Annotated in this window: 108 protein-coding genes, 3 tRNA genes and 1 pseudogene (2 of these 112 cut by a window edge); 41 read left to right on the plus strand and 71 right to left on the minus strand. The window is 68.7% G+C overall.

The window, feature by feature from the left end:
• The 3 genes in view from gudD to garD are tightly spaced (at most 34 nt apart) and all read left to right on the plus strand, a layout consistent with a single transcriptional unit that may run on beyond the window.
• Nucleotides 1-264, plus strand: the end of a protein-coding gene (gene gudD, locus ACS5Q7_RS03970) for a glucarate dehydratase (RefSeq protein WP_478338129.1). Its footprint begins 1,089 nt before the window's first position; 264 of the gene's 1,353 nt are visible here — the last part of the coding sequence; its start codon lies beyond the left edge, outside the window; it ends in the stop codon at nt 262-264.
• A 34-nt stretch (nt 265-298) separates the two neighbouring features.
• Entirely contained in the window at nt 299-1,870 is a 1,572-nt protein-coding gene (locus tag ACS5Q7_RS03975; RefSeq protein WP_478338130.1) for an aldehyde dehydrogenase (NADP(+)), read from the plus strand.
• An 18-nt stretch (nt 1,871-1,888) separates the two neighbouring features.
• Nucleotides 1,889-3,463, plus strand: coding sequence for a galactarate dehydratase (garD, locus tag ACS5Q7_RS03980; protein ID WP_478338131.1), 1,575 nt, complete (start codon nt 1,889-1,891; stop codon nt 3,461-3,463).
• 292 nt (nt 3,464-3,755) lie between these two features.
• On the opposite strand, the gene ACS5Q7_RS03985 is transcribed toward garD, so the two are convergent.
• From ACS5Q7_RS03985 to ACS5Q7_RS04050, 14 genes are all read right to left on the minus strand, one after another.
• Entirely contained in the window at nt 3,756-4,526 is a 771-nt protein-coding gene (locus tag ACS5Q7_RS03985; RefSeq protein ID WP_478338132.1) for a Crp/Fnr family transcriptional regulator, read from the minus strand.
• A 290-nt stretch (nt 4,527-4,816) separates the two neighbouring features.
• Nucleotides 4,817-5,782: a HEAT repeat domain-containing protein gene (locus tag ACS5Q7_RS03990; protein ID WP_478338133.1), complete on the minus strand. Its 966-nt coding sequence runs from the start codon at nt 5,780-5,782 to the stop codon at nt 4,817-4,819.
• 8 nt (nt 5,783-5,790) lie between these two features.
• Nucleotides 5,791-6,024 (minus strand): 4Fe-4S dicluster domain-containing protein, encoded by a 234-nt coding sequence (locus ACS5Q7_RS03995; RefSeq protein WP_478338134.1) that lies wholly within the window; start codon nt 6,022-6,024, stop codon nt 5,791-5,793.
• A 27-nt stretch (nt 6,025-6,051) separates the two neighbouring features.
• Nucleotides 6,052-7,803, minus strand: a complete 1,752-nt coding sequence (locus tag ACS5Q7_RS04000) for a fumarate reductase/succinate dehydrogenase flavoprotein subunit (RefSeq protein WP_478338135.1) — start codon at nt 7,801-7,803, stop codon at nt 6,052-6,054.
• Nucleotides 7,804-7,865: 62 nt separating this feature from the next.
• Nucleotides 7,866-8,237 carry a DUF971 domain-containing protein gene (locus ACS5Q7_RS04005; RefSeq protein WP_478338136.1) on the minus strand — a complete coding sequence of 124 codons (372 nt, stop codon included), beginning with the start codon at nt 8,235-8,237 and terminating at the stop codon, nt 7,866-7,868.
• Between the two features lie 475 nt (nt 8,238-8,712).
• A complete protein-coding gene (locus tag ACS5Q7_RS04010) occupies nt 8,713-9,213 on the minus strand; it encodes an SRPBCC family protein (RefSeq protein WP_478338137.1) in 501 nt (166 codons plus the stop codon).
• Nucleotides 9,214-9,228: 15 nt separating this feature from the next.
• Complete coding sequence (locus ACS5Q7_RS04015) at nt 9,229-9,966, minus strand: ABC transporter ATP-binding protein (RefSeq protein WP_478338138.1); 738 nt, start codon at nt 9,964-9,966, stop codon at nt 9,229-9,231.
• On the minus strand, nt 9,963-10,715 hold the full coding sequence (locus ACS5Q7_RS04020) for an ABC transporter ATP-binding protein (protein WP_478338139.1): 753 nt from the start codon (nt 10,713-10,715) through the stop codon (nt 9,963-9,965). The genes ACS5Q7_RS04015 and ACS5Q7_RS04020 overlap by 4 nt, the downstream gene beginning before the upstream one ends.
• Nucleotides 10,709-11,737 (minus strand): branched-chain amino acid ABC transporter permease, encoded by a 1,029-nt coding sequence (locus tag ACS5Q7_RS04025; protein WP_478338140.1) that lies wholly within the window; start codon nt 11,735-11,737, stop codon nt 10,709-10,711. The genes ACS5Q7_RS04020 and ACS5Q7_RS04025 overlap by 7 nt, the downstream gene beginning before the upstream one ends.
• Nucleotides 11,734-12,633, minus strand: a complete 900-nt coding sequence (locus tag ACS5Q7_RS04030) for a branched-chain amino acid ABC transporter permease (protein WP_478338141.1) — start codon at nt 12,631-12,633, stop codon at nt 11,734-11,736. The genes ACS5Q7_RS04025 and ACS5Q7_RS04030 overlap by 4 nt, the downstream gene beginning before the upstream one ends.
• 270 nt (nt 12,634-12,903) lie before the next feature.
• Nucleotides 12,904-14,139 carry an ABC transporter substrate-binding protein gene (locus tag ACS5Q7_RS04035; protein ID WP_478338142.1) on the minus strand — a complete coding sequence of 412 codons (1,236 nt, stop codon included), beginning with the start codon at nt 14,137-14,139 and terminating at the stop codon, nt 12,904-12,906.
• Nucleotides 14,140-14,335: 196 nt separating this feature from the next.
• Nucleotides 14,336-16,723, minus strand: a complete 2,388-nt coding sequence (locus tag ACS5Q7_RS04040; RefSeq protein ID WP_478338143.1) for a xanthine dehydrogenase family protein molybdopterin-binding subunit — start codon at nt 16,721-16,723, stop codon at nt 14,336-14,338.
• Nucleotides 16,720-17,235: a (2Fe-2S)-binding protein gene (locus ACS5Q7_RS04045; protein ID WP_478338144.1), complete on the minus strand. Its 516-nt coding sequence runs from the start codon at nt 17,233-17,235 to the stop codon at nt 16,720-16,722. The genes ACS5Q7_RS04040 and ACS5Q7_RS04045 overlap by 4 nt, the downstream gene beginning before the upstream one ends.
• Entirely contained in the window at nt 17,225-18,097 is an 873-nt protein-coding gene (locus ACS5Q7_RS04050) for an FAD binding domain-containing protein (protein ID WP_478338145.1), read from the minus strand. The genes ACS5Q7_RS04045 and ACS5Q7_RS04050 overlap by 11 nt, the downstream gene beginning before the upstream one ends.
• A gap of 97 nt (nt 18,098-18,194) precedes the next feature.
• Between ACS5Q7_RS04050 and ACS5Q7_RS04055 the strand changes: the two genes are divergently transcribed.
• Nucleotides 18,195-18,893, plus strand: coding sequence for a TetR/AcrR family transcriptional regulator (locus tag ACS5Q7_RS04055; RefSeq protein ID WP_478338146.1), 699 nt, complete (start codon nt 18,195-18,197; stop codon nt 18,891-18,893).
• A 44-nt stretch (nt 18,894-18,937) separates the two neighbouring features.
• Nucleotides 18,938-19,363, plus strand: coding sequence for a cupin domain-containing protein (locus ACS5Q7_RS04060; protein WP_478338147.1), 426 nt, complete (start codon nt 18,938-18,940; stop codon nt 19,361-19,363).
• 72 nt (nt 19,364-19,435) lie between these two features.
• Here the strand turns inward: ACS5Q7_RS04060 and ACS5Q7_RS04065 are convergent, their stop codons facing one another.
• The 3 genes from ACS5Q7_RS04065 to leuC form a co-directional block, all read right to left on the minus strand.
• On the minus strand, nt 19,436-20,647 hold the full coding sequence (locus tag ACS5Q7_RS04065; protein ID WP_478338148.1) for an FAD binding domain-containing protein: 1,212 nt from the start codon (nt 20,645-20,647) through the stop codon (nt 19,436-19,438).
• A gap of 294 nt (nt 20,648-20,941) precedes the next feature.
• A tRNA-Leu gene (locus tag ACS5Q7_RS04070) sits at nt 20,942-21,026 on the minus strand.
• Between the two features lie 92 nt (nt 21,027-21,118).
• Nucleotides 21,119-22,531, minus strand: a complete 1,413-nt coding sequence (leuC, locus tag ACS5Q7_RS04075; protein ID WP_478338149.1) for a 3-isopropylmalate dehydratase large subunit — start codon at nt 22,529-22,531, stop codon at nt 21,119-21,121.
• Between the two features lie 191 nt (nt 22,532-22,722).
• Here leuC and ACS5Q7_RS04080 point away from each other — a divergent pair, with 191 nt between their 5' ends.
• Together ACS5Q7_RS04080 and ACS5Q7_RS04085 are read left to right on the plus strand one after the other, a co-directional pair.
• On the plus strand, nt 22,723-23,691 hold the full coding sequence (locus ACS5Q7_RS04080; RefSeq protein ID WP_478338150.1) for a 2-hydroxyacid dehydrogenase: 969 nt from the start codon (nt 22,723-22,725) through the stop codon (nt 23,689-23,691).
• A complete protein-coding gene (locus ACS5Q7_RS04085; protein ID WP_478338151.1) occupies nt 23,688-24,596 on the plus strand; it encodes an AprI/Inh family metalloprotease inhibitor in 909 nt (302 codons plus the stop codon). Before ACS5Q7_RS04080 ends, ACS5Q7_RS04085 begins: the two co-directional genes overlap by 4 nt.
• Nucleotides 24,597-24,600: 4 nt before the next feature.
• On the opposite strand, the gene ACS5Q7_RS04090 is transcribed toward ACS5Q7_RS04085, so the two are convergent.
• The 4 genes from ACS5Q7_RS04090 to ACS5Q7_RS04105 form a co-directional block, all read right to left on the minus strand.
• Nucleotides 24,601-25,215 (minus strand): cytochrome b, encoded by a 615-nt coding sequence (locus ACS5Q7_RS04090; protein ID WP_478338152.1) that lies wholly within the window; start codon nt 25,213-25,215, stop codon nt 24,601-24,603.
• Between the two features lie 79 nt (nt 25,216-25,294).
• Complete coding sequence (locus ACS5Q7_RS04095; RefSeq protein WP_478338153.1) at nt 25,295-25,894, minus strand: NAD(P)H-dependent oxidoreductase; 600 nt, start codon at nt 25,892-25,894, stop codon at nt 25,295-25,297.
• Nucleotides 25,895-25,992: 98 nt separating this feature from the next.
• Nucleotides 25,993-26,652, minus strand: a complete 660-nt coding sequence (locus tag ACS5Q7_RS04100) for a class I SAM-dependent methyltransferase (RefSeq protein WP_478338154.1) — start codon at nt 26,650-26,652, stop codon at nt 25,993-25,995.
• A 2-nt stretch (nt 26,653-26,654) separates the two neighbouring features.
• A complete protein-coding gene (locus tag ACS5Q7_RS04105; RefSeq protein ID WP_478338155.1) occupies nt 26,655-27,797 on the minus strand; it encodes a glycosyltransferase family 4 protein in 1,143 nt (380 codons plus the stop codon).
• Between the two features lie 113 nt (nt 27,798-27,910).
• Here ACS5Q7_RS04105 and ACS5Q7_RS04110 point away from each other — a divergent pair, with 113 nt between their 5' ends.
• Complete coding sequence (locus ACS5Q7_RS04110) at nt 27,911-29,038, plus strand: DNA topoisomerase IB (RefSeq protein ID WP_478338156.1); 1,128 nt, start codon at nt 27,911-27,913, stop codon at nt 29,036-29,038.
• Between the two features lie 7 nt (nt 29,039-29,045).
• Here ACS5Q7_RS04110 and ACS5Q7_RS04115 read toward each other — a convergent pair whose 3' ends face one another.
• Together ACS5Q7_RS04115 and ACS5Q7_RS04120 are read right to left on the minus strand one after the other, a co-directional pair.
• A complete protein-coding gene (locus tag ACS5Q7_RS04115) occupies nt 29,046-29,723 on the minus strand; it encodes a LuxR C-terminal-related transcriptional regulator (RefSeq protein ID WP_478338157.1) in 678 nt (225 codons plus the stop codon).
• A 193-nt stretch (nt 29,724-29,916) separates the two neighbouring features.
• Nucleotides 29,917-30,828 (minus strand): GGDEF domain-containing protein, encoded by a 912-nt coding sequence (locus ACS5Q7_RS04120; RefSeq protein ID WP_478338158.1) that lies wholly within the window; start codon nt 30,826-30,828, stop codon nt 29,917-29,919.
• A gap of 81 nt (nt 30,829-30,909) precedes the next feature.
• Between ACS5Q7_RS04120 and ACS5Q7_RS04125 the strand changes: the two are divergent.
• Nucleotides 30,910-31,221, plus strand: a pseudogene (locus tag ACS5Q7_RS04125) (hypothetical protein); the annotation flags it as partial.
• Here the strand turns inward: ACS5Q7_RS04125 and ACS5Q7_RS04130 are convergent.
• On the minus strand, nt 31,202-31,585 hold the full coding sequence (locus ACS5Q7_RS04130; RefSeq protein ID WP_478338159.1) for a hypothetical protein: 384 nt from the start codon (nt 31,583-31,585) through the stop codon (nt 31,202-31,204). The pseudogene ACS5Q7_RS04125 and the gene ACS5Q7_RS04130 sit on opposite strands and share 20 nt — an antisense overlap.
• Before the next feature lie 114 nt (nt 31,586-31,699).
• Nucleotides 31,700-31,933, minus strand: a complete 234-nt coding sequence (locus ACS5Q7_RS04135; protein ID WP_478338160.1) for a hypothetical protein — start codon at nt 31,931-31,933, stop codon at nt 31,700-31,702.
• 192 nt (nt 31,934-32,125) lie between these two features.
• Between ACS5Q7_RS04135 and ruvB the strand changes: the two genes are divergently transcribed.
• From ruvB to ybgC, 3 genes are all read left to right on the plus strand, one after another.
• On the plus strand, nt 32,126-33,184 hold the full coding sequence (ruvB, locus tag ACS5Q7_RS04140; RefSeq protein WP_478338161.1) for a Holliday junction branch migration DNA helicase RuvB: 1,059 nt from the start codon (nt 32,126-32,128) through the stop codon (nt 33,182-33,184).
• A 404-nt stretch (nt 33,185-33,588) separates the two neighbouring features.
• On the plus strand, nt 33,589-34,302 hold the full coding sequence (locus ACS5Q7_RS04145; protein ID WP_478338162.1) for a DUF4142 domain-containing protein: 714 nt from the start codon (nt 33,589-33,591) through the stop codon (nt 34,300-34,302).
• 135 nt (nt 34,303-34,437) lie between these two features.
• On the plus strand, nt 34,438-34,848 hold the full coding sequence (gene ybgC, locus ACS5Q7_RS04150; protein WP_478338163.1) for a tol-pal system-associated acyl-CoA thioesterase: 411 nt from the start codon (nt 34,438-34,440) through the stop codon (nt 34,846-34,848).
• On the opposite strand, the gene dnaA is transcribed toward ybgC, so the two are convergent.
• The 4 genes from dnaA to ccmA form a co-directional block, all read right to left on the minus strand.
• The gene (dnaA, locus tag ACS5Q7_RS04155) at nt 34,839-36,377 is read right to left on the minus strand and encodes a chromosomal replication initiator protein DnaA (RefSeq protein ID WP_478338164.1); all 1,539 of its coding nucleotides are present in this window, start codon (nt 36,375-36,377) and stop codon (nt 34,839-34,841) included. The two genes, ybgC and dnaA, sit on opposite strands and share 10 nt — an antisense overlap.
• 477 nt (nt 36,378-36,854) lie before the next feature.
• Entirely contained in the window at nt 36,855-37,121 is a 267-nt protein-coding gene (rpsT, locus tag ACS5Q7_RS04160; RefSeq protein ID WP_478338165.1) for a 30S ribosomal protein S20, read from the minus strand.
• 161 nt (nt 37,122-37,282) lie between these two features.
• Nucleotides 37,283-37,951, minus strand: coding sequence for a heme exporter protein CcmB (ccmB, locus tag ACS5Q7_RS04165; protein WP_478338550.1), 669 nt, complete (start codon nt 37,949-37,951; stop codon nt 37,283-37,285).
• A complete protein-coding gene (gene ccmA / locus ACS5Q7_RS04170; RefSeq protein ID WP_478338166.1) occupies nt 37,948-38,598 on the minus strand; it encodes a heme ABC exporter ATP-binding protein CcmA in 651 nt (216 codons plus the stop codon). The genes ccmB and ccmA overlap by 4 nt, the downstream gene beginning before the upstream one ends.
• Before the next feature lie 117 nt (nt 38,599-38,715).
• Here ccmA and ACS5Q7_RS04175 point away from each other — a divergent pair, with 117 nt between their 5' ends.
• Nucleotides 38,716-38,919, plus strand: coding sequence for a hypothetical protein (locus tag ACS5Q7_RS04175; RefSeq protein ID WP_478338167.1), 204 nt, complete (start codon nt 38,716-38,718; stop codon nt 38,917-38,919).
• On the opposite strand, the gene ACS5Q7_RS04180 is transcribed toward ACS5Q7_RS04175, so the two are convergent.
• A complete protein-coding gene (locus ACS5Q7_RS04180; RefSeq protein WP_478338168.1) occupies nt 38,897-39,658 on the minus strand; it encodes an RNA methyltransferase in 762 nt (253 codons plus the stop codon). The two genes, ACS5Q7_RS04175 and ACS5Q7_RS04180, sit on opposite strands and share 23 nt — an antisense overlap.
• Nucleotides 39,659-39,827: 169 nt before the next feature.
• Between ACS5Q7_RS04180 and ACS5Q7_RS04185 the strand changes: the two genes are divergently transcribed.
• The gene (locus tag ACS5Q7_RS04185; protein ID WP_478338169.1) at nt 39,828-41,042 is read left to right on the plus strand and encodes an NADP-dependent isocitrate dehydrogenase; all 1,215 of its coding nucleotides are present in this window, start codon (nt 39,828-39,830) and stop codon (nt 41,040-41,042) included.
• 229 nt (nt 41,043-41,271) lie between these two features.
• On the plus strand, nt 41,272-41,502 hold the full coding sequence (locus ACS5Q7_RS04190) for a hypothetical protein (protein ID WP_478338170.1): 231 nt from the start codon (nt 41,272-41,274) through the stop codon (nt 41,500-41,502).
• Nucleotides 41,503-41,826: 324 nt separating this feature from the next.
• Here ACS5Q7_RS04190 and ACS5Q7_RS04195 read toward each other — a convergent pair whose 3' ends face one another.
• Complete coding sequence (locus ACS5Q7_RS04195) at nt 41,827-42,264, minus strand: DUF3429 domain-containing protein (protein ID WP_478338171.1); 438 nt, start codon at nt 42,262-42,264, stop codon at nt 41,827-41,829.
• 171 nt (nt 42,265-42,435) lie between these two features.
• Nucleotides 42,436-45,657 (minus strand): SEL1-like repeat protein, encoded by a 3,222-nt coding sequence (locus tag ACS5Q7_RS04200; protein WP_478338172.1) that lies wholly within the window; start codon nt 45,655-45,657, stop codon nt 42,436-42,438.
• Nucleotides 45,658-45,977: 320 nt separating this feature from the next.
• On the opposite strand from ACS5Q7_RS04200, the gene ACS5Q7_RS04205 reads away from it, so the two are divergent.
• Nucleotides 45,978-47,762, plus strand: coding sequence for an acyl-CoA dehydrogenase C-terminal domain-containing protein (locus tag ACS5Q7_RS04205; RefSeq protein ID WP_478338173.1), 1,785 nt, complete (start codon nt 45,978-45,980; stop codon nt 47,760-47,762).
• Between the two features lie 182 nt (nt 47,763-47,944).
• Here the strand turns inward: ACS5Q7_RS04205 and ACS5Q7_RS04210 are convergent, their stop codons facing one another.
• The 5 genes from ACS5Q7_RS04210 to aroA all read right to left on the minus strand — a co-directional run bounded on the left by ACS5Q7_RS04210 (nt 47,945) and on the right by aroA (nt 52,103).
• Complete coding sequence (locus ACS5Q7_RS04210) at nt 47,945-49,225, minus strand: O-acetylhomoserine aminocarboxypropyltransferase (RefSeq protein WP_478338551.1); 1,281 nt, start codon at nt 49,223-49,225, stop codon at nt 47,945-47,947.
• Nucleotides 49,226-49,298: 73 nt separating this feature from the next.
• Entirely contained in the window at nt 49,299-49,922 is a 624-nt protein-coding gene (locus ACS5Q7_RS04215; RefSeq protein WP_478338174.1) for a DUF938 domain-containing protein, read from the minus strand.
• A 59-nt stretch (nt 49,923-49,981) separates the two neighbouring features.
• Nucleotides 49,982-50,057: transfer RNA gene (locus ACS5Q7_RS04220), tRNA-Lys, on the minus strand.
• A 56-nt stretch (nt 50,058-50,113) separates the two neighbouring features.
• Nucleotides 50,114-50,752, minus strand: coding sequence for a (d)CMP kinase (cmk, locus tag ACS5Q7_RS04225; protein WP_478338175.1), 639 nt, complete (start codon nt 50,750-50,752; stop codon nt 50,114-50,116).
• Nucleotide 50,753: 1 nt separating this feature from the next.
• Nucleotides 50,754-52,103 carry a 3-phosphoshikimate 1-carboxyvinyltransferase gene (aroA, locus tag ACS5Q7_RS04230; RefSeq protein ID WP_478338176.1) on the minus strand — a complete coding sequence of 450 codons (1,350 nt, stop codon included), beginning with the start codon at nt 52,101-52,103 and terminating at the stop codon, nt 50,754-50,756.
• Nucleotides 52,104-52,363: 260 nt separating this feature from the next.
• Here aroA and ACS5Q7_RS04235 point away from each other — a divergent pair, with 260 nt between their 5' ends.
• The 5 genes from ACS5Q7_RS04235 (at nt 52,364) to ACS5Q7_RS04255 (ending at nt 54,615) form a co-directional block, all read left to right on the plus strand.
• On the plus strand, nt 52,364-52,744 hold the full coding sequence (locus ACS5Q7_RS04235; protein WP_478338177.1) for a TIGR02300 family protein: 381 nt from the start codon (nt 52,364-52,366) through the stop codon (nt 52,742-52,744).
• 125 nt (nt 52,745-52,869) lie between these two features.
• Nucleotides 52,870-52,945 (plus strand) — tRNA-Ala (locus tag ACS5Q7_RS04240).
• 86 nt (nt 52,946-53,031) lie between these two features.
• Nucleotides 53,032-53,610 carry a hypothetical protein gene (locus ACS5Q7_RS04245; protein ID WP_478338178.1) on the plus strand — a complete coding sequence of 193 codons (579 nt, stop codon included), beginning with the start codon at nt 53,032-53,034 and terminating at the stop codon, nt 53,608-53,610.
• Between the two features lie 27 nt (nt 53,611-53,637).
• The gene (locus tag ACS5Q7_RS04250; RefSeq protein WP_478338179.1) at nt 53,638-54,048 is read left to right on the plus strand and encodes a DUF2147 domain-containing protein; all 411 of its coding nucleotides are present in this window, start codon (nt 53,638-53,640) and stop codon (nt 54,046-54,048) included.
• A 279-nt stretch (nt 54,049-54,327) separates the two neighbouring features.
• Nucleotides 54,328-54,615, plus strand: a complete 288-nt coding sequence (locus ACS5Q7_RS04255) for a hypothetical protein (RefSeq protein ID WP_478338180.1) — start codon at nt 54,328-54,330, stop codon at nt 54,613-54,615.
• Nucleotides 54,616-54,666: 51 nt separating this feature from the next.
• On the opposite strand, the gene alaS is transcribed toward ACS5Q7_RS04255, so the two are convergent.
• The gene (alaS, locus tag ACS5Q7_RS04260; RefSeq protein WP_478338552.1) at nt 54,667-57,330 is read right to left on the minus strand and encodes an alanine--tRNA ligase; all 2,664 of its coding nucleotides are present in this window, start codon (nt 57,328-57,330) and stop codon (nt 54,667-54,669) included.
• Nucleotides 57,331-57,607: 277 nt separating this feature from the next.
• Between alaS and ACS5Q7_RS04265 the strand changes: the two genes are divergently transcribed.
• From ACS5Q7_RS04265 to ACS5Q7_RS04275, 3 genes are all read left to right on the plus strand, one after another.
• Entirely contained in the window at nt 57,608-58,789 is a 1,182-nt protein-coding gene (locus ACS5Q7_RS04265; protein ID WP_478338181.1) for a transglycosylase SLT domain-containing protein, read from the plus strand.
• Nucleotides 58,790-58,905: 116 nt separating this feature from the next.
• A complete protein-coding gene (locus ACS5Q7_RS04270) occupies nt 58,906-59,505 on the plus strand; it encodes a response regulator (protein ID WP_478338182.1) in 600 nt (199 codons plus the stop codon).
• A gap of 72 nt (nt 59,506-59,577) precedes the next feature.
• Nucleotides 59,578-60,396, plus strand: coding sequence for a transglutaminase domain-containing protein (locus ACS5Q7_RS04275; protein WP_478338183.1), 819 nt, complete (start codon nt 59,578-59,580; stop codon nt 60,394-60,396).
• Nucleotides 60,397-60,402: 6 nt separating this feature from the next.
• Here ACS5Q7_RS04275 and ACS5Q7_RS04280 read toward each other — a convergent pair whose 3' ends face one another.
• Both ACS5Q7_RS04280 and ACS5Q7_RS04285 read right to left on the minus strand, forming a co-directional pair.
• On the minus strand, nt 60,403-60,996 hold the full coding sequence (locus tag ACS5Q7_RS04280) for a DUF3578 domain-containing protein (protein ID WP_478338184.1): 594 nt from the start codon (nt 60,994-60,996) through the stop codon (nt 60,403-60,405).
• A complete protein-coding gene (locus ACS5Q7_RS04285; RefSeq protein WP_478338185.1) occupies nt 60,993-62,126 on the minus strand; it encodes an anhydro-N-acetylmuramic acid kinase in 1,134 nt (377 codons plus the stop codon). Before ACS5Q7_RS04285 ends, ACS5Q7_RS04280 begins: the two co-directional genes overlap by 4 nt.
• Nucleotides 62,127-62,239: 113 nt before the next feature.
• Between ACS5Q7_RS04285 and tyrS the strand changes: the two genes are divergently transcribed.
• Nucleotides 62,240-63,508, plus strand: a complete 1,269-nt coding sequence (gene tyrS / locus ACS5Q7_RS04290; protein WP_478338186.1) for a tyrosine--tRNA ligase — start codon at nt 62,240-62,242, stop codon at nt 63,506-63,508.
• Between the two features lie 123 nt (nt 63,509-63,631).
• On the opposite strand, the gene tatC is transcribed toward tyrS, so the two are convergent.
• From tatC to argS, 6 genes are all read right to left on the minus strand, one after another.
• Complete coding sequence (gene tatC / locus ACS5Q7_RS04295) at nt 63,632-64,432, minus strand: twin-arginine translocase subunit TatC (RefSeq protein ID WP_478338187.1); 801 nt, start codon at nt 64,430-64,432, stop codon at nt 63,632-63,634.
• Entirely contained in the window at nt 64,429-64,974 is a 546-nt protein-coding gene (gene tatB / locus ACS5Q7_RS04300; protein ID WP_478338188.1) for a Sec-independent protein translocase protein TatB, read from the minus strand. Before tatB ends, tatC begins: the two co-directional genes overlap by 4 nt.
• Nucleotides 64,975-65,065: 91 nt before the next feature.
• Entirely contained in the window at nt 65,066-65,341 is a 276-nt protein-coding gene (locus ACS5Q7_RS04305; RefSeq protein WP_478338189.1) for a twin-arginine translocase TatA/TatE family subunit, read from the minus strand.
• Between the two features lie 157 nt (nt 65,342-65,498).
• Nucleotides 65,499-66,506 (minus strand): beta-N-acetylhexosaminidase, encoded by a 1,008-nt coding sequence (gene nagZ, locus ACS5Q7_RS04310; RefSeq protein WP_478338190.1) that lies wholly within the window; start codon nt 66,504-66,506, stop codon nt 65,499-65,501.
• A gap of 196 nt (nt 66,507-66,702) precedes the next feature.
• A complete protein-coding gene (locus ACS5Q7_RS04315; protein WP_478338191.1) occupies nt 66,703-68,091 on the minus strand; it encodes an SPOR domain-containing protein in 1,389 nt (462 codons plus the stop codon).
• A 51-nt stretch (nt 68,092-68,142) separates the two neighbouring features.
• Nucleotides 68,143-69,894 (minus strand): arginine--tRNA ligase, encoded by a 1,752-nt coding sequence (gene argS / locus ACS5Q7_RS04320; RefSeq protein WP_478338192.1) that lies wholly within the window; start codon nt 69,892-69,894, stop codon nt 68,143-68,145.
• A 259-nt stretch (nt 69,895-70,153) separates the two neighbouring features.
• Here argS and ACS5Q7_RS04325 point away from each other — a divergent pair, with 259 nt between their 5' ends.
• Nucleotides 70,154-70,570, plus strand: coding sequence for a hypothetical protein (locus ACS5Q7_RS04325; protein WP_478338193.1), 417 nt, complete (start codon nt 70,154-70,156; stop codon nt 70,568-70,570).
• A gap of 99 nt (nt 70,571-70,669) precedes the next feature.
• Complete coding sequence (locus ACS5Q7_RS04330; protein ID WP_478338194.1) at nt 70,670-71,962, plus strand: hemolysin family protein; 1,293 nt, start codon at nt 70,670-70,672, stop codon at nt 71,960-71,962.
• 6 nt (nt 71,963-71,968) lie between these two features.
• Here ACS5Q7_RS04330 and ACS5Q7_RS04335 read toward each other — a convergent pair whose 3' ends face one another.
• Nucleotides 71,969-72,244 carry a hypothetical protein gene (locus ACS5Q7_RS04335; protein ID WP_478338195.1) on the minus strand — a complete coding sequence of 92 codons (276 nt, stop codon included), beginning with the start codon at nt 72,242-72,244 and terminating at the stop codon, nt 71,969-71,971.
• Nucleotides 72,245-72,306: 62 nt separating this feature from the next.
• Nucleotides 72,307-73,638, minus strand: a complete 1,332-nt coding sequence (gene gltX / locus ACS5Q7_RS04340; RefSeq protein WP_478338196.1) for a glutamate--tRNA ligase — start codon at nt 73,636-73,638, stop codon at nt 72,307-72,309.
• Nucleotides 73,639-73,711: 73 nt separating this feature from the next.
• Between gltX and ACS5Q7_RS04345 the strand changes: the two genes are divergently transcribed.
• On the plus strand, nt 73,712-75,082 hold the full coding sequence (locus tag ACS5Q7_RS04345; RefSeq protein ID WP_478338197.1) for an NAD(P)/FAD-dependent oxidoreductase: 1,371 nt from the start codon (nt 73,712-73,714) through the stop codon (nt 75,080-75,082).
• Between the two features lie 270 nt (nt 75,083-75,352).
• Here ACS5Q7_RS04345 and ACS5Q7_RS04350 read toward each other — a convergent pair whose 3' ends face one another.
• The 6 genes from ACS5Q7_RS04350 to ACS5Q7_RS04375 form a co-directional block, all read right to left on the minus strand.
• A complete protein-coding gene (locus ACS5Q7_RS04350; protein WP_478338198.1) occupies nt 75,353-75,823 on the minus strand; it encodes a hypothetical protein in 471 nt (156 codons plus the stop codon).
• A complete protein-coding gene (locus ACS5Q7_RS04355; RefSeq protein WP_478338199.1) occupies nt 75,820-76,218 on the minus strand; it encodes a hypothetical protein in 399 nt (132 codons plus the stop codon). The genes ACS5Q7_RS04350 and ACS5Q7_RS04355 overlap by 4 nt, the downstream gene beginning before the upstream one ends.
• Before the next feature lie 58 nt (nt 76,219-76,276).
• The gene (gene dksA, locus ACS5Q7_RS04360) at nt 76,277-76,696 is read right to left on the minus strand and encodes an RNA polymerase-binding protein DksA (RefSeq protein WP_243955466.1); all 420 of its coding nucleotides are present in this window, start codon (nt 76,694-76,696) and stop codon (nt 76,277-76,279) included.
• A gap of 237 nt (nt 76,697-76,933) precedes the next feature.
• Nucleotides 76,934-78,307 carry an MBOAT family O-acyltransferase gene (locus tag ACS5Q7_RS04365; RefSeq protein ID WP_478338200.1) on the minus strand — a complete coding sequence of 458 codons (1,374 nt, stop codon included), beginning with the start codon at nt 78,305-78,307 and terminating at the stop codon, nt 76,934-76,936.
• 98 nt (nt 78,308-78,405) lie between these two features.
• Nucleotides 78,406-78,570: a Flp family type IVb pilin gene (locus ACS5Q7_RS04370; RefSeq protein WP_478338201.1), complete on the minus strand. Its 165-nt coding sequence runs from the start codon at nt 78,568-78,570 to the stop codon at nt 78,406-78,408.
• Between the two features lie 202 nt (nt 78,571-78,772).
• Complete coding sequence (locus ACS5Q7_RS04375) at nt 78,773-80,038, minus strand: Hsp70 family protein (RefSeq protein WP_478338202.1); 1,266 nt, start codon at nt 80,036-80,038, stop codon at nt 78,773-78,775.
• A 134-nt stretch (nt 80,039-80,172) separates the two neighbouring features.
• On the opposite strand from ACS5Q7_RS04375, the gene ACS5Q7_RS04380 reads away from it, so the two are divergent.
• Entirely contained in the window at nt 80,173-81,663 is a 1,491-nt protein-coding gene (locus ACS5Q7_RS04380) for a helicase HerA domain-containing protein (RefSeq protein WP_478338203.1), read from the plus strand.
• Between the two features lie 9 nt (nt 81,664-81,672).
• On the opposite strand, the gene ACS5Q7_RS04385 is transcribed toward ACS5Q7_RS04380, so the two are convergent.
• The 3 genes from ACS5Q7_RS04385 to ACS5Q7_RS04395 form a co-directional block, all read right to left on the minus strand.
• Entirely contained in the window at nt 81,673-82,125 is a 453-nt protein-coding gene (locus ACS5Q7_RS04385) for a type II toxin-antitoxin system YhaV family toxin (protein WP_478338204.1), read from the minus strand.
• A gap of 3 nt (nt 82,126-82,128) precedes the next feature.
• Nucleotides 82,129-82,458 carry a type II toxin-antitoxin system PrlF family antitoxin gene (locus tag ACS5Q7_RS04390; protein WP_478338205.1) on the minus strand — a complete coding sequence of 110 codons (330 nt, stop codon included), beginning with the start codon at nt 82,456-82,458 and terminating at the stop codon, nt 82,129-82,131.
• Between the two features lie 63 nt (nt 82,459-82,521).
• Nucleotides 82,522-82,947, minus strand: coding sequence for a flagellar assembly protein FliX (locus tag ACS5Q7_RS04395; protein WP_478338206.1), 426 nt, complete (start codon nt 82,945-82,947; stop codon nt 82,522-82,524).
• Nucleotides 82,948-83,167: 220 nt separating this feature from the next.
• On the opposite strand from ACS5Q7_RS04395, the gene ACS5Q7_RS04400 reads away from it, so the two are divergent.
• The 3 genes from ACS5Q7_RS04400 to ACS5Q7_RS04410 are packed head-to-tail and all read left to right on the plus strand — an operon-like array spanning nt 83,168 to nt 85,128.
• The gene (locus tag ACS5Q7_RS04400) at nt 83,168-84,298 is read left to right on the plus strand and encodes a flagellar basal body P-ring protein FlgI (RefSeq protein WP_478338207.1); all 1,131 of its coding nucleotides are present in this window, start codon (nt 83,168-83,170) and stop codon (nt 84,296-84,298) included.
• 13 nt (nt 84,299-84,311) lie between these two features.
• A complete protein-coding gene (locus ACS5Q7_RS04405) occupies nt 84,312-84,668 on the plus strand; it encodes a rod-binding protein (protein WP_478338208.1) in 357 nt (118 codons plus the stop codon).
• A complete protein-coding gene (locus tag ACS5Q7_RS04410) occupies nt 84,655-85,128 on the plus strand; it encodes a hypothetical protein (RefSeq protein WP_478338209.1) in 474 nt (157 codons plus the stop codon). The genes ACS5Q7_RS04405 and ACS5Q7_RS04410 overlap by 14 nt, the downstream gene beginning before the upstream one ends.
• 4 nt (nt 85,129-85,132) lie before the next feature.
• On the opposite strand, the gene ACS5Q7_RS04415 is transcribed toward ACS5Q7_RS04410, so the two are convergent.
• From ACS5Q7_RS04415 to ACS5Q7_RS04435, 5 genes are all read right to left on the minus strand, one after another.
• Nucleotides 85,133-85,447 (minus strand): hypothetical protein, encoded by a 315-nt coding sequence (locus ACS5Q7_RS04415; protein ID WP_478338210.1) that lies wholly within the window; start codon nt 85,445-85,447, stop codon nt 85,133-85,135.
• Nucleotides 85,447-85,707: a hypothetical protein gene (locus tag ACS5Q7_RS04420; RefSeq protein WP_478338211.1), complete on the minus strand. Its 261-nt coding sequence runs from the start codon at nt 85,705-85,707 to the stop codon at nt 85,447-85,449. The genes ACS5Q7_RS04415 and ACS5Q7_RS04420 overlap by 1 nt, the downstream gene beginning before the upstream one ends.
• Nucleotides 85,708-85,864: 157 nt before the next feature.
• Nucleotides 85,865-87,442: a flagellin gene (locus ACS5Q7_RS04425; RefSeq protein WP_478338212.1), complete on the minus strand. Its 1,578-nt coding sequence runs from the start codon at nt 87,440-87,442 to the stop codon at nt 85,865-85,867.
• Nucleotides 87,442-89,319 carry a flagellar hook-associated protein FlgK gene (flgK, locus tag ACS5Q7_RS04430; RefSeq protein WP_478338213.1) on the minus strand — a complete coding sequence of 626 codons (1,878 nt, stop codon included), beginning with the start codon at nt 89,317-89,319 and terminating at the stop codon, nt 87,442-87,444. Before flgK ends, ACS5Q7_RS04425 begins: the two co-directional genes overlap by 1 nt.
• Before the next feature lie 37 nt (nt 89,320-89,356).
• On the minus strand, nt 89,357-90,745 hold the full coding sequence (locus ACS5Q7_RS04435) for a flagellar hook protein FlgE (RefSeq protein ID WP_478338214.1): 1,389 nt from the start codon (nt 90,743-90,745) through the stop codon (nt 89,357-89,359).
• Nucleotides 90,746-91,043: 298 nt separating this feature from the next.
• On the opposite strand from ACS5Q7_RS04435, the gene ACS5Q7_RS04440 reads away from it, so the two are divergent.
• Nucleotides 91,044-91,511, plus strand: a complete 468-nt coding sequence (locus ACS5Q7_RS04440; protein ID WP_478338553.1) for a BLUF domain-containing protein — start codon at nt 91,044-91,046, stop codon at nt 91,509-91,511.
• 6 nt (nt 91,512-91,517) lie between these two features.
• The gene (locus ACS5Q7_RS04445; protein WP_478338215.1) at nt 91,518-91,979 is read left to right on the plus strand and encodes a response regulator; all 462 of its coding nucleotides are present in this window, start codon (nt 91,518-91,520) and stop codon (nt 91,977-91,979) included.
• A 380-nt stretch (nt 91,980-92,359) separates the two neighbouring features.
• On the opposite strand, the gene ACS5Q7_RS04450 is transcribed toward ACS5Q7_RS04445, so the two are convergent.
• Nucleotides 92,360-93,973 (minus strand): peptide chain release factor 3, encoded by a 1,614-nt coding sequence (locus ACS5Q7_RS04450; RefSeq protein ID WP_478338216.1) that lies wholly within the window; start codon nt 93,971-93,973, stop codon nt 92,360-92,362.
• A 177-nt stretch (nt 93,974-94,150) separates the two neighbouring features.
• On the opposite strand from ACS5Q7_RS04450, the gene ACS5Q7_RS04455 reads away from it, so the two are divergent.
• Both ACS5Q7_RS04455 and ACS5Q7_RS04460 read left to right on the plus strand, forming a co-directional pair.
• A complete protein-coding gene (locus tag ACS5Q7_RS04455; RefSeq protein WP_478338217.1) occupies nt 94,151-95,662 on the plus strand; it encodes a DUF1800 domain-containing protein in 1,512 nt (503 codons plus the stop codon).
• Nucleotides 95,659-96,831 carry a DUF1501 domain-containing protein gene (locus ACS5Q7_RS04460; RefSeq protein WP_478338218.1) on the plus strand — a complete coding sequence of 391 codons (1,173 nt, stop codon included), beginning with the start codon at nt 95,659-95,661 and terminating at the stop codon, nt 96,829-96,831. The genes ACS5Q7_RS04455 and ACS5Q7_RS04460 overlap by 4 nt, the downstream gene beginning before the upstream one ends.
• 25 nt (nt 96,832-96,856) lie before the next feature.
• Here the strand turns inward: ACS5Q7_RS04460 and ACS5Q7_RS04465 are convergent, their stop codons facing one another.
• Nucleotides 96,857-97,903, minus strand: a complete 1,047-nt coding sequence (locus ACS5Q7_RS04465; protein ID WP_478338219.1) for a threonine aldolase family protein — start codon at nt 97,901-97,903, stop codon at nt 96,857-96,859.
• Nucleotides 97,904-98,152: 249 nt separating this feature from the next.
• Here ACS5Q7_RS04465 and rpsU point away from each other — a divergent pair, with 249 nt between their 5' ends.
• Nucleotides 98,153-98,479, plus strand: a complete 327-nt coding sequence (gene rpsU, locus ACS5Q7_RS04470; RefSeq protein ID WP_478338220.1) for a 30S ribosomal protein S21 — start codon at nt 98,153-98,155, stop codon at nt 98,477-98,479.
• A gap of 102 nt (nt 98,480-98,581) precedes the next feature.
• Here rpsU and ACS5Q7_RS04475 read toward each other — a convergent pair whose 3' ends face one another.
• Nucleotides 98,582-98,977 carry a response regulator gene (locus ACS5Q7_RS04475; RefSeq protein ID WP_478338221.1) on the minus strand — a complete coding sequence of 132 codons (396 nt, stop codon included), beginning with the start codon at nt 98,975-98,977 and terminating at the stop codon, nt 98,582-98,584.
• Nucleotides 98,978-99,303: 326 nt separating this feature from the next.
• Here ACS5Q7_RS04475 and ACS5Q7_RS04480 point away from each other — a divergent pair, with 326 nt between their 5' ends.
• Both ACS5Q7_RS04480 and ACS5Q7_RS04485 read left to right on the plus strand, forming a co-directional pair.
• The gene (locus ACS5Q7_RS04480; protein WP_478338222.1) at nt 99,304-100,098 is read left to right on the plus strand and encodes a class II glutamine amidotransferase; all 795 of its coding nucleotides are present in this window, start codon (nt 99,304-99,306) and stop codon (nt 100,096-100,098) included.
• Between the two features lie 117 nt (nt 100,099-100,215).
• On the plus strand, nt 100,216-101,649 hold the full coding sequence (locus tag ACS5Q7_RS04485) for an NAD-dependent succinate-semialdehyde dehydrogenase (RefSeq protein WP_478338223.1): 1,434 nt from the start codon (nt 100,216-100,218) through the stop codon (nt 101,647-101,649).
• Nucleotides 101,650-101,656: 7 nt separating this feature from the next.
• Here ACS5Q7_RS04485 and ACS5Q7_RS04490 read toward each other — a convergent pair whose 3' ends face one another.
• Both ACS5Q7_RS04490 and ACS5Q7_RS04495 read right to left on the minus strand, forming a co-directional pair.
• Nucleotides 101,657-101,863 carry a SlyX family protein gene (locus tag ACS5Q7_RS04490; RefSeq protein ID WP_478338224.1) on the minus strand — a complete coding sequence of 69 codons (207 nt, stop codon included), beginning with the start codon at nt 101,861-101,863 and terminating at the stop codon, nt 101,657-101,659.
• Nucleotides 101,864-101,896: 33 nt separating this feature from the next.
• Entirely contained in the window at nt 101,897-102,886 is a 990-nt protein-coding gene (locus ACS5Q7_RS04495) for a GGDEF domain-containing protein (protein WP_478338225.1), read from the minus strand.
• 329 nt (nt 102,887-103,215) lie between these two features.
• On the opposite strand from ACS5Q7_RS04495, the gene ACS5Q7_RS04500 reads away from it, so the two are divergent.
• A complete protein-coding gene (locus tag ACS5Q7_RS04500) occupies nt 103,216-105,864 on the plus strand; it encodes an MGH1-like glycoside hydrolase domain-containing protein (RefSeq protein ID WP_478338226.1) in 2,649 nt (882 codons plus the stop codon).
• On the opposite strand, the gene ACS5Q7_RS04505 is transcribed toward ACS5Q7_RS04500, so the two are convergent.
• Nucleotides 105,830-106,273, minus strand: coding sequence for a Ros/MucR family transcriptional regulator (locus ACS5Q7_RS04505; RefSeq protein WP_478338227.1), 444 nt, complete (start codon nt 106,271-106,273; stop codon nt 105,830-105,832). The two genes, ACS5Q7_RS04500 and ACS5Q7_RS04505, sit on opposite strands and share 35 nt — an antisense overlap.
• Before the next feature lie 343 nt (nt 106,274-106,616).
• On the opposite strand from ACS5Q7_RS04505, the gene ACS5Q7_RS04510 reads away from it, so the two are divergent.
• The gene (locus tag ACS5Q7_RS04510; RefSeq protein ID WP_478338228.1) at nt 106,617-107,714 is read left to right on the plus strand and encodes an NAD(P)/FAD-dependent oxidoreductase; all 1,098 of its coding nucleotides are present in this window, start codon (nt 106,617-106,619) and stop codon (nt 107,712-107,714) included.
• 4 nt (nt 107,715-107,718) lie between these two features.
• Here ACS5Q7_RS04510 and ACS5Q7_RS04515 read toward each other — a convergent pair whose 3' ends face one another.
• The 3 genes in view from ACS5Q7_RS04515 to ACS5Q7_RS04525 are tightly spaced (at most 3 nt apart) and all read right to left on the minus strand, a layout consistent with a single transcriptional unit that may run on beyond the window.
• The gene (locus ACS5Q7_RS04515) at nt 107,719-108,438 is read right to left on the minus strand and encodes an LrgB family protein (protein ID WP_478338229.1); all 720 of its coding nucleotides are present in this window, start codon (nt 108,436-108,438) and stop codon (nt 107,719-107,721) included.
• Between the two features lie 3 nt (nt 108,439-108,441).
• Complete coding sequence (locus tag ACS5Q7_RS04520; protein WP_478338230.1) at nt 108,442-108,846, minus strand: CidA/LrgA family protein; 405 nt, start codon at nt 108,844-108,846, stop codon at nt 108,442-108,444.
• Nucleotides 108,843-109,031, minus strand: the 3' end of a protein-coding gene (locus tag ACS5Q7_RS04525) for a tellurite resistance TerB family protein (protein ID WP_478338231.1). It continues 282 nt past the right edge of the window; 189 of the gene's 471 nt are visible here — the last part of the coding sequence; its start codon lies beyond the right edge, outside the window — the gene reads right to left on this strand; it ends in the stop codon at nt 108,843-108,845. Before ACS5Q7_RS04525 ends, ACS5Q7_RS04520 begins: the two co-directional genes overlap by 4 nt.

Raw genomic sequence — 109,031 nt, forward strand, 5'->3', positions numbered from 1 at the left:
CCCGGCCGCGTGACCGCCATCGACACCCATTGGATCTGGCAGGACGGCCAGCGATTGACGCGGGAGCCCTTGCAGATTCGCAACGGGCTGGTTCAAGTCCCCGAGCGACCCGGCCTCGGCATCGAGATCGATTGGGACGAGGTCGAGACCGCGCACCAACTCTACAAGCAGCACGGCCTCGGCGCCCGCGACGACGCCGCCGCGATGCAGGCCCTGATCCCGGGCTGGACCTTCGACAACAAGCGCCCCTGCCTCGTCCGCTGAGGCGGGGCTTCCTTCAGGCGCGATGGAGAACACGATGACCCTCACCGGACGCAGCATCATCGGGGGCGAATCGGCGGGCGAAGGCGAGAGCTTCCGCGCGGTCGAGGCGGCCACCGGCCGCGAGATCGAGCCGGTTTTCCATGCCGCCTCGGCCGATGAGGTCGAGCGCGCCTGCGCGCTTGCCGACGACGCCTTCGACACGTTCCGCGAAATCACGCCGGAGCGCCGCGCCGCCTTCCTCGACGCCATTGCCCAGGCGATCCTCGATATCGGCGACGACCTCATCGTCCGCTGCATGGCCGAGAGCGGCCTGCCGCGTCCGCGCCTCGAAGGCGAGCGGGGCCGCACGGTCGGCCAGTTGCGCCTGTTCGCCAGCGTCTTGCGCGAGGGCAGCTACCTCTCCGCGCGGATCGACCCCGCCCTGCCCGACCGGAAGCCCCTGCCCCGGCCGGACCTGCGCCTGCGTGCCATCGGCGTCGGCCCCGTCGCCGTGTTCGGCGCCTCGAACTTCCCGCTCGCCTTCTCCGTGGCCGGCGGCGACACCGCCTCGGCGCTGGCCGCCGGCTGCCCCGTCGTCGCCAAGGCGCACCCGGCCCATCCCGGCACGTCTGAACTCGTCGGCCGCGCCGTCGCCAAGGCCGTGGCCGAAAGCGACCTGCCGGAGGGCGTGTTCTCGCTGCTGTTCGACAACGGCATCGAGGTCGGCAAGCGCCTCGTCTCCGATCCGCGCATCGCCGCCGTCGGCTTCACCGGCTCGCGCACGGGCGGCACGGCGCTGATGAAGCTCGCCGCCTCGCGCCCGGTGCCGATCCCGGTCTATGCCGAGATGAGCTCGATCAATCCCGTGATCCTGTTATCCTCCGCCCTGGAGGCTCGCGGGGCCGAGATCGGCAAGGCCTTCGTCGGCGCGCTCACCCTCGGTTCCGGCCAGTTCTGCACCAATCCCGGCCTCATCCTCGCGGTCGAGGGCCAAGGCCTCGACGCCTTCCTCTCCGGCGCCGCGCAGGCGCTGGAAGGGGTCGCGGCGCAGACCATGCTGACGCCCGGCATACACAAGGCCTATTGCGCCGGGGTCGCTGCCCTCGAATCCAACGCGGCCGTCACGCGCATCGCGCAGGGCCAGGCCGGCGGCGAGACGCAGGGGCGCGCGACGCTGTTCGCCACCGACGCCGGCTCCTTCCTCGCGGACCACAAGCTCGCCGAGGAAGTGTTCGGCGCCGCCTCCCTCGTGGTGCGCTGCCGCGACCTGAGCGAGATCCGCGCGGTCCTCGGAAAGCTCGAAGGCCAGCTGACGGCGGCCCTGCACATGGACAACGGCGACCACGACGCCGCCCGCGCCCTGCTTCCGGTGCTGGAGCGCAAGGTCGGCCGCATCCTCGTCAACGGCTTCGGCACGGGTGTCGAGGTGGGCCATGCCATGGTGCATGGCGGGCCGTACCCGGCGACCTCCGACGGGCGCACCACCTCGGTGGGCAGCCTCGCCATCGACCGCTTCCTGCGGCCGGTCTGCTACCAGGACCTGCCCGACGCCCTGCTGCCGCCGGAACTGCAGCAGGCCAACCCGCTGAACGTGCCGCGCACGATCGACGGCCGCAAAGACGCATAAGCAAGGGACGAAACGACGATGGCGACGCCGAGCGACGTGTCCGCACCAGAGCGGCCCTCCCGCCTGCCGGGGGATACCCCGCGCACGATCCGCGTCCACCCGGACGACAATGTCGCCATCGTCGTGAACGCCTTCGGCCTGCCGGCGGGGACCACCCTGCCGGAGGGCATCACCCTCCGGGAATTCGTGCCGCAGGGCCACAAGGTGGCGCTCACCGACATCTCCAAGGGCGGTGCCGTGCGCCGCTACGGCGAGATCGTCGGGCTCGCGATCGATGCGATCCCCGAAGGCAGCTGGGTCGAGGAATCCCGCGTCGAAACTCCGGCCGCGCCGGACCTCGACACCCTCGACATGACGATCCGCCCGCCGGCGCCCCTGCCCCGGCTCGACGGCTACACGTTCGAGGGGTTTCGCAATCCCGACGGCACGGTCGGCACCAAGAACATCCTCGCCATCTCAACCAGCGTACAGTGCGTGGCGGGCACGCTCGACGTGGCGATCCGCAAGATCAAGGAAGAGCTGCTTCCGCGCTTCCCGAACGTCGATGATGTGGTCGGGCTCACTCACACCTACGGCTGCGGCGTCGCGATCAGCGCCCCAGAGGCGCACATCCCGATCCGCACGCTCCAGAACATCGCCCGCAACCCGAACTTCGGCGGCGAGGTGATGGTGGTCGGCCTCGGCTGCGAGAAGCTCGTTTCCGAGCGTCTTCTGCCGGATGCCACCCAGACCGGCGCCGTGACGCGGCTTCAGGACGAGCACCATGCCGGCTTCGGCATGATGATCGACACGATCATGACCATGGCCGAGCAGCGCCTCGACGTGCTGAACCGGCGCCGCCGCGAGACCTGCCCCGTGTCCGACCTCGTGGTCGGCCTGCAATGCGGCGGCAGCGATGCCTTCTCCGGCGTGACCGCCAACCCCGCCATGGGGATCTGCGCCGATCTCCTCGTGCGCTGCGGCGCGACGGTGCTGTTCTCCGAGGTGACGGAGGTTCGCGACGCGATCCACCTTCTCACCCCCCGCGCGGCGACCCCCGAGGTGGCGCAGGCGCTGGTGCGCGAGATGGCGTGGTACGACGACTACCTCGCCAAGGGCGGCGCCGACCGCCGGGCGAACCCCTCCCCCGGCAACAAGAAGGGGGGGTTGAACAACATCGTGGAGAAGGCGCTGGGCTCCGTCGCCAAATCCGGCGCGAGCCCGATCAGCGGGGTTCTGGCGCCCGGCGAGCGGGTGAAGGAAAAGGGCCTGATCTTCGCGGCGACGCCCGCCAGCGACTTCGTGTGCGGGACGCTGCAACTCGCCTCGGGCATCACGCTCCAAGTGTTCTCGACCGGCCGGGGCACGCCCTACGGGCTCGCACAGGCGCCGGTGATCAAGGTCGCCACCCGCACCGAACTGGCGGAGCGCTGGTCCGATCTCATCGATTTCGACGCCGGGCGCGTGGCGACCGGCGAGCGCACCCTGGAAGAAGCGGGTCAGGACCTGTTCGAGCTGATCCTGGACGTCGCCAGCGGACGCAAGCGCCCTTGGTCTGACCGCTGGGGTCTCTACAACGACCTCGCGCTATTCAACCCGGCACCCGTAACCTGACCGACACCGAGCCCGCCGCTGAGATATTCACGATGCCCAGCGGCCAAACCGGGTCCGGTTGAATCTTGATCGTCTGCGCGAGCGACAGCGAAGAGGCTGCGCCGTTAAGCGGCAAGCTTTTGTTCTACAGCATTTTCGGGGAAACTCGGCTCACACCGTGTCTCCCGTCTTTGCGAGCGGAGCGAAGCAATCCAGGGATCCGCTACGTCCGGTCAAGTCCCGCAGCCCTGGATTGCTTCGCTGTCGCTCGCAAAGACGGTTGAGCGAGTGATCCCAATCAACCGAAACCGCACTAGGCGCATTCGTCACCGCCCCGCATCTCCCGGAGGACTTCCGGGCGCAGCACGACGATCTGCGCCCTCCGCGTCGCGACGACGCCCTGTTCTGAAAGGCGCTTCAGGCTGATCGTCACCCATTGCCGGGTGGCCCCGACCATATGGGCGAGGTCGGCATGAGTGAAGGTCGAGGCGATCACGGCCCCGTCCTCCTCGGGTACACCGTACAGATCGCACAGGTGCAGGAGGAGATGCGCCAGCCGTTCCGTGATCGACCGGGTTCCGAGCATCTGCGCCAGGGTCGAGTAGCAGCGGCCCTTGAAGGTGAGCCCATCGATGATCCCGATCGCCAGGGTGGGGATCTGCCTCACGAGCTGCCGTAGGGCCTTGCCCGGCAGGTGCAGCACGCTGGCATTGCTCGCCGCCATGCCGGACCATTTGTGAAGCCCGGTGCCGAACACGTCCGGCCCGCCGACGAAGTTGCCGGGATACCAATAGGCCAGGGTGATCTCCCGGCCCGACGGCGCCGCGTAGAAGACGCGGATGCGCCCGCTTTCCACGAGCCAGATGCCGTCGTTGGGTGTTTCCTGCGTGAACAGCGTCGCGCCCCGGTCCAGAACACGGCGCTTGCCGCGCTCCATGACGAGGGCGATCTCGCGCTCGCTCAACCCGTCAAACAGCGGGCGCTGACCGTTTCCCCCTTGAGGCGCCGGTTCGGGAAGGAGCAGCGCCCCCGCCTGCGCGGACACCCCGATGGGGGATGGGCGTAACGGCGCAACGGTCTGCATAGCCGGCTCCTACACATCACATGCAGCGGCGCAACAGACCTTGTGCGGGCTCTAAACTCAAGCACGTTTCGGGGTGGCGAGCGCAGCGGCGCGTCTTTGGAAAGTGCTACGCCTCGCAGGCCGAGGTGGAGACGAACATACTCTCCGTCCTCCTCTCGGGAGAACGTCGTGAGGCGGGATGAATGCTGAACCTCGCCGCGTCATCGCAAAGCAATCGAGTGCAGCGGGCCGATTCCGAACGTCGCGCTTCGCTGGATCCCACTCGCTCGACCTGGCGGACGTGGGTCCTCTCAGGGCCGCCCCTGGCAGCGGCCGATGGCCCAATGGACGAGCTTGCGCACATCGGGATCGGGATCGTCCGCCACGGCTTCCAGGGCGGCAAGGGCGCTGGGATCGGCGATCTCGCCCAAGGCTGCGGCCGCCTCCTTACGCAGGTTGCTGATCTCCGAGCCGAGGATTACGCCGAGCGCTGGGACTGCCGCCTGGGCCTTGATCCGCCCGAGGGCGTTCGCCGCCTTGGTGCGAACTTGCCAGACCGGATCGTCCAGCGTGGCGATCAGCGGGGCCGTCGCCTCGGGCAGGCGGATCTTCGCGCAGGACACCGCCGCCTCCTCGCGCACCTGCCAGTTCTCGTCGGATAGGCCCGCGATCAGCGTCGAGATGCCCGGGCCGCCTGGGCGCAGGAAGACCAGGGCCGCCATGGTCGCGCGGCGGACGGTCGGGTCCGGGTCTCCCGCCGTGGCGATCAGGGCGGGCAGCGCCTGTTCGGCCTTGAGGTAGCCGATGACGCCGAGACCTTCCCGGCGGACATCGGAGGTCGGGCTGCGCAGCGCCTTCAGTGCCGCCGCGAGGGCGTCCGGAAGCACGAGCTCGCGCAACGCGCGCAGGGCGGAGGCCTGCACGAATGGGTCGGCGTGCTCGGCACGATCGATCAAGAGCGGCCCGCAGGCCGGCTCCTTCTTCTCGGCCAAGGTGTCGGCGGCGGCGCGGCGGACGGCCTCGTCCGCATCCTCCAGGGAGCGAACCAGACCCTCGACGACATCCGTGCCGTCGTGCTCGTCCAGCGCCTTGGCCGCGGCGGCGCGAACGGCGGCGTCCTCGTCGGCGAGGCCCTTCAGGAGCAGGATCTTCGCCTCGGGTCCAACCGCCTCGGCCAGTTCCATCATCGCCACGCGCCGAACGCCCGCATCGGGGCTGGCGCAACGCTCGGTGAGATCGTCCAGATCGTCGTCGAAGGTCTCGAATACAGGGCTCATGACCGGCCTCAGCGCAGCAGATACGGAATGTTGACCTTCACCGCGTTCGTCGGGCAATCGACTTCGCAGGGCATGCAATACCAGCATTCATCGTACTTCATGTACGCCTTCTGCCGCTTTTCATCGATCGCGAGGATATCGAGAGGGCAGACATCGACGCAGACACGGCATCCCTTCTCGGCGATACACTTTTGGTCATCGACAACGACCGCGGCGCTGCTGGCCTGAGTGATGATCGGCATGGATCGATCTCCAGTTTCTTCTAGAATCTACTCGGCAGCGGCCGGCGTCTTGACGCGAAGCTGGTAGTAGGCGCCCATCTCCTCGGCGGCGACGGGGACGATGAACGGGTCGACCGCGCGCTTGGCATGGGCCATCCGGCCCTGTTCATCCTTGAACAGCACCGTATGGCAGGCCCACTCGGCGTCGTTCGTTTCCGGGTAATCGACGCGCAAGTGGTAGAAGCCCCAGCGGCTCTCGGTCCGATAGAGCGAAGCCGCCGCCGCCATGTCGGCGCAGTCGAGGATCGTCTGCATCTCCAGGGCCCGGTGCAGCTCATGGGGACCGCGCGCGCAGAGCAGGGACAGATCCTCGCGGATCTCGGCGAAGCGACGCTGGCCGAGTTCCATCTTGGCCGTGACCTTCGGCGGTTCGAGGTAATCGTTCACGAGGCGGCGGGTCTTGAATTCCATCTCGTGCGGAGTGAGGCCGTCCGTGCGCCGGGTCGGGGCGAGGACACGCGCCTGCTCGGCCGCGAGATCGCCGCCGTCGAAATCCGCGAGGCTCGTGGCGGCGCAATAGGCCGCCGCGTCGGCGCCCGCGATGCCGCCATTCACGAAGGCGCCGAGCATGTAATTGTGCGGCACGCTCGCCATGTCGCCCACCGCGTAAAGGCCCGGGACGGTGGTGCGCGCGAATTCGTCCACGAACACGCCCGAGGCCGAGTGGCCGGAGCAGAAGCCGATTTCGGAGATGTGCATCTCCACCGGGCGCTTGCGGTAGTTGGTGCCGCGCCGTTCGTGGAACCGCCCGCGCGAGGGCCGCTCGTTCGTGTGCAGGATGGTCTCGATCTCCGAGATCGTCTCCTCGCGCAGGTGGTCCATCTTCAGGAACACCGGGCCGTTGCCGCCCTGGAGTTCCCGCCAGAATTCCAGCATCATCTGGCCGGACCAGTAATCGCACTCGATGAAGCGCTCGCCGCGATTGTTCGCCGTGTATCCGCCGAACGGGCCGGTGACATAGGCGCAGGACGGGCCGTTATAGTCCTTGATCAGCGGGTTGATCTGGTAGCATTCGAGGTTCGCGAGCTGCGCGCCCGCATGGTAGGCCATGGCGTAGCCGTCGCCGCAATTGGCGGCATTCTCGTAGGTGCCGAACAGGTAGCCGGAGGCCGGCAGGCCGAGCCGTCCTGCGGCGCCGCAGGCGAGGATCACCGCCTTAGCCTTCACCACGAGGAATTCGGAGGTGCGGGTGTTGACGCCGATGGCCCCGGCGATGCGCCCGTCCGCCCCCTTCAGGAGGCGCGTCGCCATGTACCGGTTGGTGACGCCGACCTGCAATCGGCGCAATTGTCGGTACAGAACCTTCTTGACGTTGTGCCCCTCGGGCATCGGCAACACGTAGGTCCCCATGTGGTGGACCTTGCGCATGTTGTATTCGCCAGAACCGTCCTTCTCGAACTTCACCCCGAGCTTGTCGAGGTACTGGATCATCGGGAACGAGCCCTGGGCATAGGCCATCACCGCCTTCTGGTTGACGATGCCGTCATTGGCGACGGTGATCTCCTTCACGTATTGCTCCGGTGTCGCGTAACCCGGGACGACGGCGTTGTTCAGCCCGTCCATGCCCATGCTGATCGCGCCCGAGCGCTTGACGTTGGCCTTCTCCATCAGAAGGACCCGCAACTTGGGGTCGGCTTCCTTGGCCTTGATGGCGGCCATGGGTCCGCCGGTGCCGCCGCCGATCACCAGGATATCGGTCTCGATGATCTCGGTCGTCGTCGCGAGTTCGAAGGCGCTCATGGCTAAGTCCCGTCAACGGAGAGTCGGCCCTCATGCAGTCGCCGAGGGGTCGGAATGGGGGTTCAGGCGGCGTGCGCGGTGGCCGGTGGGCTCTCGGCGGCCTCGGCCGCGAGGGCGCGCAGGTAGGCCCAGGGAAAGATCCCGCGGGCGTGGCCATCCGTGAACGCGATATGGACAGCATAGCCGCCCATGGCCTCGACGCGGGTGACGCCCACGCCGGGGACGGCTTCAGGAAAGGCGCCCACCACACGGTCGCGTGTGCACCACGCGCACCGACACCGCAGACGCAAGCCCTCGGCCGGCAGCGTGGCCTTGAGCCCGTCGCGCCACGTCAATCGGAGTCCGGTCCCGCCGCGCGCGAGGGTTGCGGTGTCGGGAATGGCTTCGGGATCGAACGGAGGCGGGCTCGGAAGCTCGATCGCTGGGTTGGCCACACGCTGCTCCTCTGATGACGACGTCAGAGAAGCTCAAATGCGGTCGGCCAGACAGCAATTAGTTGCTCGAAAAGCCAATCAGGCGGCCGGCGGCGAACCGAGGGTGTGGTGGGAATTCAACGGTCGGATCTACAGCAGCGACCGATCATGGTGAGGCGGCTCCAAACCACTCACCTCATCCTGAGGTGCCCGCGTCAGCGGGCCTCGAAGGAGGGCTCCAGCCCGCCGCGCGATCCCTGGAGCCCTCCTTCGAGGCGGCTTCGCCGCACCTCAGGATGAGGGGAAGATCTGGAGAAGGCTGGCTGAAGCGACTCGTTCGGGTGCGGCTCTTAATCGCCCGCTCGACCGTCTTTGCGAGCTTGAGCGAAGCAATCCATGGCTAGCGGGCCGCTTCCGCATCGGGCGCCTCCCTGGATCGCTTCGCGTCGTTCGCAAGGACGATGTGGCCGAGCGACTAAAGTCCCTGCAAAACGCCTCAGCGGTCGACGACCGGATCGGCGACCTGCGGTCTTTCCTGCGACGCCGCCGCGTCTCCCGTCCCACCGAACTCGGCCGCGAACTTGCCGAAGAATTCGTCCGCCAGCTTGCGCGAGGTCGCCTGCATCAGACGCCCGCCGAGCGTCGCGATCTTGCCGCCGATCTCGGCCTTGGCGGTGTAGGTGAGGATCGTCTCGGCGCCCTCCTCCGCGAGGTTCACCACCGCGCGGCCCTTGGCGAAGCCCGCCATGCCGCCATTGCCTTGGCCCACCAGGGTGTAGCCCTCGGGTGGGCGCACGTCCTCCAGCCGGACCGTGCCCGCGAAGGTGGCCGAGACCGGCCCGATCTTCAGGGCAACCTTGGCCTTCATCTCATCCGGCGTGGCCTGTTCCAGCTCTTTGCAACCGGGGATGCAGCGGGCGAGAACCTGCGGATCATTGAGCGCCGCCCAGACGGCCGCGCGGGCGGCGGGGATCCGGTACTCGCCTGCGATGTCCATCCTCGTCTCCTTGTCTCAGACGGCGCAGTAGCGCGCCTGGATCTCGGGATCGGCCCGCAACGCGGAAGCCGGGGCGGTGTGGACGACGGCGCCACCATCCACGATGTAGACGCGGTCCGAGACGTCGAGGGCGAGTTCGACGTTCTGCTCCACCAGCAGGATCGTGGTGCCCGCCCGCTTCATCGCCACGAACTGCGCGAACATCTCCTCCACGAGGATCGGCATGATCCCCTCCGAGGGCTCGTCGAGGAGCACCATCACCGGCTCGGCCATCAGGGCGCGGGCGATGGCGAGCATCTGCTGCTCCCCGCCGGACATGGTGATGGCCTCCTGCTTGAGGCGCTGCTTCAGCCGGGGGAAGGTCTCGGCGATCACCTCGATCCGGCGGCCCTCGTCGCGGCGAGACACCCGCTCGCCCTTCGCCGCCAGGATGCCGAGGCGCAGATTCTCCTCGACCGTCAGGCCGGGCACGATGCGCCGCTCCTCCGGCACGTAGGCGAGCCCCCGGTGGAAGCGCTCGTGCGGTGGCCGGTGGAGGATGTCGGCGCCCGCGAAGCTCACCCGGCCCTCGCGCTTGGCGACGAGGCCCATGATCGCCTTCAGCGTCGTCGTCTTGCCGGCGCCGTTGCGGCCGACCAGCGTGACGATCTCACCGGAGCGGACCTTGAGAGATATCCCCTGCAGGATGTGGGAGTGGCCGTACCACGCCTTCAGATTTTCGACCGCCAGGAGCGGCGACGCCACGGCGCTCATGCGCTCTTGCCCAGGTAGACGCGGCGCACCTCGGCATGGGCGCGGATGTCGTCGGGGGTGCCCTCGGCCAGGAGCTGGCCCTGGTGCAGCACCACGAGGCGGCGGCACAGGCCCATCACCAGCTTCATCTTGTGCTCGACAAGGATCAGCGTCCGCCTCTCCGCCAGTCGCTGCACGAGGTCCATCATCTCGCGGGTCTCCTCCGGGCTCATGCCGGCGGTCGGCTCGTCGAGGAGGAGGAGCGAGGGCTCGGCCGCCAGCGCCACCGCGATCTCCAGGGCGCGCTGCTCGCCATGGGCGAGTTCGCGGGCGAGGCGGTCCATCCGGGAGGAGAGCCCGACCTCGCCGAGGAGCGTTTCGGCCCGCTCGGTCAGCTCGGGATAGCTCGACCGGTGGCGGAAGAAGGCGAAGCGCACGGCCCGCGCCTGGGCCGCCACCCGAACGTTCTCGCGCACGGTCAGATGCGGGAAGACGTTGGTGATCTGGAACGACTTGGCGATGCCCATCCGGGCGAAGTGGTGGGGCGCCGATCCGGTGATGTCCCGCCCCCGGAACAGCACCCGTCCCTCGCTTGGCGGGAACGCGCCGGAGATCAGGTTGAAGAAGGTCGACTTGCCCGCCCCGTTCGGCCCGATGATCGCGGTGATGCCGCCTTCGGGGAAGGTGACGCTCACCTCCGACAGGGCGCGGAAATGCCCGAACCGCTTGCCGAGCCCTTCGGTCGCGAGGATCGGTGCCGCGCTCACCATCCGGCCCTCCTCAAGCGGGCCAGCACCTCGCCCCAGATGCCGAGCGGCAGGAACAGCACGAAGGCGATGAAGATCGCGCCGACGAAGAGCTGCCAGTGGCTCGTCAGCGTCGCGAGCCCGTCCTGCAACAGGGAAAAGGTCGCCGCGCCCACGAAGGGGCCGAAGAAGGTCCCCATGCCGCCGAGCAGCGCCATCATCACCGCCTGCCCGGAGGTGGAGTAATGCATCGTCTCGATCGGCACGATCGAGAGGTGGATCGCCTGCAAGGCTCCCGCGAGGCCGCAGATCGCCCCGGAGATCACGAAGGCCACGAGCTTCATGCGGGCGACGTCGTAGCCGCAGGCCTGCGCCCGGCCCTCGTTCTCACGGATCGCTTCCAGGACGGCACCGAAGGGCGAGGACAGCAGGCGCGAGAACAGCCAGACCGCGACGGCGACCACCGCGAGCACGACGTAATACTTCACCAGCGGGTCGAGGAGGTTCAGCGTAACGCCCGGCAGGGCGAGGCTCGGGACGTTGATGCCGCGCAGGCCGTTCTCACCGCCGGTGAAGGATTCTGCGCGGTAGAAGGCGTAGTAGATGCACATCGACAGGGCGAGGGTCGTCATCGCGAAGTAGATGCCGCGCGTGCGGATCGCGAGCACGCCCATCAGGACCGCCAGGAGGGTCGCGAGCAGCGTGCCGGCCACGAGGGCGAGACCCGGATGCAGCCCGTATTGGGCGATGGCGATACCGCAGCCATAGGCCCCTCCCCCGAGGAAGGCGGCGTGTCCGAAGGACAGCAGCCCGGTATAGCCGAACAGCAGGTTGAACCCGAGCGCGTAGAGCCCGAGCACGAGGATGTTCACCGCGAGCGCCTGATAGGGCGCGATCCAGGGGAACACGAGGAGGAAGGCGAGCGTGAGGCTGACCCGGTGTCGGCTGGCGAGCGTCAGGAGCCGCCCGGTGCGGCCGGAGCCGGGCCGGGCCGAAGGGAGCGCGCCGCCCTTCGCGAGGGCCTGTCCGGGGGTGGGTGCGTTCATCCCAGCGCTCCCGCCCGGCCGAGGAGGCCTCGTGGGCGCACGAGGAGCACCAGCGCCATCAGGGCGAAGATCGCCATCTTGGTCATGTCGGGGGCGACCAGCGAGGTCATCGCCACGACGATGCCGACGAGGAGACCGGCCAGCACCGCCCCGGCGAGGGAGCCCATTCCACCGACCACCGTCACCACGAAGGCCTCGGCGAGCACGGGGATGCCCATCTCCGGCGTGACCCCCTGGAGCGGCGCCGCAAGGATGCCGGCTAGCCCGGCGAGCGCGCAGCCGAGGCCGAACACCGCGAGCCAGATCTTCGACATCTCGATGCCGAGCACCTGCACGATCTGCGGATCGCGGGCGCCGGCCCGGATCACGAGGCCGAAGGAGGTGCGCTCGATGAACAGCCACAGGGCGCCCACGACCACCAGCGAGAAGGCGATCAGGAACAGCCGGTACAGGGGGAAATACCCGATGCCCAGATCGACGGCGCCGCGCAGTTCCGGCGGCGCCCCGAACGGCAGGCCGGTGAGCCCGAAGGCGATGCGCACGGCCTCGATCATCACATAGGACAGGCCGAAGGTGAGGAGCAGCGGATCGTCGATGCCCCGCCCGTAGAGGGGGCGCACCAGCACACGCTCCACGACGAGCCCGAGGAGCCCCATCGCCAGTGGCGCCGCGACGAGGCTGACCCAGAAGTTCCCGGTATAGCCGTACAGGAACACGCCGACATACGCGCCGGCCATGAAGAACGCCCCGTGGGCGAAGTTCACGACGTTCATCAGCCCGAAGATCAGCGACAGGCCGATGCCGACGAGCACGTAGATCGCCCCAAGCGCGATGCCGGTGACAAGTTGCAGCGCGAGGAGATCGAGGGGGAAGCCTCCGAGAGTGATGTCGCTCATCGGGGGGCTCCCGGGTGGGGTGCGGACGCGGCAGACGGCGTTCCCCTCTCCCCGCTCGCGGGGAGAGGGCCGAGCCCCCCTTGTCGGGGGCGAGGCAAGCCCGAAGGGCGACGGTGAGGGGGCTCCCCGGATAAGCCTCCTACGGAAAGCCCCCTCACCTCCGGCTGCCGCCTCGTTTCGCCGACGACGAGGTCGGCAAAACCCTCTCCCCGCAAGACGGGGAGAGGGGATGCGCTCCCGATGACGAAGCCGCCCGATGCACTCACGCGATCACGCCTTGTGCCCGAGTTCGTCGCAGCCGCGCAGGTACTTCTCGTCCGGGCCTTCGGTGCCGAGGATCGTGAAGACGTCGTCGGGTGTCTTCATGTCCTTCGACTTCGCCTCGACGATCAGCACCGACTGCACCGACTGGTGGTCACACTTCCGGAAGCTCTGCGGGCCCTTGTAGAAATCGGCCTTCAGGTTCTCCATCGCGGTGACGACCTTGTCGGTCTCGGTGGAGCCGGCGGCCTTCACGCCTTCCAGCACCGAGCGGACACCGGCATAGCCCAGCGCCCCGTAATCGGAGGGCACGGCGCCGTTGTAGGCCGCGCGGAAGCGGTCGTTGAATGCCTTCGCGGTCGGCACGCTGTCTTCGAGCCGCCAGTAATACGACGTCCCGCCGATCACGCCATCGAAGGCGTCGCCGCCGGCCTTGCGGGCGGTGAAGAGAAGGATGGGCGCCACGAGCTTGGTGTTGCGCTTCAGGCCGAACTCGGTCGCCTGCTGGATCGAGACCACCTGATCCCGGCCGAAATTGCACAGGCACAGCACGTCGGGCTTCAGCGCCGCGATGCGCGGCAGGAAGGCCGAATAGTCGGAGGCGCCGATCGGGTGGCGGATGTCGGCCACGACCTCGATGCCCGCCGCCTCGCCCGCGCGCTTGAAGCCGCGCACCATCTCGTGGCCGTAGGCGTAGTCGGCGCTGAGGAAGGCGACCCGCTTGCCGGATTTCGGGAAGACGTAGCGGCCCACCGCCCCCGCCGTCATGTGCGGGTTCAGGGCCTCGTGGAAGGTGGTGCGGCCGAAATCCTTCGCCTCGTTGATCGCATCGGATTGGCTGATCGAGTTGTAGATCACCCCGCGCTCGCGGGCGACGTTGTTGGTCGACAGCGTCACCGCTGCCGAGAGCCCGCCGACGAGGAAGTTCACCTTGTCCTTCTCGATGAGTTCCAGCGTCCGGGTCGCCGCCTCGCCGGGGTTGAGCTTGTCGTCGCGAACCAGAAGCTCGGCGTTACGGCCCTGGAAGCCGCCGGCCTCGTTGAACTCCTTGATCGCGAGCTGCGCGGCGCGGACCTGATCGTTCGCCTCGGCCCCGAAGGCGCCGGTGAGCGGGGTGGGAAAGCCGATGCGGATCGGCCCACCCTGCGCGGCGGCGGAACGCAGGATCGCGGGGGCGGCGAGCGCCATCGCGGATGCGGCGGCGCTGCCCTGAAGCAGCCTGCGCCTGTCGAAGCCCGTTCCCATCCCCTCGTCCCTCCGTTGCAGTGGCGTTTCCTCGTGGGCCCGGTCTCTTGGGAGGACCGTGGCCCATGTTGTCCTCTTCGTTTTCCAACCTCACCACGTCATTGCGAGCGGAGCGAAGCAATCCGGGGATGCGCATTGTTCGGGGGCGTCCCGCTGCCCTGGATTGCTTCGCTGTCGCTCGCAAAGACGGTGGTGTTCAGATGAGCCCCAGCGCCTCCAAGACCACATCCGGCGTCACCGGCTGGCGGGAGACCCGGGCGTTCAGCGGCGCGAGCGCGTCGTTGATGGCGTTGACCACCGCCGCAGGCGCACCGGCCGTGCCCGCCTCGCCCGCGCCCTTGGCGCCGATCTCGGAGGATGCCGTGGGCGAGACGACGTGGGCGACCGCGATATCCGGCATCTCGCCCGCCATCGGGACGAGATAATCGGCCATCGAGCCGTTCAGAAGCTGCCCCTCGGAATCGTAGAGGCAGTGCTCGAACAGCGCCCCGCCGATTCCCTGGACGATGCCGCCCCGGATCTGCTCATCGACGAGGAGCGGGTTGAGGACGGTGCCGCAATCCTCGACGCACCAGTGCTTGAGGAGCGTGACGAAGCCCGTTTCCGCATCGACCTCGACGTAGGAGGCCTGCACGCCGTTGGTGAAGGCGAAGGGGTAGTCCTTCGGCACGTAGTGGCGGGTCGCCACGAATTCCGGCTGCACCCCCGGCGGCAGCGTGTCGGGCCGGAAGTAGGCGATGCGGCCGAGTTCCGAGAGCGCCATGCGCTCCGTCCCGCTCGACCCGTCCACCACCGCGCCGTCGCGGATGTCGAGGCTGTCCGGCTCGGCCTGGAGGATCGCGCCCGCCACCGCCAACACGTTGGCCCGCAGCGCCTTGCCTGCCTGCCAAGCAGCCTCGCCGCCGATGCCCGCCCCGCGCGAGGCCCAGGTGCCGCCGCCATAGGGCGTCGCCTGCGTGTCGCCGGTGATGACCTTCACCTTCTCCATCGGCACGCCCGTGGCGGTGGCCACGATCTGCGCGATGATGCCTTCCGTGCCCTGGCCCTGCTCGGTGACGCTCACGGAGGCGACGACGCCGCCCTGCGGATCGAGGCGGATCGTGCAGCCATCCTGCGAGGAGATGCGCGCGCCGCCGACGCCGTAGAACGCCGCCGAGGGGTTGGTGATCTCGATGAAGGCCGCGAGCCCGATGCCCCGGTAAATGCCCTGATTGCGAAGCCGCGCCTGCTCGTCCCGCAGGCCATCGTAGTCCATCATCGCCTTGAGCTTGGAGAGCGCCGCCTGATGCGACAGCTTCTCGAGCTTGATCCCCGAGACGCCGGCGCAGGGATAGGCGTCATCCGGGATGACGTTGCGCTCGCGGATCGCCAGCGGATCGAGCCCGAGCTTCTGCGCGCCGAGATCCACGAGCCCTTCCGCCACCATGGTGGCGACGGGGTGGCCCACCGCCCGGTACTGGCAGGTCGGCGATTTGTTCTGGAGCACCACCCGGGCGCGGGCGCGGTAATGCTGGTGGCGATAGGGACCGCCGGTGAGGTTCACGACCTGGTTGGCCTCCACCGCGCTGGTGCGCGGATAGACCGAGTAGGGGCCGATCCCCGTGAGGTCGTCCATGTCGAGGGCGAGGATGTCACCTTCGGCCGAGAACGCCATCCGCGCGGTGACGCGGTGGTCGCGGGCGTGGATGTCGCTCTGGAAGCTCTCCAGCCGGTCGGCGATGAACTTCACCGGCCGCTTCAGCATCAGCGCGAGGGCGCAGGTCGCCATCTCGTCGGGGTAGATGTGGACCTTGATCCCGAAGGAACCACCGACATCCTTGCAGATCACCCGCACCGCCCCTTCGGGGAGCGAGAGGTGCTTGCACAGGATGTCCTGCATCATGTGCGGCGCCTGGAACGAGTGGTGGACGGTGAGCATCCCATCCGCCGCCGCCCAATCGGCCATGATCGCCCGTGGCTCGAGGCAGACACCCGTGTGCCGGCCGAAATGGAAGGTCTCCTCGACGACGCAGGCTGCATCACGGAAGGCCGCGTCCACATCGCCGACATCGAGACACCGCTCGAAGGCGAGGTTGTCGCCGAGTTCGGCGTGGATCGGCGGGGTCTCGGGCGCCAGCGCCGTTTCCATGTCGACCACCGCCGGCAGCGGCTCGAAATCCACGGCGATGGCGGCGAGCGCGTCCTCCGCCTCGGCCCGGCTCCGGGCGACGACGGCGCAGAACGGTTCCCCGACCCAGGTCACGCGGTCGGTCGCCAGGGCGTGCTGGGGTGCCGAGCGCAGGCCCTTGAAGTGGCCGAGCACCCCGACCCAGGGGGTGCAGACCTCGGCGAGTTCCGGGCCCGTCACCACCGCGATCACGCCGGGCATCGCCTTGGCGTCCGCCGTCTCGACGGACAGGAGCCGGGCATGGGCATGCGGGCTGCGGAGGTACGCGACGTGGGCGAGACGGGAGGACACCGCCACGTCGTCCACATAGATGCCGCGCCCTTCCAGCAGGCGCCGCGCGTTCGGCCGGGGGACGGAGCGGCCGATATAGCTGTTCGGACGGTCGAGGAAGGTGAGGCTGCCCTGATCCGCGCTCATTCTGCGGCCTCCCGGCGGGCGGCCCGGCGCGTCTCGGCAGTCGTCGCGATGGCATCCACGATGGCGTGGTAGCCGGTACAGCGGCAGTAATTGCCCGAGATCGCCGCGCGGATATCCTCCCGCGACAGGTCCGAATGGTCCTCGGTGAGTAATTCGGCCGCCGTCACCAGCATCCCAGGGGTACAATAGCCGCATTGCAGGGCGTTGCGGGTGTGGAAGGCGTCCTGCAGGTCGCGGATGCTGCCGCTCTCCGTCAGCCCCTCCACTGTCTCGATGATGGCGCCGTCCGCTTGGACCCCGAGCATCAGGCAGGATCGCGTCGCCCGGCCGTCCACCAGGATCGTGCAGGCGCCGCAGACGCCGTGCTCGCAGCCGAGATGCACCCCGGTGAGGCTGAACGAGGTCCGCAGCAGATCACCGAGATGCATCCGCGCCGGAACGTGGGTCCGTACGGGCTCGCCGTTCAGCGTGAAGCTGATCGCGTGCTCGCGGTCTGGACTGTCAGACGCCATGGGAGCCTTCCTCGAGCATGGTCCCGTCGCGCATCCGGCCCGCCACCCGGCCGAGGACGACGCGGGCGAGATGGCGGCGCGTCGCGGCCTTGGCGGAGGGATCGTCCGGCGGATCGAGCTCGTCGGCCAGCGCATTCTGCGCCCCCGCGAGATCGCCCGCCTCCAGCGCGGCGGCGGCCTTTACCGCCAGGATCGGCCGGTCGGCTACGCCGAAGAAAGCGAGCCGCAAGTCGGTGAGCCCCGTCCCGCTCCGCTTCCCCGTCGCCGCGAGCCCAACGAGGGCGTAATCCCCGAGGCGCCGGGCCAGCTCCTCGAAGCCCCACACGGCATCCGCCTCCGCGACCGGGAACTCGATGGCGGTGACGATCTCGCCGGGTTCGAGGGCGGTCGTGTAGAGGCCGAGGAAGAAATCCTCCGCCGCGATGCGCCGCTCCGCGCTCGGGCTGCGCACGACGATGGTGGCGCGGGCGGCAAGGCAGCAGGCGGGCCATTCCGTAACGGGGTCGGCGAGGGCCACCGAACCGCCGATCGTGCCCCGGTTCCGGATCGCCGGATGGGCGATGTACGGCATGGCGGCGGCAAGCAGCGGCAGGCGCTGGCGCACGATGGCCGCGCCGCCGACATCACGGTGGCGGGTCATGGCACCGATCCGCACCACGCCGTCGGCCTCGCTGACGCCCGCGAGCTCCGGGATCGCGTTCAGATCGACCAGAAGGCTCGGCGCCGAGAGCCGCAGGTTCAGGGCGCTGACGAGACTCTGGCCGCCCGCCAGGGGAACGGCCTCGTCGCCATGCTCGGCGAGCAGGGCCAGCGCCGCGTCCAGGGATGCCGGACGCACATAGGCGAAGTCTGGCGCCTTCACGCGCGGTTCCTCCTCCCTGTGGGCTTGCCCCTAACCGCCCCGTGGGACAGGCTGGATGCCCTTATTGATCGTTCGCTCAATAGAAGGCGAAATCGGGATGACGTCAACTGGGCCGGCGGGGGAGACGAGCGCGAAGCCAGCCGGCCGGCGGCTGACGGCGCAGAGCCGCGAGCGCCAGATCGTCGAGGGGGCGATCGCCTATTTCGCGGAGGTCGGCCTCGACGGGCATACCCGCGAACTCGCCCGGCGGCTCGGCATCACGCAACCGCTGCTGTTCCGCTACTTCCCGACCAAGGCGGCGCTGATCGAGCGGATCTACGAGGAGGTCTACCTCAAGCGCTGGGATACTGGCTGGGAGGCGACGGTGCGCGACACCTCACAGCCCTGCCTCGAACGCTTCCGGCGATTCGAGATCGATTATCAGGGGCGGATCGACGATTACGCATGGCTGCGGATCTTCGTCTCGGCCGGGTTGAAAGGTTTCGACCTGCCGAGCCGCTATCTTGGACTTATCCGCGAGCGGATCTTCGCGCCGCTCCTCGAAGGAATGCGGGCTGAATCCGACCTCCCAAGCCCGCAGGACCAGCCGTTGACGACCGAAGAGTTCGAACTGCTCTTCGGCATCCATGGCGCCCTCGTCTATGTCGGCTTGCGTTCGCAGGTCTACGGGATTGAGGGAACGGCGAACCGCGACGCGGTGCGAGCCGCGATGCTCGACGCCGCCCTGCCGGGATTGCTCGCGACCCACCGCCGGCTCGTGACGACGGCGGCCCCCGCCAGGACGGCGCCACGGTGACTTCCGCGCAGCCTGCGCTAGTCTCGCGAGGGGAGGAACGCGCCATGGCTCAGACAACCGCACCGGTGGAAACGTCGCTGCCGCACCACCTTGCCCAGGAATTCGCCGAGGCCCGTACGAACGGCTGCGTCGGCACCAAGCTGCTCTCCGAGGATGCCCGCTGCCGGGTCTGGACCATCGTGCTGCCGCCGGGCGCCCGGATCGGCTTCCACACCCATGTCCTCGACTATTTCTGGACGGCCGTGACCTCGGGCCGAGCCCGATCGCATTACGGCGATGGCCGGATGGCAGAGGTCGATTACGCGGCGGGCGACATCCAGCACCTGTCCTTCGGACCGGGCGAATCGATGACCCACGACCTCGCCAATATCGGTGAGACGGAGCTGATCTTCACGACCGTCGAGTTTCTGGACAGCGCGAACGAGCCGCTCGCGCTTCCGACCCATCTTCCTCCGACGACGTCGTCCTGATCCCACAAACATTGCGCCCCTCCGGTCGCAATGATGGTTCGCGGGGGAGCCCCAAGTTTCGCGGAATTGGCCCTAGGGCGGTGGAACCGCCGTCCCCGCCATGACCGCCTCGGGCGTTCTAAACCGCTCGGCCGCCAGACGTTCGGCATCACCGTGCTGCTGCGCCTGCATATAGGCGCCGAGGTCTCGGCCCCGCGCCACGATGGCCGCGCCATAGGCGCAGCGGTTTGCATCGAAGGCGGAGAGCGCCGCCGCGACATCGCCCCTCGCGTCCTCCAACGCGTCCACCAGCGCGGCCGCATCCTCCATGGCTTTGGTCACGCCCATCCCGACATGGGGGCGCGCGACGAAGGCCGCATCACCGATCAGGGCGACGCCACGGGCCGGAACCATGGTGGGTGTCTCGATGTCCAGGATCGCTTGCAGGAACGGTTGGTCGGCACGCACCATGACCTCGGTGAACGGCGGTGCGAGAACCCGCTCCGCGTCGGCGCGCATGGCCGCCAGTACGTCAGGCTTGATCCGGCCCGGCGGGATCGACAGCGCATGGCGGACTCCGCCGGTATCGGTCAGCAGCGCGTTGAGTGCGGCCTCGGGCGTCGGCCTGTACCAGACCGCGTTGAAGCATCGTTTGGGCACCGCCTCCTCTTCGAGGCCGGAGACCGGGTAGCCGAGGATCTGTTCGCCCGGGGGCAGGCAGAACGCGAAATGGCCGCAGATCGCCTCGCGCGTCTCGGGTGAGAGCGCGGCCTCGTCCACGATCGCGCGCCACGCGATGTAGCCCGCGTAAGCCGGTGCGACGGCTGGCAGGAATTGCGCCCGCACCGTCGAAAACTGTCCATCGGCCCCGATGAGGAGGTCGGCCGTGACGCGACGGCCATCGGCGAAACACGCGGTAACGCAGTCCCCCTGCGGCTCGACCCGCGACAGCGCCGCATCGTAGCGAACGGTGCCTTGCGGCAGCCCGTCCAGCAGCAAACGGTAGAGGCGTCCCCAGCCCGCGAGGATCTGCGGAAGGCTCCGTTCCGCGATCACGCGCCCGTCGCGGTCGAGAACCCGGCGTCCCTCGACGATAACACCGAGATCCACCGCGCCGGCCGGGCTGCCGCAGCGTTGCAGCACCGCACGCAGTCCCGGATGCGTGACGATGCCCGCCCCCCGGCCCGTGAGCGCGGCCGCCGAACGCTCGAACACCGAGACGTCATGCCCGCTCCGCGCGAGCAGGCGCGCGGCGGTCAATCCAGCGATCGAACCGCCGATGACGACGATGTTGAGTTGCCGCATAGCGACCCCGAACCCACAGTTCGTCCAGCATACGCACAGCCGATAGGCGGCGCATTCCCAAAACATGCGGCTTCATGGGCCGAGATGTTGGGAAGGGAATTCGCCAGCGGCGGAGCGATCACCGCGCCGACGAAAGAGGCCCGGATGAGCCGCACAGCTAATAATTCGGAAAGCCTCTACGCTCTGCTGGCGGAGGCAACTCGAGACGAAGACCAAACACCTGTTTGCAGGTGGTGAGGTCTTCACTCTTTGCTGTGTTTTGATTTATTGCGGATCAGCGCTTTAGGCCGCTGATGGTGCCCAGGAAAGGACTCGAACCTTCACCTCTTGCGAGACTGGTACCTGAAACCAGCGCGTCTACCAATTCCGCCACCTGGGCTCGCCGCCGGCCTTGGCCAGCGACGGGGTTCGTTTAGGCGGCGCGGGGGCCTGCGTCAATCACGATTCCGCCGCGCCGTCATTTTCTCGTCGTCAGGCGCTCGGCCACTCGCGGATATCCACGAAACGGCCCGCCACCGCCGCCGCCGCCGCCATGGCGGGGGAGACGAGATGGGTGCGCCCGCGCGGCCCCTGACGGCCCTCGAAGTTGCGGTTCGAGGTCGAGGCACAGCGCTCGCCCGGCCGCAGCTTGTCGGGATTCATGCCGAGGCACATCGAGCAGCCCGGCTCGCGCCAATCGAAGCCCGCCGCCTTCAGGATCTTGTCGAGACCCTCGGCCTCGGCCTGCGCCTTCACGAGGCCGGAACCCGGCACGATCATCGCCGAGACGTTCTGGTGAACCTTGCGCTCACCCACCACCCGGGCGACCTCGCGCAGATCCTCGATCCGCCCGTTGGTGCAGGAGCCGATGAACACGCGGTCGAGGGCGATGTCGGTGATCTTCGTGCCCGGCGTCAGGCCCATATAGGCGAGCGCCTTCTCCTTCGATTGCCGCTTGTTCTCGTCGGCGATCTCGGTCGGGTCCGGGATGCGGCCCTGGATCGAAATCACGTCCTCGGGGCTCGTGCCCCAGCTCACCAGCGGCGGCAGGTTGGCCGCGTCGAGGCGCACCTCTCGGTCAAAATGGGCGCCCTCGTCGGTGACGAGGCTTTCCCAATAGGCCCGCGCCCGGTCGTAGGCCTCGCCCTTCGGCGCCTTCGGCCGGTCCTTCACGTAGGCGAAGGTGATGTCGTCGGGGGCGACCATGCCCGCGCGGGCGCCGCCCTCGATCGACATGTTGCAGATCGTCATCCGGCCCTCCATCGAGAGGGCGCGGATCGCCTCGCCGGCATATTCCATCACGTGGCCGGTGCCGCCGGCCGTGCCGATCTCGCCGATGATCGCCAGGATGATGTCCTTGGCCGTCACCCCCGCCGGCAGCCTGCCGTCGACGGTGATGCGCATGTTCTTGGCCTTCTTCTGCACCAGCGTCTGCGTGGCGAGCACGTGCTCGACCTCCGACGTGCCGATGCCGTGAGCCAGCGCCCCGAACGCGCCGTGCGTCGAGGTGTGAGAATCGCCGCACACGATGGTCTGGCCCGGCAGGGTGAAGCCCTGCTCCGGCCCGATGATGTGGACGATGCCCTGGCGCCGGTCGAGGGCGTCGTAGAACTCGATGCCGAAGTCGCGCACGTTCTCGGCCAGCGCCTCCAACTGGATGCGGCTGTCCGGGTCGTCGATGCCCTTCGAGCGATCCGTGGTCTGGACGTTGTGGTCCACGACGGCGAGCGTCTTGTTCGGCGCGCGGACCTTGCGGCCGGCGACGCGAAGCCCCTCGAACGCCTGGGGGCTCGTCACTTCGTGTACGAGATGGCGGTCGATGTAGAGGAGGCTGGTGCCGTCCGGCTGGACATCGACGACATGGTCGTCCCAGATCTTGTCGTAGAGGGTGCGAGGGCTGGTCATGGTCTTGCTGTCTTCGGGAATGGCCTCGGCGCGGCGCTGTCGCTCCTGTCCGAACCTCCTTAGTAAGGATCGGCGGGCGTTTTCGGAAGGGGCGCCGCGCGCCGCTTCTAGCCTAGGCCCGCTGCATCGGCGTATGGCCTAGCCTGCACTGCTCCTTTCCCAACTTCTCCCCCGTCATGAGGCCCGCCACGATGCCCGGAGCCGAGCCCGCCGAGATCCTGCTCCTGCGCAGGATGCATCCCCTGGTCGAGAACACCCTCGACAGCCGCTTCACGGTCCATCGTCTGGACGGTGCCGCCGATCCCGATGCGCTGCTTCACGAAGTCGGGCCGCGCATCCGAGGGTTGTGCGTCGGCGGCGGCGTGGACGGCGCGCTGATGGACAGGCTCCCGGCCCTCGAACTCATCGCGAATTTCGGCGTCGGCTACGATGCGGTGGATGCCAAGGCCGCCGCGCAGCGGAACATCATCGTCACCAACACGCCCGACGTGCTGACGGACGAGGTGGCGGATCTCGCCATCGGCCTCGCCCTTGCGACGATCCGTCGTCTGCCCCAGGCCGACCGCTACCTACGCGAGGGGCATTGGCCCAAGGCGCCCTTCCCGCTCACCGCCTCCCTGCGCGGGCGGCGTGTCGGCATCCTGGGGCTGGGACGGATCGGCCGCGCCATCGCCAAGCGGCTCGAAGGTTTCGAGGTCGAGATCGCCTATTACGGCCGCAACCGCCAGGAGGGCGTGGCCTATGCCTATCACGACAGCCCCGTCGGCCTCGCCAAGGCGGTGCATGTGCTCATCGTCGTCGCGCCGGGCGGCGCCGAGACGAAGGGACTCGTGAACGCTGAGGTGCTGGAGGCGCTCGGGCCGGAAGGCATTCTCGTCAACGTGGCGCGCGGCAGCGTGGTGGACGAGGCGGCCCTGACCGAGGCGCTGAAGGCGGGCACGATCCACGGCGCCGGGCTCGATGTGTTCGAGAACGAGCCGCATGTCCCGGCCGAGCTTATGGCGCTCGAAAATACCGTGTTGCTGCCGCATGTCGGCTCGGCGTCGGAGCACACCCGCACCGCGATGGCACAGCTCGTCGTGGACAACGTGCTGTCATGGTTCGAGGGGCGTGGGCCGATTACCCCCGTGTCCGAGACTCCCTGGAGTCCGAAGGCGTGAAGCCCGCCGTCACCTTCGCCTTCGCATCCGCCCTCGCGCTGTATCCGGTGGCGGGGTTCGCGCAGCAGGATGGGCTTTCCCCGTCGCTCGGGTTCTCCCTCGGCGCGCAGCCGCCCGAGAACACGATGACGCCCGCGCCCGCCCCGGGTCCGGCGCCGGCTCTTGCGCCCGCCGTACCGGCCATCCCCGAGGACACGCTGCCGACCAAGGTCGCGGAGGTGCCGGGCACCTGGGACCTGTCCAAAGACGGCACGAACCGGCGCTGCGTGATGACGCTGCTGCCTGATCGAGGACCGGCCGGGCAGAAGGTGAACTTCCCCGCCGGATGCCGCCGCGCCCTGCCCTTCATGGCCAAGGTCGCGGGCTGGCTCTATTCGGAAGAGGCGGTGCGGCTGGTCGATGCCAACGTTCGCCCGGTGCTGCCGTTCAAGCGCCGCCAGGACCGGCGCAGCTACGCCGCCACCGAGAACGGCGAGACCTACAGCCTCGTGCCCCTCGACACCGTGGGAATGCGTCCGCCGGGTGCGGAGCCTCCGTCGGCCGAGATGCCGTCGGCGACTCCTGCCGCCATTCCGGCGGCGGTGCCGTCGTCCTCGGAGGCCGTGGCTCCCGCCCCATCGCCGGCCCTGTTGCAGCAGGCCGGGACCTATCGCGTCGATCGCCTGCGCCAGCAGGGCACCTGCCGCCTCGGCCTCACGGCGGATGGCACGGTGAAGCTGCTGCCCGGATGCCGGGATGACGGCATCGAGGTGTTCGACCCCGTGACGTGGCGCTTCGCCGATGGCCGGATGACGATGGTGGCCAAGCGCGGCCACACGATCGATCTCGTCCCGAATGGAGACGGCGGATGGCGGCGCGATCCCGAAACGGGCGTCACCCTCGTTTTGCGCAAGGTGACGCCCTGAGCGTTCAGCGGCTGCCGCGCCCGTCCTGAACCGGCAGCATCCGCTCCAGCACGCCATCGCGACGAATGACGAGGTGCCACGCCGTGCCGGCGATGTGCAGGATCACGAGCAGGTACACGGCGAACTGGCCGAACACATGCACCGACTCGAAGGCGTTGTGCAGCGCCTCGTTCTTCTCCAGGCCCGGGATGGTGAACAGCCAGAAATACGGGGTCGAGCGGCCGGAAAAGGCGCTGAGCAGGTAACCGCTCACCGGCATGATCAGGAAGATCGCGTAAAGCAGCCAGTGGTTGACCCTGGCGACGAGTTCGAGGGCCTTCGGCGTCTTCGGATCGGCCGGCGCCGGGCTGATCATCCGCCACACGATGCGGATCGCCACCACGGCGAAGATGGTGAGGCCCACCGACTTGTGCAGCACGAACATCGTGCCCTTCGCCTCGCTGTTCGGAAGGGCGAGGGCGACCCAGGCGAGCGGCAGGATGGCGAGGAAGAGGATGGCCGTCAGCCAGTGCAGGGCCTGGGAGACCGGATTGTAGCGTGGGACGCCAGAGGCGGTGGTGTAGGTCGCCGGAAGGACCGGGCCGCCGGCCTGCCGCGCGGGTATCGAGGAACCAGACATACGCCCTCCGGAAGTGCTCGCGCCGCGACGCGACGGCGGCCGAAGGTTGGCACCGGCGGGGGCGGCGTGTCGAGCGTTGCTAACCTGCGGAGGTTTCGAACGTGTGTCGCGCTGTTGTCGCAGCCTCCGTCGCGCGGGCGACGTCGATGAGCGCCGAGAGTTCGCTCGCCGCCATCGCGATGCGCTTGGCGATGGCCGGATCGGTCACGGCCTCGTTAGTGATGCAATCGGGACCGGCATAGACCGAGGTCGGCGCCACATGGGCGGCGAAGAAGCCGAAGAGCGGCCGCATCGCATGCTCGACCACCAGCGAATGGCGCAGGCCCCCTCCGGTCGCGGTGAGCACGACCGGCTTTCCCGCGAGCTTCGCCGGATCGACGAAATCGAAGACGTGCTTGAACAGGCCGGCATAGCCACCCTGGTAGACCGGCGTCCCTAGAATCAGCGCGTCAGCCGATTCGATGGCGTCCACCATGCGGGCGGCCGGCAGGGTCAGGTCGGCGCGGAGGGTCGCGCCGAGGCCGGGGCCGGCATCGAGGAGATCGTACACGCGCAGGTCGATGCGGCGCAGGCGGAAGAGTTCGGCCGCCACGGCTTCGACGAGAAAGCGTGACCGCGCCGGGCGCTTGGCGCTGGCGGCGAAGGCGACGACGCGGGGATGACGCGGCGTGAGTGTCACGATGATACACCTTTGGGTCAGGTGAGGCCGTTGGCGCAAGGTTCGGGCCGCAGCCTCTACAAGTAGTGCGCGCGCCACCCGTTGCGAAGCGTCAGCGCTCAGCCGTTCAGTCGCCAGACGTGGCTGCGTTTCACTTCGGCATCCTCGAGGCTGCGCATCACGGGCACCGTATAGGTGGCAAGGCAGGTCAGCCTGTCCTTCGGCAGATAGGTGCGGCCGGGATCGCCGATCAGCACGCCGCGCCCCTCGCCCTGCTGACCGCTGAGCCACTCCGTGACGCGCGCCGCGAGGTCTTGCTCGTAGAACACGTCCGCCGCGAGGATGAGGTCGGCGTCGAACGCGTCACCGATCAGGTCGGCCTGTGTCGGCTCGATCCGTTCGGAGACACCGTTGCGTGCCGCGTTGAGGCGGATCGCTTGCACCGCGAAGGCATCGAGATCGCTCGCGATCACGTGGCTCGCGCCGGCCAGGCAGGCCGCGATCGCGCAGAGGCCGGAGCCCGAGGCGAAGTCCACAACGCGCTTGCCCGCCACGAGGGCGGGGTTGTCCAGAATGTAGCGGGCGAGCGCCTGCCCGCCTGCCCAGGCGAAGGCCCAGAACGGCGGCGGCAGGCCGATCTCCTGAAGCTCGTCCTCCGTCCGCTGCCACAGCTCGGTCGCCTCGTCGGCGACGTAGAGGGTGATCTCCGGCGCGTGAGGCACCGGCAGCAGGCGGGTATTGGCCCGGATGAAGCCTTCGGGATCGTCGGGTGGGCGCATGGTCACTCGTCCAGAAGGTCACGCCACAGCCGGCAGGTCGCGTCCGTCACCGCCGCTTCCGTGAAGCCCCCGGCCTCGATCCGCGCACGCGCGGCCTCGCCCATGCGGGAGACCAGCGCCGGATCGGAGGCAAGGCGCGTCAGGGCCGCCGCCAGGGCCGGTGCGTCGCCGGGGGGCACGATCAGCCCTTCGATCCCGTCCCGCACCAGGGTACGGCAACCCGGCACGTCGGTGGTGAGGCAGGCCCGCCCGGAGGCGGCGGCTTCGAGCAGGCTGCGCGGCAGGCCCTCGCCCCCGCGCGAGGGCAGGCAGGCCACGTGATGCGCGGCCCAGACGGATGCCACGTCGCGCGTCGCACCGTGCCACGTGATTCCCTCGCCGTTCCAGGCCCGAAGCGTCGCTTCCGGGATCGCCCGGCGGTTGCCGGAATCGGGGGCGCCGTACAGCGACAGTTCCACCGGCGCTCCGCCCTGCCTCGCGAGGCGGACGGCCGCGACGGCGACATCGATGCCCTTCGACCAGAGCATCCGCGCCACCACGGCGACCCGCAGCGGCGGCAATGGCGGCAGCGGGTTCGGCGTGTAGTGGACGGGGTCGATTCCGGCCCCGCCCACCACCGTCACCGTTCGGTCCGAGGGATCGAGGCCGAGCGCCAGGGCGTCGTCCGGGTTCTCGAACAGGAACCGCGTGCAGCGGGACGCGAGCGGGCCTCGGATGAGCGCCCGCAGGGCAAGGCGCCCGGTGCGGCCGACCCGATCCTGGCGGGCGCCGATCAGCCCGAGGCCGGTCACGGCGAAGACCCGCGCCGACACTCCCGCCATCGCCGCCGCCGTGCCGCCGACGAGAATCCCGCGCAGGGCGATGCAATGAACGATGTCGGGCTTCAGCGCCTTCAGGATCGCGGCGAGTTGCCCCGCCGCATAGCCGGCCGCCATCGGGTTGAGGCTCGACCGCTCGGCCTCGAACGGCACGACGCGGGCGCCCGTCGCGGCGATGAGGTCGGCATGGTCGCGCACCCGCGCCACCACGGCGACATCGAGGCCCATCGCCACCGCCGCCCGCGCCATCGGCAGGAAGTGGGAGGCGAAGAACCAATCCTCGGTGGCGATGAAGACGAGGCGGCGCGGCGAGTCGGTGCTCTTCATCGCCCGGTCCTGCACCGCCTGGGCTGGAAACGGAAGTCGCACCCCGGAACGCGGGTTCGGCATCGAGGTTGTCGGAAGCCGGCGGTCCAGACCGGTGCGGGAGGGTTTTCACCATGGCCGCGGTGGAATTGGCCGAGCGCGGCGGCGACCTGAAACACGCCGCCGAGGAAGCCGGGCTCGTCTACATGGACGACAGCCGCCCCGGCCTCACCCGCCGCCGCAGCGGCAAGGGTTTCAGCTACCGCGACCCCAAGGGATCGCCCGTGCGCGACGAGGCGACCCTGGAGCGCATCAAGAAGCTCGCCATCCCGCCGGCCTATGTCGACGTGTGGATCTGCCCACGCCGCAACGGCCATATCCAGGCCACCGGCCGCGACGCCAAGGGCCGCAAGCAGTACCGCTACCACCCGGATTTCCGCCAGGCGCGCGAGGCCGACAAGTTCTCGCGCATCATGAGCTTCGCCCACGCCCTCCCCAAGGTCCGTGAGCGGATCGACGCCGACATGCGGCGCCGGGGCCTGCCGCGCGAGAAGGTGCTGGCGACCGTCGTCCACCTTTTGGAGACGACGCTGATCCGCGTCGGCAACGACGATTACGCCCGCACCAACCGCAGCTACGGGCTGACGACCCTGCGCGATCCGCACGTGAAGATCGCGGGCGCGGAACTGAGCTTCCGCTTCAAGGGCAAGAGCGGCAAGGAATGGAACGTCTCGTTGAAGGACAAGCGCGTCGCGCGCATCGTGAAGGCCTGCCAGGACCTGTCCGGCCAGGACCTGTTCCAGTACATCGATGAGGACGGCGTCCAGCGCGACGTCACCTCGTCCGACGTGAACGCCTATCTCCGCGAGATCACCGGGGAGGATTACACCGCGAAGGATTTCCGCACTTGGGCCGGCACGGTGCTGGCCGCCCTCGCTCTGCGCGCCTTCGAGGCGTTCGACAGCGAGGCCGGCGCCAAGCGCAACGTGCGCCAGGCCATCGAGGACGTCGCCCAGCGCCTCGGCAACACCCCGACGATCTGCCGGAAGTGCTACATTCATCCCGAGGTGCTGGATTGCTACCTCGAAGGGGCGCTGCTCGATCAGATGAGCGGCGCGGTCCAGTCCGAACTCACCGAGGATCCCGGCAAGCTGCGCGCGGAGGAAGCGGCCGTGCTCGGCCTGCTGCAATCGCGGCTCGCCCGGGTCCGCAAGGAGCTCAAGAGCAAGCAGAAACGGCGTTCGGCGGCCAAGGCCGCCTGAACGCGTGTCAGTGGCGGGAGGAGTGATCCTCCTGCGAGCCCTGGCGCGGCTCGCCGTTACGGCGGACGGGCTCGGCATCGACCACGGGCGAAAGCCCGAGCTGGCGCGCGAGGGAAACGAGGTCCTTCAGCCGGCCGGTCTGTGTCTTGCGCCGGAGGTTGAGGCGATGCGTCTCCACGGTGCGCACGCTCAGCGCGAGGCGGCGGGCCACTTCCTTGTTGCTGAAGCCCGCGCTGAGGAAGCGCAGCACCTCCGCCTCGCGGGGCGTCAGGCCCTGCCCGTCCATCACCTCGGCCGCCGGAACCGGCTCCATCCGCACGAGGCAATCGGCCCCTTCCGCCAGCGCGAGGATGGCGGCCCCGAGATCGCGCGGCGACTTGGAGCGCGCCACGAAGGCATCCGCGCCGACCGCGAGCACGGCGCGCAGGTCGTCGGCGGTGAGCGCCTTGAACGACACGAGCACGCGCAGGCTCGGCTGACGCTCCTTCAGGCCGCTGATCCGCGCGACGCCATCGGCGAGGCGGGCCTCATCGAGGAACACGAGGGCGACGGCCGGCCCGCCGTCATGGGCGAGGTCTTCCTCCCCGATGGTCGAGAATTCCGGCATGTGTTCGAGGCTGGCGCGCACCGTGGCGCTCAGATCCTCAGGTTCATCCAAGATGAGGACGCCGATCGGCGTGGTCATGGTTATCGCACCCCGTATTCCCTAGCCGGGACATTCCGGCCAAGTCATCCGAAGTAGCTCCAAGAACCGTTCCACCCCGAAACCGCGCGAATTAAGGATTACTGCGCACATCCAGGGGCAGTTTTCAGCCGACTCGTCCCGCCGACTGTTCGAAAAAGAGATTGCATAAAATTGTAATGATTTCCGCGCGCCGTTACGAGACGGCGGGGCGAGACGGGAGGCCAAGTCTGCTTTGGCGCGTCTCGGTCATTACGCGGTTGCGCCCGGCGGCCTTGGCCTCGTACAGCGCGACATCCGCCCGCTTGATAAGCGCGGCCACGGTGTCGGTCTCGGCCCAGGTCGAGACGCCGAAACTGCAGGTGAGACCGATCGTGTCATCGCCGCAGGGGATGCGCAGGGCTCTCACCCGGACCCGCAGCCCCTCGGCGTGGAACTGGGCCGATTCCAGATCGCGCTCGGGCAGGAAGATGCCGAACTCCTCGCCGCCGAGCCGCCCGACAATGCCGGCCTCCTGGAGCAGCCCCGCCACCGCGCGGATCGCCTGATCGCCGATATCGTGGCCATGCAGGTCGTTGATGCGCTTGAAGTGGTCGATATCGACCACGATCAGGGACGGCGGCTTCGCGGGGAGGCCCCGCGCCATCACGTGGTCGATCCGCTCGCGGAAGGTGCGCCGATTGAGGAGGCCGGTGAGCCCATCCGTCTCGGCGAGGCGGATCAGCTCCTCCTGAAGTTTCGCCATCCGCTCGGCGGCACGCAGCCGGGCATGCAACTCCTCGGCGCGCGGCGGCTTCTCGATGAAGTCGTCGGCGCCGCTGTCCAGCGCCTCGGCGAGGTTGTGGACCGAGTTCGCGGAGGACATCGTGATGATGTGCAGGGGCCGCCTCTCCTCGGCGAGAAGCCGCACCGCCCAGCACAGTTCGAGCCCGTTCATGGGCCGGACTTCGAGGCTGGTGATGAGCACCCGCACTTCCGGCATCTCCGTCAGGAAGGCCAGGGCGGCGTCCGATTCGGTGAATTCGTGAACGGTATGCCCGCGCGCTTCGAGCAACGAGCCGATCACCCGCAGGACGACGTGGCTCGAATCGACGACGACGATCTGCATGGCGGTCCCGGGTCACCTACCGGACACCGTGAACGAAAAAAGCTTAACCCCGCGCGAACGCGCAAGCCGCCCGCCCCCGTCACACCGGACGGGCGCTACTTCGTCGTCCGCGGCAGACTCTGGCGGTGCGCCAATCCGTCGCTGCCGGAAGCCCGCCGGGATGCCCTCGTTTCGGACCTGATGAATGCGCGCCGCGCGGTGGGACATGCCAAACGAACCGGCGATGCGGCGGCCATGAAGGCCGCTCGTGCGGCTGTCGATGTCGCGAAGGTCGCTCTGGGCGAACGCGGGCCGGTCTGGTGGACGGACGGCGCGCCCGACTTCAACCGGCACATGGCGCGCAACACGCCCTATGCCGGATGGTTCGAGACGATCAGCGCCGGGGAACGCTGACGTTCACCACCTGGACATCGCCTGCATCCACGTCCCGGCGGGCGCCTTTCCGCGAGCCGGGGGCGTGGATCACGGTGAGCGTCGGAGCGCCGGTCGGCGGGGCCGCGATCCCGGAGGCGGTGGGCACGCCGTAGGTGCCGTAGCTCCAGGGCGCCGGGACGATCCGGTTCGGGCTCGGAACGGTGGTGAAGGGCGCCCCGATATACTCGCCCGCCACGAAGGGCTCGGCGAAGCCCCTGCCATAGGCGACGCGCGGGACGCCGCGTCCGTAATAGCCGTGCGGATGATAGCCTTCGGCTGCGGCAGGCAGCGCAATGGGCAAGGTCGCCATGACGGCGAGAAGGGTCAGTGTACGCGAACGCATCTACGGGCTCCGGTATCGGCCGGTCTCGAACCGGGAACGGGTCACCGAAGATGTCGTTCCGGGCGCCAGAGCCGCGCCAGCCGCGCGGACTGCGTAAACGCCCGTTAACCCCGCCTACCGGCAGTTCGCGATCTTGCGGACCACCCATCCCTCGCCTTCGAGCCACAGGCGCCGCCTCGTATGCGTGCAGACCGGCTGACCCTCGCTGACCATCGCCGAAACCGGACGGACGGCGGGCTCGGTTTGCGCGGCCGGCTGCTCCGCCGATGCCGAGCGGGTCGTGCGGGCCTGCGCCGAGGCCAGCCCACAGCCGAGGCAGACGACCCCGAGGAGTAGCGATCGCAACATGATGGTCCTGGACAGGTGCAGAGTTCCGGCGCGGGCCGCACACGGTAAGCGCCCGCCGGCCGGATGGTGTGCATTGCTAAGGTTGCAGCTTCACGACGATTCGCGCCAGAGGCCATACGTCCGTTCGCTTAGACTTCCCCCACTGTGCACGGTAGGAGGGGCACTCCCGGACGCGCAGGCGCCGAAAGGTTCATGACCAAGCCCAAACCCCCGACGAACCCGCTGCTCTCGTCCGAGAAGCGCGGGGAGGATGCGGACCAGACGATCCGTCCGCTCAACCTGTCCGAATTCATCGGGCAGCGGGCGGCTCGGGCGAACATGCAGATCTTCATCGAGGCCGCGCGCAAGACGGGCCAAGCCCTCGACCACGTCCTGTTCGTCGGGCCTCCAGGGCTGGGCAAGACCACCCTGGCGCAGATCGTGGCACGCGAACTCGGGGTGAACTTCCGCTCCACCTCCGGGCCCGTCATCGCCAAGGCCGGCGACCTCGCCGCGCAATTGACGAACCTCGACGAGCGCGACGTGCTCTTCATCGACGAGATCCACCGGCTGAACCCGGCGGTGGAGGAAATCCTCTATCCGGCGATGGAGGATTATCAGCTCGACCTCATCATCGGCGAAGGTCCCGCCGCCCGCTCGGTGAAGATCGAGCTTCCGAAATTCACCCTCGTCGGGGCGACGACCCGCGCCGGTTTGCTGACGACGCCGCTGCGCGACCGCTTCGGCATCCCGATCCGGCTCGAATTCTATGAGATCGACGAGCTGGAGAAGATCGTCACACGCGGCGCGCGGGTCCTTGGGCTCGGCATGTCGCCGGAGGGCGCCAACGAGATCGCCAAGCGTGCGCGTGGCACGCCACGCATCGCCGGGCGCCTCCTGCGCCGGGTGCGGGACTTCGCCATCGTGGCCGAGGCCGAGACGGTGACGCGGGCCATCGCCGACAGGGCACTGCAACTGCTGGACGTGGACGCCGCCGGGCTCGACGTGATGGACCGGAAATACCTGACCCTCATCGCGACCTCGTTCGGCGGCGGACCGGTGGGGATCGAGACGATCGGTGCCGCGCTCTCCGAGCCGCGCGACGCCATCGAGGACATCGTGGAGCCGTTCCTGATTCAGAAGGGCTTCGTGCAGCGCACGCCACGCGGTCGCGTCCTCACCCCGCACGCTTTTCGCCACATGGGCTTTGCCGAACCCCGTCGCGATCCGGCGAGCCAGTTCGGCCTGTTTCCGAACGGCGAGGATGCCTGACGCCGTTTCCGGGCGGTCGCTTCGGGCGCAATCGACTTTGCGTTGGTGAGACAGGCCGCCGTGAGCGGGCCGCGCTATGCATTCGCGTACAGTCAGGTTCACCACAGCGACATAGCCAATTGCAGAAGATAAGCTTGGCCTTTGGCGAAGCTACGTAGCTCGTTGCGGCAGCAAGTCGCTGTAGAATGGCGAGTTTCTGCCAGTCTAACGGCTACGTCTGCGTAATCCCGTGCTTGCCGTGCTCGCAGGATATCACGTGTTTGCGAGGCAATAGCGATGGAACAGCCGCGTCTGGCCCCGGTTGAGCGCCCGACTGATCTCGAATGCGGGATGTCACGCCAGGCTGCGGGGCACTTTGCCCAGCGCCTCACAACCCACCAGCAAGAGAGGGATTTTCCTCACCCATGAAGAAGACCACGCTCGCCGCCCTCGGCTTCTCGGTCGCCGCCATCGCGACGCCGGCCCTCGCCCAGGATGCCCTCCCGGTCCGCATCTTCCCGAACATGACCGAGACCGCGCCGACCTCGACCCCGACCTTCCGTGCCGAGGCACTGCGCTCCGACGCGACCAGCATCGAGGCGAGCCGCATGGCCCTCGAGCGTTCGCGCAACCCGCGCGTCCGGTCCTACGCGAACCGCGTGCTCGTCGAGCGCAAAGCCACCACCGATGCGCTGCTGCCGCCCGGCACCTCGCTGAGCCGTGGCGGCACGGTCGTGTCCGACAACCAGGGCATCCGCACCGACTTGTCCAACCCGGCGGGCCTGATCCTCGCCCCGGTGACGATCGCCGCCAACATCGGCACCTCGATCGTCGGTGGGACGCTCGGCGCCGTCGGCCTCGTGGACAACAGCCCGACCGAGCCCGGCCGCCGCGTCGCCCTCGGTGAGCGTGGCCAGGCCCGTCTCGCGCAGTTGCAGCAGTCCCCGAACGGCCGTGCCTTCGACCGGACCTACATTGCCCAGCAGGCCCGTTCGGACGCTCAGACGCTCGCGCTGTACGACACCTATGCGAAGGCCGGCGAGAATGCCCAGGGCCGGCAGTTCGCCAACGAGGCGCTTCCCTACATCGCCGAGGAGCACGCCGAGTCCTCGACGCTGGCCATGCGCTACGGCGGCTAAGTCGAACCGCAACGTCTCGAAACGCGCGAAGGCCGTCCCCAACCGGGGGCGGCCTTCGCTGCATTCAAGCGGCATCGGAAACGGGTATACACGCGCGCCGTGCCAGCGGCACGATCACGCGAACCCGAGAGAACCATGGACGAAGCGGGACACGCGCTGCCGGTGCGCGTCTATTACGAGGACACGGATTTCTCCGGCTTCGTCTATCACGCGAGCTACCTGCGCTTCATGGAGCGCGGACGGACCGAGCTTCTGCGCGGCTTGGCGGGTGATCAATCCGACCTGCACCGCGAGGCGAAGGGCCTCGTCTTCGTCGTCCGGCGGATGAAGATCGATTTTCTCAAGCCGGCCTACATGGACGACCAGCTCATCGTTCGCACGGTCACGCGCGAGCTGCGCGGGGCCTCGATGACCCTCGCCCAGGACGTACGGCGCGGCGAAGACATCCTCGTCGCCGCCGAAGTCACGGTGGCCTGCGTGCGGGACGGCAGGGCCGTCCGTCTGCCGGACAGCCTGCGCGCCCTGCTCAGCCCGCCTCAGTCCTGAAGCATCCGCTTCAGCAGCTCGACCTCATCGCCGAGCACCGTATCCTCACCGATCTGCTTCTCGATCTTGCGCACGGCGTGCAGCACCGTCGTGTGATCGCGCCCGCCGAAGCGGCGGCCGATCTCGGGCAGCGAGCGAAGGGTCAGCACCTTAGAGAGGTACATGGCGATCTGGCGGGGCTTCACCACCGCCGCCGTCCGCCGCTCCGACAGGATGTCCGAGCGCGAGACGTTGTAGCGGCTCGCCACCAGCTTCTGGATGTCCTCGATCTTGATCCGCTTCGGCTCGCGGTTCTTCACGAGGTCGCGGATCGCGGTTTCGGCGGTCTCCACCGTCACCGCCGTGCCGCTCAGCGTGGCGTGGGCCAGGAGCCGGTTCACGGCGCCCTCGAGGTCACGGCCGTTGGCGGTGATCGCGCGGGCGACGTAGTTCACCACCTGCGGTGAGACATCGAAGCCCGGATGCGAGGTCCGCACCGCGGCCAAGCGCGCCGAGAGGATCGAGACGCGCAGCTGTTCGTCCAGCGAGCCGATCTCCACCACGAGGCCACCGGCGAGGCGGGAGCGCACCCGCTCCTCCAGCGCCTCGAGTTCCGTCGGCGGACGGTCCGACGCGACGACGACCTGACGGCCGGCATCGATGAGCGCGTTGATCGTGTGGCCGAATTCGGCCTGGATCGACTTGCCCTGGATGAACTGCACGTCATCGAGGATGAGCAGGTCGATCCCGCGCAGGCGCTCCTTGTAGGCGAGCGCGGATTGCGTCTTCAGGGCGTTGACGAAGCCGTACATGAAGCGGTCGGCCGTCAGGTAGATCACCCGGCGCCCGCCCTCGCGGGCGGCGTGGCCGATGCCGTGCAGCAGGTGCGTCTTGCCGAGGCCGACGCCGGCATGGAGATACAGGGGGTTGTACAGGGCGCCCTCCCCCTGATGCCGGGCGATGCGCTCGGCGGCGGCGTGGGCCAGGGCATTCGAGCGCCCCACCACGAAGCTCGCGAAGGTCAGCCGGGCATCGAGCGGCGTGCCATTGAAGTCGTTGCTCGCATCGGCGGCGGTCGCGGTCGACGGGCCGCGCGACTCCGGCGCGGGCGCCACGGCGGCGACGGCGGCGGGGGTGCCGGTGGCGTGCAGACGGGCGAGCGGGCCGCTGGTCGGGGCCGGCTTCGGCGTGTTCATCGCCGGCGCGACGGGACGGGCGGGAGCGGCCGTGCCACGCACGCCGATCTCGATCCGGTCGACATCCGGCGCCTCGGCGCGGAAGGTGCCGAGCACGCGGTCGATATAATGAGATTCGATCCAGCTCTTGAGGAAGCGCGTCGGCACCGTAAGGCGGCCGGCACCGCCGACGACGCCCTCGAGTTCGAGGCGGGCGAACCAGCTCGCGAACACGTCCTCACCCAGTTCGGCGCGCAGGCGGCGCTTCACGCGCGACCACGCCGCGGCGTAATCCGGGGTGCTGTTTTCCGGCGCGCCACCATCCTGGGTGCGCCCCTCTTCGTCGCCGTTCGCCACCGTTCCGTCGACACGCATAACTGGCTCTCCCGACGTCGCCGACGAAGTTCGTCCGCAACGCCTACGCACGCTTCACGCTGGCAGCGTCTCGCAACTACCGCGCGAGACTGATTCCATATGTCGAGTCAACCCAGACACGAGGAACTTTTGCCGATTTGAAGAGCCTATCAACAAAGACCTGCGGTTCCCTTAACAGTGGGACTTATGGGGATGGCGCCAATTCCCAACGGCAAGTGTTCCGGAGCCGCATTTGGGCAAGAGCTAGAGTCTTGCAGAGTCACACGATTCGCCCGGATGCCCAGAATCAGCGCGTTTTGCTTGGACGCGGAAACGTTCTGTTAAGCTACACGGGGCCGGTGGACTCCGCAACGCAGCAAAATTTGGCGCAGGGTTAATGCTTAGTGAGCTGGCGACGGGCCGGCACGCAGACAAAGAAAAAGCCCGGCGCGAAGGCCGGGCTTTCTCGAAACCGTCAGGTCGGTGGGGGCGTGGCGATCAGGCCGCGAGAGCCTTCACCCGCGCGGCGAGGCGCGACACCTTCCGGGAGGCGTTGTTCTTATGGACGATGCCCTTCTGGGCAGCGCGCATGATCTCGGGCTCGGCGCTCTGAAGGGCGGCCAGCGCATCCTGCTGGTTCCCAGCGGCGATGGCCTCCTCGACCTTGCGCACGTAGGTGCGCATGCGGGAGCGGCGGGATTTGTTGATCGCCGTGCGCTTGGCGATCTTGCGGGTCATTTTCCTGGCCGAAGCGGTATTGGCCATGTAAGTCCTCGTGTTTCTCGTCGGGCGATGCCGACGGGCCGGCACGGCCGGGGATCGGTCAACGCATCAGTTGTCAGGCGATGGCCGAGACGCAGCGCACGCGAAAAGCGCGACCTCTCAACGAAGCGCCTCCTATAGTCAGCGGGTGGCTCTCCGTCAATTCACTCCGGCCATCTCAGCGCCGCCGCCGCCGCCACCGTGCCGACGACGGCGGCGATGAGGGTCAACCCCGTCAGCACCGCCAGCGGCACCAGGAACGGCACCGTCCCGCCCGTCGCGGCCTGCGCAGCCGAAACACCGAAGATCAGCGTCGGGATCATCAGCGGCAACACCAGCACCGCGAGAATCAGCCCGCCCCTTCGGATCGAGGCCGTCAGCGCCGCGCCCACCGCGCCGATGAAGCTGAGGGCCGGCGTGCCCACGGCCAGGGTCAGGGCGGTGGAGGCCATGGCGGTGCCGTCGAGCGCGACGAGAAGGCCGAAGAGCGGGCTCGCCAGCGCCAGGGGCAGGCCGGTGGTCAGCCAATGGGCCAGCACCTTCGCCAGCACGATTCCCTCCAGTGGCACGGGCGCGCCGGTCATCAGGTCGAGGGAGCCGTCCTCCTCGTCGGCCTGGAACAGCCGGTCGAGGCCGATGAGCGTGGCGAGCACCGCCGAAAGCCACAGGATCGCCGGCCCGATCCGGGAGAGCAGGTTGAGGTCGGGGCCGAGTGCGAAGGGCACCAGCGCCACGATCATCAGGAAGAAGACCAGCGACAGCGTGCCCGATCCGCCGACGCGGGCAGCGAGACGCAGGTCACGGGCGAGGAGTGCGAGGCCGGCGCGGATCATAGCCATTCCTCCGCATCCGCCCCGGCGGGGGTGGCCGCTTCCTCCGGCGCGGCGCGGTCGATGCGCAATTCCATCGCGTCGTGAAGGCCGAGTGCTTGATGGGTCGCGGCGATGACGAGGCCGCCCGCCGCGCGGTGTTCGGCCATCAGCGCGGCCAGCACCTCCTGCGAGGCGACGTCGAGGGCGGCGGTGGGTTCGTCGAGCAGCCAGAGCGGACGGGCGCAGACGAGGAGACGCGCCAGCGCCACCCGCCGCCGCTGCCCGGCCGAGAGATAAGCGACGGGCAGAGCGAGGGCGTGGCCCAGGCCGAGTCGGTCCAGCGCCTCGGCCGGCATCAGGCGCGGCGCGCCGAGAAGGTCGCGGGCGAAGGTCAGGTTCTCGCCGGCCGTGAGGGCGGATTTCAGCCCATCCCGGTGGCCGACCACGTGCAGGCATTCCGGCAGCGTCGCCTCGCCGACGCCGGAGACCGAAATCGTCCCTGCGTCCGCCCGCAGCCGGCCGGAGAGGATCGCCAGAAGGCTCGATTTGCCCGCCCCGTTGCGTCCGGTCACAGCCAACGCCCCGCCCTCCCCGAGGGAGAAGGTGAGGCCGGAGAAAATCCGGCGCCCGGAGCGGCGGCAGGCGAGATTGTCGACGTCGAGCCGCACGGGTTCCTCAGGGTCGCCCGGCGGGTCGAGGCCCCCGGCAGCGCCTCCATGCCCGATTGCGGCGGCGGACGGAACAGCGCCCACGCTTCGCGGCGTTGTCCATCACGGAGGAACGCCATGCAACAAGAGCGAGTCACCGCGCCGACCGAGGCCGAAGTCGCCGACAGCGAGGATGCGAAGGCAGGCCTCGCCTTGGTCGCGAACCGCGTCGGGCGCTGCACCGACGAGGAGCAGGCTGCTTTCTGGGAGGCGGTCGGCCGCTGCTTCGGCGGCGGCAAGCCACCGGACCTGGAGGAGATCAGTTCTTCCGCGAACGGGTGAGCGAGCGCAGCGCCCCCTGGAAGGTGCGGATGTCCTGTTCCGTCATTGCCATGCGGTGCAGCCTGTCGCGCATGTTGCGCACGATGCCGCCGCGCTTCTCCGGAGGGTAGAACCCGGCCGCATCGAGCGCGGCTTCCAGATTCGCGAAGAGCGCGAGCATGGCCTCCCGCGTGGCGGGGGGCGAGTGCATTTCGCCCGCGAAGGGCAGCACCGCCCGGGCGCTCGCCCGCCGCCACTCGTAGCCGACGAGCAGCACCGCCTGGGCGAGATTGAGCGAAGGGAAATCCGGCGAGACCGGGAAGGTGACGATGGCGTCGGCGAGCGACACCTCATCGTTCGAGAGCCCGACGCGCTCCCGCCCGAACAGGATGCCGCAACGCTGCCCGGTGCGGCCGGCGACTTCGGCCATGCCCTCGTCCGGCGAGTAGACGCGCTTCATCTGCCCGCGCTCGCGGGCGGTGGTGGCCAGCACGTAATGCAGGTCCGCGACGGCCTCCTCGACGGTGGCGAAGATCGCTGCCCGGTCGAGGACATGGGTCGCGCCGGAAGCCGCCTCGCGCACGCCCTTCTTCGGCCAGCCGTTCTTTGGGTTGACGAGGCGCAGTTCCGAGAGGCCGAAATTGGCCATGGCGCGGGCGGTCATGCCGATATTCTCGGCAAGCTGCGGCTCCACGAGGATCACGGCCGGCGCCGTGCCCGGCGGAATTTCGAGGTCCTTCTCATCGGCTTTGCGAGTCATGCCGCCCTCTGGCACGGGTCCGGCGGCCCGTCGAGGGGTGTTACGACACCGGCCGGTTGACAGCCCGAGCCTTCCGCTAAGGGGAGCCCCTTGCTATGTCGCCGGGCGCGACCGCACGGCCCTTGCATGCCGTGCGCCCCGAGGCAGCGCACGAAAAGGCACCCGGCCCATGGCGAAGATCAAGGTAGCGAACCCCGTCGTCGAGCTCGACGGCGACGAGATGACCCGGATCATCTGGGCCGAGATCAAGAACAAGCTGATCCACCCCTACCTCGATGTGGATCTCGAGTATTACGACCTCGGCGTCGAGCACCGCGACGCGACGGGCGACAAGGTGACGGTCGATGCCGCCGAAGCAATCAAGCGCCACGGCGTCGGCGTGAAGTGCGCCACCATCACGCCGGACGAGGCCCGCGTTAAGGAATTCAACCTCAAGGAGATGTGGCGCTCGCCCAACGGCACGATCCGCAACATCCTCGGCGGCGTGATTTTCCGCGAGCCGATCATCTGCAAGAACGTGCCGCGCCTCGTCCCCGGCTGGACCCAGCCCTTCGTGATCGGCCGCCACGCCTATGGCGACCAGTACCGCGCCACGGATTTCAAGGTGCCCGGCAAGGGCCGCCTGACCATCAAGTTCGAGGGTGACGACGGCACGGTCATCGAAAAGGAAGTGTTCAAGTTCCCCGAGGCCGGCGTCGCCATGTCGATGTACAACCTCGACCAGTCGATCATCGACTTCGCCCGCGCCTCGATGAACTACGGTCTCGCGCGCAAGTACCCGGTCTACCTGTCGACCAAGAACACCATCCTGAAGGCCTATGACGGCCGGTTCAAGGACCTGTTCCAGAAGGTCTACGAGGAGGAGTTCGAGGCCAAGTTCAAGGCGCTCGGCATCACCTACGAGCACCGCCTCATCGACGACATGGTGGCCTCGTGCCTCAAGTGGTCGGGCGGCTACGTGTGGGCCTGTAAGAACTACGACGGCGACGTGCAGTCCGACACGGCCGCTCAGGGCTTCGGTTCGCTGGGCCTGATGACCTCCGTGCTGATGACCCCGGATGGCAACACCGTCGAGGCCGAGGCCGCGCACGGCACCGTCACCCGCCACTTCCGCGAGCACCAGAAGGGCCGCGAAACCTCGACCAACTCGATCGCCTCGATCTTCGCCTGGACCCGCGGCCTGTCTCACCGCGCCAAGCTCGACGGGAACGACGAGCTGGCGAAGTTCTCGGCCACGCTGGAGAAGGTCTGCGTCGACACGGTCGAGGCCGGTCACATGACCAAGGACCTCGCCCTCCTCGTCGGCCCGGACCAGAAGTGGCTCTCCACCACCGGCTTCCTCGACAAGGTGGATCAGAACCTCAAGACGGCGATGTCCGCCTGAACGGACGGCACTGCGAGAGACACGGGGCGGCGGATGCGAGGCGTCCGCCGCCCTATTCGCGTCTTGATTGCATCAACGGCAATGATTGCTCTTGTGATGGACATTTCGTCCCTGGCGGGGCCGGCAATATACAACCTTAGGTGACTGCGGTACCGCCCTGGGATAGGCTTGAGCCTAGCAGCACGGAGCCGGCGCACTTCAGGCGTCCTGCCGGATTTGGGGGTGAGCGATGGCTACGGTCGATCCACGCGAAACCCAGAAGCAGCTGACGCGGATCGCGGCGGTATTGGACGTGCCGCCGGCCGCCTTCCGGTCCGCCATTTGCTCCGCCGATGACGGTCCCGATCGGGAGGAGCGTGCCGAGGTCGATCTGCTGTTCCGGCGCCTGACGGCCCCCGATCAGCGCGCCGCCATCGTCGCACTGCTGCGCGCGCTCACCCAGGCCCCCGACCGGCGCTGACACAGTCTTGCAGCGGTGAAGACGGTTCTCCACCGGCGACCACACCCTCTTCGTCATTGCGAGCGCAGCGAAGCAATCCAGGGCCGGCGGGCCGATTCCGAACGTGGCGCGTCCCTGGATTGCTTCGCTGCGCTCGCAATGACCGTTGAGAAGGTCGTCCAGATCCAACCGAAACCGCGCTAAAGTCGCAACTGACCGAGTTGTTCTGCGCGCCTCCCTTCTTCCCTCATCCTGAGGTGCCGTCGCGAAGCGGCGGCCTCGAAGGAGGAGGTAAGAGGGTGGGGCCGCCTTCAGGTGGGCTGTCGCTGCGCTAGGCTCGCGCTCTCAGGCCGCGACGAGCAGCGAGGCGCCGGCAACGCCCGACAGGACGAGGCGCAGACGGCCGAGCCAGACCGGGGCGAGGCCCCGCCGGGTGAGATCCTGATCCACCAAGCCCCAGGCCAGGACGAGCACGCCGAGAATGCGCAGGTCCCAGGGTGCGGGGGCCGCCATGGCCGCCCATGCCACGAGGGAGGGGACGATGGCGATGAAATAGTCGCCGTTGCCGCCTTCGCGGGCGGCGGCGGCGCCCCAGCGGATGCCACCGAGGAAAGAGGCGATCACCGCACCGTAGGCCGAGAGGATGGTGCGCGGCGACAGGCCGATATTCCCCAGGCCGCCGTCGCTGCCCGACAGGGCGAGGGCGGCGAAGCCGAGAAAAGGGATCAGGCCGGCCACGCCGAGGACGATGGCGCTCAAGGGCACTGCGGAAAGGCGCGCCATCCAACCTCCGGTTCCATGCCCGGCCATTGGACCGTTCCTCACCGGGCCGGACCGACCGCACTCTGCCGCGAGGCGTCCCGCATCCCGTTGCTGCGGTCAAGTTCAGAACACGGGCCGCGTCGCTGTGCCTCCCCGCCCCGTCCACGATGGCCGGACGGGGCGGAAGAGGGGTCAGATCGCCTTGCGGCCGGTGGCCTGGCTCATGGTGGGGCTCGGGATCGGCGCGCCGAGGAGGCTCACCGAACCCTGGCCGGCATCGCCCACCGCCGGAGGCTCGTTCACGGCCGGATCGAGCCGGCGCGGCTTGAACGAGGCGGCGAGACTCTTGGCCCGGGCGAGGTCCGGCGCGCTGAGCTTGGTGGCGACGTCGTCGCGCTTCTTGCCGGCGTCCTCATCGCCCTGCGTGGCGGCCGCGGCGAACCACACGAAGGACTGCACGAGGTCCTGCGTCAGGCCGAGGCCGCGGGCGTAGAGCACGGCGATGTTGTACTGGCTATCGCGCACCCCGTGCTCGGCACCCTGGCGGAACCAGGAGGCGGCCGAGGCGAAGTCCGGCTTGCCGCCGGCGGCCGGGTTCTCGGCGTAGATCACGCCGAGATTGTGCATGGCGCGGGCATGGCCCTGTTCGGCCGCGCGGCCATACCACAGCTTGGCCTGGGCGAGGTCGCGGGTCACGCCCGAACCCTTCTCGTAATGGGCGCCGAGCTTGTACTGCGCCGGGGCGTATCCGGTATTCGCAAGCTTCTCGAATAGCTTGGCGGCGGCGGCGAGGTCGCGCGGCATCCCGCGCCCATCCGCCTCGCGCATGGCGAGTTCCCACACGGCCGGGCCGTCGCCGTCCAGCGCCGCCTGCTTCACCTTGGCGAGGCTTGCGGGCACGTTGGCGAGGTCTCCGGCGAGACCGGCCATGTTCGGAACCTGCGGCACGGTCGGCTTCGCCTGGGCCTGAGGCTCCTGCGGCCGGGGATTCGCGACGGTCTGCGTGGTGCTCGGATCCTTGGCGACCGGCGAGGTGAGAGCCTTCGGCGCCTCGGCAACCTTCTGGGCGTCGGCAAGCTTCTCCGCGACGCTGGCACCCGGCGCCGGGCCGAGCTGCGGCAGACCCTTCGTGTCGTCGCCGCGAATGCCGATCGCCTGGATCGCGCCGAGGGTCAGGATGACGGCGGCGAGCCCGAGCAGAAGCGGCTTGCGTTGCGCATCGACCTCCGAACGAAGGCGTGTCATCGGCCCGGACGCCGAGGTGGCCTGCGGCGCGGCACGCTGCCGGAGCGGCCGCTCGACCGGAGTTTCGGCGGCCAGTTCGGCCTGCGCCGCCTGCGCCGCGCGACGGGCGGCAGCGATGAAGCTCGTCTTGATGTCGCCGTCCGCTGTGGACGCCTTGTCGCTGGCGGGCGCCTTCAGCACCGGCTCACGCTTCTCGACGGTGATCGAGGGCGCGCGATTGGGGCGCGGCGTGCCGGGCTCGAGCAGCGCTTCCGTGGCGGACTGAGCGGGCGCCGGCTCGGCCTCCTCGCGCTGCGGGGCGCGCCACGTGGCGCGGGGCGCCTCGACGGTGGTCGAGGTCATCAGCCGCTCGTCGAGGGACGGGCCGCGCGCTGCCGGCGGGGCCTCCACGGAGCCGAGCCGGGTCACGAGGCGGTCGAGGGCCGATTGCACGCCTTCGAGGGTGGCGCTCAGCCGCTCGTCCGAGGCGATCTGACGGGCCTGCATCTCCGCGAGGCTCGTGCGAAGGAGGCCGAACTCGTTCGGGGTCGCGGCGCAGTTCACCTGCTTGAGCGATTCCGCGACGGCCTGCTTGGCGGCGCGGGTAATCACCGCCTCGTTGGGCGAGACCTCCCGCAGCGCCTCGACCTGATGCATCAGGTCGTTCATCGTCCGCTCGAGGCTGGTCAGAGCCGGGTCGAGGGCGGAGGGCGCCTCGATCCTGTCGACCAGGGTGAGGACCTGCTTCTCCAGCGCGTCGAGCCCATCCGGCCCGTTGCGCTCGCCGACGCGGTCGACCTTCTCCGCGAGGCTGTGCAGCATCGCGTGGATCGACGCCATCTCGCCGGTCGGTGCCGGGGCGGCACCCTTCGGGCGGGCGCCGGTTTCGAAGTCGGCGCGGGCGGACAGGCTGTCGACCTTCTCGGCCAACGCGTTGATCTCGTCCGCGAGCTCTCCGTTATGGGCGGGCTGCGCCTCCGGCTTGGACTGCTGCTTGGGCTGCGGCTTCGGCTGCTCGGCGGGGGGAATGCGGGCGATGTCGTCGCTGAGCGCCGAAACGCGCGCGATCACCTCGCCCAGGCGCCGAGGCTCGGCCAGCTCGGCGGCGGCGGCGCGGATGGAGACGAGTTCGGCGGAGAGGCCGTCGAGGTCGCTGCGGTCGGCATCGTCCTCCTGGAAGGCGATGGCGATGTCCAGGCGATTCTTGAACCGCTTGATGCCGGCGGCGACCTGGGCGTGGGCGGCTTCCGCATCCGCGAGGTCGAGTTCCTTGATCCGCGTGCGGATCACGGCCAGCGGCAGAGCGAGCGCCGGCACCTCGGCATCGGAGCGAGCCCGCGCGATGTTGCCCGCGAGCGAATCGAGGGCGTTGTCCAGGGAGGCGATGTCGGCGTTCGTGGCCAGCGGCGTGATCGTCTCGTTCAGCTGCGCCGCCTCGCGCCGCAGCTCTGCGATGACATAGCCCGGCAGGGAGCCGGCCGGCTTCCCGGCCGCCTCGGTCTTCGGCTCGCCGGCAGCCTGAACCTGGACTTCGGTCTCGGTGCCCAGGCGACGCTCCAGATCGCGGTGCATCGTGGCGACGGTGCCGGCCGGCTCGGCCTGCGTGGCGAGTTCGCGCTGGCGCTGGCGGATGGCCTGCACCGCTTCGCGCATCTCGGCGGCGGTCGACTTGCCGCGCTTGGCGCCCGGGCGAGCCGTGACCTGATCGTCCAGCTCGGCGACCCGGCGCTCGATCTCGCCAAGGCGATCGTTCACCTGCTGAACCGGGTCCGTCTGGAGGGCGCGGTCGATGCGGAGCTCGATCTCCTCGAGGCGCTTCTGCTCGTCCTGCGCCGCCATGCGGCGCTCGGCTTCCATGGGGCGGTCGGAACCGTCGTCGCGAGTCATGAGGGTGGCCGAACCTTCGGGGGACGCCGAGCCGGCCGGTTCGCGTGCGGCATCCCGCACAGACCAGCTCGTATCCTGAGAGACCTGACGCTCGGCGCTGCCGCCGAACGGGGCGAGGTGCTGCGGCACGACGGAGGCGATCCACGCCTCGAGGGGAACGCCGGCACGGCTCGCGACATCGCGGGCGGCTTCGATCACCTCCGGATCGAAACTATCGAAATGCGAGATCGCGTTGCGGTTCATCGTCGGCCTGTCGTCATCGGCGAGCAGCGCGGTGGCCGACCGTTCCAGACCGAGGGTCATCCCCGGCGCTGCAACCTGTGGACCGCCTTGCGCCAACCATTAAATTTGTTGGTAAACATCGGGTTAAGGTTGCGGCGAAGATTGCCCCGAACCTGTTGATCCGCCGCTTTGCAACTATTGCGTGTTATCTGTCGGGCGAAGCGCCCCGGTCGACCGGTATGGCCGCAGGTTCAAGGACTTGCGCCCCGCGACATCGTTTCCGTGCGGCAAGCTGCGGGAGGGATGCCACCGTTGCTGGTACCCGCCTCAGCCGTTTAAGATTTGCCGATCACAGGTGGCCCGGCAGATGGCCGCGCGAATCGTAAGGTGGGAAAATTCGCATGCCGCAATACCGCGCTCCGGTGGACGACACGCTGTTCCTGCTCAACGACGTGCTGGGTCTGCAAGGAAGGTCCAACCTCGCAGGCTTCGCCGACGCGACGCCGGATCTGGTGGAGGCCGTCCTGCGCGAGGGCGGCAAGCTCGCCGACGAGATCCTCGCCCCCGTGAACCAAGCCGGCGACCGAGAGGGCTGCAAGCGCCATCCCGACGGGCGCGTCACCACGCCGACCGGCTTCAAGGCGGCCTACGACGCCTATGCCGGCGGCGGCTGGATGGGCCTGTCGGTCCCGGAGGAATACGGCGGCCAGGGGCTACCTCAGGTTATCAACACCGCGATCCAGGATTTCGCGTCCGGCGCCAACCTCGCCCTCAGCATGTATCCGGGCCTGACCCAGGGCGCGGTGGCGGCGCTCCTCGTCCACGGCACGGAGGAGCAGAAGGCGCGGTACGTGCCCAAGATGGTCGAGGGTGCGTGGACGGGCACGATGAACCTCACCGAACCGCATTGCGGCACGGATCTCGGCCTGCTCCGGACCAAGGCGGCGCCGAACGGAGACGGCTCTTACGCGATCTCCGGCACCAAGATCTTCATCTCGGCCGGCGAGCACGACCTCGCGGAGAACATCGTCCACCTCGTGCTCGCCCGCATCGAGGGTGCGCCGGCCGGGACAAAGGGCATCTCGCTGTTCCTGGTGCCGAAGGTGCTGGTGAACGAGGACGGGTCCCTCGGCGAACGCAACGGCGTGTCCTGCGGCTCGATCGAGCACAAGATGGGCATCCACGGCAACAGCACCTGCGTGATGAACTACGACGGCGCGAGGGGCTATCTCGTGGGCGAGGCGAACCGTGGCCTCAACGCCATGTTCGTGATGATGAACGAGGCGCGCCTCGCGGTGGGGGTGCAGGGGCTCGGCCAATCGGAGGCCGCCTACCAGAACGCCGTCGCCTACGCGAAGGACCGGCTCCAGGGCCGCGCCCTTACGGGGGCCAAGGCGCCGGAGCGGGCGGCCGACCCGATCATCGTCCACCCGGACATCCGCCGCATCCTCATGCAGGTCCGCGCCTTCAACGAGGCCGCCCGCGCCCTGGTGCTGTGGACGGCGCTGCAAGGCGACATCCTCCACCGGGCAGAGGACGCGAAGGAGAGGCAGACGGCCGACGACCTGATGGGCCTGATGACCCCGGTAGTGAAGGGCGTGCTGACCGACCGCGGCTTCGCCAACGCCGTCGAGGCGCAGCAGGTCTTCGGCGGCCACGGCTATGTCGAGGAATGGGGCATGTCGCAATTCGTGCGCGATGCCCGCATCGCCATGATCTACGAGGGCGCCAACGGCATCCAGGCCATGGACCTGATCGGCCGCAAGCTTCCCAAGGATGGCGGGCGGGCGATGATGGCCTTCCTCGGCGAGGTCCAGGCCTTTCTGAAGGAGAGCGGCGAGGATGAAGCCGCCTTCGCGAAGCCGCTCCAGGCGGCAATGGGCGATCTGCAGCAGGCGACGATGTGGCTGATGCAGAACGCGATGGGCAACCCGGACAACGCGGGCGCGGGCGCCACCGATTACATGCACCTGCTGGGGCTGGTGGCGCTGGGCTACATGTGGTGCCGCATCGCCCGCGCGGCGCTCGCCCGGAAAGCCGAGGGCGGCGACACCGCCCGGTGGGAGCGCAAGCTCGTCACCGGCCGGTATTTCATGGAGCGCAGCCTGCCGGAGACGGGCTTGCGTCTCGCACGCATCAAGGCCGGGGCTGCCACGACGATGGCGCTGGAGGTCGAGGCGTTCTGAGATTCTGACCGGAAAGGTCGCGTCTCCCCCGTCATTGCGAGGAACGAAGCAATCCAGGGACGCTCCACGGTCGGAAGCGGCCCTCCCGCCCCTGGATTGCTTCGCTCACGCTCGCAAAGACGGTGGGGGGTGAGGCGCCGTCGCGACCGTTTCGGTCGGGCTCTGAGGCGCCCGCCCCCACCCTAGCTCCGCAGGCCCCCGTCCAGGTCCTCGATCAGGTCGGCCGGGTCTTCCAGGCCGATCGACAGGCGCACAACCTCAGGTCCGGCTCCGGCGGCAGTCTTCTGCGCGTCGGTGAGCTGCCGGTGGGTGGTCGAGGCCGGGTGGATGATGAGCGAGCGCGTGTCGCCGATATTGGCGAGGTGCGAGAACAGTTCGAGGTTCGAGACGAGTTTCACGCCCGCCTCGTAGCCGCCCTTCAGGCCGAACGTGAACACGGCGCCCGCACCGTGCGGCGTATAGCGCTTGGCGAGCGCGTAATACTTGTCGCTCTCGAGTCCGGGGTAGCTCACCCACTCCACCGCCTCGTGCTTGGCGAGGAAGCTCGCGACCGTCAGCGCGTTGTCGGAATGGCGCTGCATCCGCAGCGGCAGGGTCTCGATGCCGTTGAGGATGAGGAAGGCGTTGAAGGGCGAGAGCGACGGCCCGAGGTCGCGCAGGCCGAGCACGCGGCAGGCGATGGCGAAGCCGAAATTGCCGAAGGTCTCGGCGAGCACCATGCCGGCATATTCCGGCCGGGGCTGGCTCATCATCGGGTAGCGGGCGTCCCCGGCCCACTGGAACGTGCCGCCATCGACGATCAGGCCGCCGATGGAATTGCCGTGGCCGCCGAGGAACTTGGTCGCCGAATGCACCACGATGTCCGCGCCGTGCTCGAACGGGCGGATCAGGTACGGCGTCGCCATCGTGTTGTCGACGATGAGCGGGATGTTGTGCTTCTTGGCGATCACCGACAGCGCCGCGATGTCGGTGATGACGCCGCCGGGGTTGGCGATGGATTCGCAGAAGATCGCCTTGGTGCGAGGCGTGATCGCCGCCTCGAACGAGGCCGGGTTGTCGGTGTCTGCCCAGACCACCGACCAGCCGAAGTTCCGGTAGGAATGATTGAACTGGTTGATCGAGCCGCCATACAGCTTGTTGGCCGCGATGAATTCGTCACCCGGCTGCATCAGCGCGTGCATGGTCAGGAACTCGGCCGCGTGGCCAGAGGCCACCGCGAGCGCCGCAGTGCCGCCTTCCAGCGCCGCGATCCGCTCTTCGAGCACTGCGTTCGTCGGGTTGGTGATGCGCGTGTAGATGTTGCCGAAGGCCTGGAGGCCGAACAGCGACGCGGCGTGGTCGACGTCATCGAACACGAAGCTCGTGGTCTGGTAGATCGGCGTCGCGCGGGCGCCCGTCGCCGCGTCGGGGGCGGCGCCCGCGTGAATCGCCAGGGTGTTGAAGCCGGGCAGCCGGTCTGTCATCGCGCTCACAAGTCTCCGTGGGCTCACTCTGAAAGCCTGTACGCCCGCACGGGAGCGGGGCGCAAGGCAACCCTCAGGCAGCAGACCTGCGGAAGACGAGGGTGAGGTTATTCGCCGGCATCGCGATCCGCTCCGCGAGGGCGAGGCCTTGCGCCTGCGCCAGCCGCGCAACCTCTTCCAGTTGCCGCAGGCCCCAGCGCGGGTCGCGCAGGCGCAGATCGGCATCGAAGGCCTCGTTGCTCGGCGCGGTCGGCCGCCCCTCCTCCCGGAACGGGCCGTAGAGCACGAGCGGCGCTCCCGCCGGAAGGAGCCGCCCCGCGCCCGCCATCAGTCCCTCGGCGGCGGACCAGGGCGCGATATGAATCATGTTGATGCAGACGAGGGCATCCGCCGTCGCGATGGGCCAGTCCGGCGCGGCGGCATCGAGGTGGAGCGGCTCGCGGAGGTTGGGGAGGCCGGCGAGGCGGGCATGGGCGGCGATGCTGCGGAGCGCCGCCGCCTCCGGATCGCTCGGCTGCCAGACGAGATCCGGCAGGGCGCGCGCGAAATGGACGGCATGTTCGCCCGACCCGCTCGCCACTTCGAGCACAGTCCCGGCCCCGGGCAGCGCCCGGCGAAGCACGGCGAGGATGGCGTCGCGGTTGCGGGCGACGGCGGGGGCGATGAGGGCATCGCCCTCGGCAGGCCAATTCAGCATGGCGCCAGCCTAGCACAGTCCAGTGGATGGCTGGCGGTTCGACTGAGTGTCCGAAGATGTGGTGAGCGCGCTGGGACTCGAACCCAGGACCTACAGATTAAAAGTCCGTTGCTCTACCAGCTGAGCTACGCGCTCGCGTCCCCGTCGAGCGGGGCCGAGGGCCACCGCAATAGGGGAGCGGATCGGGAGGGTCAACCGATGCTCGCGCGGGCCCGCTCCACGATGGCGCGGGCCCTGTCGAAGGCCGCCGTGACGTCGAGCTCGGTCGTGTCGAGCTTCACCGCGTCGTCGGCCATGCGCAGGGGGGCGGCGCTGCGCGAGGAATCGCGGGCGTCGCGGGCCTCGATGTCGGCGAGGATGCCGTCCAGCGAGGCCGACTCCCCCCGCTCGGCGAGTTCCCGGTGGCGGCGGCGGGCGCGCTCCTGCGCGGAGGCGGTGATGAACAGCTTCACGCTCGCCGCCGGACACACCACCGTGCCGATGTCGCGGCCGTCGAGGACGGCGCCGGCCGGGTCGGCGGCGAAGCGCCGCTGCCACGCGAGCAAAGCCGCGCGCACCTCCGGCACCGCCGAGATGCGCGAGGCCGCCTCACCCATGGCCCGGTCGCGCAGGCGCGTATCGGTGAGGTGGCGGGCCTCAAGGTTCTCGGCGGCCCGGGCGGCGGCGCGGGTGTCGTCCAGGGAATCGCCGGCTTGCAGCAGCACGAAGGCGACGGCGCGGTAGAGCAGCCCCGTGTCGAGATGCGGCAGGCCGTAATGGGCGGCGAGCCGCTTGGCGAGGGTGCCCTTGCCCGAAGCGGCGGGTCCGTCGATGGCGATCACGAAGGGCATGTCAGGCTCCGATCCGGCCGCCCAGGGCGGACATGGTCGGCAGGAAGCTCGGGAAGCTGGTGGCGATCATCGCGCCGTCGTCCACGGTCACGGGCTCGCGCGTCGCGAGGCCCAGGACGAGGAACGACATGGCGATGCGGTGGTCGAGATGCGTCGCCACCGTCCCGCCGCCCTTCGGCGCTGCGCCGTCGCCCTCCACGATCAGATCGTCGCCCTCGATGCGATGGGGAATACCGTTGACCGCGAGGCCCGCCGCCACGGCGGCGAGGCGGTCGGATTCCTTCACGCGCAACTCGTGCAGGCCGTTCATGCGGGTCGTGCCCTGCGCGAAGGAGGCGGCCACGGCGAGGACGGGATACTCGTCGATCATCGCGGGCGCCCGCTCGGCGGGGACATCGACGCCGTTGAGGCGGCTCGCCCGCACGCGCAGGTCGGCGACCGTCTCGCCGCCCTCCTCGCGCTCGTTCACGCGCGCGATGTCGGCCCCCATCTCGATCAGCGTGGTGATGAGGCCGGTGCGCAGCGGATTCATCATCACGCCATCGATCACGATGTCGGAGCCGGGGGTGATCAGCGCGGCAACCAGCGGGAAGGCCGCCGAGGACGGGTCGGCCGGCACGATCACGTCGGTGCCGCGCAGGGTTGGCTGGCCGGTCAGCGCGATGCGCCGGCCATGGCCTTGCGGCCCGTGGGGCTCCACGCGCACCTCGGCACCGAACAGGCGCAGCATCCGCTCGGTATGGTCGCGGGTGGCAGCGGCCTCGATTACCGTCGTGGTGCCGGGGGCGTTGAGGGCCGCGAGCAGCACGGCCGACTTGATCTGCGCCGAGGCGGCGGGCGTCTCGTAGGTGATCGGAATCGCCTCCTGCGGCCCGCGCAGGGTCAGGGGCACGCGCCCGCCCGCCGCCTCGGACACGACCTGCGTACCCATCTGCGTCAGCGGGTCGAGGATGCGACGCATCGGGCGCGAGCGCAGGGAGGCGTCGCCGTCGAAGGTGGCGGTGACGGGCTGTCCGCCGACCACGCCCATCATCAGGCGCGAGCCGGTGCCGGCATTGCCGAAATCGAGCACGTCGGCCGGATCGGTAAGGCCGCCGATGCCGACGCCGTCCACGATCCAGCGCCCCTCGCCGAGCCGCTCGATGGTGGCGCCAAGCGCCTTCGCGGCGGCGGCGGTGCGCAGCACGTCATCGCCCTCGAGAAGGCCTTCGACGCGGGTGCGGCCCTGGCTGAGCAGGCCGAGGATCATCGCCCGATGGGAGATCGACTTGTCCCCCGGCGGGCGCAGGCGCCCCGTCAGGGCGGCACCGGGCGAGGCGGTGAGGGGCTCGGGAGGTAGGTCGTGCGACACGGGTCAAGTCCGTTCGGGTCTTCTGCGCCGGAAAGGGCCGGCGCGATGCACGCCGGGGATGTCCCGGCGGCCGGTTCGCGGCGCGGTTAACACGGGCGCCGCCCTTCGTCATCCGCGTGTATGCCCGCGCCCCTCAGCGAGAGGGCGAGGCTCGGGAAAACATTGACGTTTCCCCTTCGACGCCCCCTCGATTGACAGGGGCGACAGCCGCGACTAACCGGGCGCCTTCCCACCCAAATCTCGACGACGAGGTGTCCCCCGTGGCCCGACAGGAACTCGGCCTGAAACGCCAGTGCATGAGCTGCGGCGCGAAGTTTTACGACCTCGCCCGCGACCCCGCGACCTGCCCCAAATGCGGCGCGGTCTACCAGGCTGCGGCCGGCCGCGTGGCCCCGCCGGCGATCTCGCGCAGCACCGATGACGATGAGGACGAGACGGACGAGAAGGGTCCGGAGATGGTCTCCCTCGATGAGGTCGAGGCCGCCGAGGACGAAGCCGATCCCACGCCCGAGGATGATTCCACCGAGGACGGCGATTCCACCAGCGACGACGACGATACCTTCCTGGAGGAAGAGGATGCCGGCGACGACGATGTGGCCGACCTGATCGACGGCGATATCGAGAACGACGAAGAGAGCTGAAACCCTCGGTCGCAATCTCGCAAAAAGGGCTTGAGTCCGGCGGGCAGGGCGCTTATAGAACCGCCCTCGCCGGCCGCCAGCCGGAGCGGCGAACCCTGCGGAACCCAACCGCGGCGGCAAATAGTGGGGCCTTAGCTCAGCTGGGAGAGCGCTTCCATGGCATGGAAGAGGTCATCGGTTCGATCCCGTTAGGCTCCACCATTTCTCTTTCGGATCCCAGTGCTGCTTCTGCTCGGTCGCGCACCGGATCCGTCTCCCTTCGCACTGTCTTGAGCGCGGTCGGCATCGTGTCCGCCGTGATCGCCGCGTCGAATGCGGTTCGCGCCGAGGGTGTATCACCGATCCGCCCCGCTTCCCCTGTCGAGGCCATGGTCGCCGATCTGCGCGGACGCATCCTGCATTCGGACAGCGCGACGGCCGTCCTCGAATCATGGTGCGCCGAGAAGGGACTGGCCGGCGAAGCGCGTATCGTCGCCCGGCGCGAGATCGGTGCGGAAAAGCCGCCCACGGCCGAGCAGCGCCTCCGGCTCGGCGTCGGACCCAACGAGCCCGTTCGCTACCGCCATGTCCGCCTCGCCTGCGGCGACCGGGTGCTGTCCGAAGCGGACAATTGGTACGTGCCCGCCCGCCTCACCCCCGAGATGAACGCGGCGCTCGACGGGTCGAGCGTGCCCTTCGGCCGTGTCGTCCGCCCATTGGCGCCGGTACGCCGGGTCGTCGCGGTGGAAAACTACCCGCTCGCTGCGGAGCCCGGCCCCGACGCACCCTTGGTGCGGGTCGATGCCCTTCTCCTGACCGGCGCCGGGGCGCCGTTCTGCGAGGTCATCGAGACCTATCTCGGCGCGACGCTTCCTCCGATCCGTTAGTCACACCCTTTTAGGAGAACTGCCTCGATGCCCGTTTCGCTTCGCCTTGCTGGAGTCGCCCTGCTCGCGGGTCTCGCCGGCCCGGCCCATGCGGCGCCGGGGGATCCGAGCGGCCTGTGGCTGACGGAGACGGGGAAGTCGCGGGTGAAGATTGCGCCCTGCGGCGGCGGTTATTGCGGCACCATCGTCAGCGCACCGGGCAAGGCGCTCGATGCCAACAATCCCGATCCCTCCCTGCGTGGTCGCAGCGTCATCGGCGTGCAGATCCTCGATGCGCGCAAGCCGGACGGCAACGGCTATTCGGGAAGCCTCTACAACCCGAACGACGGCAAGACCTATTCGGGCTCGATGAAGCTCACCACACCGGACACGCTGGAAGTGTCGGGCTGCGTGCTCGGCTTCCTGTGCAAGAGCCAGAAATGGACCCGCACGAAATAAGCTGAGACCGCAGCGTCCTCTCCAAAGCTCATCGTCTTTGCGAGCGCAGCGAAGCAATCCAGGGTTCCGCCACCGTCCTGCGACGTCCCGCTGCCCTGGATTGCTTCGCTGACGCTCGCAAAGACGGAGCGGGCGGACCAATCAGGCTGCTCAGCTAGAAAGGACTGTGGGAATTAATCCGCTGCCAAGAGTGCGCTGACGCACGCGGCATTGGCGCCCTGGCGGATCGATAGTGCGCAATCGAGGTTCCCCGTCCCACACAGCATGAGACGGATACCAATGAACGCCCTCACCAAACTGACGATCACCGCCGCGCTCGCAGCCGCCGTTGCGACGCCCGCCCTGGCCCAGGTGATCGAGACCCCCACCAGCACCACCGTTGTCGTGCCGCGCGGCGCTCCTGGCGTCGTGACGCCCCTCAGCAACTCGACCGGCGGCGATCCTGCGGTGAGCTACACCCCGACGGGACGCGCGGCGGATTCGATCTCGAACGACTCGTCCGCCGCCGGCAATGCGGCCCAGCCCTCGCGCGCCGCCCCGCAGGGCGGTGGTGGCGGAAGCAAGTAACCGCTACGCCGAAACGAAAGGGCCGCACCTCAGGGTGCGGCCCTTTCCGTATCAGGCCGCTGCGCCCAAAGCCTGCTCGATGGCATCCAGGGCGGCCTGGGCGCCCGTACCGTTCGGCCCCCCGGCCTGAGCCATGTCCCGGCGTCCGCCGCCGCCCTTGCCGCCCAGCGCCTCGGCACCGGCCCGCACGAGGCCGACCGCATCGAAGCGACCCGTCAAATCCTCCGTGACGCCGACCACGAGCCCCGCCTTGCCATCCGGCGCGACGCCGACGATGGCGACGATGCCGGAGCCGAGGCGGCTCTTGCCCTCGTCCGCGAGGCTCTTGAGGTCGCGCATCTCCACGCCCTCCACGACCCGCGCCATCAGCCGCACGCCCGCGACCTCCTTTGGCGCGTCTTCGGCGGCGGTGCCGCCCCCGCCCATGGCGAGCTTCTTCCGCGCCTCGGTGAGTTCGCGCTCCAGCCGGCGGCGCTCCTCCATGAGGGCCGTCAGACGGTCGGGTGCCTCGGAGGCCGGAGCCTTCAGGATGCCCGCCAGCGAGGCCAGCGTGCGCGCCTCCTCAGCCCGGTGGCGCCGCGCGGCGTCCGCCGTCAGCGCCTCGATCCGGCGCACGCCGGCGCCCACGGCGCTCTCGGCGACGATGGTGATGGCGCCGATATCTCCCGTGCGCCCGGCATGGGTGCCGCCGCAGAGTTCCACCGAGAACGCCTTGTTGCCAGCCTCGCCGGTCGGCAGGCCCATGGACACCACGCGAACCTCGTCGCCGTATTTCTCGCCGAACAGCGCCCGCGCGCCGGACTCGATGGCGTCGTCGACAGCCATCAGCTTCGTCACCACCGGCTCGTTCTGCAGCAGCACCGCGTTGGCGATGTCCTCGACGCGCGCGATTTCCTCGGCCTCGATCGGCTTCGGATGGCTGATATCGAAGCGCAGGCGCTCCGGCGTGACCAGCGAACCCTTCTGCGCGACGTGATCGCCCAGCACCTGCCGCAGGGCCTCGTGCAGGAGGTGCGTGGCCGAGTGATTGGCGCGGATCGCGCGGCGGCGGGCGTAATCGACCTTGAGCTCGACCGGCTGCTCGACCTTGAGCGTCCCCTCCTCCACCGTCACCGCATGGACGAATAGGTCGCCGAGCTTCTTCTGCGTATCGGTGACACGCACCTTCAGCCCCGCAGCCAGGATCGTGCCGGTATCGCCGACCTGACCGCCCGATTCCGCGTAGAACGGCGTCTGGTTCAGCAGGGCGAAGCCCGATTGCCCGGCCTTGAGTTCGGCGGTCTCGGCGCCCTCGAACAGCAGGGCGGTCACCACGCCCTCGGCGCTTTCGGTCTCGTAGCCCAGGAACTCCGTGGCGCCGACGCGCTCGCGCAGGCCGAACCACACCGCCTCGGTGGCGGATTCGCCCGAGCCCTTCCAGGCCTCGCGAGCCGCCTGCTTCTGGCGCTGCATCGCCGACTGGAAGGCATCGGTGTCCACGCCGATGCCGCGCGCCTTCAGGGCGTCCTGTGTCAGGTCGAGGGGGAAGCCGTAGGTGTCGTAAAGGGTGAAGGCCGTCTCGCCGGAAAGGTTCTGGCCGGGCCGAAGGTCGCGGCTCTCGGTGTCGAGGATCGAGAGGCCCCGTTCCAGGGTGCGGCGGAAGCGGGTCTCCTCGAGCTTCAGCGTCTCGCCGATCAGCGCCTCGGCGCGCATCAATTCGGGATAGGCCTGCCCCATTTCGCGGACCAGCGCTGGCACCAGCCGGTACATGGTGGGCTCGCGGGCGCCCAGGATCTCGGCATGGCGCATCGCCCGGCGCATGATCCGCCGGAGCACGTAGCCGCGCCCCTCGTTGCCCGGCAGCACGCCGTCCGCGACGAGGAAGGCCGAGGCGCGCAGGTGATCGGCGATCACCCGGTAGGACGCCATCGTGGACGGTTCAGGCGCGCGGGACACCGCATGGGCCACGGCCTCGATCAGCGACCGGAACAGGTCGGTGTCGTAGTTCGACTTCACGCCCTGCAGGACGGCGGCGATGCGCTCCAGGCCCATGCCGGTATCGATGGACGGACGCGGCAGCGGATGGCGCGCGCCTGGTTCCAGCTGCTCGTATTGCATGAACACGAGGTTCCAGAACTCGAGGAAGCGGTCGCCATCCTCGTCCGGGCTGCCGGGCGGGCCGCCCCGAAGCTCGGGGCCCTGGTCGATGAAGATCTCCGAGCAGGGTCCGCAGGGGCCGGTGTCGCCCATCTGCCAGAAGTTGTCCGAGGTGCCGATGCGGATGATCTTGTGGTCCGGGAAACCCGCGATCTTCTTCCACAGCAAAGCCGCGTCGTCGTCATCCGCGTAGACGGTGACGAGGAGCTTCTCGGGCGAGAGCCCGAATTCCTTGGTGATGAGCGTCCAGGCCAGCTCGATCGCGCGCTCCTTGAAGTAGTCGCCGAACGAGAAATTGCCGAGCATCTCGAAGAAGGTGTGGTGGCGGGCCGTATAGCCCACGTTGTCGAGATCGTTGTGCTTGCCCCCGGCGCGGACGCATTTCTGCGCCGTGACCGCGCGGTCATAGGGCCGCTTCTCGACGCCCGTGAAGACGTTCTTGAACTGCACCATGCCGGCGTTCGTGAACATCAAGGTGGGGTCGTTCTTCGGGACAAGTCCCGAGGACGGGACGACCGTGTGGCCGGCCTCGGCGAAGAAGTCGAGGAAGGTCGACCGGATCTCGTTGACGCCGCTCATCTGGCAGACTTTCAGGCTTCTCACGTCATGTGTCGGAGGCACACTCAGGCGCACCTCCCTGTAGCGTCCTCTTAAGGATGGAACAGGCGGGAGTCACGAAGCGAGAGTGCGGCTTGGGCGCGAGGGGGCGGATTGCCGGCCCTCAGCGGCCAGGGTGCCGTGAAATCGCCGGGGATTGCCCCACCCTCGCCACAAGCGCGGCCGTGTTGTCGCCACATCTGTCAAGCCAGATTAAGCCCATCGGCGCCAGGTCGGCGCAGCGGGAAACGGAATCACGATGCAGGGCCGAGCGGTCGGATCGGGGAAGACGATGAACGCGAAGCCCGGCGCGGCGCATGACCGCCGTTTCGGCAAGGGCGGCAACGGCGCCATCGCGGCGCATTCGCCGGTCGGCGCCCTGCACGGCAGCAAGACCGCCCTGGTCCGCTCGCTCCTCACCGTCACGTTCCTCGCCGGCTCCCTGAGCGCGGCGCTGATCGGTTCGGGCATCGATCTCAGCAAGCTCGGCCTGCCCCAGGCGGTGACTCCGGCCGAGGCCGCCACCGAGATCAGGATGCCGCGTCCGAACCTACATCTGGTCGCGCTGAGCGAAGACCTGGAGAAGGCGACGCTGCGCGCCTCCGCGAGCTTCGCCCCGGTCCACGACCTCGACACCGAAGTCGGCTCCAGCGGGGTCGACCGGGTGTCCTACGATTACCTCCTGTCGCAATCCTCCGGCGGCGACCCGAACGACATCCTCGAATTCGGGCCGATGAAGATCCGGCGCCACTTGGTGCAGACCATCGTGAAGGCGGCGCAGGCCGTGCAGACCGATCCGGTGCTGCTGATGGCGGTGGCCGACAAGGAATCGAGCTTCATCACCGCCGTGCAGGCCAAGACCTCCTCGGCTACCGGCCTCTACCAGTTCATCGAGCGCACGTGGCTCGGCGTGGTCCGCGATTTCGGCGCCAAGTACGGGCTCGCCAAGGAAGCCGCCCTCGTCACGTCCGACGCCAACGACAAGCCGGTCATCACCGATCCGGCCGAGCGCGCCCGCGTCCTCGAACTGCGCCGCGATCCCTACCTCTCCGCGCTCCTGGCCGGCGAGATGCTGAAGCGCGACGCCGCGCGAATCAGCCAGCGCATAGGACGCGAACTCACCCTCGGCGAAGTGTACCTCGCCCACTTCCTCGGCCCGGACGATGCCGGCGACTTCCTCGACAAGGTCGTGAATAAGCCGGCCGCCGCCGCCGCCGCGCTGCTCCCCGGCCCGGCCCGCGCCAACCGCTCGATCTTCTTCGCCGCCAACCGCTTCGTCGGTCGGGGCCGGCACCGCAAGCCGATGAGCTTGTCGGTGGCGCAGGTTCACGAGAAGTTCGAAGCGATGATGCAGACGCGCGGCACGCGCTATCAGAATGTCCGCGCCCTCTCCGGCATCATGGCTTACGCGGACACCGATACCGCGGTCGAAACGCAGTAAAGCTCTCGCGAGCCGCGAGACTTTCGCTGCGACAATCGCAACCCAGCGCGGATTGCCGACTTCTCTACCCAGGTAGCCGCACGACTAGGCGGCGTGACACTGTGTCGGGGGGATCTTTGAGGAAGCCGCATCCTGAGGCTCATACGCCCTACACGGACACGCTGACGCCGGGCGTTCCGCTCGATCAGATCGGGCAGACGCTGGCCTCCTTCTACGACGATCTCATCACCGAAGGTGTGCCGCAGCATCTCGCCGCCCTCGTGAAGCGGGTGAAGCAGACGCAGCCGACACCGGCCCCCGAGCGCAACGGGCATGAGCGCCCGGCCTGCGACGCGACGCCCGTCCACCTCGCCATCGTGGTCGAGGACGAGCCCGAGATCCGCCAACTGGCCGAGACCCTGCTCGAAGAGACGGAGTTGGAAGTCGTCGGCTGCCCCAGCGCCGAGGAAGCCCTCGCCGTGCTGCGCCAGCGCGGAGGCGAGGTCGCCCTCGTCTTCGCCGACGTGCGCCTCGCCGGGGAGATGGACGGGCTGCAACTCGCCCGTGCCGTGGCGACGCTGTGGCCGAGGGCGCGCCTCGTCGTCACGTCCGGCCATGTCGTCCGCCGCCCGGACCTTCCGCAGGACGCCGTGTTCATCGCCAAGCCCTGGCGACCGATGGACGTGCTGGTGGAGGCCGAGCGCGCCGCCCGCGAGCCGGCGCCCCCGATCGTCTGAGATCAAATCGCGCGGCCGACGGGCGCCTTGGCACGAGTCTCGCCTTAGGATTGCAAAGACAAGGTGAGGACGATGCGGATAAGAACCGGCTTCGATATCGCGTTCGAGACGCTGCAACCGACGCCGATGATCCTGATGGTGAGTGTGCATCCGAACCGGATGCCGGACGTGCTGACACCGCACGTGCTCACCTTCGATCCGCCGGTACAGACGCGCGAGTACCGCGACGATTTCGGGAACCTCTGTCATCGCATCGTCGCGCCGCCGGGGCGTCTGACCGTCTCGGCGGATTTCGAGGTCTATGACAGCGGCCTGCCCGATGCGACCGTGCCAGAGGCGCGGCAGATTCCGGTGCAGGATTTGCCGGATGAGGTGCTCGTCTACCTGCTCGGCTCCCGCTACTGCGACACCGACAAGCTCGCGCCGACGGCGTGGTCGCTATTCGGCACGGCACCGGAGGGCTGGGGCCGGGTGCAGGCCATCGTGGATTACGTCCACAACCACATCCGCTTCGACTACCAGCGCGCCGACGCGACCCGCACCGCCCATGACGGCTTCATGCAGCGCGAGGGCGTGTGCCGGGATTTCGCCCACCTCGCTATCACCTTCTGCCGCTGCATGAACTTCCCGGCCCGCTACGCGACCGGCTACCTCGGCGACATCGGCGTGCCGAAGGATCCGGCGCCGATGGATTTCTCCGCGTGGTTCGAGGTGTTCCTCGAAGGGCCGGACGGCCCGCGCTGGTACACATTCGACGCCCGGCACAACCGCCCGCGCATCGGCCGCATCGTCATGGCGCGGGGCCGCGACGCGACGGATGTCGCGATCTCCACGAATTTCGGCTTCGCCAACCTCGCCCGGTTCGACGTGCATACGGACGAAGTCGGCTGAGGCACCTCAGAACGCGAGCCCGCCGCGCGCCTTGAGCGCCCGGTAGGCCTCGATGCCGAGCGCCAGATCGGCCCGCAGCCGCGCCTCGTCGCCGAGTTCGTCGAGGCCGTAGGACAGGCCGAGGATGTGCGCGACCTCGTAGCCTTCGGGCAGTTCTCCGGCCGTGCCGAGGCTCAGGCTGGAGTGCGGCAACCGCTCCGCGAAATCCGACAGCCGCTCGCGCAGGCGGTCGCCGCTCGTGCGCAGATGGTCCAGGGCGCGCGGGCCATGCTCGCGCAGGGCCGCGACGGTGCCCTGGGCCAGGGAGAGATGCACCCGCTCCTGGTCGGCGGGGAATAGGTAGACGAGGTAGTAGCCCCGCGTGGCGCTCGTCGTCACAGCAGGGTCGAACACCGCGAGCCACGGCACCGCCGCCCAACGGGTGCCGCGCCCCGGACTGCCCTTCACGAGGAAGGTGCCCTCCACCGGTTCCAGCGCCCGGCGCAGCTCGTCCGGGGCGCCCTTGCGGATCACGGTGGCGAGGACATGCCCGGCGGGCGGTTCGAGCTTGGCGAGGGGATATTCCTCCACGATGCGCCGGAGGGCGTAGCCGAGGCTCACGGCAGGGCGAGGCTGCCGCCGCTGATCGGCTCGCGGACGCCCGTCGTCGCCGGGAAGGTGATGGGCAGGCCCTTCTGCGAGCGCACCGCGAGGTACGCGAAGGCCTGCGCTTCGAGATAGGCCGAGGACCAGCCGATGGCATCCGCCGTCGTGATCTCCGAGCGCAGGTGGTAGTTCAGCAATCGCACCAACTCGCCGTTGCGCGCCCCGCCGCCGGCTACGATCCAGCGGGCCGGGATTTCGGGAGCGTGGTCGAGGGCGCGGGCCACTGCGCGGGCGGTGAAGGCGGTGAGTGTCGCCGCGCCGTCCTCGGTCGAGAGCTGCCCCGCGAGCTTATGGGAGAACCAGTTCCGGTCGAGCGACTTCGGCGGCTTGCGGAAGAAGAACGGGTGCATCAGCAGCCACGCCAGCAGCGGCTCGTCCGGTCGCCCGCGCGCGGCGGTTCGGCCGCCATCGTCGAGGTTTTTGCCCTCGCGCTCCTGCATCCACTCGTCGATGAGGGCGTTGCCCGGCCCGGTATCGAAGGCGATGACGCCGCCCTTCGAATCGATTAGCGTCGCGTTCGCCACGCCCCCGATGTTGAGGATGCCCACCGGCCCCGCGAAGCCCGACGCCTCGGCCAGGGCCTTGTGGAACACCGGCACCAGCGGTGCCCCCTGCCCTCCCGCCTCGACATCGGCCCGGCGCAGGTCCGACACGACCGGGATGCCCAGCCGGCTCGCCAGCGCCTGACCGTCGCCGACCTGCACGGAAATGCGCTGATCCGGCCGGTGGATCACCGTCTGACCGTGGAAGCCGATCACATCGATGTCGGAGGGCTTCAGACCGTTCTCGGCCAGGAAGCGCTCCACCGCTTCGGCATGAGCCGCGGTGACGAAGCTCTCGGCCTCGGGCAGCCGGCCCGGCCGGTCGCCCGGCTGGACGATGGCCTCGGCGTCCTTGGTGGCGGCACGCAGGAGCGCCTTCTCCTCGTCCGAATAGCCGCGATAGCCGGTGGGGCCGAGCGGTTCGAGGAAGTTGTTGTGGCCCTTCACCACGCGGACGGTTTCCCCGTCCGTCTCGATGAGCGCCACGTCGACACCGTCGAGCGATGTGCCGCTCATCAGGCCGATCGCGCGCGACATCGCCATACCTTCCCCCGTGCCTTTCCCGGACCGGGCTGTTAAGAGCCCAGCCGATCCCCATGACGGGGAGCTAGCACGCGGGCCGCACCCTGTCGCCCGCCCCGAACTTCGTGAACCCGATGAGCGCCGACTTCACGCCCAAATCCGACTTCCTGCGGATCCTGACCGAGCGCGGCTATATCCACCAGGCCTCCGACATGGCCGGGATCGATGCCGCCGCCCAGGAAGGGCGCCTGACGACTTACGTCGGCTACGATTGCACGGCCGCCTCGCTGCATGTCGGGCACCTGCTCTCGATCATGATGCTGCACTGGTTGCAGGCGACCGGCGGCAAGCCCATCGCCCTGATGGGCGGCGGCACGACCCGTGTGGGCGACCCCTCGGGCCGCGATGAATCGCGAAAGATCCTCACCATCGAGCAGATCGACGCCAACAAGGCCGAGATCCGCAAGACCTTCGACCGGTTCCTGCGGTTCGGCGAGGCCGGCAACGACGCGGTGATGGTCGACAATGCCGAGTGGCTGACCAAGCTCAACTACATCGAGATGCTGCGCGACATCGGCCGCCACTTCTCGGTGAATCGGATGCTGGCCATGGACAGCGTGCGCCTGCGCCTGGAGCGCGACCAGGAATTGTCGTTCCTGGAGTTCAACTACATGATCCTCCAGTCCTACGACTTCGTGGAGCTGAACCGGCGCTACGGGACGATCCTCCAGATGGGCGGATCGGACCAGTGGGGCAACATCGTCAACGGCATCGATCTCGGCCGCCGCATGGGCACGCCGCAGCTCTACGCCCTGACCTGCCCGCTGCTGACGACCTCGTCCGGCGCCAAGATGGGCAAGACCGCCGCCGGCGCGGTGTGGCTGAACCCGGAGATGCTCTCGCCCTACGATTACTGGCAGTTCTGGCGGAACACCGAGGACGCCGACGTCGCGCGCTTCCTCAAGCTGTTCACCCTGCTGCCGATGGACGAGGTGGCCCGGCTGGCCGCCCTCGGCGGCGCCGAGATCAACGAGGCCAAGAAGGTGCTCGCCACCGAGGCGACGGCGCTGATGCACGGTCGTGAAGCCGGCGAGGCCGCCGCCGAGACGGCGCGCAAGACCTTCGTGGAAGGCTCTCTCGCCGCCGACCTACCGACCATCACCGTACCGGGTTCGGTGCTGGAAGCCGGCCTCGGCGTGCTCACCGCCTTCGGGCCGGAGCACGCCAAGCTCGTGCCCTCGACCAGCGAGGCGCGCCGCCAGATCAAGGGCGGCGGGCTGCGGGTGAACGATGTTCAGGTCAGCGACGACAAGGCGGTGCTGCGCCCGTCCGACCTGACGGCGGACGGCGTCATCAAGCTGTCCTTCGGCAAGAAGAAGCACGTGTTGTTGCGGGTGGGCTGAAACCCGCCATCGTCATTGCGAACGCAGTGAAGCAATCCAGGGAAGCGCACCGTTCGGAAGACGTGGCGCCACCCTGGATTGCTTCGCTTTGCTCGCAATGACGGCGAAGCGGTAGACGGAGCCCTACGGCTCCAGCCCGTCCGCGATGCGCTGCGCCCTGCGCCGTGCCTCGACCCGCGCCACCGAGAACACCGAGGCCTCGTAGAGCAGCAGCATCGGGATCGCGAGGGAGAGCTGCGAGATCACGTCCGGGGGCGTCAGGATCGCCGCCGCGACGAAGACCAGCACGATGGCGTAGCGGCGCTTCTCGCGCAGGAACTTGGAATCGATGATGCCGACCTGCCCGAGCAGCGTCAGGATCACCGGCAGCTGGAACGCGAGGCCGAACGCGAAGATCAGCGTCATGATCAGCGACAGATACTCGTCGACCTTCGGCAGCAGCTTGATCGTCGGCTCGCCCGCGACGCCGACCTGCTGCAGCGACACCGAGAACTTGATCAGCAGCGGCATCGCCAGGAAGAACACAACCAGCGCGCCGAGGATGAAGAAGATCGGCGTGGCAACGAGGTAGGGCAGGAACGCCTTCCGCTCGTTGCGGTAGAGCCCCGGCGCCACGAAGGCGTAGATCTGCGTGGCGATCACCGGGAACGCCAGGAAGGCGGCGCCGAAGACGCTCAGCTTGATGTTGGTGAACACCTGCTCAAGGAAATGCGTGGCGATCAGCTCGGCGTTCTGCGCCCCCACGATCGAGACGTAGGGGTAGACGAGAATGTTGTAGATATCCCGCGAGAAGAAGAAGCACGCGAAGAACATCAGCACGAACGCGATCAACGACTTGATCAGCCGCGAGCGCAGTTCGATCAGGTGTTCGAGAAGCGGCGCCCGCGACGCCTCGATCTCGGCCTCGTCGGCCTCGGTCATCATTGTGCCGCCGTCTCGCTGCGCAGGGGCGTGGGCTCGGGCGTTCCGTAGGGATCGTCCACCGAACCGGGCACCGGCAGAGTCTCGCCCTGCGCGACCTGCCGCTCGGCCTTCAGCTTCGCCGTCGCGTCGGCAAGGCTGCGCGGCTTCGGCGCGGGCGGGGGTGGTGGTGGCTCGATCACCGGCTCCGGCTTCGGCGGGCCATAGGTCTCGGCCGCCGGGACGGGAAGCGCAGCCGGCGCCTCGGTCTTGGTGGCGCGGCCCTCGACGGCGCCGCGCAACTCATCGCGGATCGTCTGAACCGGGTTGAACAGCGAGCCGCCGCGCATCGTGTCGCGGATGCCGTCGACCTCCTTGCGCACTTCATCGAGCTCCGCTTCGCGGATCGCCTCGTTGAACTGCATCTGGAACTCGCCGGCCATGCGGCGCAGCTTGGTCGTGACCTGACCGACGGTGCGCAGCGCCTTCGGCAAGTCCTTCGGTCCGATGACGATGAGGGCGACGCCGCCGATCAGCATCACCTCGCCCCAGCTCATGTCCAGCATGTCGTCGACGGTCCTGCGGCCGTGGGGGTGTCGCTCCCCTCACGCCTCTCTGCGAGCGGGCACGCGCGCCCCAACGGCTCCCGGTTGATCTTCAGATCGTCTTGCTCTCACCGCCGGGCAGGTGGCTCGCCGGAACGGCGGTGCCGGGGCTGGTCTCGGCGGTGTGGGGGATGGTGCGCACCGGCTGCGGCGGCGGCGGGGCGGCAGGCTGGGCCGGCGGGGGCGTCTCGTCCTCGGCCATGCCCTTCTTGAACGCCTTGATGCCCTTGGCGACGTCACCCATCAGATCGGACACCTTGCCGCGTCCGAAGAGCATCATCACGATGACCGCGACGATGACCCAGTGCCAGATGCTCATGCTACCCATGACGACCTCCTGTGCTCCGCCCTGGCCCTAAGGCCACGCGACCGGAGCACCCCATCCACTTGAGGAATTTCCCGCGAACCTAGGGAGCGCGCCCCCGGAACACAAGCGCAAGCGGACGGTGCGGTGGTGACGACGGTGGAGGGTCGTGGCCCCGGCGTCAGGCGGCCTCGGCGAACGCCGCCGCGAAACGCGCCCGCGCCTCCGGCAGGTCGAGCCCGTCCTGAAGGCTCCCGAGCCGCGCCAGCGCCGCCTCGGCCCGGCGGGCGGCATCGCCCGTCAAAAGCGGCGTGCCCTCGCAGACGGCGCGCATCTCCTCCGCCTCGCCGTTGCAGTGGAGGGCGATGTCGATCCCCGCCGCGAAAGCGGCCTCGGCGCGGGCGCGGAACGGCCCGGTCAAGGCGTGCATCGACAGGTCGTCGGTCATCAGCAGGCCGTCGAAGCCGATCTCGCCGCGGATGATGTCGCGGATCACCACGGGCGATTGTGTCGCGGGGCGATCCGGGTCGAGCGCCGTGAACACCACGTGCGCGCTCATGGCCATGGGCAAGTCGGCCAGCGCGCGAAAGGGCACGAAGTCCCGGCCGCGCAGGTCGGCCAGGGCGGCGTCGACCACCGGCAGGCCCTTGTGGCTGTCGCAGGCGGCGCGGCCGTGGCCGGGCATGTGCTTCACCACGGGCAGGACGCCGCCGGCCATCAGCCCTTCCGCGACGGCGCGGCCGATGGCCACCACCGCCTCAGGGCTGTCGCCATAGGCCCGGTCGCCGATGATGTCGTGCGCACCCGGCGAGGGCACGTCGAGGACCGGTGCGCAATCGACGTTGATGCCGACCTCCGCGAGATCGTGCGCGATGAGCCGGGCACCGAGCCGGGCGATGGTCTCGGCCGAGCCGTTCAGGCGGCCGTAGCTGCCGCCCGCCGGATATTTCGGCCAGTGCGGCGGCCCCATGCGCTGCACCCGGCCGCCCTCCTGATCGATGAGGATCGGCGACTCGGCCCGGCCGACGCAATCGCGCAGGGCGGCGGTGAGCGCGCGGACCTCGTCGGGCGTGCCGATGTTGCGCTTGAACAGGATGAAGCCCCAGGGCCGCGCATCCCGGAAGAAGGCCGCCTCCTCGGGGAGGAGCGTCTTGCCGGCGCAGCCGAGAATCAGGGCGCGGGAGGTCATGTCGGGGCGTTCCGGGGCAGAAGGGCCGGGAGTACGAATCGGGATGGAAAGAATCGGGCAGGCGTCGGCACCGCGCAAGGCGGGAACCCGGCCAGGAGGGCCGGCCCAGCGCTTGTAGGGGGAGGTGTTGCCGGGGGGACTCGATCCGGTCGGCGGGCGCCGCGCGCCCGCCCTTTCCGAGCCTAAACGGTCGAGGTCAGTTCTTGGCCACGAAGCACTGGCCGCCGCCGCCCTGGAGCGAGGAACACAGGCTCGACGCCTCGTCCTTCGACAGCGGCCCGACGCGAACGCGGAAGATGGTCTTCCCATTCACCTCGGCCTGACGGATCAGTTCCGGCTTGCCGGAGAGCTGGCTGTACTTCGATTGCATCTGCCGGAAGGCGGCGTGGGCATCGCTCGCCGAACTGCGGACACCGAGCTGGACGGAGAAGCCGCTCACCGGCGACGTCGTGTCGATGGCCGACGTGGCCTGGGTCGTCTCGGGGCTGGCGGCCGGCATCGGGTCCGACGAGACCGAAGCGACCCGCTGGGGCGCCTTCTTCGGCGCCGCGACGGGCTTCGGCGCGACGGCGGACGGCAGCTCCGGCATGCTCGCCGCGGCGGAGGTCGCCTCGACCTGACGGGCGGCGGGCTTGACCGGCTTGGCGGCGATCGGCGCGGGCGGCGCCTGAGGCGCCGACGCGGTGTCGCTGCCCGGCAGCACCATGGTCGGCACCGGGACGGGCGGCGCGGCGGCAGGCTCGGCCTGCGGCTGGGGCGCCGCCGGGGCTTCGGGCTTCACGGAGACGGTGCGCACGCGGCGCGGTTCGCCGAAGGCCTCGAACGGGCCGTTCCCCGGCGTCGTGCCCTGAGCCGACGAGGTACCGCCGGCCGCGCGCGCCGCCTCGCTGACGTCGAGGGGCTGCTCCTCGCGGTTCACGACCTTCACCTGGCCGTTGCTGTCCTTCGAGGTCGCGTTGCGGTCGTAGATCTGGCGGTTCTGATCGGGAATCTCGACGCCGTCGGCGACCTTCGGCGCGACCTTCAGCGGCGCCGTGTCGGCCTGGACTAGCGGGACGGCACCGCTCCCCGTTCCGTGGAAGCCCTTGTAGGTCAGCGCGCCCGTGACCGCGATGGCGACGACGGCCAAGCCGGCGCCCACCGACGCGAAGCGGCGACGGGGCTCGGCCCGGCGCAGGGAACGGGCGTCGTCATAGGCCTCGTCCGGCTCGGGCAAAGCCTCGCCATCGGCCGGCTGCTCGTCGGGATAGGCGTGCATGTCGCGCTCGACGGAGGCGAGATACTGGTCGAAGGCGTCGGCCGGGGTCTGGCGCGGCGCCTCGTCGTGCGGGAAGTGGGTATCCGTCCGCAGCTGCCAGGCCTGTTCCGCGGCATCGGCCCGGCCGTGCGACACCTCGTCTTCCGGGGCCGGACGGGTGGTGTTGCGGGCGGCGAGGAGCGCGCGGAACGGATCGTCCTGCCCCACGATTTTGGCGAGTTCCGCCAGCGGATCGACCTTCGCCGCCGCGCGTCCCGCACCGTCTTCGTGACGCAGGTCGCGCGCAAGTGCTTCCAGATCGATCTGAGCGCGCGACGCGTTCGTCATGGCAGCATCCTCAACCAGTGGCAGACCGGTGCCTCGCCGGTACGATTTGGGCTAGCGCATCTCGTCCGGCGCACTCACCCCGAGGAGGCTGAGACCGTCGGCCAACACCGATCGAACGGCCTCGACGAGCGCCAACCTCGCCCATGTGGACTTTCGATCGGTTGCATTAACAAACCGTAATTGCGGCAAGTCTTTGCCCTTGTTCCAGAAACCATGCAGCGAAGCTGCGATCTCGTACAAGTGAAACGCGATCCTATGGGGTTCGTGTGCCATCGCAGCCGATTCGATCACCCTCGGGTACTGGGCGATCAGCCGCATCATCTCCGCCTCGCCCGAATCGGTCAGCGGCGCCAGGTCGCCCTCCGCCAGAAGCGCCTGGGGCGACAGGTCGGCGCCGGTGAAGGCCTCACGGGCCTGCCGCTGCACCGAGCGGACGCGGGCATGGGCATATTGCACGTAGAAGACCGGGTTGTCCTTCGATTGCTCGACCACCTTGGCGAGGTCGAAATCGAGGGTCGCGTCGTTCTTCCGGAAGAGCATCATGAAGCGGATCGCATCGCGGCCGACTTCGTCGATCACGTCGCGCAGCGTCACGAACTCGCCGGCCCGCTTGCTCATCTTCACCGGCTCGCCCGCGCGCAGGAGCCGCACCAGCTGGCACAGCTTCACGTCGAGCGTGGCTTTGCCGTCGCTGACGGCCTTCACCGCCGCCTGCATGCGCTTGACGTAGCCGCCATGGTCGGCGCCGAGCACGTCGATGATTTCCTCGGCGCCGCGCAGCACTTTCTCGCGGTGGTAGGCGATGTCGGCGGCGAAATAGGTGAAGCTGCCGTCCGATTTCAGCAGCGGACGGTCGGTGTCGTCACCGAAATCCTTGGTGCGGAACAGCGTCTGCTCGCGGTCCTCCCAATCCTCGGGCAGCTGGCCCTTGGGCGGCGGAAGCCGGCCCTCGTAGACGAGGCCGCGCCCGCGCAGGTCGTTCAGGAGCGCGCCGACCGCGCCGCTCTCGTGGAGCTTACTCTCCGAGAAGAACACGTCGTGCGCGATGCCGATCGCGGCGAGATCCTGCCGGATCATGTCCATCATCATGGCGATCGATGTCTCGCGCACGGCCGGGAGCCATTCGGCCTCCGGGCGGTCGAGGAGCGTCCGGCCATGGGCCTGCGCCAGGGCTTCGCCGACCGGCTTCAGGTAATCGCCGGGATACAGCCCCTCTCCGATGGCGAAGGGCTCGCCCAGGGCCTCGCGGTAGCGCTCATAGGCCGAGCGGGCCAGCACATCGACCTGCGCGCCCGCGTCGTTGATGTAGTACTCGCGCGTTACCTGCCGCCCGGCGGCGACGAGGAGGCTCGCCAGGGCATCGCCGAACACCGCCCCCCGTCCATGCCCGACATGCATCGGCCCGGTCGGGTTCGCGGAGACGTACTCGACGTTGACCGGCCCGCCCGGCAGGCGCACCCGGCCGAAGCCGGCAGGATCGGCGAGCACGGCGCGCACCACGTCGTGGAACACCTCCGGCTGGAGCCGCAGGTTGATGAAGCCCGGCCCGGCCAGCGACACCTCGGCAACGCGGGGATCGGCACGCAATTCCTGCGCGAGGGCCTCGCCCAGGACCTTGGGGTTGGTCTTGGCCTCCTTCGCCAGCACGAGGGCGGCGTTGGTGGCGAGGTCGCCGTGCGAGGGATCGCGCGGCGGCTCGACGACCACGCGGCCGAAATCGAGCCCCTCCGGCAGCGTCCCGTTCCGGGTCAGCGCCTCAAGGGCCTCGCGCACACGCGCCTCGAACTGGGCGAAAATGTTCATTCGGATCGTCTCAGAGCTTCGATCCGGCTCGTATACGCCGCGACGGGGCCGATTCGCGGGACACGCGATGGGCGATCGGTCGGCGGGGGCCGGAGGCTCCTGCCGCATAGCAAGGGCTGGCGTCGCTGTCACCGACCGGCCCACGGCGCCGGTCTTCCCATGGGCGCGACTACCGAGCCCTCACGCGAATGCTTGCTGAAGCGTTAAAGCGCCGCTGTTCTCCGCACGGATGTTGATCATCCGATCGGGAGCGATTGATATGAAGCTTATGATGCTGGCCGGCACCGCCCTGTGCGCGGCTCTGGTCGCCGCTCCGGCGGCCGAGGCGCGGGGCTATCGCGGCTACGGCTACCATGGCGGTTTCGGGGGCTATCACGGCGGCTACCACCGTGGATTCGGCGGCTATCGCGGCTACGGCTATGGCTACGGGCACCGCTACGGCTACGGCCGCGGCCCCGGCTACGGCCTCGCGGGCGCCGGGATCGGCCTGGGCCTCGGGCTCGCGGCGGGTGCGGCGACCGGCGGCTATTATGGCGGATACGGCGGCTACGGCGGATATTCGGGCTACAGCTACCCGGCTGGGTACGGTGGCTACGGTTACGGCTATCGCTACGCCCCGGCCTATGGCTACGGCTACGCGCCGTCCTATGGCTACGGTTACGGCTGCGGCTGCTGAGGCCTCCCGGGTGGCCGGCGTTGACCGGCCGCCCGCCCCATCCCATCTGGTGTGTCCACGACCATCAGAGGACGCCTTGCGGGCGCGACGACACCGAAGTTGCTCGAACTCGCCGTCGTCGCCCTGCTGATCGCGCTGAACGGCGTCTTCGCCCTGTCCGAATTGGCCATCGTCTCGGCGCGCAAGAGCCGCCTGCGCACGATGGCGTCGGCGAACCGGTCGGGCGCCGCCGTCGCGCTCGCCCTGGCCGAGGAACCGGGCCGGATCCTCTCGACGGTCCAGATCGGCATCACGCTGATCGGCATCCTGTCGGGTGTGGTGTCGGGCGCGGCGCTCGGCGACAAGCTCGCCCTCACGCTCATCGAGGCCGGGCTGTCGCGGGGCTGGGCCGACACGCTCGGCTACACTCTCGTCATCGGCGCGATCACCTACCTGTCGGTGATCGTGGGGGAATTGGTGCCCAAGCACCTCGCCCTGCGCAACCCGGAGGTCATCGCCTGCGCGGTCGCGCCGGGGATGCGGGTCGTCGCGCGCCTCGCCGGCCCGGCCGTGTGGCTGCTCGATGCCTCCACCCGCGCCGTCTTCCGGCTGATCGGCCAGAAGACCGACAGCGCGAGCGCCGTGACCGAAGAGGAGATCCGCAGCCTCGTGGCCGAAGCCGAGACTGCGGGCGTGATCGAGGGCGACGAGCGGGCGATGATCTCGGGCGTGCTGCGCCTCGGCGACCGGGCGGTGCGTGGGGTGATGACGCCGCGCACCGACGTGGTCTGGCTCGACCTGTCCCGCGACGAAGCGGCGATCCGCGCCCTGCTCTGCGCCAGCCCGCACGCGCGGCTGCCCGTCACGGAAGCGGACCCCGACGCGATGATTGGCGTCGTGCAGGTGCGCGACCTGATCCCGGCGCTGCTCGAAACCGACGGGCCGGATCTACGCGTCCGCATCCGCGCCCAGACCCGCCACGCGCTGGTCCTACCCGATACGGTAGACGCGCTCGATGCCCTCGACGCCCTGCGCAAGGCGCCGACGCCCATGGCGCTGATCCATGACGAGTACGGCCATTTCGATGGCCTGGTGACGCCCGCCGACATCCTGGACGCCATCGCGGGCGCCTTCCATTCGGAGAATCCCGAGCCGGACGCCGTGCGGCGGCAGGATGGATCGTGGCTGATCGCCGGCTCGATGCCGGCCGACGAGATGGCGGACCATCTCGGCCTCACCCTGCCGCCGGGACGCGATTACGAAACGGCCGCCGGCCTCGTGATCGCGACGCTCAACCGGTTGCCCGAGACGGGCGAGACCTGCGAGGTCTCGGGCTGGCGCCTGGAGGTGGTCGATCTCGACGGGCGGCGCATCGACAAGATCCTGGCGATGCGCCTCGTGGATGTGGTTTAACGGCGTTCAGGCGGCTTGCGCCGTCGTTACCGGGCCGTGCGCCTGCTTCATGATGGCGTCGAGCCGCGCGCCCACGGCGGTCGCGACGACGGCATTCTCATCGTCCCGCTCGATGCGGGTGAGCGTGTTGGTTACACGCTGTTCCATCACCGCGAGGATGGCGGCGGCCGCCTTAGGCTGGGCACCGCGCAGGACGGCGACCACATCGAAATAGGCATCCTGCAACAGGTGCAGGGTCAGCCGGTCGACGGCGTGCGCGTTCTCGTGCGTCAGTTCGGTCATGCCTGAATCGCTCCATTCCGGATGCCCGAATCTCGCGCCCGGATGGTTAAGGCGAGCTTTCCCTAAGCCGACAGCCGTTCCAGCGCCCGCTCCCGGCCGATGAGCGGCAGAAGGCCGGCGAGGTCCGGCCCATGGTCGAGCCCCGTCAGCGCGAGGCGCAGCGGCATGAACAGCGCCCGTCCCTTCGCGCCCGTGCGCGCCTTCACGGCGTTGGTCCAGACCTTCCACGTCTCGCCGTCGAAAGGGCCTTCCGGCAGGGTTTCGCGGGCGGCGGCGACCAGCGCGGCGTCCTCGACATGCGGCGCGATGGGGCCTTCGATCACGCGCCACCATTCGGCCGCCTCGCCGACCTTGCCGAGATTGGCCCGCACCGCGAGCCAGAAAGCCTCGCCCTGCGCGTCCGGGACGCCCATGGCGCGCAGGCGCGCGGCGGCCTCGGCGTAGGGCATGGCGTGCACGAGGCGGGCGTTCAGGCCGTCGAGATCGCCTTCGTCGAACTTCGCCGGTGCGCGGGAAATCTCCGAGAGGTCGATGAGCCCGGCGAGTTCGTCGAAGCCCTGCACCGCCCGCACCGATTCGGCCGAGCCGGTGAGCACGGCGAGGGAGCGCACGGCGGCGGGCTCGTAGCCGGCCTCGCGCAGGCCGCGCAGGGAGAGATGCCCGAGGCGCTTCGACAGACCCTCGCCGTCCGCCGTGGTCAGGAGATTGTGGTGGCCGAAGACCGGCACGGGGGCGCCCAGGGCTTCGAAGATCTGCACCTGCACGCCGGTATTGGTGACGTGGTCCTCGCCCCGGATCACGTGGGTGATGCCGAAATCGATGTCGTCCACCACGGAGGGCAGCGTGTAGAGGTAGGTGCCGTCCTCGCGGATCAGCACCGGGTCCGAGAGCGAGGCGCAATCGATATGCGCCGGCCCGCGCACGAGATCGTCCCAGGAGACCGTGCGGGCCTCGAGCAGGAAGCGCCAATGCGGGCGGCGGCCCTCGGCCTCGAAGGCGGCGCGCTCCTCGGGCGTGAGCTTGAGGGCGGCGCGGTCGTAGATCGGCGGCTGCCCGCGCCCGAGCTGGCGCTTACGGCGGCGGTCGAGCTCTTCCGGTGTCTCGTAGCAGGGGTAAAGGCGTCCCGCCGCCTTCAGCCGCTCGGCGGCGGCGTCGTGCTCGGCCTTGCGGTCGCTCTGGCGGGCGAAGAGATCCGGCACGATGCCGAGCCATTCCAGATCCTCGCGCGCCGCCTGCGCGAAGGCTTCAGTGGAACGGGCGAGATCGGTGTCGTCGAGGCGCAGCAGGAATGTCCCGCCATGGCGCCGGGCGAACAGCGCGTTGAGCAGCGCCGGCCGGGCGTTGCCGATATGGAGATAGCCGGTCGGGGATGGGGCGAAGCGGACGAGGGTCATGCTCGCTCCTTAGCAAACCGCCGCGAAACTCCCACCCCGGATCGCGCTGCAGACCGACGAAAGGCGGCATGCGATGGACCGCGACAGCGTAGCCATTCCTCCGGCGCACCTGTTCGGGCTCGTGCGAATCCGCCACAAGGCGCCCTTCGGGCGAGCCGACAGCGGTGGCGGAATGGACCAGAGTGCGGACATTGCGGTGATCGGCGGGGGTATGGTCGGCCTCGCCTCCGCCCTTGCCCTGCGCGAGCGCGGGCTCGACGTCGCCCTGTGCGATCCCGGCGAGGCGCGGGCGCGGACCTCCTTCGGCAATGCCGGCGTGGTGAGTCGGGGCTCGATCCTGCCGATGGCGAGCCCTGCCCTGTGGGGCAAGCTGCCGGCCTATCTGCGCAATGCCGACAAGGCCTTGCGGCTCGACTACGCGCATCTTCCGCGCATCCTGCCCTACCTGACGCATTTCCTGGCGAGCGCGCGGGAGTCGCGCTGGCGCGAGGCCGCCGCCTCGCTCCTTCCGCTGACGAGCGCCGCCTATGCCGCCCACGAGCGCCTGGCGGCCAGGGCCGGCACCACGGATCGCCTCGCCCGCACCGGCTGGATCAAGGCCTATCGCACGGACGATGCCTTCGCCGGAGCGGCGCTCGAGCGTGACATCCTCCAGAGCCACGGGGTCGCCTTCGAGATCCTCGACGGTGACGCGCTGCGGGAGCGCGAGCCCGCCCTGGTGCGCCACTACGCCAAGGGGATGCTGCTCACCGAAACCGGTTCGGTGCGCGAGCCCGGACGCCTCATCGAGGCCTGCGAGGCCCTTTTCGCTGCGAGCGGCGGCCGGCGTGTCCATGGCAGCGTCATCCGCCTCGCTCCCGAGGGCGAAGGCTGGAGCCTGACGCACGAGGGCGGGACGCTCCGCGCGAAGCAGGTCGTCCTCGCGGCGGGCGCGGCCTCCGGCGCGTTGGCGAAGAGCCTCGGCTATCGCTTCGCCGTGGCGGCGGAGCGCGGCTATCACCGGCACTACGCGCTGCACCCGGACAGCCCACCCCTCACCTGCCCCGTCCTCGATACCGGCGCGGCCTCGATCATCGCGCCGATGGGGCCGGACCGGGTGCGCGTGCTCTCGGGCGTCGAGCTGAATGCGCGCCATGCAAAGCCCGACCATTCGCAGATCGAAGCGGCGAGCCGCGAGGCGGCGGAGACCCTTCGTCTCGGCGGCCCCATCGACAACGAGCCCTGGCTCGGCTCCCGCCCCGCGACACCGGACGGAATGCCGGTGATCGGGCTCGCCCCTCGCCACAGGGGGCTGATCTTCGCCTTCGGCCACGGCCATATCGGGCTTTCGACCGGGCCCATCACCGGCGAGATCGTCGCCGATCTGGCGACCGGCCGGACCCCGTCCGTGCCGATCGCGCCCTTCGCGCCGCAGCGGCTGATGGGCTTTCCCCGCCTGTTCTAAAGCGGCGGCCGTTCACCTTGTGGCGGCCCCGAACCTCCGCCTCATGCTGAAAGCCCGACAGAGAAAGTCGCGACGGCGCCTTACACCTCGCCGTCTTTGCGAGCGTGAGCGAAGCAATCCAGGGGCGGGCGAGTCGCTTCCGACCGTGGCGCGTCCCTGGATTGCTTCGTTCCTCGCAATGACGGAGGCGGACGCGACCTTTCCGGCAAGACTCTCAGGATGAGGACGGAAGAAGGAAGGCCGGTCGAACCAGCCCGTTCGACGACGGCGCTAGCGCCAATCGTAGGGATTGAACGGGTCGAGGGCCGCCTGGATCTGGCGCAGCATCTCAGGCTGGCGCTGGAGTGCCGCCTCGCGGGCTAGCGCCCTCAGGAAAGCGCGGGGCCCATGTTCGAGGTCGCGGCCGATCCCGTCGTAGCGGTCGGACGGCTCGACATGCGGCGGATTCGTACCGACCAGATACTCGACCGGGCAGGCGGGCGCGTCGAGGCCGAGGCGATAGCAGATGCGGACATGCGTGAACGGCTCGTTCGGCCGCTGCTCGACCTGGTAGCCAGTGAGCGCGAAAGCCCCCCGGCTGATCCGCTCCGCATGGGCGATGGTCCGCCCCACCGTGACGTAGCCATCGGTGATATGCGCCTTCACGAGGTCGACGGCCCGCTTGTCGCTCGGCACGAACGGCTCGGCGAGGGCGGGCGCGGCGGCGAGCAGCGTGGCGATGAGGATCGGGGCGAGTCTCACGGCTTCCTCATGCACACGGCCACGGGCGTGGCGTCCTTGGCGGGCTTGGAGGCGAGGTCGATGCAGGCCACCGTGGCGACTCCGTCGGTGAGGCTCACCGAAGGCAGCACCGACATGCCGCGGCAATAGGCGCCGATCAACTCCTCGTCCTTGCGGCAGGCGACGTCGAGGCGGATCTGGCTGCTGGCCGAAGGACCGGGCGGCCCCTGCTCGCCCTTGGCGCCCTGCGGGCCGGCGGGACCGCTCGCCCCGGTGGCGCCGTTGAGGCCGGCGGGACCCTGGGGACCCGGTGGACCCTGGTCCCCCTTCGGGCCGGGCGGACCAGCGGGGCCGGGCTTCGACTCCCCGCAGGCGCCCAGGGCGAGGACAAGCGCGACGGCAAGCAGGGTTCGCATGGAAGCTCCGAAGGGCGCGCCATCGCGCCCGGCGAGGATAGGGTCGCCGGAGTGCCGTTCAATCGTCCCGATAGACGCGCTCGCGGCGCTCGTGGCGCTCCTGCGCTTCCAGGGACAGGGTCGCGATGGGCCGCGCGTCGAGGCGCTTGAGGGAGATCGGCTCGCCGGTCTCCTCGCAATAGCCGTAGGAGCCGTCCTCGAGCCGCGCCAGGGCGGCGTCGATCTTGCCGGTCAGCTTGCGCTGCCGGTCGCGGGCGCGCAGCTCGATGGAGCGGTCGGTCTCGGACGAGGCGCGGTCGGCGAGATCGGGATGGTTCTCGTTCTCGCTCTGCAACGCGGTCAGCGTGTCCTGGGCTTCGCGCAGGATCTCGCTTTTCCAATTCAGCAGCTTGCGGCGGAAATATTCGCGCTGCCTTTCATTCATGAAGGGCTCGGCGTCGGACGGGACGTAGCCGTCCTCCAGAGTCACCTTCGCCATGCGTCGCCCTCTTTCGAACAGGGTGGCCGGTATGCGGCGATAATTCGAGTGCCGTATAGTCGAGGCTCGGTGCCACCACAACGCGGCGCGACCGTTCCATCCGGCCTCGGCCGCACTGCGTTCGTCCCTGCGGCTTGGTTGCCACGGTCGCAAGCCTCAATTCGCGTCATCGACCCGCAAATGAATGATAGGACTGACGATCTCGTCGCCAAATTTTTTTAGGCCGGCGCGATGCCGTCAGAATTGAAAGTAGATGAACTCATAGTTGGCATCGTCGCCAATCTTGAGCAGCGCGACCACGAACAACACGGCGACCAGCAAGGCCAGGCTGCGCCGGGGCGGTAGGCGGTGGACCGCGTTCCAGGCCGTGGGTCCGAGGGTCGCGACGACGGCCGCCACGGCGATGGCCCGCCACTTGAACTCCGAGGCGCCGGGCGTGAACCCGGCGAGGCCCTTGTAGACGGCAAGCGCCGCCTCGAAGGATGTCGCGCGGAACAGTACCCAAGTCAGGGTGACGAACAGGCCGGTCATCAGCCAGCCGAGGGGCGTGGGGATCCGCAAGCCGGCCCGGCGTGCCAGGAACCCGGCCACGAGGCCGGCGCCGTGCAGGGCCCCCCAGGCGAGGAAGGTGAGCCCCGCCCCATGCCACAACCCGCCCAGCGCCATGGTGGCGAACAGCGCGCCGACCTGCCGGGGCAACCCGTGCCGGTTCCCGCCCAGGGGGATGTACAGGTAATCGCGCAGAAAGCGCGACAGGGTCATGTGCCAGCGCCGCCAGAAATCCTGGAGCGAGGCGGCGCGGTACGGCGCGTCGAAATTCTGCGGCAGGACGAGGCCGAACATCAGCGCGATGCCGAGCGCCATGTCGGTATAGCCGGAAAAGTCGAAATATATCTGGAAAGTGAACCCGAGAGCCGCCTGCCACGCCTCTGCAAAGGCGACCGCCTTGCCCTGCGCCGCCGCCTGGAACACCGGGTTGACATAGGCGGCCAGCGGATCACCCAGGAACACCTTTTTGGCGAGCCCCACGCCGAGAAGGATCATGCCCCGGCCGAAGCGCTCCGCCGCGTCGGGTCGCGCATAAGGCCGCTCTTCGAACTGGTGGAGAATCTCCGACCAGCGGACCAGCGGCCCGGCCAGAACCTGCGGGAAGAACGCGATGTAGAGCGCGTACTTCACCAGCCCGATCGGCGGCGCCCGGCCCGCCCGCAGGTCGGCGAGGTACATGATGTGGTGGAAGGTGAAGAACGAAATGCCGAGCGGCAGCGCCCATCCGAGCTTCGGCGCGTCGATCCCCGGCAGCCGATCGGCGAGGTCGGCGAGGAAATCGGCGTATTTGAACAGGCCGAGCAGGGCGAGGTTGCCCGCAATCGCCGCCGGGATCAGCCAGCGCGGAGAGCTGCGCAGGAAGGCGCGGGCGATCAGCCAATTGACGAGGATCGAGCCGGCGAGCAGCGGCACGAAGCGCACGTCCCACCAGCCGTAGAACACGAACGACAGCAGGACGAGGAGCGGCAGGCGCCAGCGCGGCGCGGCCCGCACGACCAACCCGTGCAGCACGAGGGCGGCCGGGAGGAAGGCGAGCAGGAAGACGTACGAGTTGAATAGCATCCAGCGGCGCGGCCGGGCCGCCTAGCTCCCGAAGGGGCGCGCCTTTTCGGAAATCGGGGCGGCCGCGTCAACACGCGACCGCGCCCCATCCGGTCACGTCAGTTCAACTGGGCCGAGATCGAGCCGAACTTGGCGTTCAGGCTGGTACCGACGACCTGTAGGGTTCCGATGATGACGGCCGCGATAAGCGCCGCGATCATTCCATATTCGATGGCGGTGGCACCGCCCTCATCGTTGGCAAACGTCGACAAGATCTTCCGCATGGCCCTCGCCCCTTTTGGACTGAGGAAATCCTAATCACAAATCGTTGATCAAGGACTAATGCAATCTATGACTCGCCGAAGATTTCAAGTTTTCCGGCGATTTCAGTTTCCACCGCGCCAAGGTTTCATCAACCTCGATACTCTCCCAACCGAATGTCGAGACTTGATTCGACGCTGGCGATTGAATTGTCCGCAATACGGATCATGCCTCGGCGCGCGCACGGCCGGCATAGGTTTCGGCTGCGATCGTGAGGCCGAGGCCCACCGAGCCGAACGTATCGCCGGCGACGATCCGCGCTTCGGGCAAACAACCGGCCAAAGCGGCGCGCAGATGCGGAAGCCCGGTCGAGCCGCCCGTCAGGAACAGGGCATCGATCCGTTCGGCAGGCAAATTCGCCTGACGCAGGCAGGTGCCGATCCGCGCGGCGACGGCACGGGCGAGCCCCCCGGTCTGGGCGGCGAGGCCGCTCCGGTCGAGGGACGCCGAAAGGCCGCGCTCGATGGGGCCGAGGTCGATGGACGCCGCGCCGGTCTCGGACGCGGCGATCTTGGCCGCCTCCACTGTCCCCGCGAGAGCGTGGCCGCGTTCCTCCTCGACGGCTGTGCGCAGGCGTCCGACGAGATCCGGCCGGGCGCAATCGCGCAGCACGTCGTCGATCTCGCGCAGGGTGCGCCCGTCGTAGAGGCGGTTGATCGCAGACCAGGTGGCGAGGTCGTGATAATAGGCGCCGGGCACGGCGAGATCGCCGCGCTTCATCGCGCTGCCGAAGCCCAGCAGCGGCATCACCGTGGCGAGGCTGAGCTGCCGGTCGAAATCGGTGCCGCCGATGCGAACACCGTCATTGGCGAGGATATCCGCCGCCCGGTCTGCCTTCCGCCGCCGCTCCGGCGAGAGGCGCACGATGGAAAAGTCCGAGGTACCGCCGCCGATATCGGCGATCAGAGCGATCTCCTCGCGCTCCACTTGCCGCTCGTAATCGAGGGCGGCGGCGATGGGCTCGTATTGGAAAGCGACGTCGCGGAAGCCGACCTCGCGGGCGATCTCGCGCAGGGTGTTCTCGGCGCGGCGGTCGCCCTCCGCGTCGCCGTCCACGAAATGGACCGGGCGGCCGTGGACCACCGCGTCGAAGGTGGTGCCGGCCTGCTCCTCGGCGCGGGCCTTCACGATGGCGATGTAGCGGGCGATGACGTCGCGCAGGCGCAGGCGCTCGCGGCCGACCGGTGTCGCCTCCTCGATCAGCGGTGTGCCGAGAACCGACTTCAGCCCGCGCATCAGCCGGCCGGGCTTGCCCGCGACATAGGCGGCCGTGGCCGCGCGGCCGATCAGCGGCTCCCGGCGCGGTTCGAAGAAGATGGCGCTCGGCACCGTGAGGTGCGTGCCTTCGAGGGGCAGCAGCACCGGGCCGCCTTGCGCGCGGTGGCCGAGGGTCGTGTTCGACGTGCCGAAGTCGAGGCCGCAGGCCGCCATCGGGGAAATCCGGTCGGTTCGTGAGGAGTGGGCGAGGCGATTAGCTGGCCCGGCGCCGCCGGTCCAGGCGCGAAGCCGTGGACAGGCGCATGGCCGACCCGCCTCTCGGGCACAAGGCGTGATAGAGGGGTGGGATGCGCTGCGACATCGATCTCGGACTGACGGGCGACCGCCCGGCTCTCCTCGACCTGACCGAACTGCTCGCCACGCGGCTGCTGGTGCAGGGGAATTCCGGCTCCGGCAAGTCGCACCTGCTGCGCCGGCTGCTCGAACAGAGCGCCGGGTACGTCCAGCAGGCGGTGATCGACCCGGAGGGCGACTTCGCGAGCCTCGCGGAGCGCTACGGCCATGTGGTGGTGGAGGCAGATGGCGACGACGCCGCGCTCCAGCGGGTGGCGGTGCGGGTGCGCGTGCACCGGGTCTCGGTGGTGTTGACCCTCGACAACCTCGACGCGGACGGCCAGATGCGCGCCGCCGCCGCCTTCCTCGGCGGGTTGTTCGATGCCGACCGCGAGCATTGGTATCCGGTGCTGGTGGCGGTGGACGAGGCGCAGCTCTTCGCCCCGGCGGCGGCGGGCGAGGTCTCGGACGAGGCGCGCCGCCTGTCCCTGGGCGCCATGACGAACTTGATGTGCCGGGGCCGCAAGCGCGGCCTCGCGGGGGTGATCGCCACCCAGCGCCTCGCCAAGCTCGCCAAGAACGTCGCGGCGGAAGCCTCGAACTTCCTGATGGGCCGCACCTTCCTCGACATCGACATGGCGCGCGCCGCCGATCTGCTCGGCATGGAGCGCCGACAGGCCGAGACGTTCCGCGATCTGCCGCGCGGGCAGTTCGTGGGGCTCGGCCCCGCCCTGTCGCGCCGGCCCATGACCATCGCCGTGGGAGCGACGGAGACGGTGAGCCGCGCCGCCGCGCCGGGCCTCCTTCCCCTGCCCAGCGACATCGAGGATGCCCGCGCCCTGATCCTGACGCCGGAGCCCCGCGGCGAGGCTCCCCCCGTGCGCCGCCAGCCCAAGCCCGCCCCGGTGCAGGACGTGCTGTCGCAACTCGCCGCCTATCGTCCCCCGACGCCGGCGGAGGAGCCGGAGGAGGACGCCCTCGACCCCGCCGAACGCGAGTCCATCATCGCCGAGGTGCTTCACTCGGTGATCGGCGACGCGGATGCGGGGACCTGCACGCCCGCGACGCTGTATCAGGATTTCACCGTCCGCTGCCGCATCCGCCGGATCCGGGGCGAGGCCCTATCGCTCCCCGAATTCAAGCGCCGCCTCGCCGTGGCGCGGGCCGAGGGCGGGAGCGCGGTGAGCGACGGCTCGGGCTGGGAGAGGGCACAAGAAATCGCTGCCGGCCTGCCGGACGACCTCGCAGGGCTGTTCCTGGTGGTGGCCCGCGCCGCCATCGAGGGCGCGCCCTGCCCCACCGACGCGGCGCTGGCGGACGCCTACGGCACCAGTTCGGGCGGCCGGGCTCGGCGGATGCTCGCCTTCCTCGAAGAGCGCGGCGCCATCGTCACCCGCCGCGACCTGCGCGGCGCGCCGATCATCGCGGTGCCGGATCTCGGCGTGGAGACGGCACCCGGCGCCCCACAGCCGGCGGCGGGCGGCCTGCGGCGGCGGTTGGGATAGCGCGGCCGTTCACGGAAAGCGGGTAGCCGCGCTGCGAAGCGCCTCCCAATCGTCGGGCGGGTCGCCCTTGTCGAGCATGCCCTTGAAGACGCGGTAGGCATCGGTCTTGGCGCCCCGCGTGCGCAGGGTCTGCTCGTCGTTGACCCAGGCGAAGATGATCACCCTGCTCCGGCTGTCGTAGCGGAAGAACAGGCGAAAGCGACCGTTGCCGAACTTCGCCCGGAACCAGTGCTTGTGCTCCCGACCCAGAGTATCGCCCTGGCGATAGTCGCTGCGCGTGGGATCGGCGGGGATCGTCTCGAAGATGAGCTTACGCAGAACGGTTAGCAGCTTGGCATTTGCTGTGGCGCCGTAGCCGACCGGATCCGTCCTGCGGGCCTTTTCCACCGCCGCCGTCAGCCGCTCGAGTTGGTCGAGGAGCAGCGGATGGGCGAGGATCGTCCAGCCTTCCTCTGCACTCATGGATCAGAGATCGACCGAGCCGACGATCTCCGCATCGGGGTCGACGTCGAGACCGTCCGTTGCCGCCACGAGCCGTTCCACCAGGGATGGGGGAAACGGCCGGATGCTCTCGCCGGGGGAGTTGGCCATGTCCTTGGCCAGAAAGGCAAGGAAGCTCTCGATCACCGGATCGCTCTCCTCGCCGCCCACCTTGACGAGGCTGACGCCGTTCTCATCGACGACGTAGCCGATCTCGCCGCCGTAGCTGACGCCGAGCGCCTGCCGAACGGATTTCGGCACGGTCGTCTGCCCCTTGGCTGTGATCCGGCTGCGCTCCTTCAGAAGCGTGCCCATTGGCTCGTCTCCGTAGATGTAAGGAATATTCCTTACATCCGGCAGAGTTCACGAGCAACGGTCTTATACCCCGCGCCGCATCTCGAGCTTGGCAAGCTCCACCGCCGCGCGCAGCTCGATCTCGGCCATCAGGCCATCGAGGCGGGGGTCGCCGGAGGAACCGGCGCGCTCGGCGAGACGGGAGGCCACCGCGCGCAACTCGCCCGGGCCGACTCGGCCGCCAAGGATCGACGCCTTGAGGCGGTCGAGCCCGTCGAGCAGGTCGTGACCCCTCCGGGCGGTGCGGCGGCGGCGCTCGTGCGGCGTGTCGGTCTCAGTTTGAAGCAGCAGGACGGCGTCGAGGCCGGCCAGCGTCGCCGCCGCGGCGGGGCCAGACGTGTGGGACGGCGCGTCCGGCGTGGCATCGAGGCTGAAGCCCCGCGCCTCGTCTCGACGCCCGGCCGAGACGCCGACGGTCGTCCGGATCGGCTGGCGGGAATCGACGCGCATGATCTCAGACGTGACCAGTGGGAATACGCCGACACTCGGCCCGTAGGGTTAAGCGGCAGTAAACGGGGCGGCAGAACCTGCCGGGTCGGCAGGAAACGGCCCTGCCCCGCCGAGCGGCCTCTGCGCGGAAACTTCGCGGAAACAGGCACTTACGCCCTCGGCGCGTTTGGCACGGCGCTGGCGTTACCCGGACAGGCCCCGCCACCTCACCGAACCCGGCATGCATTCCCGTCTCCCGACGACCCGCCTGATCCCGGCCCTCGCCGCAGCGTTTCTCGCGCTCGTGGCCTTGGCGGCGCCGGCCCTCGCCATGTCGCGGGTCAAGGACCTCGCCTCCATCGAGGGCGTGCGCCAGAACCAGCTCGTCGGCTACGGCATCGTCGTCGGCTTGAACGGCACGGGCGATACCCTGAACAACATCCCGTTCACCAAGCAGTCGCTCCAGGCGATGCTGGAACGGCTCGGCGTGAACACCCGTGGCGCCACGATGCGCACGCAGAACCTCGCGGCGGTGATGGTGACGGCGAATCTCCCGCCCTTCTCCGCCCAGGGGACGCGGATCGACGTGACCGTGTCCTCGCTCGGCGACGCGAAATCCCTGCAGGGCGGGACGCTCCTCGTGACGCCGCTGCTCGGCGCCGACGGCGAGGTCTACGCGCTGGCTCAAGGATCCATCGCCATCGCCGGCTTCTCGGCGGAAGGCGACGCGGCCAAGATCACCCGCGGCGTGCCGACAAACGGGCGCATCTCCAACGGCGCGAATATCGAGCGCGAGATCGCGTTCAAGCTGAATGACGCGCGCAACCTGCGCCTGTCGCTCCGGAACCCGGATTTCACCACGTCGAAGCGGATCGCCTCCGCGATCAACGACTTCATGGGCGCCGACACCGCCGAACCCACCGATCCGGCCACGGTCACGATCCAGATCCCGGCGAAGTACCACGGCAACATGATGCGGCTCATCACCGAGGTGGAGCAGCTGAAGGTCGAGCCGGATCAGGCCGCCCGCGTGGTGGTGGACGAGCGCTCCGGCATCATCGTGATGGGCCGCGATGTCCGCGTGTCCACGGTGGCCATCGCCCAGGGCAACCTCACGGTCACGATCACCGAGCAGCCCCAGGTGAGCCAGCCCGCGCCGCTCTCCAACGGCCAGACGGTGGTGGTGCCGCGCACAGGGGTGAAGGTCGATACCGGCGACGGCAACAAGCTCGCCCTCGTGAAGGAGGGCGTGAGCCTGCGCGACCTCGTGGACGGGCTGAACGCCCTCGGGGTGGGGCCGCGCGACCTGATCTCGATCCTGCAGGCGATCAAGTCGGCGGGCGCGCTTCAGGCCGACATCGAACTCATGTGAGGGGAGACGACCAATGATCCAGCTAGCCAGTATCGCGGCGAGCGCCGCCGTCGGGGTCGCCCAGTCGATCGCCGGAAGCGTCGCAGAGAGCACCGCCTCGACGAATGTCAGCCCGGCCAGCGCCACGAAGGTCAAAAAGACCGCCACCGACTTCGAGAAGATGTTCCTCGAAAACAGCCTCGACCGCATGACCCAGTCCGAGGGCACGGACGGCCCGCTCGGCGAGAACGGCACGGGCGGCGGCGTCTACCGGTCGATGCTCACGAAGGAATACGCCAACAAGATCGTGCAGAGTGGCGGCGTGGGCATCGCCGATTCGGTGTTCCGCGAGATGATGAAGATGCAGGGGGCGACCAATGTCGGCGCCTGAATTGGTGCGGATCACCGACCGGGCCGGCGCCGAGGCGCTGGTGGCGGGCGTTCTCGCCAACATGAATGCCCTGAAGGCCGTGCTGGACGAGGAGGCGGGCCACATTCGCGCCGGTCGGCTGAAGGACGGCGTCGTGGCGGCCGAGCCGAAGACGGACCTCGCCGCCGCCTACATGCGGGGTCTGGAGGCGGCCAAGGCGAATGCCGTGGCGATGGCGCGGCTCCACCCGCAAGGCGTCGCGACCCTGCGCGAGGCGCACAAGTCCTTCACCGCCGCCGTCGAGGCAAACCAAGCTGTGCTCGCCACGGCGCGGACGGTTTGCGAGGGGCTGATCCGCTCGCTCGCGGACGACATCGCCAAGTCGCGGGCGCCCACCGGCTACGGGAGCGCACGCGCAGCGCCCTCCCCCTATGGTCGCGGCGCGCGCAGCGGTCCGCTCGTGGTCTCGCGCTCGCTCTGAGGATTCAGCGCCGGCCGTTGCCGACGCGGACATAGGTGCGGACCTCGCCGAGGTCGGTCTCCGCCCTGTTGTCGACGGCGATGCGGCCGGCGACCACGGGCGCGGCTGCCGTGCCGCCCGCACCGGTGTGCGCATTGAGGCCCGCCGCCACCCGGCCCGAGAGGCGGGTGCAATTCTGCGCGCCCGGCAACCGCACGAAGCCCGGCCGTCCGGGACAGGCTTCCATGGTCGGCGCGATCTTCGCCAGATCGAGGTCAAGGGCGCTGGCGCCGACGCTTCCGGCCAGGACGCACACGAGGATCGAGAGGGGCCGGAGCATCAGGCCGCGAGCCGGCCGAGGTCGCGATGCAGGGCGTCGATGTAGCCCTCGATCTCGGTGATGAAACCGTCGAGGCCGGGCTCCCGCCGGCGCAGCCGGGCGAGGTCGCGCAGGAGCGCGTCGAGGGCCACCGAGCGCTCGTTCATGGCCGCGAAGCCGGCCACATGCGTGTCGATCACATGCTCGGCCAGCACGATCGCCCCGATCGCAGGAGCGGATCCGAGGCGGCGGATCTCTTCGACAGGCTCGCGAGACTGCATCCGATACCCCATCACTCCCGACATTCAGGGCTTCCCGCCGAAGAGGAGGCTTGTTCGGCGTGGCCAAGCTTCGGCCTGAACGTCCAGCGGCGTGAGACACGCCCGAAAAGCGGCGACAGTGTGAAGTCACACCGTCGTCCGCCGCTCATAGGGAGCGCTACGAGATGTAATTGACCAATGACAACTTCGAGAGCGATGCCGTGATCTGATAGCTCGCCTGCAAGCGTGTCTGGAGATCGAGGAGCTTCGTGGCGACCTCTTCGGTCGAGGCCTGCTCGATGCCGTCGACCGTATCCTGCAGCGTGCTCTGCTGCGCGGTGTTGGCGGTCTTGGCGTTCGACATCCGGGCCGAGGCGAGGCTGAATTCGGTGACGATGTCCTGCACGCTCTCGCCCGTGGTGTTCGTCGAGAGCAGCGGCGCGGCTTGGCTCACCACCGCCTGATACGCCTGCGAGTTGCTCGCCAGACTGCCCGTCGGCATACCCAGCGCCACCGTCGCGAGGCCGGCGAGCACGCTCTGGATCGGCGCCTCGTTCGCCCGCGCGCCGAGCTGCACCGTGGCGCTGTTGCCGACCTGGAAGGTCTGGGACGCGCGGGCGGTGGAGTCGGGGGCGACCTCGCCCTGATACCAGATCACCGATTGCTTCACCCCGGTCGTCGAACTCGCGGAGTGGGTGTAGGTCGGGTCGCCGGCCGCGTTGAAATAGACGCGCTGTGGCGAGGTCGTGTTGGCGGGGGTCCCGTCCGTCTTGGCGGCGAAGAAATTGGTCGTGGCCCGCTTGGTGGCGTTGGCGGACAGGGTCGTCGTGGCGGCGTTCCCGATCGCGCTCGCCAGGGCGGTCTGCAGGCTGGCGGCCGTGGCGCTGGTCGTCGCGCCGATGGTGAAGGTGTTCGCGCCCGAACTCGTGCTCGACGATGCCGCGGTCAGGGTGATCGAGGTCGTCGACTGGTCCGGCAGGGTGAGCGTCACGGTCACCGTGTCACCCGCCGTCGGCTGAGAGCCGACCGTGATCGACGTGGCGACCGGCGTTCCACCCTGCCCGAACGTGATCGCGCCGGTGCTGCTCTTCGGCAGCGTGGCGACGGAGAAGCCGAAGGGGCCATCGGGGCTGGCCAGACGGGCGCTGGGCCCTTCCGTGAGGGTGACGACGTTGGCCGATACGCTCGATGGAAGACGGCCATCCTGATTCTTGCCGACATCGCCGAGGACCTGATCGGCCACGATGGTCGTGAGGCCGTCGACCGGCCCATTGGCGTTGGTCGTGCCGTTGAGGATCGTGTCGGCGTCGAGGACCGGCGGGGAGGATCCCTTCTTGCCGCCGAACAGGTAGACGCTGCCGTCCGACTGGTTGAGGGCGTCGAGCACCGCGTTCAGGTTGTTGAGCGCCGTCGACCGGGCGGCCTGGGTATCCGTCGAGGTGCTCTGGAGGCCATTCTGGAGGGTCGCGTTGGTATCGCTCGCCACCGTGGCCACCTGCGTCAGGCTGGTGGTGGCGAGCTTGGCCCGGGTCTGCGCCGTGTCGATGACCGCGCTGTAGCCGTTCAGGGCGCTGATCGAGGCCTGCGCCGAGAGCGCGGCGGTGCGCCCGGTTCCGAGGCCGCCATAGCTCTGCGCGGTGAGCCCGCTGCTGAGCTGGTTCGTGAGGTCGTTCAGCTGCGACTTCAGCGTGAGGAGCTGAGAGGTGGTGCGGGTGGTGGCATAGCTGCCGGCCGCGAAGGGCGGGATCGTGGTCATCAGATCTGCAGCAGCTGGTTGAGCATGTCGCGAGCCGCAGTGAGCACACGGGCGTTCGCGCCATAGGCGGTCTGAAGGGCGATGAGGTTCGACATCTCGGAGTCGATGTTGACCCCGGCGGTGGCGGAGAACCGGCTCTGAGCGGTGGAGAGCGCCACCTGCTGGGTGTTGTCGAGGGACGTTGCGGCGCTGGCGGCGCCACCCTGCGCGGAGATGATATCCTGCGCGAATTGCGAGACGGACGCCGTGTAGGGCGCCGTGACGCCGCCGATCCCGCTCGCGGACGAGAATGTCTGCTGCGTCGTTGTCAGCGCGGTGAAGAGCGATTGCGCCCGGCCGCCGGAGGCCGTCAGGTCGTTCGCGCCGGAGGCCGTCAGGTAGGACGAGTTGTTGGTGAGGTTCGTGTTCACCGCGATCCGCTGCGCGAATCCGGTGATCTGCGCGCCGGTATCGACGCTGCCCGTGTAGAGCGAATTCGTACCGTCGGTGAACAGCGCAAGTTGCGGGTAGCCGGTCGCGAAGTCGGAGGCGTTCTTCGGCTGCGTGATGCTGGCGCTCGCGCCGCTGACCGTCGTGCTGGAACCGGCGACGCCGGCCAGGGTCACGACCGTGCCGGTCACCTTCGCCGAAATCGACGGAACGTTCTTGTAGCCCGCCTTCGCCGCGTTGGTGCTCATGGCGGAGAGTGCTTCGTTGATGGCGGCCTCGGGGTCGGTGGCCATCCGCGAGACGTCGAAGGTCTGGGCGAAGCTCGTGGAATCCTGCGTGACGGACGGATCGACGGCCTTGGTGGTGCCTTGGGCAGCCACCAGCGTCACATTGCGGACGCTGCCGTCCGTGAAGGTCACGGGGATGGTGAGCGTGTTGCCCGCCTGTATCCCCGAAAGGTCGACCTGCGCCGGGTTCGTGGTGGAGGTGACGGTCTTGTTGGTGAGCGAGGTCGCCATGCCGGCGGCGAGGTCGTCGAGCTGGCGCTGGGCCTGCGGCAGGGTCGTATCGCGCAGGTCGAACTCGGCGGCGAGCGTGCCGGAGCGCAGGGCACCGGGAGCGCCGAGATCAATCTGCGCCCCTCCGGGCGTCGTCGCGGTGATCGTGCCGACGGTGCGCTTCGATGAGTCGGTGGAATAGGTGGACGTGGCGTTGAGAGTGCCGCGCCCGTCGAAGCTGAGCGTCGCGGCATTGCCCCGGTCCACCAGCGTCACGCCCGATCCGGTAAGGACCGTAACGGTTCCGTCGCGCTGGTCGACCGTGGAGAGGTCCATGTAGCTCGACAGGCTGTTGATCGCCTGATCGCGCTGGTCCTGAAGGTCGGCCTTGGACGAATCGTCGGTCGTGTTCTGGATCTTCGAGTTCAGGGTTGCGATGTTCTTCAGCAGCGAACTGGCCATCGCTGTATCGGTGCCGAGCTGCGCCTCGATACCGGTGCGCAGGTTCTGCACCGTGGCGGCGGCGCTGTTGATCTGGCTCGCCAGCGTGGTGGCGTTGCTCAGCACGGTGCTGCGGGCGGCGGCCGAGGTCGGGCTCGCGGACAGTTCTTGCAGGGATTCGGTGAAGGTGTTGAACGTGCCGTCGAGGGCGCTCGACGAACCCGGCGTGCCGTAGAGCTTGTCGAGCTGGCTCGTGATGTTCGCGCGGGTGGCGGTATAGCCGGCCCCGGCGGTCTCGGAGCGCAATTGCTTGAGGGCGGCGGCGTCGAAGCTGCGGGTGACCGCGCCGGATGCGACGCCGGTATTGCCCGGTGCCGTGGACACCGTATCGATGGTGCGGCGGACATAGCCGGCCGTGCCGGCATTGGCGACGTTCTGCGAGACGATGTTGATCGCCGCCTGGGTCGCCTTGAGTCCCGCCGTGGCGGTCCAGATCGCGTCGAGGCTCACTGGCGTGGCCCTTTCCTACGAGATGGAGCGAATCCGCTCAGCGGATCACATTCAGGAGGTCGCTCATCATCGATTGCGCGGTCGACATGACCCGCGTGTTCGCAGAGTACGCCTGCTGGGTTACGATCATCTTTGAGAATTCCGATGCAATGTCTGTATTCGACTGCTCGGTGCTCTCACCGACGATCGTGCTCCCGGCCAAGCCGGCAAGCGGCGATCCGGAATCCACGGTCTGGAAGTAGTGACCGTTGGAATCGGGCTTGAGGCCGTCCGGGTTGGCGAACCGCGCAAAGCCCACGGAGGCGAGCCCGACCACCGAACCGTTGGAGAAGGTCCCGTTGATCTTGCCATCCGCAGTGACCGCGACGCTGGACAGCGTGCCGGACGTGTAGCCGTCCTGGGTCAGGGTATTGGTCGTGGCCGAACCGGAGGCGTCGGCATATTGCGTCAGGCCGGTCTGGCCGTAATTCAGGGCGACGTTGCCGAGGTTGGTGCCGCTCACCGTCAGGTTCGGGATGCTGATGCTCCCGCCCGTCGGGCTGGTGAGCTGCCCGGCCGTATCGAAGGTGAAGGCCGAGCCGGCATTCGTCCACGCGCTCTTTGAGGCCGAGGTCGTCGTGTCCGACTGGTAGAACAGGTTCCACACCGAGGGCGTGGCTGGGCTGGTCGTGGTGTTCGAATCCTGGACCTTGGCCCACCGGGTCGTGACCGTGACCGGCGCCCCGGAGGAGGTGTAGCCCGTCACCGCAGGACCGGCGATGCTGTTGTTGATGAAGTTCGAGGCGTCGCCGCTCGCGATTTGCGTGGGCGTCGTGGCGGCACTGGTCAGCATGATCGAGTTCGGGTCGGCCGGCGTATAGAGGTCCGAGCCCGAGGTAACGGAGTTCGTCGTGGTCGGCGTCGCCGGCAGGTTGGCGGCATAGGAGATCGTCGTCGTCGCCTTCGCCGGCAGGGTCGAGTTGGCGATCTTGATGAGGCCGGTGCTCGTCGCCTGGCCCGTCGCCGGATCGATGTTCTGCCCGGTGAGGTAATCGCCCGCGCCGTTGACGAGATACCCGTCCTTGTCAGGCGAGAAATCGCCCCGGCGGGTGAAGACGGTCTGGCTGCCGAAGGTCGCCTGCCCGTTGGCGTCGCCGGTCTTCTGCAGCACGGTAAAGAAGCCCTGGCCGTTGATGGCCATGTTCGTAGCCACCTGAGAAGACACCACGTTGCCCTGGATGGTGTTCGTGAGCTGCGCCTGCGCCAGCACGGTGCCGGCGACCTCGCGCTTCGACGTCTGCTCGGCCATCAGGTCGATGAAGCTGGTGTCGACGCGCTTGTAGCCGGTGGTCTGCGAGTTCGCGATGTTCCCGGAGATGTTACTGATCGCGTAGGACTGCGCCTGTAGACCCGAGACCGAAGTCTGCAACGCGGAAAAGATATCCATGGCACAGGGTTCCCGGCACGGCGGCCAACGCAACACCGGAGGATCAGCAACCCCCGTGCCAAATCTAACCTATTGATATTATGCGATTTTCTTTCAAGCTTCCGCGCCGGCTCGGCATCTGTGGCCGGGCAATCGGGGGTCGCACGGCAAAATTTGCTCGGTGGCCGATCAAAGACGCGGGGGAGATGATCTCTTTATCGTCGCGCGTTTACGGCGCGTTATGGCAGGTGAGGGATCATCCCACGAGGTGCCGGCGGTGGGTCGAGACGCGGCCGGCCTGGGATGCGGACAGCGGGACATGCGGGCCAAGCGGACGAGCCTCGTCCACATCATCTATTTCTCGCGCCTTACGCTGTCGTCCGATCCGGCCAAGCGCTCGGCTCAGATCGACGACATCACCCGAGTGGCGCAGAAGAAGAACGAGTTCGCGGTGATCACCAGCTTCCTGATCATCGAGGGCAACTTCGCCGCGCAGGTGGTGGAGGGCGAGCGCACCTCCATTCAGGAGACCTTCGAGCGCATCAATGCCGACCAGCGGCATCGGGACGTTCAAATCTGCGAGTGGCGCGAGATCACGAAGCGCGAATTCGTCAATTCGTTCAAGTGCGCTCAGCGTGGAGCGGCGAACGACACCCTCTTCGCGAAGGCGAACCTGCTGCCGATGTTCCAGCGTGGAACCCCGAAGCCGACTGCAATCCTGAGCCTGGCGATGGCGCTCCAGGCCGACGCGATGTCCCGCCAGGGCATCGATCATCTCTTCGTCTGAGGTTCCATGAGCGAGCCCATCGAACACCCGCCGATCCTCGTCGTGGACGACCAGGAGAAGCTGCTGCGCCTCGTGGTGATGCTGCTGACGCGCATCGGCTTCCCCGAAGTGGACGGCGTGACGAGCGGCGCCGAGGCGCTGGAGAAGCTGCGCGAGCGCCGCTACGCCCTCGTGATCTCCGACCTCGACATGGAGCCGATGGACGGGCTGGCGCTGCTGCGGGAGATCCGCGGCGACGACAACCTGATGAACACACCCTTCGTGCTCACCGAATCGTCCTTCGAGTTCGAGGACATCAACCTCGCCCACCAGGCGGGGGCGGACGCGTTCATTCTCAAGCCGTTCGACATCGCCGTCCTGAAGACGAAGCTGAAGAACGTCATCAACCGGAAGCCGCGCAAGCGCGAGGCGCCGATCGCGGCGCAATCGACGCTGTCTCAGGAATTTCCGATGCTCGGGAAGTACTAGCGCAGCGACCGATCATGGTGAGGCGGCCCCACCCACTCCCCTCATCCTGAGGTGCCTGCGTCAGCGGGCCTCGAAGGAGGGCTCCAGCCTGACGCGCGATCACTGGAGCCCTCCTTCGAGGCGGCTTCGCCGCACCTCAGGATGAGGGGGCGATCTGGAGAAGGCTGGCTGAACCAACATGATCGGATGCCGCTCTACAGCATTTTCGGGGAAACTCGGCTCACACCGTGTCTCCCGTCTTTGCGAGCGGAGCGAAGCAATCCAGGGATCCGCTACGTCCGGTCAAGTCCCGCAGCCCTGGATTGCTTCGCTGTCGCTCGCAAAGACGGTTGAGCGAGCGATCCCAATCAAAATGAAATCGCACGAGGCGGCGCGGCCTCTCACTCCGCCCGCTTCTGGTAATCCTTCACGTCGGTGAAGCGGACGTCCGGGTAGCGCTCTTCCTCGTAGCGCAGCGAGAAGGCGGTGGACGCCATGAAGACCGGCGCGCCGTCGAGGTCGCTCGCCATCGCGGATCCGTGGCTGTCGATGAACTTGTCGAGCTGCGCCTCGGAATCCGACGACACCCAGCGGCAGACGGTGAAGCGCGAGGTCTCGTAATCGATGGGCAGGCCGTATTCCGCCTGCAACCGCTCCTTGAGCACGTCGAGCTGCAGCGCGCCGACCACGCCGACGATGGCTTGGCTGCCGTCGGAGGGCACGAAGACCTGCACCACGCCCTCCTCGCCCATCTGCTGAAGCGCCTCCTTCAGCTTCTTGGCCTTCATGGCGTCGGTGAGCTTGATCCGGCGCAGGATTTCCGGCGCGAAGCTCGGCACCCCCCGGAACACGATCTCCTCGCCCTCGGTGAGCGTGTCGCCGATGCGCAGGGTGCCGTGGTTCGGGATACCCACCACGTCGCCGGCGAAGGCTTCGTCGGCGATGGCGCGGTCCTGCGCGAAGAAGAATTGCGGCGCCGAGAGCGAGATCGGCTTGCCGGTGCGCACCAGCTTCGCCTTCATCCCCCGGTTCAGCCTGCCCGAGCAGACCCGCATGAAGGCGATGCGGTCCCGGTGGTTCGGGTCCATGTTCGCCTGGATCTTGAACACGAAGCCGGTCATCCGCGCCTCGGTCGGCTCGACCCGGCGCTTGTCGGCGTCCTGCCCGCGCGGGGCCGGCGCCACCTTCGCGAGGCCGTCGATCAGGTCGCGCACGCCGAAATTGCGCAGCGCCGAGCCGAAGAAGACCGGCGTCAGGTGACCCTCGCGGAACGCGTCGAGATCGAACCCCTTCAGGCCGCCCTGGGCGAGTTCGACCTCCTCGCGCCATGCGTCGGCGGCGCCGTTCTCGGTGAGCAGCTCGTCGAACAGCTTATCCTCCGGCCCCGAGACCGGCACGGTGCCCGCGTCGTCGGCGGCGTCGAGGCGGCGGACCCGGTTCATGCCGAGTTCGTACGTGCCGGAGAAGTTGCGGCCCGAGCCGATGGGCCACGTCACCGGGGCGGCGTCGAGGGCGAGCGTCTTCTCGATCTCGTCCAGCAGGTCGAACGGGTCGCGCGATTCGCGGTCTAGCTTGTTGACGAAGGTGACGATCGGGATGTCGCGCAGGCGACAGACCTCGAACAGCTTGCGCGTCCGCGCCTCAATGCCCTTCGCGGCGTCGATCACCATCACGGCCGAGTCGACGGCGGTGAGGGTCCGGTAAGTGTCTTCCGAAAAGTCCTCGTGGCCCGGCGTGTCGAGGAGGTTGAAGACGCAATCGCCGTATTCGAACGTCATCACCGAGGTGACGACGGAGATGCCGCGCTCTTTCTCAATTCCCATCCAGTCCGAGCGGGTGGAGACGCGGTTGCGCTTGGCCTTCACCTCGCCGGCGAGCTGGATCGCGCCCCCGAACAGCAGCAGCTTCTCGGTGAGCGTCGTCTTGCCCGCGTCCGGGTGGGAGATAATGGCGAAGGTCCGCCGCCGGGCCACCGGATCGGCCGGAGGCGCCTCGGTTCGTGTCTGCATCAACATGGGAAGGTCTTCGTCGCGCGGGTGCGGTTTACGCCGGGTGTACCCTGCCCGCCCCAAGCGGCCAAGGGCGGTCGCCGGCCCTGCAACGCAACGCAATCTTCGCGACACATCGCGGACATTCTCCCGCGCCACCTTCGCGAGCCCTGCCAGTGACGGGTGCGGAAAGGACCCGAGCCGATGATGCGATCCGCCTGGAAGACGGTTCTGGCCGGCACGGCCCTGGTGCTCGCCGCCTCGCCGCTGATGGCAGCGCCCTCGGCCTCCGAGGATGCCGCCTTTCTCAACGCGCTGACCTGGGGGGTCTCGCCCGCCTCCTTCGCGGAACTGCGCGCCAAGGGCCGCGAAGGCTGGCTGAAGGAACAGCTTCACCCGGCTTCCGCCCCGCGCCTTCCCGCCGAGGTGCAAGGGTTCCTGAACGACGGCCCGAAGGACGGGCTTTATGAGCACACGCTCTATCTGGAAGCCCTCAAGCGCGCGGCCGATTCCGAGCCGGACCCCGAGGCCCGGAAGAACGCGCACCAGGCGTATCAGGCGCTCCTCAACGCCGACGCCCGGCACGCGACCTCCGCCGCGATCCTGCGGGCGCTCTATGCGCCCGACCAGCTGCGCGAGCGGCTGACGTGGTTCTGGTTCAACCGGTTCAACGTGCATCAGGCCAAGGGGCAGGTGCGCATCTGGGTCGGCGATTACGTCGACACCGCCATCCGCCCCCACGCGCTCGGCCGCTTCCGCGATCTGTTGGAGGCGACGCTCCGGCACCCGGCGATGCTGCGCTACCTCGACAACACCGACAATGCGGCGGGCCACATCAACGAGAACTACGCCCGCGAGATCATGGAACTGCACACGATGGGCGTCGGCTCCGGCTACACGCAGGCCGATGTCGAAGCCCTCGCGCGGATCCTCACCGGCGTCGGCATCGCCCCCAACCGCGACGAAATCAGGCTGAAGCCGGAACGCCGGGCCGACCTGCTGCGCGACGGGCTGTTCGTCTTCAACCCGAACCGCCACGATTACGGCGACAAGCTCTTCCTCGGCCACACGATCAGGGGCCGTGGCTTCGGCGAGGTCGAGGAGGCGCTCGACCTCATCGCCCGCTCCCCCGCGACGGCGCGCAACGTGACCCGCGCGCTCGCGACCTACTATCTCGGCCACGCACCGGACGACGCCCTCGCAGCGAAGCTCGCGGAGGTTTTCGCCCGCGCGGACGGCGACACCGCCGCCGTGATGGACGCACTGGTCCACAGCCCGGCCTTCGCCGCCACGCGGGACGGTGGGTTCAAGGACCCGATGCGCTATGTCCTCTCGGCCCTGCGCATGGCCTATGACGGCCGCGTGATCCTCAACACCGGCCCGGTCATCGGGTGGCTGAACCGGCTCGGCGAGGGATTGTTCGCCCGCACCACCCCGGACGGATACCCGATCGATCCGTCTGCCTGGATGGGGCCCGGGCAGATGTCCGCCCGGTTCGAGGTGGCGCGGCAGATCGGAACCGGCCCGGCGGGCCTGTTCAAGCTGGCCTCCGGCGACGAGCCCGACAAGCCGGCCTTCCCCCTGCTCGCCAACGGCCTCTACTTCACCACCCTCGAAGCCAGCCTCGGCGCGGCGACCCGCGCGGCCCTGGCGCAGGCGATCTCGCCGCAGGACTGGAACACGCTCTACCTCGCCTCACCGGAATTCGCCCGATGAACCGTCGCGATCTCCTCGGCCTCGGCGCAGGCCTCGGCCTTTCCACCGTCGCCGGCCGCGTCTGGGCCGCGCCCAAGGCGGACGCCCGGCTTCTCGTCGTGTTCCTGCGCGGCGCCTACGACGCGGCCAACGTCGTGATCCCGACGAGCAGCGACTTCTATTACCGCGTCCGTCCGAACCTCGCCGTCCCGCGCCAGGACGCGCTCGCCCTCGACGGCGATTGGGGTCTGCACCCGGCGCTGCGCGACACGATCCTACCGCTCTACGCCAAGGGGCAAGCGGCCTTCGTGCCGTTTGCGGGCACGGACGACCTGACCCGCAGCCATTTCGAGACGCAGGACACGATCGAACTTGGCCAGACGGTCGGCGCCTCGCGCGATTACAATTCCGGTTTCATGGCCCGGCTCGCGGCGGAGTTGACCCGCGTCCGCCCGATCGCCTTCACCGAGCAGCTACCTTTGATCTTCCGGGGCGGCGCCGAGCCGGTGCCGAACATCGCGATCAATGGAATCGGCAAGCCGGCCATCGATGATCGGCAGGCCAAGCTCATCGCGTCGATGTACCGCGACACGCCGCTGGCCGGCGCCGTCTCGGAGGGGTTTCGCGTGCGCGACGAGGTCTACCAATCGATCTCGAACCATGCCGACCAAGCGGACAGGGGCGCCACCTCGCCGCGCGGCTTCGAGCTCTCCGCCCGGCGGATCGGCCGCCTGATGCGCGACACGTTCAATCTCGGCTTCGTGGATGTCGGCGGCTGGGACACGCACGTGAACCAGGGCGGCGCCAAGGGCTATCTCGCCGAGCGCCTGGGCGAACTCGGCCGGGGCATCGCCGGCTTCGTGGAGGAGATCGGGCCGGGCTGGTCCGATACCGTGGTCGTCGTGGTCTCGGAGTTCGGCCGCACCTTCCGCGAGAACGGTTCGCGCGGCACCGACCACGGCCACGGCTCGGCCTACTGGGTGCTCGGCGGCGGGGTCCACGGTGGGCGGATCGCCGGCCCCCAGGTCCGCGCCGATGAGGCCCACCTGTTCCAGAACCGCGACTGGCCGGTGCTGACCGATTACCGCTCGCTGCTCTCGGGCCTTCTCGGGCGCCTCTACGGCCTCGACCAGAACGCCCTGCGGCGGATCTTCCCCGGCAACGACCCGGCGAATCTTGCGCTGATCTGAGGGGGTTCCTCCTCAACCCGCGCCGTCAGGCCGCCGCCGCAGCCAGCGAGCGCAGGTCGGCGATCAGCGCATCGACCCGCTGATCCTGCGCATCCCAGCCGAACATGAAGCGGGCACCGTCGCCGATGAAGGTGTAGAAGCGCCAGCCCCGTGCCCGAAGCCCCTCCGCCATGGCCGGCGGCAGGCTGAGGAACACCGCGTTCGCCTCGACCGGGAACAGAGCCCGCACCCCCGGCAGCCCGGCCACGGCCGCCGCGAAGCGCGTCGCGCAGGCGTTGCCGTGGGCGCCGTTGCGCAGCCACGCGCCGCTCTCCAGCATTCCAACCCAGGGGGCCGCGAGGAAGCGCATCTTCGAGGCGAGCTGGCCCGCCTGCTTGCAGCGATAGCCGAAATCCTCCGCGAGCTTGGCGTCGAAGAACACCACCGCCTCGCCGGCATGCATGCCGTTCTTGGTGCCGCCGAAGCACAGCACGTCGACTCCCGCCCGCCACGTCATGTCGGCGGGGCTGCACCCGAGGCTGGCGCAGGCATTGGCGAAGCGCGACCCGTCCATGTGAAGGGCGAGACCGAGACGGCGGCACTCCTCCGACAGGGCACCGATCTCGCGCAACGAGTAGACTTGGCCCGTCTCGGTCGGCTGGGTGATCGTCACCACGCGCGGCCGGGGGAAATGGATGTCGCTGCGATTGGTCGCGAGCGAGCGGATCGCCTGTGGCGTCAGCTTGCCGCCCTCGGTGCGGACGGTGAGCAGCTTCGAGCCGTTGGAGAAGAATTCCGGCGCACCGCACTCATCGGTCTCGACATGGGCCGAGTCCGCGCAGATCACGCTGTGGTAGGATTGGCACAGGGCGGCGAGAGCCAGCGCGTTGGCGGCCGTGCCGTTGAAGGCGAAGAACACCTCGCAGGGCGTCTCGAACAGGGCCCGGAAGGCATCCGCCGCGCGGGCCGTCCAGGCATCCTCGCCATAGGCCGGGGCGTGGCCGGAATTCGCGGCCTCCATCGCGGACCATGCCTCGGGGCAGATGCCGGAATAGTTGTCGCTGGCGAATTGCTGCGATTGGTCGTGGGTCATGGCCGGACCATAGCATTCCCCGGCGAGCGAAGGCCAAATTCCCCTCGCATGTCAGGCGCGAACGCGGCGCGTCTATCTTGGAACTCGGCAGCGCTTGGTGTAGAAGCCCCGCCAAGGCGCGTCTCACGTGCCGATTCGTAGACCGATCCGTGCGTCCCTCCCGGGTTCGATCCGGCAGAGGGACTTTGTCGGTTTACGTATCGGCGACTGGCCGCGCGTTCCACGATTAAGGCCGAAGGATCATTTCCGTTGCAGGTACTCGTCCGCGATAACAACGTCGATCAGGCGCTCCGCGTCCTCAAGAAGAAGATGCAGCGTGAGGGCATCTTCCGTGAGATGAAGCAGCGCAAGGCTTACGAGAAGCCGTCCGTGCGCCGCGCCCGCGAGAAGGCCGAGGCCGTCCGCCGCGCCCGCAAGCAGGCCCGCAAGACCGCGATCCGCGAGGGGCTGATCGCCGCTCCGAAGCCGAAGCCTCGTGTCGCCGGCGCCGGTCGCCGTCCCGGTCTGCCCTCGGCCACGCCGCAGCAGAACAACCAGTTCTCGGCCGCCAACGCCGCTCCCGCCACTGCGGCCTAATTCGGCATCCCCGCCGCCACGGCGAGGGACCGATCGTTCATCGAAAAAGCCCGGACCGCTCGGCGGTTCGGGCTTTTTCCGTTCGGAGCGGGAGAGACGGCGTCAGGCCGCCTTCTTCGTTTCCAGCGTGGCGCGCTCGGCCTGGACGAGCACGTCGAGGGCACGCCACGGCTTCTGCATGAACACGGCGCCGCGCGGCAGGCTCACATCCTGCTGCGCACCGGACGTGACGATCACCCGCACCTCGGGCCAGCGGCGTTCGACCGCCTTGGCGAGGGTCACGCCGTCCATCGCGCCCGGCAGGCGGATATCGGCGAAGAGCAGCGCCACGGTCACGTCGTCCCGCTCCAGCACGGACAGCGCGTCTTCCGCATTCTCGCAGGCGATGACGCCGAGATCGGTTTCCTCAAGGACCGCCGTCGCGAGGTCGCGGATCGCCGCGTCGTCCTCTACGACGAGGGCGACCGTTGCGTGACTCTCCGTGCGTGCGCAGTCCATCGAAGGCTCCTGTCTGTGGGTGGGGGCAATGCCTCTTGCGGGTTCAACGCGCCGATACGCGCAAGTGATTCCCCGATTCGGCCATGCTGGCCCGGCATGAAGCCGCCTACAAGAGTCGCAGAAGCGTGGCTCATGCCTGCCCTGCGGTCAGGAAGCCGCGCACGCAGGCGTGACGCCTCAAATATGCGCAAGGCGGCGGCGGTTAAGAAACTGTTCACCGGCACGGCGCGACGGTTACACTTATATGACGCAGCCCGGCGCTCCCGCCGGTGCCATGTCAGGGCGGATCCCCCCGCCGAATCGCGATTGAGGAACCACACCCGATCATGTGCCGCTTCCTCGCCTACAGTGGTGAGCCGGTCTTTCTCTCCGACCTCGTCTGCGCGCCGACGCACTCGCTCGTGCATCAGTCCCTGCACGCCGACGAAGGGAAGACCGAGACCAACGGGGACGGTTTCGGCATCGGCTGGTACGGCGAACGCGCGGAACCGGGCGTGTACCGGGACATCTCGCCGGCATGGTCGGACGAGAACCTCGTCAATCTTTGCGGGCAGGTTCGGGCGCGCACCTTCTTCGCCCATGTCCGCGCCGCCACCGGCACGGCCACCGCGCGGGCGAACTGCCACCCCTTCGCCCATGGCCGCCACCTGTTCATGCACAACGGGCAGATCGGCGGGTATTGCCGCATCAAGCGCCGGCTTGAGGCGCTGATCCCGGACGAGCTGTACGACAGCCGCCGGGGCAGCACCGATTCCGAGGCGATCTTCCTTCTCGCCCTCGCGAACGGCCTCGCCGACGATCCGGTCGGCGCCATGGCGCGCACCGTCGAGACGATCCGCGGGCTCATGCAGGCGGCCGGCGTCACGGAAGCGCTGCGCTTCACCGCCGTGGTGACGGACGGCGAGACGCTGACCGCCTATCGCTGGGCGTCCGACAACCGGCCGCCGAGCCTCTATTTCCGCGAAGGCCCCGGCGGCCTCGTGGTCGTGTCCGAACCCATCGACGGGTGTCGCGACGGCTGGCAGGTGGTGCCGAAGGGTGCCACGCTCCAGGCGCGCCGGGGCAGCCCGGTCGTGGTCTCGCCCCCGGCCAAGCCGGTCGCCGCCAAGCGGGCGGCCTGAGGGTCACGCCCGAGGCGGGGCTGCGATCCGGTTTTTGGGATTGCAGACCGCCCTCCCCCGTGCCGAAATCACGCATGGTGACGGGATGCCCGTTGGCGCCCGTCCGGGGAGCGAAACATGTATCCGAACACGGACCTGCACATCGCCGGGCGCTGGCGTTCTGGCGCGGACAGGCGGACCCTGCCCGTTCTCAACCCCGCGACGGGAGAGACCATCGGGCAATGCGCGGTCGCCACGACGGCCGACCTGGACGAGGCCCTCGACGCCGCCGCCCGCGCCTTTTCGCAATGGCGTTCTGTCGCCCCGTTCGAGCGGTGCAAGCGCATGCGCAAGGCGGCCGACCTGCTGCGCGAGCGCGTGGAGAGCATCGCCCGCGTGATGACGATGGAGCAGGGCAAGCCCCTGGCCGAGGCGAAGGTCGAGACCTTGGCCGCCGCCGACATCATCGATTGGTTCGCCGAAGAGGGTAAGCGCGCCTATGGCCGCGTGATCCCGGCCCGCGCCGACGGCGTGCTTCAGGCGGTGGTGAAGGAGCCCGTCGGCCCCGTCGCCTGCTTCACGCCCTGGAATTTCCCGATCAACCAAGCGGTCCGCAAGATCTCGGCGGCGCTCTGCACCGGCTGCACCGTGATCCTGAAAGGGCCGGAGGATACCCCGGCGAGCTGCGCCGAACTGGTCCGCGCCTTCCTCGATGCCGGCATTCCCGGCGATGCCCTCTCCCTCGTCTATGGCGATCCGGGGGAGATCTCGGCCTATCTCATCCCGCATCCGGTCATCCGGAAAATCTCGTTCACCGGCTCGACGGTGGTGGGCAAGAAGCTCGCGGCGCTCGCCGGCGAGCACATGAAGCGCGCGACGATGGAGCTCGGCGGGCACGCCCCGGCCATCGTGTTCGGCGATGCCGACGTCGAAAAGGCGGTCTCGGTCCTGGCTCCGTCGAAGTTCCGCAACGCGGGCCAAGTCTGCGTGTCGCCGACACGCTTCCTCGTCCACGATTCGGTGTTCGACCGGTTCGTCGAGGGCTTCAGCGATTTCGCCAAGGGGCTGAAGGTGGGCGACGGGCTCGATCCCGAGACCAAGATGGGACCGCTGATCCACAGCCGCCGGTTGGATGCCATCGAATCGCTTTCGGCCGATGCCGAATCGGCGGGCGCCACCCTGCGGACGGGCGGCAAGCGCATCGGCAACCGGGGCAATTTCTTCGAGCCGACCGTGCTCACCGAGGTGCCGCTCACGGCCAGGATGATGAACGAGGAGCCCTTCGGCCCCATCGCCATCGTCAACCGCTTCTCGGACGACGATGAGGCCTTCGCCGAGGCGAACCGCCTACCCTACGGCCTCGCGGCCTATGCCTATACCCGCTCGGTGGAGCGGGCGGCGCGGGTGATGAACCGCGTGGAGAGCGGGATGATCTCCATCAACCACCACGGCCTCGCCCTGCCGGAGGTGCCCTTCGGCGGCGTGAAGGATTCGGGCTACGGCAGCGAGGGCGGGCCGGAAGCGCTGGACGCCTACCTCGTCACGAAGTTCGTCACGCAGGCGAACTTCTGATCACGCCTCAATAATGGGGAGGCGGTGGTTCCGGCCCGCGCTGCGCGGCCCGGGCCGTCGCCTCCTCGACCTGCTCCCGCAGGGCGGCGACGACGCGGGTAAGCCGGTCGATCTGCTTCCATTGCTCGGTGACGATACGGTTCAGGTCCTCGACGGTGGCCTCCTGCTCGGTGAGGCGCATCTCGAGCCTGTCCAGGCGTTCGGTCGAATCCATCGGCATCCCTGCGGCTGGGCGGCGCGGGGCGCCTTACGCCACGCGCAGGACGTACTCGGCCATCTCGACCCGGTCCCGTCCGCCCTTCTTCGCCACGTAGAGCGCCTCGTCGGCTCGACGCAACAGCCTGTCGAAGTCGCAATCGGGCGTCGCCAACGCCACCCCCGCGCTGACGCTGAGGAGCAGATCCGGCATGTCCGGCATGGTGACGGCGGCGAAGGTCCGCCGGATCCGTTCCGCCACGAGGACGGCCGAGGCCGGCGTCGCGGCAACGAGAATGCAGCCGAACTCCTCGCCGCCGAGCCGGCCCAACACAGCGCGCTGCGGCAGTGTCTCGGTCGCCACCGCGCAGAAGCCGACGATCACCGCGTCACCGACCTCATGCCCGAACCGATCGTTGATCGCCTTGAAGCGATCGAGGTCGAACAGCAGCAGCGCCGTGTCGGGACGGCTGGCCAGGAAGCTCTCGGCGATCTCGACGAAGGCACGACGGTTGGCGATGCCGGTGAGCGAGTCGGTGCGGGCGGCGACGCTCTGCGTCCGCTCGGCCCGCTCCTTCACGAGCCCGATGAAGGTGAACGCGGACGCGATCGAGAACAGCATCGCGGCCAGGCACAGCACCGCCACCCAATAGGACGCGATGGCCGCTTCGGGACGCGGCAGCGGCGCGAGGAAGGCCGCCGGCACCCGGATCGCGTAGCAGACGCCGTAGACCACCATCAGGCCCACCGCGAAATACCGCGACGCCAGGGGCTCGGATCGCCCACGCCAGAAATCCCAGGCCCCGCCGAAGCAGAAGATCGCGGCAACCGTGGAGGCGAAGGCCACCCGCAGGGCGATGGAGCCATAGAATTCGGGGATCAGGCACAGGAGGCCCCAGGCGACACCGCCGGCCAGGGCCCAGCTCGGATTGCGCCTTCGCCCCTCGAACAGCCCGACGCCCCGCCAGATCAACCCGTAGGCGGTGATCATCGCCGCGTTGGCGACACCGATCGAGAGCCAATCGGGAATATGGCCGCGCATCGCCAGCCCGACTGAGGCTATTGAGCCGACCAGATGAGCGAAGCCCCAATAGGCCAGGCAAGAGGATTGGGGGTGCTGGCGCCATGAAACGAAAAATTGCACGCAGACCAAGAAAGTCGTCGCGCAACTTGCGATCAGCAGGGTCACGGGATCGAGGCCCGGCACCGGCGTCCTCTCTTGAAAACGCCGTTCCACAGGCGACGCGCAACTATCCCACATGTAGTGGGAATGGCCAAGCTTAGGTTGCTTGAAACATGTCATTCTAGCGAGGGGTGTGGCTTTCCCTTGACCGCCGCCACCGGCCGATGGAACCCTCGCCGCCGGAAAGGATGGTTCGCGTGCCGCAGATTTTCGAGACGGAAGAAGGACTTCGCCTCGTCGCCGCGCGTACCGACCCCGCTTGGCGGGCGTGGGGTCCCTATCTCAGCGACCGGCAATGGGGCACCGTCCGCGAGGATTACAGTGCCGGCGGCGATGCCTGGACGTACTTCCCGCACGACCATGCCCGTTCACGAGCCTATCGCTGGGGCGAGGACGGTATCGGCGGGTTCGGCGAGAGACATCTGCGCTGGTGCCTGTCCCTGGCGATGTGGAACGGGCGCGATCCGATCCTCAAGGAACGCCTGTTTGGCCTGACCAATGGCGAAGGCAATCACGGCGAGGATGTCAAAGAGCTTTATTACTATCTCGATGGCACACCCACGCATTCCTTCATGCGAATGCTCTACAAATATCCGCAGGCGGAGTTCCCCTATGCGCGCCTGCTGGCGGAAAATAGCGCGAGGGGGCTCGATGCGCCGGAATTCGAACTGCTCGATACCGGGCTGTTCGATGAAGGCCGCTACTTCGATATCGAGATCGCCTACGCGAAGGGCGCTTCGGACGATCTCCTGATGCGGGTGCGCGCCACCAATCGGGGGCCGGACCCGGCAGACCTCACCCTTCTGCCGCAATTCTGGGCGCGCAACCTATGGTCGTGGCAGCCGGGAATGGAAAAGCCGTCGCTGCGGCACGACGCGGGGGGCGGGATTCTCGCCACACACGCGGAGCTTGCGCTCCTGCGCCTTCAGGCGGACGGCCCGGATGCGTGGCTCTTCACCGAGAACGAGACCAACCTCGCCCGCATCTTCGGCGTCGGTCCGGCGGAGGGGCTGTTCAAGGACGGGTTCGACCGGCACATCGTGCATGGCGAAGCCGGCGCCACCTCCGATCAAGGCGGCACGAAATGCGCCGCCCGGTTCGACATGCGCCTCGCGCCGGGTGAAACGCGGGAGATCCGGCTTCGCCTGCGCCCAGCCTCTGAATCGGCGGACCCGTTCGCGGATTTCGACACCGTCTTCGCGATGCGCGAGCGGGAGGCGGACGCCTTCTACGACGCGCTGCAAGCGGCAATCCCCGATCCCGATTGGCGCCTCGTGCAGCGGCAGGCCTTGGCGGGGATGCTGTGGTCGAAACAGCTCTACCATTACGACGTGCGCGAATGGCTGATGGGTGATCCCGGCCAGCCCACGCCCCCGGCCGAGCGCTGGCATGGGCGCAACCACGATTGGATGCACCTGCGCGCCAACGACATCATCTCCATGCCGGATGCCTGGGAATATCCCTGGTTCGCCTCCTGGGATTTGGCCCTCCAGTCCATCGTCTTCGCGATGATCGACCCAGACTTCGCCAAGAACCAGATCTTGCTCCTCGTCGGCGACGCCTACAGCCACCCGAACGCGGCCATGCCCGCCTACGAATGGGGCTTCGAGGATGCGAATCCGCCGCTACACGCCATGGCGGCGTGGCGCGTGTTCGAGATCGACCGGGACCTCACGGGCACGCCCGACTACGATTTCCTCAAGCGTGTCTTCAACCGCCTGACCCTCAACTTCACTTGGTGGGTGAACCGCAAGGACGCGGACGACCGCAACCTGTTTCAGGGCGGCTTTCTCGGCCTCGACAACATCGGCATCTTCGACCGGTCGAAGCCCATCGGCGGCGGGGCGACACTCACCCAATCCGACGCCACCGCCTGGATGGCGATGTACGCGCTGAACCTGATGCGCATCGCGATCGAGCTCGCGCTGAAGGATGCGACCTACGAGGACATGGCGGGGAAGTTCTTCGAGCACTTCCTCCTCATCGCGGCGGCGACGGGAGACGGTGTCTGGGACGAGGCGGACGGCTTCTTCTACGACGTGATCGAGGCGCCGGGGGCGCGGGAGCCGATACGCGTCAGAACGATGGTCGGGCTCATTCCGATCCTCGCCGTAGCGGTGCTGCGCGAGGCCGATGTCGACCGTCTGCCGCGCTTGAAGGAGCGGATGATCTTCTTCGTGCAAAACCGGCCGGACCTGTGGCGGCTGGTGTCCCATTGGAACGAGCCCGGCGTCGGGCGCTCCGCCCTGCTCTCACTGCTACGCGGCCACCGGCTGAAGGCCTTGCTGCGGCGGATGCTCGATCCGGCCGAGTTTCTCTCGGATCATGGCGTGCGGGCGGTCTCGCGGGCCTATGCGCAGGCGCCGTTCTGCTTCCCCTGGGATGGGCGCGATCTCGGCCTCGCCTATGAACCCGCCGAATCGCGCTCACGGCTGTTCGGCGGCAACTCGAATTGGCGCGGACCCGTCTGGATGCCGGTGAACTACCTGCTAATCGAGAGCCTGCACCGCTTCCACGATTATTTCGGCCCCGACTTTCTGGTCGAAGCGCCGACCGGCTCTGGGCAGACGCAGAACCTGCGCGAGATCGCGCATGCGTTGTCCCGCCGGCTGATCGCCCTTTCCGCGCGAGGCCCCGGCGGGCGGCGGGCGGTGTACGGCGACAGCCGTATCGAACAGGAGGATCCCCATTTCAGGGACCACATCCTGTTCTACGAGTATTATCATGGCGATACCGGGCGAGGCGTCGGCGCATCGCATCAGACCGGTTGGTCGGGTCTCGTCGCGTTGCTGATCCAGCAGGTCACGAAGCCGGAGCCGCAGCGACCTTCGCCTTAGGCGTTTCGACGAGGGACAGCTTGGCCCGCTGCTGCTGGCCGACGCTGATCTCCCGCGAGATCTCGGAACGGCGGGCGCTGTAGGTGGCGCAGACCATCGGGTAATCGACCGGAAGACCCCACTTCGCGCGGTAGGTCTCCGGCGTAAGGCCGCGCAGGGTCAGGTGGCGGCGCAGGGCCTTGTAGGGCTTTCCATCCTCGAAGCTGGTGATCGCATCCGGACGGATCGAGGCGGAAATCTGCGCCGGAGTCGGACGCTGAAGCGTGGGCTGCTTCGGCTTGGTGAGGTGATTGATGGCCTGATGGATCTCGGTCAGAAGCTCGGGCAGATTGTTCGCCGGCACACGGTTGCGACTGACGTAAGCGGTCAAGATCCGGGTCGCGAGTTCCACGGTCGGCTTCTCGGTCATCGTGAGGTCCCTGGTTTCCAAACCCTCGCGCGCGAGGCCTTGTATGCGGCCTCATTCGCGTCGGTGCCCTGCGCATGCGATCGTGCGCCAGCTCCCCCCCTTGACGAGCCCTCGGCTGCACGCGCAGCCGACCCGCCGAAGCTGGTGTACACTAGGATACTATACTACTTATGATTGCATTCATTCGTCAACGCCGGGACGACTTGTTCTCAAGGTCTTTTTGCGTCCGCCAGCAGCCCTTTTCATGCCTCCACCGCCCATTTGGGGACGGTTACGGAAGTTTGAGACTGTCGCTGCTGCTGTCTACAAGTCCCAAGATGATCGATTTGCGGAGCAACGCCTGATGGACGTCCTTGTCATCGGAGCCGGCATCGTCGGCTTGGCCGCAGGCCGAGCGATGGCATTGCGGGGCCACGCCGTCATCGTAGCGGAGGCGGAAACGGCCATCGGCACGGGCGTCTCCTCCCGAAGTTCCGAGGTGATCCACGCCGGGATGTACTACCCAACGGATTCAATCCGCGCGCGGCACTGCGTCAAAGGAGCGCACCGTTTATACCACTTCTGCGAGAGGACCGGCGTACCGCATCGGCGCTGCGGCAAGCTCATCGTTGCGGGCGACGCGGCAGAGGCCGACGCCATCGCAGGGATCCGCGCGCGGGGCGAAGCGAACGGCGTTGCCGGGCTCGAGTTGCTGGATGCCGACCAAGCCAGGCGCCTCGAACCGAACCTCACCTGCACCCTCGCCCTCTACTCCCCGAACACGGGCATCATCGACAGCCACGCCCTGATGCTGGCGCTTCAGGGCGAGATCGAGGATCGCGGCGGGGCGCTCGCCCTGCGGACCGAGGTCCAGCGGCTGGCGCATGCGGACGGGCAGTGGCAGGCGAGCTTCGGCGGGGCCGAGCCCGGCACGATGCCCTTCGACGCGGTCATCAACGCGGCGGGTTTCGGCGCGCCCGCCGTCGCGCACCGGACCGAGGGGTATCCGGCGGCGTCAGTGCCGCGCCTGCACCTCGCGCGCGGCAATTACTTCGGCTGCACCGGCAAGCCAGCCTTCACCCGGCTGATCTATCCGGCACCCCGCATCGATGGCGGGCTCGGCATCCACCTCACCCTCGACTTGAACGGACGCGTGCGCTTCGGGCCGGACGTGGAATGGGTCGATGAGCCGGATTACCGCGTCGATCCCGACCGCGCGGCCTCGTTCTATGAGGCGATCCGCCGGTACTGGCCCGCCTTGCCGGACGGCGCGCTGTTCCCGGATTATGCGGGCCTGCGCCCGAAGCTCACCGGACCGGGCGAGCCGGCGGCCGATTTCCGCATCGAGGGTCCGGCCGAACACGGGCTTCCCGGCCTCGTCCACCTGTTCGGCATCGAGAGCCCGGGCCTGACATCGAGCCTGTCGCTGGCGGAGGACGTGGCCGACAGGCTCGACGCCTGAGGGCTTAGCTCAGGAGGTGCAGGGCCAGCGGCGCGAGGATCGCGGTGACGAAGGCGTTCAGCCCCATCGCGATCCCGGCGAAGGTCCCGGCGACCTCGCTCACCTGGAACGCCCGCGCCGTGCCGATGCCGTGCGCCGCGAGCCCCGCCGCGAAGCCGCGCGCCCGCATGTCGGAAATCTTCAGCGCCTCCATCATCGGCGTGACGAGGATCGCGCCGATGATGCCGGTGAGGATGACGAGGATCGCCGTCAGGGTCGGGTCGCCGCCGAGCGTCGCGGCGATGCCCATCGCGACGCCCGAGGTCACGGATTTCGGCGCCAGCGACACGAGGATCGGGTGCGGGATCGAGAACAGCCGCGCCAGCACGATCACGCAGAGGAGCGTCGCCACCGAGCCCGCCGCCAGTGCGGCGAGCATCGGCACCAGGGCGCGCATCACCGTGGCCCGGCGCTCGTAGAGGGGGAAGGCGAGGACCACCGTCGCGGGGCCCAGCAGGAAGTGCACGAACTGCGCGCCCTCGAAATAGGTCGGATAGGGCGTGTCGGTGAAGGCCAGGACGGCGGCGACGAACACCACCGCGACGAGCACGGGGTTCGCCAGCGGATGACGGCCGGTCGCGGCGGCGATCCTGTCGGCGGCGACGTAGGCGGTGAGCGTCACGGTCAGCCACAGGAGCGGCGTGCGAGCGAGATAGACCCAGAGGGAGAAGTCACCCCCCGCCATGGCTCAGCCCTCGCCCTTGCGTCCGCGCCGGTCGACAAGGGCCGAAACGCCACGGAAGACGAAGACGGTGGTGAGCAGCGACACCGCCGTCGACACGAGCAGGATGACAGCGAGTTTCGCGCCCTGCGTCCTCAGAAGATCGAGCCGCCCGACGACGCCGACCCCTGCCGGCACGAACAGGAGCGACAGGTTGGCGAGAAGGCCCTTCGCGATGGTCTCCAGCGTGCCGTCCACCAGCGGCGCGGGCAGCAGGCGCGGCAGGGGGCTGCGGGCGGAATCGCGCAGGATCAGGAAGGCGAACATCAGCCCCATGCCGATCACCGGACCGGGGACGGGCAGGCCGAAACCGCGGGCAAAAGCCTCGCCGCAGAGTTGCGCGAGGAGGATCAGCGCGAGGCTGGCGATCATGCGGCGGGCGCGCCCGACAGCCCGCTCCGGCGCGCGGCGGCGATGCCGGCCTCATCGAAGCCGAGCAACCGGCCGAGACGCTCCACCAGCGCCTCTTCGAACTCATCGACCTTGCCGTCCGCCCCGGCGACGGACCACGCCATGGCGAGCAGCGCCTCGCGCTCGGCTCCGTTGGCCTCGTGCGG

This window comes from Methylobacterium sp. Gmos3 (assembly GCF_056430985.1).

What these genes read in the sequence shown, in the direction of transcription:
- ACS5Q7_RS04415 (WP_478338210.1), bottom strand. Translation starts at nt 85,447, where the DNA reads ATGCTCCGGCCCCTCTCGATCCTCGTGTGCGTCCTGGCCGGAAGCGTC.
- ACS5Q7_RS04460 (WP_478338218.1), top strand. Translation starts at nt 95,659, where the DNA reads ATGAACCGTCGCGATCTCCTCGGCCTCGGCGCAGGCCTCGGCCTTTCC.
- ACS5Q7_RS04275 (WP_478338183.1), top strand. Translation starts at nt 59,578, where the DNA reads ATGCGGATAAGAACCGGCTTCGATATCGCGTTCGAGACGCTGCAACCG.
- dnaA (WP_478338164.1), bottom strand. Translation starts at nt 36,377, where the DNA reads ATGCGTGTCGACGGAACGGTGGCGAACGGCGACGAAGAGGGGCGCACC.
- ACS5Q7_RS04345 (WP_478338197.1), top strand. Translation starts at nt 73,712, where the DNA reads ATGGACCGCGACAGCGTAGCCATTCCTCCGGCGCACCTGTTCGGGCTC.
- ACS5Q7_RS04365 (WP_478338200.1), bottom strand. Translation starts at nt 78,307, where the DNA reads ATGCTATTCAACTCGTACGTCTTCCTGCTCGCCTTCCTCCCGGCCGCC.
- ACS5Q7_RS04080 (WP_478338150.1), top strand. Translation starts at nt 22,723, where the DNA reads ATGCCCGGAGCCGAGCCCGCCGAGATCCTGCTCCTGCGCAGGATGCAT.
- garD (WP_478338131.1), top strand. Translation starts at nt 1,889, where the DNA reads ATGGCGACGCCGAGCGACGTGTCCGCACCAGAGCGGCCCTCCCGCCTG.
- ACS5Q7_RS04060 (WP_478338147.1), top strand. Translation starts at nt 18,938, where the DNA reads ATGGCTCAGACAACCGCACCGGTGGAAACGTCGCTGCCGCACCACCTT.
- ACS5Q7_RS04210 (WP_478338551.1), bottom strand. Translation starts at nt 49,225, where the DNA reads ATGACAGACCGGCTGCCCGGCTTCAACACCCTGGCGATTCACGCGGGC.
- ACS5Q7_RS04420 (WP_478338211.1), bottom strand. Translation starts at nt 85,707, where the DNA reads ATGCAGTCTCGCGAGCCTGTCGAAGAGATCCGCCGCCTCGGATCCGCT.
- ACS5Q7_RS04405 (WP_478338208.1), top strand. Translation starts at nt 84,312, where the DNA reads ATGATCCAGCTAGCCAGTATCGCGGCGAGCGCCGCCGTCGGGGTCGCC.
- leuC (WP_478338149.1), bottom strand. Translation starts at nt 22,531, where the DNA reads ATGACCAGCCCTCGCACCCTCTACGACAAGATCTGGGACGACCATGTC.
- ACS5Q7_RS04500 (WP_478338226.1), top strand. Translation starts at nt 103,216, where the DNA reads ATGGTTCGCGTGCCGCAGATTTTCGAGACGGAAGAAGGACTTCGCCTC.
- ACS5Q7_RS04490 (WP_478338224.1), bottom strand. Translation starts at nt 101,863, where the DNA reads ATGGATTCGACCGAACGCCTGGACAGGCTCGAGATGCGCCTCACCGAG.
- ACS5Q7_RS04020 (WP_478338139.1), bottom strand. Translation starts at nt 10,715, where the DNA reads ATGGTGAGCGCGGCACCGATCCTCGCGACCGAAGGGCTCGGCAAGCGG.
- ACS5Q7_RS04440 (WP_478338553.1), top strand. Translation starts at nt 91,044, where the DNA reads ATGCGGGCCAAGCGGACGAGCCTCGTCCACATCATCTATTTCTCGCGC.
- ACS5Q7_RS04505 (WP_478338227.1), bottom strand. Translation starts at nt 106,273, where the DNA reads ATGACCGAGAAGCCGACCGTGGAACTCGCGACCCGGATCTTGACCGCT.
- gltX (WP_478338196.1), bottom strand. Translation starts at nt 73,638, where the DNA reads ATGACCCTCGTCCGCTTCGCCCCATCCCCGACCGGCTATCTCCATATC.
- ACS5Q7_RS04215 (WP_478338174.1), bottom strand. Translation starts at nt 49,922, where the DNA reads ATGCTGAATTGGCCTGCCGAGGGCGATGCCCTCATCGCCCCCGCCGTC.
- ybgC (WP_478338163.1), top strand. Translation starts at nt 34,438, where the DNA reads ATGGACGAAGCGGGACACGCGCTGCCGGTGCGCGTCTATTACGAGGAC.
- ACS5Q7_RS04040 (WP_478338143.1), bottom strand. Translation starts at nt 16,723, where the DNA reads ATGAGCGCGGATCAGGGCAGCCTCACCTTCCTCGACCGTCCGAACAGC.
- ACS5Q7_RS04425 (WP_478338212.1), bottom strand. Translation starts at nt 87,442, where the DNA reads ATGACCACGATCCCGCCCTTCGCGGCCGGCAGCTATGCCACCACCCGC.
- argS (WP_478338192.1), bottom strand. Translation starts at nt 69,894, where the DNA reads ATGAACATTTTCGCCCAGTTCGAGGCGCGTGTGCGCGAGGCCCTTGAG.
- dksA (WP_243955466.1), bottom strand. Translation starts at nt 76,696, where the DNA reads ATGGCGAAGGTGACTCTGGAGGACGGCTACGTCCCGTCCGACGCCGAG.
- tatC (WP_478338187.1), bottom strand. Translation starts at nt 64,432, where the DNA reads ATGATGACCGAGGCCGACGAGGCCGAGATCGAGGCGTCGCGGGCGCCG.
- rpsT (WP_478338165.1), bottom strand. Translation starts at nt 37,121, where the DNA reads ATGGCCAATACCGCTTCGGCCAGGAAAATGACCCGCAAGATCGCCAAG.
- alaS (WP_478338552.1), bottom strand. Translation starts at nt 57,330, where the DNA reads ATGAGCGGCGTCAACGAGATCCGGTCGACCTTCCTCGACTTCTTCGCC.
- ACS5Q7_RS04255 (WP_478338180.1), top strand. Translation starts at nt 54,328, where the DNA reads ATGAACGCCCTCACCAAACTGACGATCACCGCCGCGCTCGCAGCCGCC.
- ACS5Q7_RS04515 (WP_478338229.1), bottom strand. Translation starts at nt 108,438, where the DNA reads ATGGCGGGGGGTGACTTCTCCCTCTGGGTCTATCTCGCTCGCACGCCG.
- ACS5Q7_RS04185 (WP_478338169.1), top strand. Translation starts at nt 39,828, where the DNA reads ATGGCGAAGATCAAGGTAGCGAACCCCGTCGTCGAGCTCGACGGCGAC.
- ACS5Q7_RS04370 (WP_478338201.1), bottom strand. Translation starts at nt 78,570, where the DNA reads ATGCGGAAGATCTTGTCGACGTTTGCCAACGATGAGGGCGGTGCCACC.
- ccmB (WP_478338550.1), bottom strand. Translation starts at nt 37,951, where the DNA reads ATGATCCGCGCCGGCCTCGCACTCCTCGCCCGTGACCTGCGTCTCGCT.
- ACS5Q7_RS04115 (WP_478338157.1), bottom strand. Translation starts at nt 29,723, where the DNA reads ATGACCACGCCGATCGGCGTCCTCATCTTGGATGAACCTGAGGATCTG.
- ACS5Q7_RS04445 (WP_478338215.1), top strand. Translation starts at nt 91,518, where the DNA reads ATGAGCGAGCCCATCGAACACCCGCCGATCCTCGTCGTGGACGACCAG.
- ACS5Q7_RS04145 (WP_478338162.1), top strand. Translation starts at nt 33,589, where the DNA reads ATGAAGAAGACCACGCTCGCCGCCCTCGGCTTCTCGGTCGCCGCCATC.
- ACS5Q7_RS04175 (WP_478338167.1), top strand. Translation starts at nt 38,716, where the DNA reads ATGCAACAAGAGCGAGTCACCGCGCCGACCGAGGCCGAAGTCGCCGAC.
- ACS5Q7_RS04335 (WP_478338195.1), bottom strand. Translation starts at nt 72,244, where the DNA reads ATGACCGAACTGACGCACGAGAACGCGCACGCCGTCGACCGGCTGACC.
- ACS5Q7_RS04390 (WP_478338205.1), bottom strand. Translation starts at nt 82,458, where the DNA reads ATGGGCACGCTTCTGAAGGAGCGCAGCCGGATCACAGCCAAGGGGCAG.
- ACS5Q7_RS04120 (WP_478338158.1), bottom strand. Translation starts at nt 30,828, where the DNA reads ATGCAGATCGTCGTCGTCGATTCGAGCCACGTCGTCCTGCGGGTGATC.
- ACS5Q7_RS04000 (WP_478338135.1), bottom strand. Translation starts at nt 7,803, where the DNA reads ATGAGCGCCTTCGAACTCGCGACGACGACCGAGATCATCGAGACCGAT.
- ACS5Q7_RS04180 (WP_478338168.1), bottom strand. Translation starts at nt 39,658, where the DNA reads ATGACTCGCAAAGCCGATGAGAAGGACCTCGAAATTCCGCCGGGCACG.
- ACS5Q7_RS04480 (WP_478338222.1), top strand. Translation starts at nt 99,304, where the DNA reads ATGTGCCGCTTCCTCGCCTACAGTGGTGAGCCGGTCTTTCTCTCCGAC.
- ruvB (WP_478338161.1), top strand. Translation starts at nt 32,126, where the DNA reads ATGACCAAGCCCAAACCCCCGACGAACCCGCTGCTCTCGTCCGAGAAG.
- ACS5Q7_RS04435 (WP_478338214.1), bottom strand. Translation starts at nt 90,745, where the DNA reads ATGGATATCTTTTCCGCGTTGCAGACTTCGGTCTCGGGTCTACAGGCG.
- ACS5Q7_RS04475 (WP_478338221.1), bottom strand. Translation starts at nt 98,977, where the DNA reads ATGGACTGCGCACGCACGGAGAGTCACGCAACGGTCGCCCTCGTCGTA.
- ACS5Q7_RS04325 (WP_478338193.1), top strand. Translation starts at nt 70,154, where the DNA reads ATGAAGCTTATGATGCTGGCCGGCACCGCCCTGTGCGCGGCTCTGGTC.
- tatB (WP_478338188.1), bottom strand. Translation starts at nt 64,974, where the DNA reads ATGCTGGACATGAGCTGGGGCGAGGTGATGCTGATCGGCGGCGTCGCC.
- ACS5Q7_RS04395 (WP_478338206.1), bottom strand. Translation starts at nt 82,947, where the DNA reads ATGCGCGTCGATTCCCGCCAGCCGATCCGGACGACCGTCGGCGTCTCG.
- ACS5Q7_RS04375 (WP_478338202.1), bottom strand. Translation starts at nt 80,038, where the DNA reads ATGGCGGCCTGCGGCCTCGACTTCGGCACGTCGAACACGACCCTCGGC.
- ACS5Q7_RS04025 (WP_478338140.1), bottom strand. Translation starts at nt 11,737, where the DNA reads ATGAACGCACCCACCCCCGGACAGGCCCTCGCGAAGGGCGGCGCGCTC.
- nagZ (WP_478338190.1), bottom strand. Translation starts at nt 66,506, where the DNA reads ATGACCTCCCGCGCCCTGATTCTCGGCTGCGCCGGCAAGACGCTCCTC.
- ACS5Q7_RS04110 (WP_478338156.1), top strand. Translation starts at nt 27,911, where the DNA reads ATGGCCGCGGTGGAATTGGCCGAGCGCGGCGGCGACCTGAAACACGCC.
- ACS5Q7_RS03995 (WP_478338134.1), bottom strand. Translation starts at nt 6,024, where the DNA reads ATGCCGATCATCACTCAGGCCAGCAGCGCCGCGGTCGTTGTCGATGAC.
- ACS5Q7_RS03975 (WP_478338130.1), top strand. Translation starts at nt 299, where the DNA reads ATGACCCTCACCGGACGCAGCATCATCGGGGGCGAATCGGCGGGCGAA.
- ACS5Q7_RS04285 (WP_478338185.1), bottom strand. Translation starts at nt 62,126, where the DNA reads ATGGCGATGTCGCGCGCGATCGGCCTGATGAGCGGCACATCGCTCGAC.
- cmk (WP_478338175.1), bottom strand. Translation starts at nt 50,752, where the DNA reads ATGCCCTTCGTGATCGCCATCGACGGACCCGCCGCTTCGGGCAAGGGC.
- ACS5Q7_RS04465 (WP_478338219.1), bottom strand. Translation starts at nt 97,903, where the DNA reads ATGACCCACGACCAATCGCAGCAATTCGCCAGCGACAACTATTCCGGC.
- ACS5Q7_RS04380 (WP_478338203.1), top strand. Translation starts at nt 80,173, where the DNA reads ATGCGCTGCGACATCGATCTCGGACTGACGGGCGACCGCCCGGCTCTC.
- ACS5Q7_RS04055 (WP_478338146.1), top strand. Translation starts at nt 18,195, where the DNA reads ATGACGTCAACTGGGCCGGCGGGGGAGACGAGCGCGAAGCCAGCCGGC.
- ACS5Q7_RS04090 (WP_478338152.1), bottom strand. Translation starts at nt 25,215, where the DNA reads ATGTCTGGTTCCTCGATACCCGCGCGGCAGGCCGGCGGCCCGGTCCTT.
- ACS5Q7_RS04495 (WP_478338225.1), bottom strand. Translation starts at nt 102,886, where the DNA reads ATGCGCGGCCATATTCCCGATTGGCTCTCGATCGGTGTCGCCAACGCG.
- ACS5Q7_RS04105 (WP_478338155.1), bottom strand. Translation starts at nt 27,797, where the DNA reads ATGAAGAGCACCGACTCGCCGCGCCGCCTCGTCTTCATCGCCACCGAG.
- ACS5Q7_RS04520 (WP_478338230.1), bottom strand. Translation starts at nt 108,846, where the DNA reads ATGATCGCCAGCCTCGCGCTGATCCTCCTCGCGCAACTCTGCGGCGAG.
- ACS5Q7_RS04200 (WP_478338172.1), bottom strand. Translation starts at nt 45,657, where the DNA reads ATGACCCTCGGTCTGGAACGGTCGGCCACCGCGCTGCTCGCCGATGAC.
- ACS5Q7_RS04250 (WP_478338179.1), top strand. Translation starts at nt 53,638, where the DNA reads ATGCCCGTTTCGCTTCGCCTTGCTGGAGTCGCCCTGCTCGCGGGTCTC.
- ACS5Q7_RS04195 (WP_478338171.1), bottom strand. Translation starts at nt 42,264, where the DNA reads ATGGCGCGCCTTTCCGCAGTGCCCTTGAGCGCCATCGTCCTCGGCGTG.
- ACS5Q7_RS03985 (WP_478338132.1), bottom strand. Translation starts at nt 4,526, where the DNA reads ATGCAGACCGTTGCGCCGTTACGCCCATCCCCCATCGGGGTGTCCGCG.
- ACS5Q7_RS04065 (WP_478338148.1), bottom strand. Translation starts at nt 20,647, where the DNA reads ATGCGGCAACTCAACATCGTCGTCATCGGCGGTTCGATCGCTGGATTG.
- ACS5Q7_RS04305 (WP_478338189.1), bottom strand. Translation starts at nt 65,341, where the DNA reads ATGGGTAGCATGAGCATCTGGCACTGGGTCATCGTCGCGGTCATCGTG.
- ACS5Q7_RS04400 (WP_478338207.1), top strand. Translation starts at nt 83,168, where the DNA reads ATGCATTCCCGTCTCCCGACGACCCGCCTGATCCCGGCCCTCGCCGCA.
- ACS5Q7_RS04030 (WP_478338141.1), bottom strand. Translation starts at nt 12,633, where the DNA reads ATGAGCGACATCACTCTCGGAGGCTTCCCCCTCGATCTCCTCGCGCTG.
- ACS5Q7_RS04315 (WP_478338191.1), bottom strand. Translation starts at nt 68,091, where the DNA reads ATGACGAACGCGTCGCGCGCTCAGATCGATCTGGAAGCACTTGCGCGC.
- ACS5Q7_RS04355 (WP_478338199.1), bottom strand. Translation starts at nt 76,218, where the DNA reads ATGCGAACCCTGCTTGCCGTCGCGCTTGTCCTCGCCCTGGGCGCCTGC.
- ACS5Q7_RS04045 (WP_478338144.1), bottom strand. Translation starts at nt 17,235, where the DNA reads ATGGCGTCTGACAGTCCAGACCGCGAGCACGCGATCAGCTTCACGCTG.
- ACS5Q7_RS04010 (WP_478338137.1), bottom strand. Translation starts at nt 9,213, where the DNA reads ATGGACATCGCAGGCGAGTACCGGATCCCCGCCGCCCGCGCGGCCGTC.
- ACS5Q7_RS04190 (WP_478338170.1), top strand. Translation starts at nt 41,272, where the DNA reads ATGGCTACGGTCGATCCACGCGAAACCCAGAAGCAGCTGACGCGGATC.
- ACS5Q7_RS04135 (WP_478338160.1), bottom strand. Translation starts at nt 31,933, where the DNA reads ATGTTGCGATCGCTACTCCTCGGGGTCGTCTGCCTCGGCTGTGGGCTG.
- tyrS (WP_478338186.1), top strand. Translation starts at nt 62,240, where the DNA reads ATGAGCGCCGACTTCACGCCCAAATCCGACTTCCTGCGGATCCTGACC.
- ACS5Q7_RS04130 (WP_478338159.1), bottom strand. Translation starts at nt 31,585, where the DNA reads ATGCGTTCGCGTACACTGACCCTTCTCGCCGTCATGGCGACCTTGCCC.
- ACS5Q7_RS04015 (WP_478338138.1), bottom strand. Translation starts at nt 9,966, where the DNA reads ATGAGCGCCGTGGCGTCGCCGCTCCTGGCGGTCGAAAATCTGAAGGCG.
- ACS5Q7_RS04510 (WP_478338228.1), top strand. Translation starts at nt 106,617, where the DNA reads ATGGACGTCCTTGTCATCGGAGCCGGCATCGTCGGCTTGGCCGCAGGC.
- ACS5Q7_RS04450 (WP_478338216.1), bottom strand. Translation starts at nt 93,973, where the DNA reads ATGTTGATGCAGACACGAACCGAGGCGCCTCCGGCCGATCCGGTGGCC.
- ACS5Q7_RS04485 (WP_478338223.1), top strand. Translation starts at nt 100,216, where the DNA reads ATGTATCCGAACACGGACCTGCACATCGCCGGGCGCTGGCGTTCTGGC.
- ACS5Q7_RS04265 (WP_478338181.1), top strand. Translation starts at nt 57,608, where the DNA reads ATGCAGGGCCGAGCGGTCGGATCGGGGAAGACGATGAACGCGAAGCCC.
- ACS5Q7_RS04035 (WP_478338142.1), bottom strand. Translation starts at nt 14,139, where the DNA reads ATGGGAACGGGCTTCGACAGGCGCAGGCTGCTTCAGGGCAGCGCCGCC.
- ACS5Q7_RS04410 (WP_478338209.1), top strand. Translation starts at nt 84,655, where the DNA reads ATGTCGGCGCCTGAATTGGTGCGGATCACCGACCGGGCCGGCGCCGAG.
- ACS5Q7_RS04455 (WP_478338217.1), top strand. Translation starts at nt 94,151, where the DNA reads ATGATGCGATCCGCCTGGAAGACGGTTCTGGCCGGCACGGCCCTGGTG.
- ACS5Q7_RS04385 (WP_478338204.1), bottom strand. Translation starts at nt 82,125, where the DNA reads ATGAGTGCAGAGGAAGGCTGGACGATCCTCGCCCATCCGCTGCTCCTC.
- ACS5Q7_RS03990 (WP_478338133.1), bottom strand. Translation starts at nt 5,782, where the DNA reads ATGAGCCCTGTATTCGAGACCTTCGACGACGATCTGGACGATCTCACC.
- ACS5Q7_RS04205 (WP_478338173.1), top strand. Translation starts at nt 45,978, where the DNA reads ATGCCGCAATACCGCGCTCCGGTGGACGACACGCTGTTCCTGCTCAAC.
- ACS5Q7_RS04100 (WP_478338154.1), bottom strand. Translation starts at nt 26,652, where the DNA reads ATGCGCCCACCCGACGATCCCGAAGGCTTCATCCGGGCCAATACCCGC.